Source organism: Dyadobacter sp. CY351 (assembly GCF_021502625.1).
GTDB lineage: Bacteria > Bacteroidota > Bacteroidia > Cytophagales > Spirosomataceae > Dyadobacter > Dyadobacter chenhuakuii.
In genome coordinates this window covers 57,672-173,014 of record NZ_JAKFFU010000001.1, presented here as the reverse complement: position 1 = coordinate 173,014, position 115,343 = coordinate 57,672, and the positions used below count along the sequence as shown (strand labels likewise).

Below are 115,343 nucleotides of genomic sequence, written 5' to 3'. Positions count from 1 at the left end.
GAAAAGCACGATGCAACTGAACCAGGTTTCGAAAGATAAATCAGAGAAAAAAGTGCCCGCAACGCCGGTTGCCAAGCCGGATTCGGTTGGAAAAGGCAAAGGAACGCCGGTGACGATCAACCTGAAAGTGATTGAGCATGAAATGAAATTTGATAAAAAGACATTTACCGTAAAACCCGGCCAAAAAGTCTCGATACGCTTCACTAATCCTGATTTTATGCAGCATAACCTGCTTATCGCTGCTCCGGGAAGTCTGGAAAAAGTGGGTGCGGCTGCGGATTTGCTGGCGCGTGAGAGCAATGCCATTGAATTGAATTACATTCCAAAAATGCCCGAAGTCCTTCATTCCACTGAATTGATCAGTCCGGAAGGTAGCACCACGCTTGTTTTCATAGCTCCCGAAAAACCCGGCGATTATCCTTTCCTGTGCACCGTCCCGGGCCATTGGCGGATTATGAATGGAATTATGAAAGTTCAGTAACCCAGCTAACTAAAATTTTACCACCATCTAACTTTTGACACATGAATAAACAATTATCCAGACTTATTCAGGAAGTGGCCTGTTACCTGCTTTGCAGCGTAGCGATGCTGCTCGTCCTGCCGGCCCATGCACAGGCAGCCGATCGCCAGATTACCGGAAAAGTGGTTTCAGCGGAAGACAAAAATCCGCTCCCGGGTGTGACCATTATTGTAAAAGGAAATAACACGATAGGAACTGCAACGGATGCCGAAGGAAAATTCAAAATGACCGTTCCTGAGGATGCAACGCTGATTTTGAGCTACATTGGTTACACGAGCCAGGAAGTTGTTGTGGGCACCCAAAACGATTTCAACATTGAAATGGCTTCTGACCAAAAGCAGCTTACGGAAGTGGTCGTGATCGGTTACGGAACCCAGAAAAAGGGCGACATTACGAGTTCAGTTGCGAGCATTAAGCGTGAAGATTTTATCAAAGGAACCGTTCGCGATGCTGCACAGTTGATCCAGGGAAAAGTGGCCGGCTTACGCATTACAACGCCCAGCGGCTCACCAACTTCCAACACCCAGATTAACCTTCGCGGGATCAACTCCATCAACGGAACGTCAAACCCGTTGATTTTAATCGACGGAATTCCCGGCGGCCTGAACACGGTTGCGCCCGAAGACATTGAATCTGTGGATGTTTTGAAAGATGGTTCTGCGGCTGCGATTTACGGAACACGCGCAACCGGCGGTGTAATCCTGATCACAACCCGCAAAAACCGCGGCAACAACACGCGCTCAACAGTGGAATATTCCAATTACGTGAACATTCAGACCATTGCACGCAGGCCGAAACTGCTTACCGGCGATGATTACCGTCAGAAAATCAGCGAAGGCATTGACTACACAGATTACGGCGGCAACACCGACTGGCTCGACGAGATCATGCAAAATCCCCTCAGCCACAACCATAACCTGACATTCTTTGGCGGAAACAGCACGACAAACTTCACGGGTTCTGTGAATTACAGGAACTGGGAAGGGATCTTTTTGAGATCGGGTCAAAACCGTTTTACAGGCCGCGCCGACCTTAATCATGCTATGTTTGATAATAAATTGAAAACAAACATTCAGATCATTAACCGTATAACTTCCTCTAACGGAGCGGTTTCGCCGAATAATAATGATGCACTTTATGGCTATGCCTATCGCCAGGCCATGATCCGCAACCCGACGGACCGTGTGCGCACGGAAACGGGCGCATGGCAGGAAAGGGATGGTTATTTTTATGAAAACCCGGTTTCCCTTTTGAACGAATCGAACTACGAAGCGAAGTTCAAAGAAATGCGGATGAGCGGAAGCCTGGACTATGCGCCGATCGCCGATTTGAATTTCAAATTATTGGTTTCCAATGTTCAAAACAGCAACCTTGAAGGCGGTTCCACAACATTTAACCACACCGCAACGCGGCTGAGTAACCAGAATGCAACGGCATTCAGAGGCACGCAGGCCAACAACGAAAACCTGCTTGAACTTACCGGAAATTATGCCAAATCATTTGGTAAGCATCGCTTTACATTGTTGGGCGGATACAGCTGGCAGGATGCAACTTATGAGGCATTTGATGCAAGCAACTGGGATTTTCCGACAGATGCTTACGATTGGAACAACCTTGGCGCAGGCGGCGCTTTGCAAAAAGGACAAGCCGGCATGTCGAGTACGAAGAACAAATGGCAGCTAGCCGGGTTCTTTGGCCGTTTGACTTACAGCATGGATGAGAAATATCTTTTCATGGCCAGCGTGCGTCGCGAAGGTTCTTCCAGATTTGGGATTAACAACCAATGGGGAACATTTCCTGCCGCTTCGGTGGGTTGGAGAATCAGCAAGGAGCGCTTTATGGAAGGACTTCCGGGCGTTTCTGAGATTAAGGTTAGAGCCGGGATTGGTGTGACGGGAACCATTGCGAGTGACCCTTATTTGTCACAGATCAGCTATAATTTCAGTCGTGAAGATGGGGCCTTTATTGGTGGGAAATGGGTTCCAGGATTTATTCCGGCGCGTAACTTCAACCCGGATCTGCGTTGGGAGAAAAAGGAAGAGGTGAATGCGGGCGTTGACTTTGGTTTTCTCAAAAACAGGATCAATGGTTCGATTGATTTTTACAGCCGCAAGGTGAAAGATCTGCTTTATGATTTCCCTGTTCCCGTGCCTCCTTATTTGATCGGTTCCATGCTGATCAATGCAGGAACCATGAAAAATGAGGGAATGGAAGTACTTTTGAACATTGTGCCTGTTCAAACGGCTAACTTCCAATGGAACACAGGCTTCACTTATTCTACCAACCGGAACAAACTGGTAAGTCTTTCAAATGACCAATTCCAAGCTGCTAACGACTTTTTTGATGACGGTTACACAGGAGAGCCAATCCAGGTTTCGACGCACCGCGTGAAAGTGGGCGAGCCGATCGGACGGTTTTTTGTTTGGAAAAGTGTAGGCATTGATGAAAAAGGCGCCTGGCTGGTTGAAAACAAGGATGGCGAGGTGATTCCTATTGCTAATGCGACACCGGAAGACCGCCAGTATTATGGAAATGGAATTCCAAAGCACAATGTAGGCTGGAACAACTCGGTTCGTTACAAAAACTTTGACCTGGCTGTTAACATGCGCGGCGCATTCGGATTCGACATTCTGAATTTCCAGAGCATGTTTTATAACAACACAAGAAACAAGGCTTATAATATGCTGAAAACGGCGTACGATCCGATCGACGGCAAAGTGCTTAATAATGAGCTTGTTTATGTTTCCAATTACATTGAAAAAGGCGATTACTGGAAAATCGACAACGTCACATTTGGCTACACCCTGCCTACTTTGAAAGGCTTGAAAAACGCCCGCATCTTCGTTTCGGGCCTTAACCTGGCGACCATCACCGGCTACACCGGCGTTGACCCGGAAGGCGTAGACATGACGGGTTTTGCCCCGGGAAGTGACCAGCGCGACAAATATCCGACAACCCGGACATTCACAGCAGGCCTAAGTGTAACATTCTGATCCACAGCAAACTTTTTGAAAAAATGATTAATAAAAGTAAAATATACATCGTCCTCGCATCCATGATGGGTGCGGCCACGCTCTACTCCTGCAACGACCTCGAAGAACAGGTTTATTCAGAAGTGTTATCGAGCACTTACCAGCCAACCGAAAAAGACCTTCCAGCGATTGTAGCGCCTGTTTATTCGTCCCTTCGCGGGTTAATGTTAGGCTGGCAGGGTTATTTTGACTTGCAGGAAGAAGCAGCCGACGCCATCGTAACGCCCGTTCGCCCGAATGGCTGGGATGATGGCGGAACCTATCGCCGGATGCACCAGCACACCTGGACTTCGCTGCAATGGCAGCCGGAAAACGCATGGCAAAGCTCATTCCGCAGCATTACCACGGCAAACAGGGTTTTATCTCAAATTGCAGAGGGCGAAATTCCTTTGACCGCAGGCAAAGTAGAAGTGGAAGCTGAGTTGAGAGCTGTCCGCGCATTGGCTTACTATCTTTTGCTGGACAACCACGGGAATGTGCCGATTGTGACTGATTTCAAGGACATTAATTTACCAAAACAAAACACGCGCAAGGAAGTGTATGATTTTGTGGTAAAAGAATTGCTTGAAGTGATGCCTAACCTGAGCGAAAATGCGTCGACGACTTACGGTCAGCTGAACCGTTGGGGTGCGAAAGCACTTTTGGCAAAAATATATTTGAATGCGCAAGTTTACACCGGCACGCCGGAATGGGAAAAGGCCATTGCGCAAGCTGACGATGTGATCAAAAGCGGCAAATATGTGCTGGACGCTAATTATTCGGATGTTTTCACCTGGACCAATTTCAATTCCAAAGAGATCATTTTCGCGATTCCTTACGATGAAATTTACGGAACCGGCAACCAGATCCACATGAAAACGCTCGATCCATTGAGCCGCACCGTGTATCCGATGAATGCAGGTCCGTGGGGTGGAAACTGCGCCGTGCCACAATTTATCGACACCTACGACGCCGAAGACAGCCGCCTCGCCGACACCTGGGTGATGGGTCCGCAAAAGAACGCAACAACCGGAGCAGTCGTCATCACTTATTCCAAAACAGTCCCCAGCATTGAAAAAACGGCTTCGAACGACGGTTACCGCATTGGAAAATACAAAATCAAGCCTAATGCAACCGGCAGTCTGGACAACGATTTCCCATTGCTTCGCTATGCAGATGTGATGATGATCAAAGCCGAAGCACTTTTGCGCACCGGCAAGGCCGCCGAAGCAGCGACCATCGTAACCGAAGTCCGCAAACGCGCATTCAAAGCCAACCCTGCAAAAGCAACCGTAACCGCGGCAGATCTGGCAAAAGGCAGTCGCTATAATTACGGTTATCAGGCCACGGACGGCACCATTACCGAGCGCCAGGGCGGAGACGATGTGAAATTCGGACGGTTTTTGGATGAGCTCGGCTGGGAATTCGCAGCAGAAGCGCACCGCCGCCAGGATTTGATACGGTTTGGTATATACGAAACCAAAAAATGGTTCAATCACCGCCCTAACGCCCAGCAACGCGCCCTGTTCCCGATCCCGCAAACAGAGCTGGACAAAAACACAAACCTGAAACAAAACCCAGGCTATTAACAAAAACTTTAAACAAGGTTAGGTAATAAGCTCCTGCTCCCGACTCTGTTGGTGAGCAGGATTTTTTTGTATTCTATGATTATATTTCCATCTTTGTATCAGCCTGTTATGCATGAAGGTCGGCTCCACGCCGTTGAAGGGTATCCTTCTTAGTGCACTTACGGGCTTTTTTATGGGATAAAATTCAGTTTTGTAAGCTTATTTTTCCGACCATAGTAATTTCCTGACTTGCCGTCTTCAAGCCGGTACTTTTCAAAATCATACAAGTCTATTACTAAGCCAATTTGGTCGCTAATGTAATCGTAATAGCGTGTCTCGCCTTTTTCGAAAACACGCTGAACAGCCCAGCAGAAGTAATCAGCAATGTTGAGTAGCGGTTCCGTTGTAGGATGCTGCACATTGAAAACAACTCGGCAATCACTTGATTTGTCAGGAGATTTTGTTTTTGATCGTTCAATTGATTTATCTAGTCCTTTCTGCAAATTGACATGCGTGGTGCATTGTGATCGGTGTGCAATGTTAAGGACAAGATTTTCATACTTGTTCAGTTTGTTTTTAAGTAAATGAGACAATAAGTCGGCATAGAATTCTGCTTCCCTACCATTGTGTTTGTTTTGATAAACACTATATATTTTCCTGGCTACAATTGCTTCAAAACTACAATCGACACTTTTAATAAAATCAAATACTATTTTTCTAACCTCTGGAATGTCATCTTTTGCATGTAAATAAAAGCCGATCTTATCCTTCCTTTTCTGAATGCTGGGGATGCAATCAAAATAAGTATCATCTGCAATCTGGATTTGCAGATCAATGACTTTCTGCCTTATAGCATTAAGTGGCTCGTTTATTTTTAACATTCCAAGGATAAAGCATTTTGAAACGCCATCATTCCCGACAATTGGCGTGTTACCTTTGCCATAGAAAGTAGTATCGCCTGCTTCGTCCAGAAAACGATGATATTGAAAAAGAGGTGAATTCTCGTGTCCCATTAAAATTATAGTGCGTGATAAAAAACACCTCAATTAAGTAAATTATTTCTCATCTTTCAAATCTGAAATAAAAGCAGAGAAAGCCGAATACCAACCGCTGACTGCCGATAGCCACAACATTTATGTTCTCAAAAGAAACCTACATACAACGCCGCCAGACTTTGAAAAAGAAAGTGGGGAGCGGCCTTATTCTTCTGCTCGGCAATGATGAGTCGGGGATGAATTACAAGGATAATGTTTATCCATTTCGCCAGGATAGCACATTTCTGTATTATTTCGGGCTGGATACGGCTTCGATTCATGCGGTTATTGACATTGATAATGATCAGGAAATAATATTTGGCGATGAACTGACGATTGATGACATTGTCTGGACCGGTTACCAGGAACCGCTTGTTGAAAAGGCTGCCAAGATTGGCGTTACGCAAGTGAAACCGCTTTCGGCGCTTTCGGGCTATTTGCGTGATGTTCAGAACCGGAAACAGGAAGTGCATTTTCTGCCTCCTTACCGCGGCGAGCATACATTGCAGTTGCAGGAATGGTTGCAAATTGCCCCTGCCGAAGCAACGCAACGCGCTTCCGTCAAGCTGATCAAAGCCATTGTTTCGATGCGTTCGTACAAATCGGCTGAGGAAATTGCCGAGATCGAAAAAGCCGTCAACACGTCCATTGACATGCACCTGGAATTCATCCGCACCACGCGCCCGGGCATGACGGAAAAAGCCATTGCTGGAAGATTACAAAGCATCGCCATCGCCCAAGGCGGCGACATCTCCTACCCGATCATCCTGACAGTGAACGGAGAAACATTGCACACACACGCCCGCGACCGCATCATCCACGACGGCCAGATGGCATTATGCGACGCCGGAGCCGAAACCGCCATGCATTACTGCGGCGACCTCACGCGCACCATTCCGGCAGGCAAGCAGTTCAGCAGCATTCAAAAAGAAATGTACGAAATCATGCTCCATGCACAGGTTTCAGCGATTGAAGCCTGCAAACCAGGCGTTTTGTTCAAAGACGTCCACGCATTAGCATCCACGAAATTACTGGAAGGCCTCAAATCCGTAGGCATCATCAAAGGCGACCCACAAGAAGCGCTCGCAAACGACGTACACACGCTCTTTTTCCAATGCGGCCTCGGCCACATGATGGGTCTCGACGTCCACGACATGGAAAACCTCGGCGAACAATACGTAGGCTACACCGACGACCTCATCAAAGGCACCACCTTCGGCTGGAAATCCCTCCGCTTGGGCCGCGCCCTCGAACCCGGCTTTGTAATTACTGTGGAGCCAGGGCTTTATTTTATTCCTACATTGATTGATCGCTGGAAGGCTGAGAATAAGCTTTCTCAGTTTATTGACTATGGGAAATTGGATCAATTCAGGGATTTTACCGGGATTAGGGTGGAGGATAATTTGGTGATTACGGAAGGTGGAAATCGGGTGTTGGGGAAGGAATTGGTGAAGGATGTTGGGGGGATTGAGGCGTTGCGGGGGTGATTGTGTTTTGGCATACAAATCAATTTGCCGATCAAGTTGGAGACCAATTTCATTCTGGCAAAAATTTATTAAATTTGATTTATGCAAGTACAAGTTGATATATCATTTGACCAGCTCTTGAGAGCAGTTAAGACATTGCCTGCCGGGCAGTTAAAGCAGCTCAAAGCTGAAATTGAGAAAGAAGGAAGAGAAAAGTCACAAAATAACTTGGAATCTTTGCTTTTGAATGGTCCTACTGCAACCGAAGATGAACTCCAAACGATTGAAAATAACAGAAAAGCAATCAACCAATGGCGGAAAAAACTGTAATGGTTGATACTTCTATTTATCAAAAGCCGCCGCCAGACACAAACTGACGACGGCTTTTTACTTCAACTCCTCTTCCCATAATCCCCAATCTCCTTCAATAACCGCGTAAGCACCTCACTCGTATCTAGCGCAAGCAGCGCATACTTACGACTGAGGTTCCATTCATCTGTTGGACGGAGATAATGTCGGAGCATTTCATTGTGCATCCGTTCGATTTCGATCAGGTCAACATCTTGGTTTAGATAGTTGCTTAGGAGCTCCTCTGCTGCGCTTTGGCGGGATTCTTGGATTTTTGATGTGTGCATCTTACTCTTTATTGGACGTTTTGTGTTGCAAAAAACGGTGCCGCACTTGCCGTTGTCCAACCCGAGTAAGGCAATGGTGTTCAAACCATTACGGTAGTTACGACACCGTTCATTGGTGTACGCAGCATTATAAGTGCCGACGAAAAATGACGACGCATTAACAGCTTACTCGGATAATTGGACGCTGTAAACTTACAGGGTTTGGCGGAAAAACCAAAAGTGAATACAACTTCGAGGAATATTCATGGTAATTCTTAGCTTTGCAAAAATTCAAGAACACACTATAAAATGAATCATAACAAATACATTAGTCGCGCAAACGACTCATTTTTACTCTATCATTTTACTAGTAAAGGCCCAAAAGGCTCAATTCAAAAAAGCGTCATTTATTCTAAAACCGCTGTCGAGAATATCTTCAACCTTGCTTTCGGTGATTATAATCCGATCTCCGATGAGATAAATGATCTTTCAATCAGCAACAATGGAGATAGCGTTAAGGTCTTAGCTACCGTCGCAGCAACACTGTATACATTCACAGAAAAATATCCGGAAGCCTGGATCACTGCTACCGGAAGTACAAAGGCACGAACTCGCTTATACAGAATGGGCATTGCCAATAACTTAGCTGAAATTATTGAGGAATTTGCTATATTTGGTTACAACTGTAAAGGGCATTGGGAACAATTTGTAGTTGGTGAAGATTACGAAGTATTTTTATTAACAAGAAAAGAAACATACACATCATGGAAAGAAGCAAACTGAAAAATTCAAAAGGACTAGTTGTTGTAGTTGATAAAAGCTTAAACAAGCTAGTGGGAAAGGAATACTTCCCAGAAAAGTTAAAAAAGGTCAACGAGATTTTAGCTAAATCGGGGCTTCCCAAATTAGATAAGTGAACTTTTCGGCATGTTCAAATTAATCAAAAAGAATCAAGACACTAAAAAATCCCGATTCCAAAAATCGTTTGGCGCGTTTGTGTCACAGCAATCAGCTGATCAGATAATTACGGAAATCCGTAGCAGCCGACTGTCAACTCGGAAGATAGAGCCATTGGACTAATCTGTTACGATTTGCCGAATTATCATTAACAATGCCCACCCAAACCCACCGCTACTCCGGCCCGCCTACGCGCCTATACTCCTACATGACCCACTTCTCAGTGGAATGTCCTAAGTGCGGCAAAGAAGCAATGGTGATTAATCAAGACAATGAAGCAGGAAAGATCAGAAAATTAGTTTGCAGCAATTGCAGCCTTACGGAGCAGGAAGTTTCTGGGAAAACTTATCAGAATGCTTCCGTTGGTGATCCTATTTTCAACCTTCCCTTATGGCTGCAAGATGAGTTTAAGGGAGATGTGCTTTGGGCTTGTAATCGGGAACATCTTGGGGAGATACGGAATTATGTTGCTTCGAAATTGAGGGAACGGCAGACTCTGACGCATACGACGATGGTTGAGAAGCTGCCGCAATTTATTAAAGCTGCTAAGAACCGGGAGGGAATTTTAAAGCTGATTGATAAATTGTTAAGGAAGTAAACTCTCCGATTTGCCTGCCCTACTCCATCCTTCAAATACTTTTTTCTGCAATTTGGTAGGGTTCTCCATCAGTGTCATGATGAATGTCTTCTCCGTTTTATCACTTCCAGCAACTTGCTTAGGCGCAGTGTCAATGTTCAGTCCAGCATAGCTAAAATATTTCTTGTAATCCGGTTCGGCTGTTGTGTAGATGTAGGTAAAAAGCTCGTCCAGCGGTTTGCCGGCTACTTTTGTAATGGTTTCGCGGAGTTCGTTTTCGGTGAAGCCTCGTTTTTTAGATTTGTAAAAATCTTTGTAAAGTTTGCGCATGACGTCGTCGAGGGACTTTTTGTTTTGGGTTTCGTGGCGAATGGCGAAGTCGAAAAGGAGGCCGACGATGGGGCCTTTGCGGTAAACGGAAATGGTTTGATTGGCTCCTTCTCCGGTTCGGCCGAATGGGCCGTCGGACCAGGTTTGGGCGCTGGCCTGGGCGAGGGATTGGTGCAGGCGGCCGGGTTTGTTTTCTACTTCGGCAATGTGGCTTCTGTATAATTCCAGCATTTTTTCGGTGGTAATGAGACCGGCTTCCTTCATGATAATAGGCTCGTAATAAACCGTTAAGCCTTCCGAAACCCAGAGCATATTAGTGCGGCTTCCATTTTCGTAATCGAATGGCCCGAGTTCTATCGGACGGATCCTTTTCACATTATAATGATGGAAATACTCATGTGTTATGAAACCTAACATGCCGTCCCAGCCACGCGAATTCAATTGATCTCCGCTGAAACTGATCGTGGTGGAATTCAAATGTTCGATGCCGCCCTGCCCCGGGCCGATGGCGATGAATGTGTAATGTTTGTAAGGAATGTCGCCGATCAATGCGGAGGCTTTTTCGACGATCTTCTTGATATCCGCCATGAATTTGATTTTATCAAAATCACCTAATTTGTAGCCAATAAACCTGTGCGGAATGCCTTTCACTTTGAATGAAGGCAGTTCTTCCAGGTTTCCGATCAGGAACGGACTGTCGTACAAAATGTCGAAATCTGGTGCGGAATAGGTGAATTGCTTTTTGGGAAGTGAATCAAGGCCGGTGGCTACGTTTTTCCAATCTTTATAGGGAAAGATCGCGACTTCTGCAGGTGTTTTGATTTTCTGATCTAAATACAAAAACATGCTTGCAGGCGTAATGTATGCGTGTGTGCTGTCGAGAAAGCTGGTGGCGACGAATTTTCGGGTGGCTTTTACGTCGTAATCAATCGTTACGTTGCTCGCATTCTTGTTATAAATGACCCAGCCCGTTTTGCCTGAACGCTTCCATTCAATCGCGTTGCCGTTTGAATCTTTGGCTTTGAACTCGCTTACATTGGCTGCGTAATCCATTAACTGATAGTAGCCGGGCGTCCAATCGGGCATTTTCAGCAGCAGGCTGTCGGACTTTTCGGGCTTATAGTTGAGCGAAACGTGGAATGTTTGGCTGGATGGATTTTCCATAGAAACCACGTATTTCATGGGTTCCTGGGCAAAAACAAGGCTGCTTACTATTGAGAAATAGCAAATTAGAAATTTCATCGGTACATTCTGAGGGTTATCTGCCTACTCCTGAGGCTGTTTTTGCTTTTGGCAATTCTTTTCTTGGAATTTTTTGATCCAGTTGCGCAGTGTTGTAAACGAAACTGGCCACGACCACAGCCATTTGTTTTAAGTCATCCATGACCAGGCGTTCATATGTGTCCACATTGGTATGATGCGTCCGTGAACCGTATTCAATTCCGTCCTGGATAAACTGAAAACCGGGCAATCCTAGTGCGTCGAAGCTTTGATGATCAGTGCCTCCGGTGTTTCTGGATGTAATGGTGGGGCGGTCAATGATGTCGGAGAACGGTGCTAGCCATTTTCCAAAAATTGCGCGCGGGCCTTCACTACCTTGCAGGTAATTCCGCGGATGCGGCCTGTTCCGTTATCAATGTTATAGTAAGCGGAAAGTTTTTCGTGTGCTGGCAAAAGTTTCATTGTTTGGGGATCGCCAAATGTGTTTTTCACATAATTCCGCGAGCCATGCAGCCCCTGCTCCTCGCCAGACCAAAGCGCGATGCAAATGGTTCTTCTCGGCTTCAAACCCGAGGCTTGCAAAATTCTTACGGCTTCCAACATGACCGTGCAACCGGCTGCATTGTCCGTCGCGCCCGTGGCGCTGTGCCACGAATCGAGGTGCCCGCCCAGCATGACTATTTCGTCTTTCAGCTTGGGATCGGTGCCGGGAATTTCGGCGATTACATTGCCCGTGGTAAGTTTTTTGTCAAAAAATGATGTTTGTGATTCGGCCTCTAATGTTACGGGAATGCCGCTTTCGATCAATCGGGCAACCAGTCCGGCGTGCTCGGGGGACATTTCAAATGCCGGGCCGGCTAAGGGTGCGTCGCCTTTGTAAGATGCGCCGTTGCTGGTGAAGAATGTGCCGTGCTTGCCTGCTCTGTGTGCGAGTTCCAGACTGATTTTCTGCGCTTTCATGGTGCTATCGACGCGGCTGCGGAAACTGCGCATGGTGCGCATGCGTTCGGCTTGTTCGGGGGTGAAGTTGCTTTGACCGAATGGCTGCGAATTCGTCATTTTGTCCAAATCCTCCGTCGTGTAACGCACGGCGTCGGGCTTGAATGTCGGGTCGGTGTCGGCGGGGCCTTTTACCAACACAATTTTGCCGGTTAGCTTTCCGTCTGCGTATTTTTTGAGATCTTCTTCATTTTGAATGTTGACGACCACAACCTCACCTGTTATTGGCCCTTTTGTGCCGGAAGTCCAGGCTTTTGGAATGGCTATAAATGGCATATAATAAGGCTTGGTCATGGCCAGATAGCTTTTTTCAACCTGCCAGCCTTTTCCAAATTCACCCCAATCTTCAATGCGTGAATTTTGCAAACCCCACTTTTTCAGCTCGCTTACCGACCATTCAGCCGCTCTTTGAAAACCGGGAGAATTAGTAAGCCGAGGACCAGAAACGTCCGTAAGTTGATGGGCGATTTCTTTCACCTTGGAATTTTCCATCCCTTCCTTCCGGATTTTGGCAAGAGCAGTTTGGTCAATTTCCTGAGCCAGCAACAGCCCTGGACAGAACAGCAGTGAATAAAGTGCAATCTTCATCAGTGTCAAGAATAAGAGTGAATGGGCAACTATGCTTTGATTTCTTTTTTTGCAATAATATAATAAACAGGAATGCCCAGCAGCACAATGATCAATCCTGGCCAGGTGTATTCTGGTTTATAAATGATAAGCAGAATGCAGAATGCGAGGCCCATTATAATGTAAATGATTGGCAGAAATGGATAGCCAAATGCTTTGTAAGGTCTGTCGGCATCGGGTCTCTTTTTTCTTAGAATGAAAATCCCAACGATGGTTAGCATGTAAAATACAACCACCACAAACGAAATCATATCCAGCAGGTTACCATATTTGCCACTCAATGCCCAAAGCGATGCAATAACACATTGAATCCAAAGTCCAAATTCAGGAACCGAGTTCTTGTTCAGCTGCCCAACTTTGCTGAAAAACAGACCATCTTTGGCCATTGAATAGTAAACCCGCGCGCCTGACATGATCAGACCGTTATTACAGCCGAATGTCGAAATCATAATCATTACCGCAATAATGATCGTTCCCGAAGTGCCGAAAATGACATGGGAAGCGGTTACGGCCACGCGATCTTTGTCCGAAGCTGCGATTTCCTGCAAAGACAAAACGCCGGTGTACATGACATTGGTTAGCAAATAAATCACCGTTACAATGATAGTCCCCAATGCAAGGCTTAGGCCAATGTTACGCTGCGGATTCTTGATTTCCCCTGCTATAAAAGTTACATTATTCCACGAATCGCTGCTGAAAATTGAGCCAACCATGGAGGCGGCAATGGCTCCGAAAGCTGCGATCGTGGTGTAGGATGCAATGCTTCCGTCCACATTCAGTTTATGCATATCCCACATGGTCGCCGAGTCCCAGTTGGCTGCCCAGATCTCCGGTTTCATGAACAGAAGGCCGAAAACGATCAAACCCAATAGACTTAAAAGCTTTGTTAATGTGAATGTGGTCTGGATAATTTTGCCGCTGTTGACGCCGCGTGTATTGATGAACGTTAACAGCACAATGACGACAATGGACAGTAACTGGGCGGGCGTTATTTGTAAAAATCCGAGATCGACGGCCACAATGTCCTCGCTGAATTGAGGTAACAAATAAGCTGTAAATTTGGCAAAAGCCACGGCTACGGCGGCAATGGTGGCGGTTTGGATTACGGTGAAAAAACTCCAACCATACAGGAAGCTGATCAGCGGATTATAGGCTTCTTTGAGATAAATATACTGGCCGCCTGCTTTTGGAAACATGGCGCTTAACTCGCCGTAACTCAATGCAGCCGTCAGCGTCATAAAACCGGTGATCAGCCACACAAACATGAGCCAGCCGACGCTCCCGGTGTTGCGCGTGATGTCCGCGCTTACAATGAAAATCCCCGATCCGATCATACTGCCGGCAACGAGCATAGTTGCATCTACGAGACCTAATGAGGGTTTAAATGCGGTTTTTTCCGGGACGGATTCTACTGACATAAAAGATTTTTGGGTTAGAAAAGGCAGGTTTCAAGTCTTAAAGTACGCTTTTATTTGAAACTATAAAATTTCCACCTTGTTTTGAAGTCGCGCGTTACGGGCTGGTTGATCAATGTGGCCCTTACCATCTCAATGGGCATATTATTTTCCTTCATAATGGCGTCGTGGAAATCTTTGTATGTCATTTTTCCGGTGTCGACGAGTTCGTTTTTCAGGCTCAGGATCTGCAAGCCGCCGATGAGATAAGCGACCTGGTAAAGCGGACTGTAACTTCCTTCAAATGACCGGCGCACTTCGCCTTCCGCATTGGCACGTTCGTGACCGACTCTATCCACCAGAAAATCAATGCACTGCTGCGGGCCCCATTTGCCCAAATGATAATTGAGCGAGAAAATAATCCGTGCGCAACGGTGCATCCGCCAGAACAACATCCCTATCCGCTCCTCGGGCGTTTTGGCAAAACCCTTGTCATAAAGCAGCAATTCCCAGTAAAGTGACCAGCCTTCCGTCCAGAACGGCGTCCAGAATTCGCTGCGGTAAGCCTTGTAACGGCTGTTCATATAATATTGCAAATGATGCCCCGGCACGAGTTCGTGATGTACAGTGGCTCTTGAAAAATACGGATTGTTGCCGCGCATGCTCATGAGCTTATCTTCGTGCTGCATGGTGTTGGTGGGATAGGAAATGATAATGTCGCGCCCACCCAGGAAAAATGGGTTAATGAGCTGGCGTTCAGGCGTCATCATTTGCATTCCCCAGGTTTCGTCGGCGATTTCGGGATAATCGATCAGGTTGTTGGCGGTGATGAATGTCTTGGCGTCGTTGTAGAGTTTCAGGATCAGTTCGGGCTGGGTTCCGGCGTTTACGTAGCTGTTTTTGACCTTTTCCTGCGCCTTTTTCCAATCGTTTCCGAAACCCATTTCCTGAGATGCTTTCAGCAGTTCTTTGTCACACCAGGCAAATTCTTTGTTGGCCAAATCGATCAATTCATCCGGCGTGTAACTGATCATTTCCGCGTCCAGCTGGCGAATCAGCTCTTCGCGGCCGATGGGAACGCCCTTAATGCCGCTTTTATCATCTTTTTGGGTTGTGGTTAGCTTGCCTTTGCTTTTGATTGTCTTGGCATAAGCGGTTAATGCGCTATCCAATGCTTCGTAAGGCTCTGGAACCCACCATGAAAACATCGGATCATAACCTTTGTAAAAATCATAAGTGCTCTTTAACCTGGATTTCAATCCAGTTACCGCCTCTTCGCCGCGTTCTGCCAGTGGCATATCAATGCTTTCTGTTTTTTTGAATGCGTCGGAGGCTGTTTTTACTTCTTTTAAAATATCATTCAGCTGACCTGCAACTGCTTGTCCGTCAACGGTTGCGCCGCGTCTCCGGCCTTTTTCCAATGCGTAGATTTTATCCGCAAAAGGAAAATAGGTTTTTACCGCATTGTATTCTTTCTCTTCTTTGGATAATGTCAGCAAATCATCCTCAATGCTTCTTTTTAGCAAGATATAATCCACTTTTCCATAAATGCTCATCGCATTGAAATCGAGCTTGGTGAGCTTATCCAGATAACTTTGATCGACTTCGCGAAGGCGCTTCCGTTGTTCGGGTGAATTCAGGACACTGCTTGGCGCGCCGAAACCGCCTCGTCCGCGCTCCATAGGCGAGTAAAAAGAGCGGATCGCGCGGGTGTCCTGGCCGTATTGAATGATAAGTCCGGCTGTTTCGCTCGTTTGTTCGTAGAGGTTAAATTTGCTTTGGGCAAAAGCTTTTGGAATAAAAATCGCTGTGCTTATCAGGAAAATAAGGCACAAGAAAGTTCTTTGGTTGAAAAGTTTCATCCAGGTCTGATTAAGGTTTAGAAAAAGTCTTTTAAACAAAAAACCCGGACAGTTCCGGGTTAGTTATATCGTTCAGGATTGTAAAGTTTGATGTCGGCCGACAATGCAGATTCGTTGGCCAGTTCCGCCACCATTTTGCCTGTTGCCGGTCCGAGACTGATGCCCATCATGCCATGACCACCTGCGACGATGAGGTTTTTCAGTTTTTTGCTGTAACCCAGATAAGGCAGCCCATCCGGCGAACACGGCCGGAAACCATACCAGATCCGTTCCTTGCCCGGAACAGCCACATTCAGCTCGGGATAATATTGCGGAATGGAGTTTACGATCCCTTCCACGCGGTTCATATTAATGTTGTCATTCACCGCCGCAAGCTCCATTGTGCCGCCGAACCGCACTTGGCCGTTCATCGGCGTAACCGCAACGCGGGCTTCAATCAGCAATGCGGGATGTTCAATTCTATGCTCAGCATTTGGCTCCATGAAGGAGTAACCTTTGCCGGGCATCACAGGAATTGACAAGCCTGCCAACTTCGAAAGCTCGGGAAGCCAGGTTCCGCCGGTCATGATCACGAGGTCGCCTTCCACCATTTTGGTTTCGGTTTGTACGGCTTTTATTTCTCCGTTTTTTATATCAAAACCTTTAACCCTCGCATTCAAAATCAACTCCGCGCCTTGTGCTTTGATGTATTTTAAAAGCTGCGAAAACAATGCGGTTGGATATAAATGTGCGTCGCAATGATAATGCACTGCGCCTATCACGTCCAGCTGAATGTTGGGTTCGATCGCCTGAACTTGCTCCTTAGTAAGCATTTCAATGTCCAAACCGAGCTTTTGACCGTCCTTAGCAACGTGGATTTCTTCTTCTCCGGCTTTCTCGGTTTTGTAAAGCATGAGAATGCCTTTTTCTTCCAGGCCAAAATCAAAACCTTCCTCTTTGGCTAGATCTTCATAAAGCTGCTTGCTCAGCAAATGATAGTCGCGCAAATAAGGCGCGGCGCGTTCCACGTTGGCAGGCGTGGCGCTTTTCATGAATTTCAAACCCCATGAAACCAGCGACCAGTCGAGCGAAGGTTTTACGTAAAACGGACTGCGGCTGTCGAACATCCATTTGATGCCTTTGGAGATCATGCCAGGAGCAGCCAGCGGAATAAAATGACTTGGAACGATCATTCCAGCATTGCCTTGCGAGCAATTATCCGCCAGATCGCCCTTATCGATCAACGTCACTTTCCAGCCACTTTTTAACAAATAGTAAGCCGAAGTCAATCCCATAATCCCGCCGCCGATTATCGTGGCTTTTCCCTTGTTCGTCACATCCATATTGATAAAACTGCCCTAAATAACCTGAAATCCAAATGCGTATGGATCTTCCTCGTCGTCGATGATGATTGTATTGTAACCCGTCACAACTGCCCAGCCTTCAATGCCGGGGATGATCGCGGGCTTGTCTCCTATGGTCACTTCGTCTTCAACGGTTCCGGTGAATTTGGAGCCAATGATGCTTTCGTGAATGAATTTGTCGCCTTTTTTGAGTTTTCCTTTGGCATGCCATTGTGCCATCCGCGCCGAAGTTCCGGTTCCGCAGGGAGATCTGTCAATAGCTTTATCGCCATAGAACACGGCATTGCGGGCAGTGGAAGTTTCGTCCAAAACGGCCCCTGCCCAAAGGAAATGGCTTAATCCGTTGATATGGTCGTTTTCGGGATGGACGAATTTATATTTTTCATTCATCCGCTTGCGGCAAACGCGGCTCCAACTAATCAGCTGATCGGCCGTGTAATGTTCGATTCCTTTGAAGTTTTCCTGCGGATCCACGATGGCGTAAAAGTTGCCGCCGTAAGACACATCCACTTTTAATGTCCCCAGTTCAGGACATTCAACTTCGAGGTTTTCGGCTGCCAAAAATGATTTTATATTGATCAATTTAACAGATTTTACCCTTTTGCCTTCCTGCACATATTCTACCAAAACCAAACCGGCAGGTGTTTCCAGGCGCAACTTACCGGGCACTTTTGGGATTACTAACCCTTCCTGAATGGCAATCGTGACGGTTCCAATGGTCCCGTGGCCGCACATCGGGAGGCAGCCGCTGGTTTCAATGTAAAGCACACCAATGTCATTTTCGGGATCTACGGGCGGATAAAGAATGCTTCCGCTCATCATGTCGTGGCCGCGTGGCTCGAACATTAATCCTTTTCTGATCCAGTCAAATTCTTTCAAAAAGTGAAGCCTGCGCTCCATCATGCTATTGCCCTGCAAAAGCGGGCCGCCACCGGCCACCACCCGAACGGGATTCCCGCAAGTGTGCGCGTCGATGCAGAAAAACGTTTTTCTCATTACAAAGCCTCCTTCGTTAGCTCATTATTAACCGTCCGCCAGATTCCTAACGGGTTGGCATTTTTTAATTCTTCGGGTAAAAATTCATCCGGCCAGTTCTGGAAACTCATCGGCCGCACAAATCGCTTGATCGCGTCCGAGCCAACTGATGTAAACTGACTGTTGCTTGATGACGGAAATGGTCCGCCGTGGTGCATGGATTTGCAAACTTCAACGCCTGTTGGGAAGTTGTTGAACAATATCCGGCCGCATTTGTCGGTTACCAATCCGATCAGTTCTTCATTTTCTGCCAGATCTTCGTTGGTTGCCAGCAATGTGGCTGTTAACTGTCCGTGCAGTTTTCCACCGACAGAGATTACTTCATCAATGTTCTCACATTTGATAATCAATGCGAACGGCCCGAAAACTTCTTCCTGCAATGCATCATTGTTCAGGAATGTTTGCGCGCTTACCGTGGCAACCGTCGCGCCGCCCTGTCCTTCCAAAACTTCCGTTTCGGTTACAGCAAGGATCTCAACGCCGGGTTGCGTGGTTAGTTTTTTGCATCCTTTTTCATAGCTTTCTGCAATGCCTGCGTGCAGCATATGGGAAGGGGCAATTTTTATAATTTCTTCTTCCAATGCATTTTCAAATGTTTCCAATGCAGGACTTTCAATGGCTATCACGATGCCCGGATTGGTGCAAAACTGTCCTACGCCCAATGTTAATGAACCCGCATATTGTTTTGCCAATTCAGCCGCGGAAGCTTCCAATTTATTTGGCAATAAAAACACAGGGTTAACACTGCCCATTTCCGCAAAAACCGGAATTGGATCAGGCCTTTTTGCAGAAATCTCAGCCAATGCAGTCCCGGCGCGGTAAGAACCTGTAAATCCAACGGCCTTAATGATCGGATGGCTTACCAGAAACTGCGATTCTTCGTTCGTTTCGAAATATACATGGGAAAAAGTGCCTTCCGGGAAACCGCTTTTCTTAACGCCTCTCGCGATGGCCTCGGCCATGATCCACGAAGTTTCAGGATGGCCGGGATGGGCTTTCACCACAACCGGACAACCGGCCGCAATGGCGCTGGCCGTGTCACCGCCGGCAGTTGAGAACGCAAATGGGAAATTGCTCGCACCAAAAACAGCAACGGGTCCTAATGCAATGCTCGTTTTACGAATATCAGGCTTAGGAGGCGTTCTTTCAGCGTTCGCTGTGTCAATGCTCGCATCGAGCGGAGCGCCTTTTTCCAATGCATCGGCATAGCTTCTCCATTGAAAAATCGTGCGTGCTTTTTCTCCTGTTAAGCGTGCTTCGGGCAGGTTGGATTCTGCTTTTGCGGTTGCAATGAGTTCCGGACCAATGGCTTCGATCTCGTCTGCAATCGTCCGCATTAATGCCACGCGCTGCTGGATCGAATGTTTTTTTATGATCACAAAAGCCTCAAGAGACTTTTGCAAAATGGCTTCCAGTTGTTCTTTTGAAGTTGTCATGGGCTGGTTAGGATAATTTCTGTTTGTAAAAGTCGCAAAATGAATGCGAATCCAGCTTTAAAGTAAAGCCGGATTGCGCAATGCGACAATGTTATGCAACAGAAACTTCCGAAGACAAATTCAAATAATCAGGCAATGCAGGCTGAGTTGCAATAGCTTGGTCAATGATAGCAAGCACTTTTTCGCGCTCTGCACCTTCCAGAACCAATCTTGGTGCGCGAACGAATTCTGAGCCTATGCCTGCTTTTGTAGCGGCAAGCTTGATGTTTTGAACCAGTTTTGGATGAATGTCCAGTTCAAGCAAAGGAAGATACCAACGGTAAACGGCCAATGCTTCTTTGTATAATCCGGCTTTCACCAAGTTGAAAATCGCAACGGTTTCTTTTGGGAATGCATCCACCAAACCACCTACAACGCCGTCGCAGCCTAGCATTACTTCTTCCATGATCAATGTATCCACACCGCAGAAAACCTTAAAACGGTCGCCGAAACGGTTATAAAGGCGGGTAACATTGCTTACGTCGCGCGTTGATTCTTTGATGGCATGCACATTAGGAACCTTTGCAAGCTCTTCAAACATTGCCAGCGTGACTTCAATTTTGTAATCCACCGGATTGTTGTAGATCATCAATGGCAATGCAGTGCTTTGTGCGATGGTTTTGAAATAAACAACCGTTTCATGGTCGTCTGCTTTGTAACGCATCGGAGGCAACACCATCAGACCGTCTGCACCAGCAGCTTCGGCTTCTTTGGCAAGGCTTACGGCTTCCGCAGTCGATTGCTCGGCAATACACACAACGATCGGGAAATCCTGGGCAACAATGCTTTTTGCATATTTTACCAATTCCACTTTTTCCGCTTTGGTCAATGTGCTTGCTTCGCCCAATGATCCTGAAACGATAGCGCCAGTGACGCCAGCTTCAATCTGCACTTCCAGATTTTTACGGAAAAGATCAAAATCAATGCTGTCGTCTGATTTGAAAGGCGTTAGCAACGCCGGAAATACACCCTGCCAGGATTCCTTGTTCATATATTGATTGTGTTAACTATGAAAGATCTGATTTTTTGTCAAAGTTAATTGTTGGTTACCCGCCAAACATTTCAGGTATTAATCAATAATATACGAATTTTAACATAAAACCGAATCCGGCTTCAAGGTTTGTTTTCTACAAATACGACTTGCGCACGATCGGCTTTTCTCATCTTTTTCAGGAAGTCGATCCAGGCTGGAAAATCCTTGGCATTGTAGCGTCCGCCGTTCATAACGACCTTCCGGGAGCACAGGAGCTTGCTGTTTTCCAAAACCGTTTTGGATTCATAAGTCCCAAAAACCGAATTAATCTGAAAAGAAGGCAATGTGGTTTCCAGTTTGTAATTCGCCGGAATGACGTAAGACACCGTGTCAGAATCGGTAAAGTCGTAGACAGAGCCGGGCAGATAAAAGTCCGTAGTCCGCTCCGAAATTGCGGGCAATTCAAACCCGCGGCTTAGTAAAGTGGGTTTGATAAAAAGTCTTGATCCTGTTTTGGTGGCGCAGTTGCGCACATTCAGTGATAATTTCTCGGTAATGGTCGGTTCTGTTTCCCGGCCTTCGAGAAGCTCGAAACGCTGCAAATCCAGACTTGGTAAATTGATCTGGTTCATTAACCATTTCTTCTGCTCTTCTTTACTGCCATTGTGAAAAACACTGTTGCGTGATTCCTGCTGCAAGCCTGCATATAATGTATGCACTTCCACTTGTCCGTTCCCGCCTTCGTCCAGGTTCACATTCGCGCGACTTTTCCGTGTGTTTTGGTGTGATTTATAAACAGGCGTTTGCACCAGTTTTCCGCCTTCGGGCGTGACGAGCAATGCATAGCGGCTGCCTGTGAATGTGCCCATGAAGTTGGGCGTCGTGGTCTGGCTGGTGCATTCGAGCCACATCGTGTCTTTTGCGACTATGGCGCAGGCGATGACGTGGTTGAACTGGCTGCTTGGGAAGTCAGGTTTCATCATGGCTTCACTGCCTGCTTTGATTAAGGCAACATAAGCAGGAATTCCCGCCTGGCGCAATGCAGCGACGGTAAAATTGCTCAGCGCTTTGCAATCGCCATAACCTTTGTTGGCAACAGTCATGGCATCAATGGTTTGCCAGCCGCCGATTCCCAGCTGAATGCTGACATAACGCGAGCGGGTTTGCATCCATTTGTATAGTTTTTCAACTTTTTCGCGATCTGTTTTTGCATCCTTAATGACAGATTTTATTTCAGTAATCGTCGCAGGCGGAAGCACGTCACGGCCCGCATTCAATGTGTGATAAAATTTACCAAAATCTGCCCAGGTGTTGAAATTTCCCTGATAATCCTGCACTTCAAAATCGGAAGGGGCGGCCAGCACGAGCGGCATATGGTCGATCATGGGAAGCGGGTAGAAATCGGTTGTTTTGGAAACGGGTTGGTTTCTGACAACCCAGGTGTAAATGTCCGATCCGCCTTCCTCTTTGGTTTTCATCACCGGATTTACACCATTATATTCTTTGTAACGAAACTTAAAATCGGCTGGCGTTTTGATGGTGAACTGCGCGCGCTCAACGGCTGTCTTTTCATCAGAAAGAGGCATCCAGCGCGGATAGAACATCATATTTTTCTCCTTAGTCTCGTAATTGAATTCAATCGTGTACGGATAAGCATAGCTCTTTTTACCAAAATCGGCCAGCTTGACCCTTGCGTCGGTGATATTGTCTCCACCGCCGCCATAACCATAGTCCGTAATGTCTGCGTTTTTGAGCTTTTTCTGGACTTTCCCGCCTGCATCGTAAAGGATGCCGCTGATATCGGTGATCTTGGTAAATTTATCATAACCCACAAGAAGCTGGCCATACTCATTTTCGCCCTTTTCATTCAGAATCGTAACAACTGTGCGCTTCTTGTGCCGCGCTTCGGCTTTTGAAATAATCTCAAAAAAATCTTCATCCAACCGCACAACCGCATTGGCACCGGCATTGAGTTCCGCACTTATTTTCGTGACGTCGAATTCATCTTGCGCCCGAACCTGACATAGCATTGTGCAAGCTAAAAATAGAATAGAGAATAAAAATCGCATCTTGGAGGGTTAGTTAGCCTTTTTCTTGATTACCAAAGGTTGCGCATGTTTTTGGACCACGCGCTCGAAGAACTCTTTCACGTCGTGGTATTCTTCGGCATGAAAATTCGTTTTGGAAAGTACAATGACGCTGCTCACCTGGATCATATCACCTGACTGCCGAACCTGGTAAACAAATTTTCCCGCTTTTTCGGGAAGGCTTACGATTTCTGCCTTTGGCATTTCTTCCAGCACATAACCTGCCGGAAGCTTATAATTACCAATGAACGATTCCGACATTCCGCTGGTAAAATCGAGCGGATAGATCCGTTCTTTCGATTTCAACGGATTGCTTTCCCAGCGACCGGCCAGAATTGGATTGAAGTAAAACAAGTCAGGTGAAGCATTCTCGTCTTCCAGTTCAAAATCGCAGGCGACATTGACTGCTGCTTTCAAATCTTCGTTTTTATTCTTCACAGCAATGTTGCTGATCTTCCACTCCGGCGACCGCTTTTTGAGCACTTCGTGATAAATGTCGTCAGCTTCTTTTACATATTTGTCACGCCAGCGCAATGCTTCATAACCTGCATAGGAAATGCTGTAATTGCCCTTAATGCTGCCATCTTCAGGTAAAATGTTTGCATTTACCATTTCCAGTTTGGTCTGTGAGTCCAGCGGTTTTATATCCAGGAACCGCCCCGGTCCTTTTTTCGGAATAAGCCTGCCATAACCGTTCAATGTGTGCTCAGGCAAGAGGCCGAGTTTGGCATAAGGCTGTGTGGCGTCCAAAAAGTATTCTTTCCCGGCAACCTCAACGTGGCTGATCACATAATTGCAGCTTTCCAGAAGCGGAATTTCTTTCAAAAAGCGGCCATTGGAACGTGTGCTGAGAATGACCGGATCTGCATTAAGATCCAGCTCGCGAAGGAGTGAGGTCAGAATCAGATTCACCTCAGTTGCATTGCCGGCTTTGTTTTCATATGCTTTCCTGACGCCATCTCTTGAACCCAGAAAGGACGAACCGTCCCATTTCATGTGGCTTTGCAGATGCCGGTAAGCCAGCTCCATTTTTTCCTCCGGCGTCTTGGCGGTTTGCATAATTTCGTCACGCTTTGCTTTCAAGAATGACGATTTGCGCAACTCTACACCAAACCAGCTTGCTTCGTTCAATGTCTTTTCAACATCGTCCCAGGTATTTGAAAAATGCTTCGACATTTCACCGGGGACCTGAATGACGGAAAGCTCGAAATTCACCTTTGACAGATAATCGCTTTCGGTCGTTATAAAAGGTTCGTTGACAAATGCAGGTGCATCTTTCACGACAAAACGATAGGCAACGCCGCGCCCGTTAAGCCTGGACGAGCCTACATGCACATCCGTAGGCTCCTGTTCGCTGATATACAGGGGCAGGTAACCGCTCATGGTTGTTTTATATTCCAGAAAGAACGGGATCGTAATGCGGAACTCACTCCACTTGCTCGGCACAGATGCCTGAAAAGACCAGGGACTGGGCTTATCGCGGACGGTCAATGGCGTTGTGCGCCTGTAAGAATATTCAATCACGGAACCCTTCCGTGCATTGGCGAGATTAAATTTGTAAGTATAATATTTGCCCGTGGCCTTTTCCCGCTTGATCGACTTCCGGTCCATGGCCGTTCGTACAAGCTGTCCGTTCTCCATATTATAAGTGAAGCCCTGAATGTCGTCCATCAATTCCTGATTTTCGGGCCCGCTGCCCTCGTAAGTAGTGATCGCAACGGAAGCTCTGTCAAGGGCTGACTCTTTGAGGATTTTGATCCTTATCCAGGATTCCATCACCATCACCAGTCCGCGGATGTCGTCGTAGCGATAGGTAACTTCACCAAAATCATAGAGGTAAACCGCAGTAGCAGAGCTATCACCAGGAAATGCCGCCATTTCCACATCAGCACGATCCACAACCCCAAACTTCGGTTTGAAATCATCCTGGGCAGCAACATTAAAAGATAGGAAAGTGAGCATGGATAGGACGCAAACCTTCCACAAGACAACGCAGGACAGTCTGCACTGAAGTAAAAAATGAGTCATGCAACGAATAGAGAAAGAGGTAGAATTAATATGCATAATTGCAGCATTAATTTGATTTTAGCAAAAAATTTGTAACTGTTCGTAGATTTTTTTTCACTCAAATCGGCCCAAATGCGAAAACAGATTTTAATGCCTATTTTTGCACCAAAATGAAGCTTTGCTTTGTTCAATAATTACCTATTCCTGCTAACCCGGAACATTAACATTTAACATTATTATGTCATCTTTCGAAAATGGAAGTCCACTTCGCGTACTCGTAGTCGGTTGTGGCAATATGGGCGCTTCCCATGCATTTGCGTATCATTCGCTGGACGGTTTTGAAATCTGCGGAATCGTTTCAACCGGCAAAAGCAAAGAGGTTTTGAATGAAAAACTCGGCGGCGGTTATGCCCTTTTCAGCGATTATGAAACGGCATTGAAGGAAACCAAACCAGATGCGGTCTGCATTTCGACTTACCCGGATACGCATGAGGATTTTGCTGTAAAAGCATTGGAGCACGGCGCGCATGTTTTCATTGAAAAACCACTTGCTGACACCGTTGCTGGTGCTAAGCGCGTGGTAGAAGCTGCGAAAACGGCTGGCAAAAAAGTGGTTGTAGGCTACATTCTCCGCGTGCATCCTTCCTGGGAGCGGTTTGTTGCCGAAGCGCAAAACCTGGGCAAGCCGCTCGTAATGCGTATGAACCTGAATCAGCAAAGCCACGGTTACATGTGGGGCGTTCACCGGAATTTGATGAAAAGCCTGAGCCCGATCGTGGATTGCGGCGTACATTATATAGATGTAATGTGCCAGATGACACGTTCGAAACCTTTGCGTGTGAATGCGATCGGTGCGCGGTTAACAGAAGATATTCCTGCTGGAAACTATAATTATGGTCAGCTTCAAATTTGGTTTGAGGACGGTTCTGTGGGCTGGTATGAAGCTGGCTGGGGACCGATGATCAGTGAAACTGCATTCTTCGTGAAAGACGTAATCGGACCGAAAGGCAGTGTTTCTATCGTTGCAAAAGATGCGGGCGGCACTGGAAAATCTTCTTCCGTGGAAGCACATACGAAGACGGAGTCCATTCGCGTACACCATGCGGATTTGAATGATAAAGATGAATTTACAAGAGAAGATTCCTGGATCAACCTCGAAGACGAGCCGGATCACCAGGAGCTTTGCAACCGCGAGCAGCGTTATTTCCTGAATGCGATCAAAGACGATTTCGACCTGACTGATCACCTACAAGACGCAGTAACGAGCTTGCAAATCGCCTTCGCTTGTGACGAGTCTGTGAAGACCGGCCGCACGGTAGACCTGGTTTAAAACACATTATCTTAAATATAGCCCTGTTGGTTTTCGGTGACTTATCCGAAAATTAACAGGGCTATATTTTTAGTAAACATGCGGTTAACTAATTGATTCCGAGCAAAAATTGATCAAATATGAGTGAATTTATGCAAACGTTTGCACAGATAATTTAATTTTTTCTCTGCTGGTCATTCGAAATTTATTGTTATTTATTATAATATTGCAACGTCTTTTTAAGACTTTTAAAAATCTCAACCGACCCTTGATAATCGTATTGCATCTTTTTTCACTTTGAAGATCACGCAAATTCCTGGCATAACTTACTTGTCTGGCACCTCTCACAAATAAATTTTCGTTGCACCCATTAATGGCAACCAGAAATTTCTGAACAGTAAACACCCAAAAAACCGAACATAGACAGGAGCCAAAAGTTTGCGCTTTTAAAAATTGAACGAATTAAATAAATACCATAACTTTTAAAACATAACACAAATAATTTTCCTCACCTTAAATAACTTATTAATGACGCAGAAAACATCCGATTGCCAGAATTCACTATGAAACAGTTAATTACCATTTGCCAACATTGCATGAAAAACGTTTAACCAATACTAACCTACATGAAAAATACCGATACCTATCAATGGTTGTTCCGAATGCGGAATATCCGGAATGCATTATTTCTAATACCCGCTCTTTCAGGTCCCTTCGTGGCATCAGCCAACATGAACATCGCTTCGGGAACTGCTGCTCACGCTAAGATTGATAAAACATTAAAAGGAAAAGTTACCGATAAGGAAAACGGGGAAGGCTTACCTGGCGTGAACGTTGTTATAAAAGGTTCCAGCACAGGTACAACCACCGACGGAAGCGGTAATTACACATTGCAAGTGCCAGAAACCGGTGCAACGCTTGTGTTCAGCTTTGTAGGTTATACAGGCCAGGAAGTGGAAGTGGGAAACCGCACTACGCTTGACCTTGCTTTGGAGTCAGATTCAAAAGCACTTAGTGAAGTAGTCGTTATCGGTTACGGTACCGCTAAAAAATCAGATTTAACCGGTTCGGTAGGTTCGGTTAAGGAAGATCAATTGAAAGAGCGTCCTGCTCCATCTTTGAACCAGGCTCTTCAGGGTAAGGTTTCGGGTGTACAGGTGAACGTGAACTCAGGACGCCCGGGTGGTCGTGCTAACGTGCGTATCCGTGGATTTAGCTCCATCAACTCTTCAAACAACCCATTATATGTGGTGGATGGTGTAATGCTTCCGCAAGGAAACCAAAACCAGCAAAGCCAGGCCATCGACTTCATCAACCCTAACGACATCGTGTCTGTTGAGGTTTTGAAGGATGCATCTTCAACAGCCATTTATGGTGCAAGAGGTGCGAATGGTGTTATTTTGGTTACGACTAAAAAAGGAAAATCAGGTGAAGGTGTGATTACTTACAACCTGGACCTGAGCGTTCCGACAGCGGGACCAAAAAGAGCAAAAGTTTTGAACGCGAAGGAATATCTTGCGGTTGAAGACCTTGCTTACGCAAACATTGCGAAATATGACCCTGCGGGATGGGCTGCCGGAAAATATGCTCCGCAAAACCCGAAAGTGCGTCGTGCTGAATTGAATGCTAAACATCCTGATATCTTCACAGTGGATGGCAGCGGTAATTTCATACCAAACTATGATACCGACTGGTTCAAAGAAGCTACGCAACACAAGGTTTCTCAAAACCACCAATTGGGTTTCAGCGGCGGTAACAACAAAACAACTTACTCTTTGTCACTAAACTATCGTGATGATCAGGGTTTGATCAAAACATCTTACCTGAAACGTTATTCAACTCGTTTCAGCATTGATGACCAGGTTAAAAAATGGTTGAGAATCGGTGCTACATTGAGCTACAACAACCAGGCTGAAAACCTTGTCGATATCAATGATGCTGTTCCACGTCAGATGGTGGAGGATTTTCCTTTCCTTCCTGTTAAATACCCAGACGGAACTTATGCAAACAACCGTGATTATCCACAGGCAGAAGGTGCATTCAGCTCGGTACACCGTCTGATGGGCCGTAAATACAACCAGAACACACAAACTACATTGGGTAGCTTGTACTCGAACATTACCCTGGCTCCTGGCCTGGAAATGCGTTCTGTACTGGGTGTGAACATCCTGACTCAGGAATTCAACGAATCACAAACACGTACACTGGCAATCGGTGAATCTGGTACAGCTGGTAAAGCAAGCAGAAAAGAGACGTTCTGGTCATTTGAAAATTATTTGACCTACAACAAAACTTTCAATGGTATCCACGCAATCAATGCACTTTTGGGTATCTCGTGGCAGGAAACGAACCTGACTTCAACAGGAGCAAGCGTTCGTAACTTCTCAACGGATTACTTCGGTTTCAACAACCTTGGAGCAGGTGCTACATTGCCGGGTGTTGGTTCGGGTGCTGCACGTTTTGCGTTCAACTCTTACTTTGGACGTGTGAACTATACATTGAAAGAGAAATATCTGTTGACGGTAACAGGTCGTATCGATGGGTCATCTAAATTCGGTGATAACCACAAATACGCTGTGTTCCCATCTGCTGCTTTGGCATGGAAAGTGTCTGACGAAGAGTTCCTGAAAGGAAATACATTGATTTCCAACCTGAAAATCAGAACAAGCTACGGTTTGACTGGTAACTCCGAAATTCCTTCTTATTCTTCATTGTCATTGCTTAGCTCAAACTATGCAACCATCTACAACGATGCAAGATTTAACGGAACGGGTATCAACAGACTTGCTAACCCTGATTTGAAATGGGAGAAAACAGCACAAACGGATGCGGGTCTTGAAATTAGCTTCCTGAAAGGCAGAATCTCTGTTGAAGCGGATTACTATTACAGAAAAACCACTGACATGCTTTTGGATGCTCCGGTTCCACGCACCAGCGGATACGCAGTTATCAGAAAGAACATTGGTTCAATGGAAAACAAAGGAGTTGAACTTGCTTTGAATACGACTAACATCGAAAGAGCAAACTTCTCATGGAACACGAACTTCAATATCTCATTCAACAGAAGCAAAGTATTGTCACTGGCAACACCTTCTGACATCTTCGGAGTGGGTGGTCCTGGTATTACAAACCAAACGAGCATTATCCGTATCGGAGAGCCTGTTGGTGCATTCTGGGGACTTACACGTCTGGGCGTTTGGAGCGAGGCTGAAAGAGACGAGGCTGCTAAATTTACCAGCTATCGTAACAACCTTAAAATGTTGCCTGGTGACATCAAATACAAAGATTTCAACGGTGATGGCGCTATCACAGATGCGGACCGCAGAATCATTGGAAATGGTAGCCCAAAAGGCTGGGGAACTTTGGCGAACTCAGTTCGTTACGGAAACTTTGACCTGACATTTGACATGCAGTTCTCTTACGGAAATGACCTGATGGACATGAACCTGCACGCTAGCGAAGACCGCGTTTCTATCGCAAACAGCTACGCTACTGTATTGGGTGCATGGACTCCTCAAAACCAAAATTCACAAATCGCCGAGATTCGTGAAACACGTGCGGGTTACGTAACAAACGTAGATACACGCTGGATCTTTGACGGTTCATTCCTTCGTGGCAGAAACTTGCTTTTGGGTTACAGCTTCCCATCGGATATGGTCAGCAAAATCAAATTGAGCAAACTGAGAATTTACGTTTCAGCTCAAAACTTCTTCTTGCTTACTAAATACCCACATGGTGACCCTGAGCAAACGCCAATCCGTGGTGGAGATGCTGACAACGTATTTTCACAAGGTATGATCTGGCATAGCTATCCAAAACCAACCACTTACATGGCTGGTCTGCAGATCGCATTTTAATGAACAGGTTAAGTTATTTTAAAAACAGATATTCATTATGAAGTTATATAATTTGAAAAACCTAGGGACAGCACTTCTTTTCGGCGCTATTTTGCTGGGACCGACGAGCTGTTCAGACTTCCTTGACGAACAGGATCCGTCCAACCTAACACCGGAAAGTTTTTACACAATCCCTGATCACGCGGAAGCTGCCGTTGCAGCAACCTATGCTGGTCTTAGATTTTATGGAGACGGAGCTGGTATTTTCTCTGCAAACTGGCAATTGCTGGAAGCAGTAACAGGAACTGCAACCACTGAAACGGGACAAAATTCCGATTTGAACAACCTGTACTCGTTGACTTACGATGGTAACACAGCGCATATCAACAACTGGTGGAACGGATTATACCGCCTTATTGCTAATGCAAACCTTGCTATCGAGAAAATCCCGACCATTCCTTTTTTAGCTCCTGCGACACCTGCACAGCAAACAAAACTGCTTGGTGAAGCACGTTTTCTTAGAGCATGGGCTTACTTCAATGCAGTTCGTCTTTGGGGAGATGTTCCTTTGGTGACAAAACCACAAACGGCAACATCAGAAGATTTCTTTGCGAAGAGAGCTCCGCAGGAAGAAGTTTATAAACTGATCGTAGAAGACCTGATTGCAGCAGAATCTGCCGGACTTCCTGTTTTCGAAACAAGCGGCCGTGCTACACAAATGTCGGTGAAAGCATTGCTTTCAAAGGTTTATCTGACAATGGCTGGTTTCCCGTTGGGCAAAGGTGCTTCGCACTACAAACTTGCGGCTGACAAAGCTTTTGAAGTAATTACTTATTCAAAAGCAAACCCAAATGTTGTAAACCTGTTTCCTACTTACAAGGAAATTCATACCGAATCGCAGAAAAACAGATTGGAGCATTTGTTCCAGATCCAGTATAATGCATTGGTTGCATCATTCCCATTGAATGACTATCTGCCTAACTTCAAGGCTGTAACTTTTGCAGGTCCTGGTGGAACAGGAAGCACTATTCCAACGCTTTCATTCTATAACTCATACGAAAAAGGCGACTTGCGTACAGTTGATCAGGAAGGCTGGTTCTATACAACGTATTATACCAATGGCGACGGAGCGAAATTTGATCTTGGTGCACCTTATGTATTCAAGCATTTCAATCAAACTGCGCTTGGTGCTCCTGGTGTTACTGCCACCAAGAACAACAACCTGAATGTGAACCTGATCCGCTACGCAGAAGTGTTGCTGATTTATGCAGAAGCACAAAATGAAGTAGGCGGTCCAACTGCCGAAGCTTATGCGGCTTACAAAAGAATCCGTGACCGTGCTAAGTTGACAACCCCTGCAATCGGAACATTCACACAGGCCACCTTCCGCGAAGCGGTTTGGAGAGAGCGCTGGTATGAATTCGCTTACGAAGGCATTACCTGGTTTGACATGGTTCGTCTGCGCAAAGTGTTTAACGAGAAAACAAAAGGATTTGACAATTTCGTTGGTCACCTTAACCTGAATGTTGGAGCTGGTGTTGCTTTACAGGAAAAACACCTGCTGTTCCCATTGGGAATCCAGGAAATGAAAAACAACCCTGGCCTGACACCTCAAAACCCAGGTTACGGTCAATAGTTAGCGTAATGTTTGAAGAGCCGGTCCGGATTTGGACCGGCTCTTTTTTTATGCCAAAACCATAAGTGCCTCAACGTAATTTAAGCTAAATTGAAGCCGAAACAGATGTGAAAAGCAGGCTAATGATGAGAACGATACGAACATACTGTGCACCTTTCTGCAAAAGATATACAGCGGTGTTGTTTTTTCAGTGCATTGGATTCTTCCTGATGCTTTCCATATCTGCCAACGGACAGATCATCTTAACAGCTCCTGCCAATAACCAGATCGTCCAGCGCAACCTTTCGGGTTTTGCCTCGATAGCGATTACGGCGTATGCTTACCGGCCTTATACAAGCATTGAAGGTCGTTTGGTCCCGATCAAAGGAAATGTACATCGGGAGAAAGTCTGGGATTTTGATGAAGAGCAAGTTCGGCAGGGATTTCTGACGGCTTCGGTTCAGGCTGAAACGGGCTGGTATCAGCTGAAAATTTCGGCTGTGACCGAAAATGGGGATATTGATTCTATTTCCGTAGATCGTGTTGGTGTAGGTGAGGTTTTCCTTGTGGCAGGAAATTCCAATGCAATGGGTTTACCCGGACTTGGTGCTAAAAGTGCTTCCGACCAGGTTGTTTCCTTCAATGCAGTCAATAAGCAGTTGAATGCAGAAAACATCACCGTTGCGCCAAACGAGCCTATGCGAAAGCCGACTTTTGAGATTTTAAAAAAAGACAATTTCATTTTCCCTTCCGGAGAAACGGCCTGGTACTGGGGAGAATTGGGTGATTCTATTTCAAAAAGATTCAAAACACCGGTGCTCTTTTTGAATGCTGCATGGGCCGCGGCAAATTCCGACAGTTACCGTGATGCGGCAACCGGGAAAGATGCGTTTAATCCTTATGTTGGAAAAAACTGGCCAAACAGACAGCCTTACTCGAACATTGTCAACACCATCCGCCATCTGAACTCATGGCTCGGAATGCGTGCAGTGCTTTGGTCACACGGAGAGAATGATGCGCAACTGAAATTCACCGAACAGAATTACTTTAACAACATCCAGACGTTAATTACAAATGCCCGCGCCGATGCGGGTTACAATGTGCCCTGGGTTATTGCCAGAAATTCGGCGAGCAACATTATTAAGGATCCGTATTTACCCGTTATCAATGCACAGAAAAGACTTTCCACGCTAAAAAACTTCAACACATTTCCTGGCCCAAACCTCGACACCATTCAAATTCCCAGGCCCGTTTCCGAGCATTTCGAGAATGTGCCGGGCGGCATTCAGGGCCTGACATTAGCAGCATCTGCCTGGAACAGGGCATTAACCGATTCGCTGTTCAAAAAGATCGTCCCTATACAACCTACAAATTCCATTCATACGGGCGTTGTGCCTTCTACGGCGTTACCGGGTGCGTCTTTTTATTTGGGCTATAACATTCATGGGGATCATACAAGCCCACTTTCCTTACGCGCAGAATTGTTTGATGAAGGTGGGAAATTTGTAGATACAGTTGGCATAGGGAGCGTAAATCCAATGCTGGTTAAGCTTCCCGCCAATCTGGCTAATGGAAATTACAGCATCCGCCTGGCAGGAACCACGCCGAATCTCGCTGGCAGCACTTCAACATTATTCTATGTAAACAATGCTTACAGGTACGTACAGGTCGTCAACACGATCAGTGCTGTAAAAATGAATCAGGTCATCAACCTCAAATGGTTAGTGGCCGCAAATCCTGGTATGCAAAGGATGGTTCTGGAAAAAACAACGAACGGCGACATCTACACCGATTTACAGCAATACAATGTGCCTGACAATGGAACAGGATCGGGTGTATACGCTTTTACCGACACCAACACGGATTCAAAGATCATTTTTTACAGGGTAAGAATGGAATATACGGATGGCAGAACCTCCTATTCGCCCGTCGTGACCATTCTGGAACCCGGCGCATTGCCACGACTTGTTGCATTTCCGAATCCGGTTACCAGGCAGGCATTTTACCTGGAAACAGACGACATTGACCCCATCCCGCAACTTTCGCTGTATGATGTTGGCGGACGCGCGCATCCTTTGTTTGTCTCGGATCGGGAGATTATTGGTTTGCTCGCCGTTCGCACACTATATCCATTGCCCGCGGGCATTTACATATTGCACATTAAAAGCGGGACAGGAACCCACGTTCAGAGAATGGTTTTTGTTGATTAAGAGAATGAATATCAGTAGCTTCCAACGGTTCTTATAGCAATGGTGTCAATCAGTCATAACCTAACTCCGAGCATTATGAAAAACGCTGTACTGATCTTTGCTATCCTTTTGCTTTTCGGCTCCTGCAAAAACGATTCATCGGAAGTGATTCCCGAAGGCCGGGTGCTTTCAGATATTACATTAAAAGACTATTTCATCACCAGCATTGCTTTTGACAAAAAAGGCAACGCATGGCTTGGAACGCTCAGTCAGGGCTTGATCAAGTTTGATGGCAAAGCAGCCAAAGTCTTTGACTCTTCCAATTCTGCGATGAGTAATGCGGCCATAATGGACATTGAAGTAGATAAAGCCGGTCACATCTGGATTGGCAGCAATGACTTGATGGAATACGACGGAGCAAAATTTATCAGATATGAATCGAAGCAGTTTGGCCTTCCTGCTAATCACGTCCGGTCTGTTGCTATTGATGCGAATGACAACATCTGGTTTTCTTGCAGCAGTTTTCAGTCAGGGGGATTGGTTAAATACGACGGATCTACATTTATAACCTTCACTCCGGCTAATTCCAAATTGCCAGGAAATTTGATACAAGGCATCACTATTGACCAGTCGAACCAGGTCTGGGTAGCGTTTAATGATGGCTTCGACGAAGGTTCGCTCGCCAAAATAGGCCTGGATGATATCATTTCTGTTGTCGGATCAAAGGAGTTAGGATTCAAACCCTATAATTTCGGAAACATTGTGATCAACAAAAACAATGAATTGGTCGCGTCCATTGATTATGGTTTGTCAAGTTTAATGGTCACCGGCAGGCCGCAGATCTTCAAGTTCAATGGCAGCAAGTCTCAAATTGTAAGCTTGCCTGATGAACAATCGGTAATCTACAATACCCAATCCATTTACTCGGATAAAAACGGAAACCTTTGGGCATCCTTTTCCAACGCGGACAAGGAATATGGCATTTTCAATGGTAAGGAATGGATGTTTAAAAAGTTAGGTTCCAGCGGCATTTTCACATTTGCTGAAAGTCCTGCCGGAGAAATGTGGCTGGGAACGGGCGACGGTCTTTATATTTTGAAATAAAGGATATTAAGGAGAACACCGAGCAACAAAAAAAGCAAGCACTTTCGTACTTGCCTTTGATATCAATATCAGAAAGATTAATCTTCAAACAATCGCCCTAACCCACCAATCACCGACCCGCTTTCCTTATTAGCATTTGGGCCGCCAACGGACAAGCGCTGGATCAGTTTAGAAATAGGCATCGACTGGATCCAGCAACGGCCCGTGCCCCGTAATGTGGCCAGGAACATACCTTCGCCACCGAAAACCATGGACTTCAAGCCGCCGGAACGTTGAATATCGAAGCTTAGTGATTGCTCGAATGCGACCACGCAGCCTGTATCTACGCGCAAAGTTTCGTTATTTAAATTCCGCTCTATCACCACGCCGCCTGCGTGCACGAACGCCATTCCGTCTCCTTTGATTTTTTGTAAAATAAACCCTTCACCACCAAATAAGCCTGAGCCGAAACGCTGGTTAAAATGGATTTTCATGCTTGTGCCCATGGCAGCGCACAGGAAACCGTCTTTCTGAACGATGAGCTCGTTGCCGTAGATTTTGGAAAGATCAATGGGCATCACGGTCCCCGGGTAAGGGGCTGCAAATGCTACTTTTTTCTTGCCATATCCCCGGTTTGTAAAGTGCGTCATGAAAAGCGATTCGCCCGTGATCAGGCGCGTTCCGGCCTGGAAGATCTTGCCCATAATGCTCTGGTTCGCTTCCGATCCATCGCCCATTTTGGTCTGGAATTCAATGCCATCTTCCATGAAAAGCATGGCACCGGCTTCCGCGATCACGGTTTCGTTAGGGTCCAGCTCAATTTCTACGACCTGGATATCGTCGCCAATAATTTTGTAATCGATTTCGTGAGAGATCATTTGTGCGTAAAAGGTTTAATTTGATAGTAAGCTGAACTGCAATGACCACTTGCTACTCTTCTTCTTCCTCCTCTTCCTCGCTTGTTTTCTTCTTTTTGCGGGTTTTCCGGCCGGGAATATCTTCCCGGTCGCGGAGCTTTTTGTCGTCCACATTTTTATTCAAAAATTCGTTGATACGGTCCATATCGAAGCTGGTCGTAATCTCGCCAAATGAATTGATCTGAATGTCGAATCCGTCCAGGTCCTTATGTACACGGGGTTTTTCGGCAGCTGGTTTGGTCGTATCGGTTGGTTTTTTCTTAGCCATGTGTCTGAAAATTCGCCGCAAAGCGGTCATTTCGAATGATTACTAAATTAAGGAGCCCTTTTACGGAACCCAAGTCAATTTGATCCAACGGTCATATCACAATTATGCCAGGCGAATTTGGGCTGGTAAGCGGGTTAAGGCATTATCCAGACGTTTTACGACTTCGTCTTTTCCCAAAATTTCCATGGTCACCATCAGGTCAGGTCCGTGGCCTTCACCCGTGAGCGCCAGGCGGAGCGCCTGCATAATTTTACCCATTTTTATACCAAGGGATTCCATCGTTGCCGACAGGCTTTCTTTAATGTTATGCGCCGTAAATTCACCGTCAAAAGCGATCAGAGCATCTTTAAATCCTGAAATTGCATTCACTGCCTGCTCATCCCATTTTTTCAAAACCAATTCCTGATCGTAAGTTTCAGGCGTATGGAATAAAAAGCTGGATTCGCTCACAATCTCCTTCACGAAATGCACGCGGTCTTTCAGCAAGAAGACGATTTGCGCAATTTGATGATCGTCAACATGGATCTGCTGAGCAGCAAAAAGCGGTTTTGCCTGCTCGATAAGCGTTGCATCATCCAGGTTTTTAAGATATTGCTGGTTGAACCAGTTTGCTTTTTGAATGTCAAATCTTGCCCCGGCCTTATGCACGCGCTCAAAACTGAATGCGGCAATTAGCTCCTCCATGTTGAAAAGCTCCTGCTCGGTTCCTGCATTCCAGCCTAGTAAGGCAAGGAAATTGGCCGTTGCGTCAGCGAAGTAACCTTCTTCACGGAAACCTTTGGCCTTGTCACCTGTGTTCGGATCGGTCCATTCGAGGGGGAAGATCGGGAAACCGCCCAGATCCGCATCACGCTTGGATAACTTGCCATTTCCGTCTGGTTTCAGCAAAAGCGGAAGGTGCGCAAACTGCGGCATGGTGCTTTCCCAACCTAAATATCTGTAAAGCAAAACGTGCAACGGCGCCGATGGGAGCCATTCTTCACCGCGGATCACGTGCGTAATGCCCATCAAATGGTCGTCCACAATGTTGGCCAAATGATAGGTCGGCATACCGTCGGATTTCAAAAGCACTTTATCGTCGATCTGTGACGAATGCACCACGACCCATCCGCGGATCAGGTCATTGAAACGAATATCTTCCTTCGGGCTGATCTTCATCCGGATCACATACGCTTCACCGTTTTCCAGTCTGGATTTCGTTTCTTCCGCCGATAATGTCAGCGAATTGGTCATTTCCATCCTCGTGATCGCATTGTATTGTGCCGCGGCAACTTTGGCAACTTCGAGGCGTTTGCGCATCGCGTCCAGTTCGTCGGCTGTGTCAAAAGCATAGTAAGCCTTTCCCTCAGCAACAAGCCTTTCGGCATATTCGCGATACATTTCTTTTCTTTCCGACTGGCGGTAAGGCGCGTGCGGACCGCCTTGCTGCGGGCCTTCGTCGATGGTGACGCCTAGCCATTCCAATGCTTCCAAAATATATTCTTCCGCGCCGGGAACGTAGCGGTTCTGGTCTGTATCTTCAATGCGAAGCAACATTTGGCCACCCTGCTGGCGTGCAAACAGATAGTTGTACAAGGCAGTGCGGACGCCGCCTGCGTGCAGCGGGCCGGTCGGGCTGGGGGCAAATCTTACCCGGACAGGTTTATTATTCATTATCTTAATCTAAAATTTACTGGATGATTCTGCCTCCTATTCGACGGCAATAACGGATATTTCAACATTCACGTCTTTTGGCAGACGCGCAACCTGCACGGTTTCACGGGCAGGCGGTTCTTTGGTAAAAAAGCTGCCATAAACCTCATTTACGGCCGCAAAGTCGTTCATATCTTTCAGGAAAATAGTTGATTTCACCACATTCTGGAAACCTAACTTGGCTGCGCCGAGAATGTGGCCAATGTTCTGCATCACGATTCCTGCCTCGGCCTTAATATCACCCGACTGGGCAAGCTCGGCGGCAATTTGTCCTGAGACGTAAAGGGTTCCGTTTATTTTGACGGCCTGGCTGTAAGGTCCGATCGGAGCAGGCGCTTTCTCTGAAAATATGATCTCTTTTGGCATAAGTTGAATGGATTTATGCCGTAAAAATACCAAAAATATGGGAGTAAGCCCGACTTATGTTACCTGAAAAAGCGCTTTCAATTCGGTGGCATCCGCAGGATTCATGCGACCGGCCAGGACGAGGCGCAACTGGCGTCGGCGAAGTGCGCTCAAATACAAATCATGTTCTTCGGGCGTTTCAGGTTCGAGCGGCGGCACTTCGATAGGGCGGCCGTTTTGGTCCACAGCAACGAATGTGTAAAAAGCGCGGTTTGTGCTCACACGGTGCCCGGCAGGAATATCCTCGGCCCAAACTTCCAGAAAAACTTCCATAGAAGAGTTAAATGCGCGGGTTACTTTGGCCTGCATGGTCACAATGTTACCCAGCTTAATCGGCTCAGTAAAAGACACATTATCCACCGAAGCGGTTACTACAATGCGGTTGGAATGCTTCTGCGCGGCAATGGCGGCGCAAATGTCCATCCAATGCAAAAGCCGGCCTCCCATCAGATTATTCAATGTATTCGTATCATTGGGAAGCACCATTTCGGTCATGGTAACCTCCGACTGATGAGGGTGTTTAGGCTTTAACATATGTAACAATGGATGATTTATTAAAATTTGGGACAACGGGTTTTCCTGCGCTCCTTGGCCTGCATTCTGTTGCCAATGGAATAAGTGCCGCGCACCTGTAAGAATAAATAACTGTCTTTGTTTTTGGCACTTCCGCGGTTCCAGCCCGGTTGACGCGGATCTAGGCCGATTTCCGGCGAGCGGTCGGATAATCTTCTGGCTAAGTCGCTGGGTAACTGATCGGGATTGGGATAAACTGTGCTGACGTCGTCGAGATAATCGGAATTAACGAAGTTGTTGCAAAGCTCCAAGCCGAGGCTCAACCGCTCCGTCGTTTTGATAGAAACACCGATTCCGGCTGTGAAAACCAATGGTAAGCGCTTGTATTTTACGCCCTCGGTAGTGAGCGGCGCGAGATTCACCCACTCGCCGTCAATTTTGGCTTTTGGATTTAGTAATGTAAAACCTAAGCCGCCGAAAAGATAAGGATTAACCCGCGGCTGGCTGTTAAAGGAGAACAGCTCCGCCTGTATGCCCAGGTTAATGTCTGGGTTGAATGTCTTGAACGATAAATTATTCTGAGCGTTTTTGGAATATTTCTGATCGGCTGAAACCTTATAAAACCTCAGTTCTCCGCGCGCGCTGACGTGCTCGGTCAGCCTGTAAAGCCCTCCAACTGAAATGGACGGCCCCAATCCCAAATGCTTCATGTTTACACCGTCCGACAAATCTCCCATGTAATATGCAACGCCTGCACCCGCCGTTACGCTCATAACACCAAATGGATTGATGTATTTGCCGGAGCGGTTCTGCGCGGCGGCTTCCTGTGCGGTCAGGAATGAAAAGACCAGGATTAACGCATTTAAAACAGCATATTTCAGGTAAAGCTCACTTCTCATTTTACTCAGGTAAAAGTTTTTGATCGTTGATTGCAGAGAAGGTAAAGTCCGTAAATATATTACTCTTAACCAAATTTGTTGCTTTTTTCACTGATCTTGCAAAAACAAAAGGCCGGACAAAGCCGGTCTTTTGTTCAAATGATATCGAAGTATTTATACTAATCTCTTTTTACCGAACTCGCGCCGGAAGAGCTGGAATGAATGTCTTTCGCCGATCCGGAATAACGGATGCTGCTCGCGCCACTCGCATCTGCATGCACCGCGTTGCTGGCCATAACGGCCGCGCTACTGGCTCCGGATGCATCAATATTCACCGTTCTGGCAGCAAAATCACGGCCTTTGAACGACGAAGCGCCCGAAACTTCTCCGCTTAAAACATCACCTTTTCCAACCAGGACAAGGGAAGAAGCACCGGATAAATCGAACGTTAACTTCGGCGCCGACATCTCCATATTGACTTGTGACGCACCGGAAACCTCTACATCCATATTTCCTACACCCGTAAAAGGAGCCACATGAGCCTTACAAGCACCTGAAAAATCGACCGCTTCCAAAGCAGGCATTGTAATGCTTACATTGACCGTTTTCCTGTTTTTATTCCAATTATTGCCTTTGTAACCCAAATGAAGCACATCCCCTTTCACCGTTGCTTCCAGATCTTGCAGATCCTCGGAGCGGCCAGTGGTGGAAATACTGTATTTGCTTCCTTGTTTTAGCTCAATCCGGAATGCACTGCCCATAGAAACCTTATCAAAACCGGATAAGTTGAAATTTCGTGTTTCCTGTGCGCTGGCGGTCACTGTTAAAAAGAGCATAAATAATGCTGCAACTGAAAATAAAGGGATCTTTTTCATGGTATAAACTAATTAGATGACTTTTCGAAAAGATGTGCAGTCAAGATCAAAAGTTGCATCGGGTCAACTATTCCTGAACATTAATCTTGCTGGCGCCACTCGTGTGACGTCTGATACTTGGGATTCTTCCCAACTCCACTTTGGAAGCGCCGGAAGCGTCCACATCGGCAGTCTGAATGTTCAGTCCCACGGCATCCAGCTTGCAGGCGCCGGATGCATCCAGATTTACCGTCCGCGCAGATCCTTTTAATGTTGCTTTGGAAGCGCCTGAAATACTCACTTCCAATTGATCCGCCTCAACATTAATTTCCGATTTCGAAGCGCCGGATATGTCCACTGCCAATTTGCCCAGACCTGTAAAGCCGCTTACCAAAGTTTTGTTAGCGCCTGAAAGAGACAGATTTTCGATCTTCGGCATCGTGATCACCAGGCCGATCCTTTTCCATTTATCAGAATCAAAAAGACTGAATTCCTTGTTTCTGGTGACACGTAATGTGCCGTTTTCCACATACACTTTAAGGTCATCCACGTCTGCCGGTTCTTCGCTGTCTGCTGTCACATTGTACTCATTTCCCTGACGGATAATGATCGAATAAGCGCCGCCTATGTCTATTTTATTAAAATCCCCTACTGGAAACTGCTTGCTGTAATTGCCACGCTCGCCGAGTTCAAGATCGCTGTTGTCCTCATAATCAAATGAGTAGCCGGCATTCTCATTATTCTCTTCCGTATCGCTTTTCAGGAACTTAGCAGGCAAATTCACACAAATTAAACCTGAATCCTGACGCATTTCCCATTTCAATGTGTTGAAATCAACTTCATCGTTATCAAGGTCATAGCGGTCTGTCGTTTTCTGATCCCAGCGATTCATGGTAAAGTAGAAATCGCGCTGCATTACAAATGGTTTGTTAAATGGAATATGCAGCGCAAGATCGATCCGCTGATCCCGAAACGGGCCATGTCCTGCCAATATGGGGCCTTCTTTAAAAATAAACACAGAATCCTTCACATCTATATCATACGCCAACTCGCTTGCATTCTTCTCCGCGTCCTGGCGGCTGCGCCCCCTTGCATATAATGTTTTATCCAACCTGATACTGTCCGAAGTTGCCGTGTATCCAACCAGACGGATACCAACATCCACATTTTCCTCATCATTAATATAGTTGTAATCAAGTGTGAGCGTTCCGGAGGGTGCTGGATAAGATACGGATTGAACCACTTCACCTCTTTTTGCAAAATTTCTTTGGTAAGAAATTCCACCAATCGTGGCCCCGATAATTCCAACAATCCAAAGGCCGAGCAATGTCAGCCAAACTGAGCCTCCGACAATTCTTTTGTTAGAAATAAGCGTCAGACCTAGTAAAAGGAACGTAACCAATGGAATGGCTGACACAAGAAATCCCGACAGAATCAGAACGCTTGGTAATTCTTGAAAAATCAGGAAGGGAAGCGGCAAATTGTCAAATGCTGCGGAACTTGTCACGCCCAAAGCTACACCGCCAGCAATGATTAGCCCTAATAGCCCCATCACGGCCGTTGCCACCAGGAATGCACCGATCAGAATCCGGATAATTGGCCCCAATCCTTTCAACATCCTTCCCAATGCACCGATTACCAATGCGATTGCACGAAAGGGAAAAAGGAAAATCTTTGTTACGATATGTTCCTCACCTGTTTTTTCGTCGAGGTTTAAGCCATGTTTAATGTTGGATTCAATGTTGGACAAAGTGATAGGCTCGCCCTGCATTTCCATTTTCTCGGTTAGTGTATTCGCAACCGGGGCAATGACCCAAAGAATGATATAAACCAGCACACCAGTTCCGAAAAGCAGGATCGACAATACCCAAAGAAACCGCACAACGCCCAGATCCACACCAAAATAAGATGCTACACCCGCTGCAACACCACCCACCACTTTGCGGTCCGGATCGCGGTAGAACTTTTTGATTTTTGTATCTTCTTCCAATGTTGTAGAACCTGGAAAAGCAACCCACATCGCAATGTAAACCAGCACCATAAAGCCAGAAAACGGCCCGAATTCATCTTCCATATTCAGATTCATCATTCCCGAACCTGCCGGTAAGCCAATGACAAAAAACAAAAATGCAAGCCTTACCCAAAGCGGATCAATCGTAAAGTAATGTGCAAGTCCGGCCGCAACACCGCCCAAAAGCTTACGTTTCAAATCGCGGTAAAGTTTTTTCGGGGCAGCGAATGGCGCTGGTTCTGTTTTAGGGGCGCTATATGACGATGATGAGGAAGATGAAGCGGATGAATACGTTTCTTCCCTTGGTGCATAACCTTTTGAAGCGGCAGATTCCAATGGATCGGCAAGGATGTCTTCCGCTTGTTCGATGGCTTCGAAATCAGCAACCGTTCCCATGGCAGCGATCAGCTCGTCTACGTCGGAAAGGGAGATAACCTGCTTAGCTTCTGCTTTTTGTTTGTTCAAAAACCGCTCTGCGATCCTTCCTTCAATGTCAGATAAAATCTCTTTGCTGTCTGCAAAAGACGAGAAGTATTTCTGGATGGAAGAAAGGTAGCCTTTCAGTTTTTCATACCCATCTTCCTCGATATGGAAGATGATGCCGCCTATATTTATGCTGATTGTCTTTTTCATGATTGTAATAATCGAATGTCTCTAAATGATCAGTTAGGTTCGGGAAGATTGGAAGAGGCCGTTTTGCTCAATTCCTCTGTGCGGTGAATAACAGTTTGCACAGACTCCGCCAGTTCAAACCAGGTGGCTTGCATTGCATCCAGGAATATTTTCCCCTCATCAGTCAAAACATAATATTTTCTTGGCGGGCCCGAAGAGGACTCCACCCATTTATAATCCAGCCAGCCAGAATTTTTTAACCTGGTAAGAAGCGGATAAAGCGTGCCTTCCACAACCATAATGCGTGCGGAAGTCAGCTCATCCAACATATCCGAAGCGTATACTTCGCCCCGGGATATGATGTGCAGGATGCAGAATTCCAAAATTCCCTTCCGCATCTGCACTTGGGCATTTTCAATATTCATGTGGTTTCATGTGTTAATTATATGTAACAGTTCATGGCTAACAGATAGGATTGGCCTTCTGATTTAACAAAGGTATACACAGGTACTTTGTGATGCAAGGTACCATGTTAAAAAGATTTAGCTGATGGGATGAATGGTCATTTTGAATGCTGACCGGCGCAAAATATATTTAATATTTCTGGCCTTATTATTCTAGAATATATTTTATAAATAATTGAATTCAAATCTAACTGCATTGGCAACACAAACTCAGCTTTATATCATCGCCGCCATGAGCGAAAACCGGGTCATCGGAAAGAACAACAGCTTACCCTGGCACCTGCCGGATGAGTGGAAACATTTTCGGAAAGTGACGGATGGGAAAGCTTTTATAACGGGCCGTAAAAGTTTTGAAGCCCCTGATGCACTGCATTCGACTTATAAAAACGTGATCCTGTCTTCCAGCCAGCCAGATACAAGTACGCCTGATAAGGTGTATGCAAAAGATATTTCTTCTGCACTGGCGTTACTTTCTGGCGAAGACGCCGTATTTGTATTGGGCGGGGCTTCGGTTTTTTTGGAAATGCTGCCGCTCGCGCAAAAACTATATCTAACCATTGTACACGCACAGGTTGAGGGCGACGCATTTTTTCCGGTTGTGAACCAAGATGATTGGGATCTGATCAGTTCTGAATTTCATGAAAAAGACGAGCAGCATGCTTATTCCTTTTCGATGAATATTTACGAAAGAAAAAACACCGGTTAAGGACGTACGCAGCCTGTTCATCTGTTTTCAGTATGAACAAATTTTTCGAACACACGATATTTCTTTTGTTCTGGATAGTGCAGCCGGCATCACTATTAGCTCAAAAACCGTTCGGCAACGAATGGATCGTTGCTTCTCAGACTTATCTGCGCATTCCGGTTGTCGAAAACGGTTTTTACAAAATTATCAGTGCAGAGCTTTTGCAAGCCGGCTTTCCTCTGGATAGCAGCCAGTCCGCCTCATTTCAAATGTTCCGGCGCGGAAAAGAAGTTCCTATTCAAATAAGCACCGACGAGCAGAATAATATTGAGATCATTTTTCGAGGACAAAGGAACGATGGCGCATTGGATAGTGCGCTTTACATTAAACCCAATTCTATTCCCCATCCACACTACAGCCTCTATTCCGACACCAGCGCATTTTTCTTAACACATAATGCTGTCGGCATTCCGGGTAAGCGAGTGAATTTTAATGTTCCAACGCAGGATTCGGTTGATTATCGCCTTGCAGAAGTGGAGAAACTCTTCGTATCCCATTATGCGCCCGGAAAGTTTTATCCGCCGGAAAGCGGTTTTAATGATGGCTCAGCGCTTTCTGGCTATGACTTGGGTGAAGGCTGGACAGGCCCTGAGATCAAAAACGATGTTGCCTATTCCTTTTCATTCAATATTAACAATGCCTGTCTGGACAAATTCTCAAAAGCTGAAATCGAGCTGGTTCTGGTTGGAAGATCGGCTGGCAACCATGCTTGTGCACTTTGGTCGTCTGATCAGTCAGGTTTGAAGAGAAAAATCAGCACATTCAATTTTACAGATTTTGAATCGATAACATGTAAAGCATTTCTGGATTCAGCGGACGTTACGAGTAAAAGTGAATTTATGCTCACGTTGGTCCCAGCCGAAAATGAGGGCTCTTTTTCTTTGTCTTATGCTAAGCTGCACTATCCGCAAAGGATCTTAAATGAGGATTTCGCACCAATCAAACCAACGAACATTCTCAAACCGCGGCTGGTCAAATTTACAGACATTGACCCACAAAGATTTAACTATTTAATCATTACACATCCGGCGGTTCGGATCTCCGCTGCCCATGCTGATCCTGTTGAGGCTTACGCTGCTTATCGCGCTTCTAAGCAGGGCGGCGGTTTCAAACCGCTGATTTTGCATAGCGAGGACATTTATGATCAGTTTAATTACGGTGAGCCAGGGCCGGCGGGGATCAGGAATTTGATTTCCTGGATCGCAGAAGCCGGAAATTTGAAATTCGTGTTCTTAATCGGCCGATCTGTTGACCCGCAAACCGTGAGAAAATCCATTGATGCGCGGACATTGGACATGGTTCCTAATGCTGGCTGGCCGGGATCGGACATTGCGCTGGTGATGGGAACGGACTCTGCATCCGGCTTGAACCCGATTGTGCCTATTGGACGGCTGAATGCATTGAACTCACAACATGTCTATGATTATTTGCTGAAAGTTAAGGCCGTAGAATCGGAACCGCCAACCGCAAAGTGGCGAAAAAATATTCTTCATCTGAGCGGAGGACGAACCACTGGTGAGATCGCCGTTTTCTTGAATTATGTAAAATCTTTTGAGCGAAAGTTAGCACATTCAACATTAGCAGCCCATTTTGAAACAGTATCAAAGCAGACCACCGATCCGGTTGAAAAGATTCCGGCGCACATTCCCGTTAACAAGGGTGTCGGACTGATTACATTGTTCGGGCATTCGAGCCTGGACGTGACCGACATTGATATCGGGTTAGCCAGTGATTCCGAAGCCAACATTGACAATCATCCACGTTATCCGGCGATCATTGTCAATGGCTGTGCGGCGGGAAGCATTTTCTACTCTACCAAAACGCTGAGCAGCGACTGGATCCTTACGCCGAACAAAGGCGCTGTGCTGTTTTTGGCACACACATTCAATGGCTTATCAACTGATTTAAAACAATATACAGATAGCTTTTACGAAGTTCTGGGCGATTCTAATTTTACTCATCAGGCATTTGGTATCATACAAAATGAAGCCATCCGCAGGAATTTAATTAAACAAAAAAACATAACGGCCCTCATCACTGCCCAGCAAATGGTTCTTCACGGCGATCCTGCGATCCGTATTTTTCCAAAAGATTCAACATTAGTTACTGACACAACAACAGCTACCTTACCGGACTTTACAGCCATACATGTTTCACCAAACCCTTCCTATGAATGGTTCAGGTTTTCTGTCGAATTCGGACCACTGCCATCTCCCGAAAAAGTGAGTTTGCTCGTTTATGATTTGTGGGGAAGAAAAGTGGACGAAATGTTGTTTTCAGCACATTATGGAGAAAACGAATGGTTTTGGCATCCCAAAAACCTGCCGTCCGGCGTTTATATATACAAACTGAAATTGGATCTTGGAAACAGAACAATTTCACCGGCAGCCCAAAACGCCCTGCAAGGAAAATTGATTTGGCTCCATTAACCGCAGTCATCCTTTTCTTTCCGTAAAAACTTCTTATTTTTGTTGATTATAAAAATGACTTATCCACTTGAAAGAATACGGTAGTAACGTACAAAAACTTGCTGATCACATCGTTAAGATGGAAGATCGGACAAAACGCAACCTTTATGCGCACATTCTGGTTGAGCTCATGCGTCAGATCCATCCGAACATGAGGGATAACCAGGATTACACCAATAAACTGTGGGATGACCTGTACATTATTTCCGGATTTGAATTGGACGTTGACAGTCCATTTCCCCCGCCTTCACCCGAAGCATTAGGTAAAAAACCTTTGACAGTTGGCTATAACCAGCAAAATCTGATGTATCGCCATTACGGCCGAAACATTGACCTGCTGCTTGAAAAAGCCATAAATACGGAGAGTAAAGAAGATAAACTGGCTTTTGTCTCGTATATTTTCCGCCTCATGCGCTCCTTTTTCAACACCTGGAATAAGGACAATCCGGAAGATCACGTTTTATTGGGCCAGCTGGAACAACTTAGCAAAGGCCAGCTAAAAGAAGAAATCGACTATATCCGTGCTAACGGGCCTATTGAGGCAGCACCGAAAGATCGCAATAATAGCAGCCAGGAGCGCAACCGCGGAAACAGCCATCAAGGCCAGGGCAACGGCGCCGGAGGCTTCAAAGCCCAGTCGGGCCACAATGCGGAACGGCAGGGAGGGAACAACAACCAGGGCAACTCCAACCGAAACAGGCCCAATAACAAGTTCTCGGGCCGGAACAACAGCGGTAACAACAACAATAATAACAACCGGAATAACCGTAAAAAACCTGGAATCTAACATCCAGGTTTCATTTTATCCAGTCAATTGCCCCACATTCAAATATGGCTTCATTTAAAATAACCGGAGATAGACGGCTTAAAGGATCTATTGTTCCCCAAGGCGCAAAAAACGAGGCATTGCAGATTATTTGCGCAGTGCTTTTGACCAAAGAACCGGTAACAATTCATAACATTCCTAACATTCGGGATGTAAATCAGCTTATCAATCTCCTTGCAGACCTGGGTGTCCGTCAAACAAGACTGAGTGAGTCGTCGATTCGCTTTGAAGCAGCTGATATCAATCTAGATCACCTGGAATCGGAATCTTATAAGCAAAAAGCAGCCGCCTTACGCGGATCGGTTATGTTGCTTGGCCCTATGCTGGCACGTTTCCGCAAAGGCAGAATTCCGCGCCCGGGCGGCGATAAAATAGGCCGTCGCAGGTTAGATACGCACTTTTTAGGTTTTGAAAAATTAGGTGCGCAGTTCAGTTACGACGAAGAAGATGGTGGTTTTTATAAAGTTGATGCTACTAACCTGAAAGGCGCTTACATGCTGCTGGACGAAGCGTCTGTTACCGGAACAGCCAATGTTCTGATGGCAGCCGTGATGGCCGAAGGCACGACTACAATTTATAATGCAGCCTGCGAGCCTTATTTACAGCAATTATGTAAAATGCTGAACAGAATGGGCGCCAAAATTTCAGGAATTGCTTCCAATCTGCTTGTTGTAGAAGGCGTTAGCCAGCTCAGCGGAACAGAACATACAATGCTTCCTGATATGATTGAAATTGGCAGCTTTATTGGGTTAGCTGCTATGACACAATCTGAAATAACGATCAAAGATTGCCAGATCGCGCAATTGGGCATCATTCCCGATGTTTTTCAAAGACTCGGGATCAAAATGGAATTCCAGGGAGACGATATTTTCATTCCCGCACAGGAACATTACCGCATTGAAAACTTTCTGGATGGCTCAACCATGTCCGTTGCCGATGCACCATGGCCAGGTTTTACACCGGATTTGCTGAGCATTATCCTGGTAACAGCCACACAGGCACAAGGAACCGTGCTCATCCATCAGAAGATGTTTGAAAGCCGTCTGTTTTTCGTAGATAAATTAATTGAAATGGGCGCGCAAATCATCCTCTGCGACCCGCACCGTGCAACAGTAATCGGACACAACCGCGAAACACAACTCCGCGGCATCCGCATGACCTCGCCCGACATCCGCGCCGGAGTAGCGCTGCTCATCGCAGCACTATCCGCAAAAGGCATCAGCATTATCGATAACATCGAGCAAATCGACCGTGGTTATCAGAATATTGATGGTAGGTTGAATGCTATTGGCGCTGAGATCATTAGGTTGTAAGGCTCTTGTCCTGTCAGCCTGAGCGGAGACGAAGGCGCGCTACTCCTTGGTAACGCGCCTTCGACTCCGCTCAGGCTGACAGAGCTATTAACGGCTCAGGCTGAAAGGCTCCTTTGCCAGGCGGCCGACCGCTGGGCCCTGCTACAACACCCTACTTCTTCCCGTAACTACACTTACTATTATCTGCCTTCACATAGTAAGACTTATAATTAACCGCCTTTGGGTCCATACAGCCTTTCAAATCCAGGATTTCAACCTTCCGGAATTCCACAGGATGACTTTCGCTTTGTAGTGAGATGGAACCGTGATCCAGTAATTTTCCGGCAATCATCAGCGACGGATCATGGCCGCTTACATTGCCTCCGCCAATCTGCGGTTTGTTGTATTCCAAAACCATTTCTCCATTCGCAAAATGCTGGATCAGCGAATCGCCCAGTACGAGCACTTCTGCTTTTACCCATTGATCGCCATTGTAGGTTTGTGATTTGGAATTCACGCAATGTTGTGTAATTAGTTTTCCATTCATAACTACATTGGTTCCTGGCGTGCAAAGGTTGCAGGTTGTGCGGGTTTTGTCATTTCCACCCAACAGCTGCACTTCAATGGAGGCCGGGAAATCCTGGTCTTTTCCCATCGTTGCAGCCGGCTGGCCGTGCACCATGATTCCACTGTTGCGCCATGCCCAGCCTTCGCCTTTGGGCGCCTGCTCGCCTACGAAGCGATATTCCACGGAAATACGATAGTATGAAAAGTCTCCTTTATAGAAAATGTGACCATATTTTTGCTTGAAGTCATCATACTTGTCATAACGCACAACCATTTTGCCATCTTCCACCCGGAATGTGTTCAGGTAGTTGTCGTTCAGTTCATATCCACGTATTTTAATGTCCCAGCCGTCGAGGTTCTTGCCGTTGAAAAGCTGCTTCCACTCCTGTTTATCGGCATTTTTCTGACCGAAAACGATGAAGCTTATCATGCTGAAAAGTAATGTAAGTTGTAATTTCATGGATCAAGGATTAATGAGACCACAAAGTAAACAGACGATTGTTACAAATCCGGGGCATCCAAAAAATTCTTTCCTCCGTATTTATAATAAGCCTTTACCCGTTTGGCATACTATTCTTGCAATTGTAAATCATGAGCTTAAAAACAAAAGAAAAGATCACAATATTTTGGTTTCGCCGGGATTTAAGGCTGCATGATAATGCAGGTTTATACTATGCATTGCGTGGAGAATATCCTGTAGTCCCCTTATTTATATTTGACAAAACAATCCTGGATGATCTTGAAAATAAGCAAGATAAGCGCCTAATGTTCATTCATCAGACGGTTCTAGAATTGCAAAAACAATTGCGTGATCTTGGCTCTGACATTCTGGTATTTTATGGTCATCCAACCGATGTCTGGAAAGAACTAAGTGAAAAATATGACATTGCTGAGGCCGTTACCAACACAGATTATGAGCCTTACGCCACCGAGCGAGACACAGCAGTCAACAAAATTCTTCAAGCAAAAAATGCGCAGCTGAAAGCGTACAAGGATCAGGTTATTTTTGAAAAAAAAGAGATCCTAACCGGCCAAAACACGCCATACACCGTTTTCACGCCTTATAGCCGCATGTGGAGGCAGAAATGCAATGACTTTTATTTGTCTTCTTACCCTAACAAAAAGTATTTCAAAAATTTTTTACAATGGAAAGGCCACGCAATTCCAAAGCTGGAAGAAATGGGCTTTCAGCCCACGGACACAGATTTCCCATCTAGCCAAATCCCAGCCGAATTGCTCGAAAACTATGAAAAAGGAAGGGATTTCCCTGCCATGGAGGCCACAAGCCGAATCGGCATACATTTAAGATTTGGGACAGTGAGCATTCGCCAGCTGGCGCGATTTGCCAAAGACCATAGTAGCCTTTATCTCAACGAACTGATCTGGCGGGAATTCTATCAGCAAATTCTCTATAATTTCCCGCACGTAGGAAAAGGCAAAGCGTTCCGGGCTGCATATGATGACATTAACTGGGGTTACGATAAAGAGGCTTTCCAGAAATGGTGTGATGGTAAGACGGGTTATCCTCTGGTGGATGCGGGTATGCGGCAGATGAATGCCATTGGCTTCATGCATAACCGCGTCAGAATGGTTACAGCAAGCTTTCTTGCCAAACATTTACTGTTGAACTGGCGCTTGGGGGAAGCTTATTTCGCAGAAAAACTGCTGGATTACGATCTGGCAGCAAACAATGGCGGATGGCAATGGGCGGTTGGCTCAGGCACAGATGCGGCCCCTTACTTCCGGATTTTCAACCCGGAAGCACAGGCAAAAAAGTTTGATCCGGATGGAGAATATATTAAAAAATGGGTCCCGGAATTCGGCACTGATGCATATCCGGAACCCATGGTAGACCACAAAATGGCGCGGGAAAGATGTCTCAAGGCCTATAAAAAGGCATTGGACAAGTCTTAATCACCTTCCGCCGGCAATTACAGTAAGCATATCCTCAGGTTTCAGATACTGCGTTGCCATAGCAAGCACATCTTCGCTTGTGGTTGCGTGGATCTGGTCAATGTAATGTTTGAAAAAATCAGTTGGCAATCCGTCGAGAAGCAGGATTTTTTGACGGTCAGCTACTTCAAACGCGGTGTTCAAAGATCCGGCGAATTCTCCTGCCATAAAATTCTTTACAGTTTGCAACTCCTCCTCGCCTACCGGCTCGGTTTGCAGTTTATATATCTCTTTCTTGATTTCGTCAATGGTTTGTTGGGTAAATTCCTTTTTCACATCCGTCCCGATCATATAGTAACCTTCTTTGCGCAATGTTACCAGATGCGAAGAAATGCCGTACGTCAAACCTTTTTCTTCCCTTATGTTTTTCATTAACCTGGACCCGAAATAACCACCTAGTATTTCATTGGCTACCAGCATTTTAAAATAATCAGCATGATGACGGTTGAACAGCTTCCTTCCCATCCGGATGGATGACTGCACGCTCTCAGGCTTCTCTACAAGCACTTCTGTATCGATATAATGAGATTGTAAAAAAAAATTTAATGGCGCAACCGATGCCTCAGTCTGGCTTTTCCCGAGCTGCTCGTTGACCACTTTTATATCCTCCTCGCCAACCTGACCAGCTAGAACGACCGTAAATTTTCCGTTTTTGATGAAGTGATGATAATGCTCTTTGACCGTTTCGATTGAAAGTGCAGAAATCGTTTCTTCTTCCTGGCTCTGGCCATAAGGATGATTGCTGCCAAACAGCTTTGCACGGAATGCAGTCGTTGCCAGGTAAGCATTTTTTTCCTTATTAACCCGCAGATTTTGAATATTGATATTTCGAAGGTCTTCAAACTCTTTTTCTGGGAAAACGGCTTCATGGATCAGCTCGCTTACCAGGGGCAAAACCTCCGGTAAAAACCGCGAAAGTGCATAAACGACGATTCCTATACGGTCGGCAGTATGCGTCATTTCCGTAAATGCGCCGATCCGGTCAAAAGCCTCGCTGATTTCAGCAGATGCTTTCGAACGCGTTCCCTCCGAAAGCATTTTGATCGCAAAGAATGATGCACCGATTTCACTTTCATACCAATTCCCCGCTTCAAAAATCACTTCAAGCCTGATCACCGGCTGATCTCCGATATTGATTACATGCAGAGAAGTCCCGTTATCAAGTGTATAAGTTTGCGGATCTGGTAGGTTTACAGCATTTATAACTCTGAATTCGGGGGCGATAGTACGGTCAATGGTCATGTGAAATGGTTGAGTAATAAAAAACGAATGACGTTACAATTACGCCATTCGTTCTGAAAAAACTAAATTCTGAATTCTGTTAGTTCTCTGTATCGCTTACGTCCAGTTTCTCCGACTTGTTAAGGCCAAGTGAAAGTGTGATTCTAAGTGTCTGAGCCAACGGGCTTCCTTGTGTAACTGGGAAAAGATAAGCAAAATCAACTGAATATCTGTCCATAAAATGAGCTCCTGCGCCTGCTGTGAAATATTTCAGGTCGCCTTTGTTCTTATGTTCTGAGTTATAACCGGCGCGAAGTGCGAAGATGTTATTATACCAATATTCAGCACCAACTGCCAATCCGATCTCCTGCAATTCTTCTTTAAACCCATCAGGAGCATCCGAGAATGATCCGAACACGCCATTAAGCAGCGGACGGGAATTGATGTTGGTTCCGTCCGGAGTTGGCACCATTAGTTTTCTTGCGTCAGCAACGAAATTAAAACGGTTGCGTCCGTCTGCTGAGAAAGAAATTCCACCACCCAGTTTAAGATTAGTAGGGATAAAGTTCTCTGTATCAGTCCCTGCACCATAATTCACTTTACCACCCAGGTTGGAAAGCACCGCCCCAAGCGACCATGTGAAGTCACCGCCTGTATCTTCGTTTCTCATTTGCTTGCGGTAATACGCGCTGATATCACCCGCTGCTACACGAGCAGGATTCAGTGAAATTTGGTCAATAACCGCTTTTCCTGCAAGGTTTGAAGAAATGTATTTCAGTGTTAAGCCCAGCGAGAAATTTTTACCTAGCTGGCGTGCGTAAGTTCCGCTGATTGCAAGTTCTCTCGAAGTAAAATATCCGTTTTGAGCACCAGTAGAAGTTCTCAAATCCAGCTCGCCATTGTTGAAATAGTTAACCGAAAGTGCAACAGCCTGCTTGTCACCCAATTTCTTATATCCTGTGAGGTAACCCAGCCACATATCGTCTACAAGGTTCCTGAGCCAAGGTGTATATGATGCAGAAACACCTATGTCTTTCGTATTGTAAGGAAGCTTGGCGGCATTCCAGTAAGTAGCATTGGCATCGGGACTAAGTGCGACCCCGGCTTCCCCCATCGCAGCGCTTCTCGCGTCCGGGGCAAATGTTAAGAATGAAAGCGGGGAATGAGGAATCCTTTGTGTGCTTGATGGTGTGGTTTGGGCCAAAATTGCACCCGTTGATAGAATAAATAGAGAAGATAAACTAACAAAAAATAGTCTCATAGAAATTGGATTTGCGATAGGAAGTGCTTTGAATCGGCTTCTTTAAAGGGTCAAAAATACAATGAAAGATAGTTATTACTAAAAAAATGATAAGTTTTATTAAACTAAGGAGAACGCACCAACTTACCGGACCGCTGGTCGCTGGAATTATCTTTTAAGGACCTGATGCTTAACTGGTAAATAAGAGAAGTAAGCTTCGGTATCCAATATCCTGATTGAGCAGCGTCAAATGTTTCTTTAACGGTTGACTCAATGTTGAAATATTGTCTGCGGAAATGTCCCAGAGACTGCCCATTGTTTGATAATATATTAAAAACTATTTCGACATCATCATTTTCCCTGTTATGTGTCAGCTCAAATGACAAATCTTTTTCAAATGGGTTTGGATATACTTTCAGCGTGTTGAGTTTGATGCCCTTGAATGCACCTATCTGAAAACCGAACGCAATTTCAGAGAAGTTAGTATAAGTATCCCAGACTTTTACTCTAATTACATATTTACCGGTTGGTAAGTTTTCAAACGGATAATTGATGACGCCCTTGCGGTAATCACCCGTATCTGCTGTGTAGTATTCGTTCAGGTTAACCGACATCGTGTCATTGACAACCATCGTGATATCATGCCCGATCCCCGCATTGGAAATACTGATCCCATTTTCGTCGCTGGCAGAAATGTATAAGTTGCCCGACGGCTCAATAACGTCGCCATCCCTGAACGACGGATCGTTCACATAGGCCGTAAGTTGCGGCGTTGTGTTGTCGATTTCGGGGATAGCGCTGCCGCCAATGGTAACACTCAGCTGTGCACTGGCGTCACCAAGACTGGCTGACTGAACAGCATAGACGTTGACCCTGCCTATTCCCGTACGGTAATCGATATCCTTTGGCATGACAAACTCACAAATAAATTCCCCTCCTATCACCTTTACACTGCCATCGAACAATTTGCTGCGAAACTCTGAATAAGTTTCCGGCTTGCCTTCATTACCCAGCGTTTTGAATGTGGTTTGCTTATCATATATTACAATGCGTGCAATGCCTTCGAACTTGCTGTCCTTTAATGTTGTAACTGCGTCAAATACCTGCCCTTTCAGCTTCACTTTTTGCAATGCGCGCAATGTATCCGGCTTTTCTGCCCATCGGATTGCTTTCTGAGCCCGGGCGAGCTTCATCGACGGATCCGCAAGCAACGTAAAATTCCGGTTCAGACTTCCTACCAGCGCTTTGTTTTTGGTTTCTTTGAAAAGATCGCCTAACCTCCGGCTCGGATCTTTGTTAACCAAAGCTTCATAAAATGCTTTGCTAAGCGTGAAATTGGTGCTGGAATAAACTGGCCGCGTCGTGCTGATGGCACCAATGGCTGCGCCTCTCGGACTTAAAACCATCAATTCTGCGCCCGAAACCAGCCCGGGATCATCGTAACGACCAAAATCGCAAGTCGCTGTAAAAAGCAGTGGCAAATTATCTATCCCGCGCGCCGATTGCATATCTGCCAGCGTCAAGACCTGTTCCTCCGCCCAGCCGCTCACGCCCCCGTGACCCGTGTAGTTCAGGATTAATGTGCCCTCGTTGATCTTTTTGTTGATCACCTGATTTACCGCTGGCGCCTTTTGTCCTTCTGCACCTGTATTTTGTGGAAATGCATCAATGAACACCCGTGAAGGCATAAAATCGTTTTGAAGCAATGTCGCCAGCTCGTCCGCGTGACGCTGGTGAATGTTACCATCGCCATCGTCTGCAACAAACTGTATGGTGTTCCGCCAACTCCCAAAACCACGGCCGGACGAACCATAGCGGATCAATTTGTCCACACTGAGCTCCGCCTCAGCCAATGTTTTGACCGGAAGTCTTCCTACCCCGATGTCAATCGTATGATCACCAGAAGCTGATTCCAGCCATGCGCCCTCGCCATCCTTCATGAAACCAAAATAGTCATCGGAAGAATACGTGTAAACCGGATTTAAAGACTCTCTGCTTTCGTAAACCGGCACCCAAAGCCGCTGCTGTGACTCCGATTGATTTTGTAAAAGATTTTTGTAATCAAATGTTGCATCACCGAACAACAGCAGATATTTCAGCTTCTCAGGCTTCTTATCATAAAGGTGTTTTACAAAGTCCCTTATCGCGGTCAAATCGGGCTTTCCTCCTCCAAATTCATTGTAAATCTCGTCCGTAGTCACAACCAGTGTTTCCAGCTCATCATTACTTTCGCGGAATGCGGCCAGCCTTTCAGCAGCTTGCCTGAATGCCGGGGGTGTAACAATCAGGAAGTCTGGCGTAGCATTGGTGATAATGTTCTGCGGATCAATTTTTTGCAAAAAGACCGGCTCAATCGCCTGGCTTGCAAGAAAGCCTATATATTGTCTGCTACGCTTCCCGCCTCTTGTTGTAAATGAATATGTGCTGTTCTGGATATTTTGGTTCACGACCGATGGAACCTGCGGATTGGTCACATCCCAGAGCTGCCATTCTGGAATTGCATTTGCGAATTCATAGGTAACCGTGTCAGCAATTTCCGGTAAAAATCTGTAAACCTGCTGATTATCGTAGCGGCGCAATTGTCGTTTCACATGCAACGCCATGTAATTTAAATATCCTTGTGCGGAATTCTGCCCGTTTCGCTCGTAGGTTACAGCGATGTTGAACGCCTCAGTTGGCGCATTATCCGCATTTACTGTAAATGTTGCATCGGACCGTAGTGCTTTGATGTCATAAGTACCGGCGCTGACGGTTCCAATGGCAGACTCTCCTACTTGCTTGCCATTCAGCTGCCAGAGAAATTTGGTGGCGATCTGTGCTGCACCAATCGCAGAAGTACGCAGCTGTATTTTCGACGCCGGAACAATGCCGGGAATGTTCGCAGGGAAGGCAAGCGGCGTATTATTCAAATATTCGCCCCACCATTCCCTGCCTGATTTAAGCAAGTTGTATTTTTCAGTTTCATGAAACCAATAGTCATCAAACTGATTAATCACTTTGCCATTCAAAGAAGCAAGTGCCGCCAAAGGCTTCACCCTGAGGCCATTTTGCTGTCCATAGGTCAGGAAATAATAGTTGGAATCGGTGTATGTGTTAATCTGATGCTTCAACTCTGCCTTTGCAGAATCGTATAAGATTTCGTGCGGGCTTTCGACAAAGAAATATACGGCGTCGTTGCCATCAAACTTGCCATCGGCCTCCCCTGCAACCCAAACCGCACTTTCCAGTAATGCGTTGGATTTTAATGCATCATTAGCCTGCGGCAGCATTCCTGCTTGCTGGCTGTAAATCTGGATTTGTCTGGGATCAATTTCTGATGCATTAATGCCAAGCTTTTTGAAAAAAGCTGCGTCCAGACGGTGAATGCCCGTTTCTGTAACTGCCAACTTGAACCAGTTACCGCTTGAAAGTATAGATTTTTCCTGTGCTTTTGAAGAAAAAGAAATGAGTAATCCCAAACAGCAGAGTACTGAATGGATCAGGCGATCACGCACATTAACATGCTTCAACCAATGCATGGGCTGGAATGGTGTAAAGACGCTGGGAAGCTTTGTCCGTGCAAAGCACACGTGTCCTCCTGAGCGATCCACGGACGAATAACCTGTTCTGAAACACGAAATTACTTCCTTCATGAAGCTGAAACAATGCTATCCTTGATGCATTCAGCTCCTGAATGTCGTATTTGCGGATTGCATTATACAGAATCAGGTCACCGCCTGTTGACGCCTTCGGGTTCTTAGCATAACGTATTAATGCATCAAGAATATCTGCCGGAAAATGATTTTCGTTCAGGACAGGCTGCAACAATTTACTAAACTCCTGCTTCCATTCCACTCCATGCGGCGCAACACGCTTTCTCAGCCGTACTTTATAATTCAAATGCACCACGCAATGTGCCACTTCGTGTAGATACGTGATCAGAAAGTTGTAGGGATTGAGATTAACATTAACCGTTATTCTGGGAGTGCAGCGCGGACGAACTGTAAAATCGCCCAATCTGGTGCGGCGGGGCCGGGAGAGAAAGAAATCAAACTTATAAACCTGGTGTAACTCCTCGCAATATGCGATTGCCGCCTGGGGAACATGGAGGCCGAAGGATATGTTTTTCATTCCTTAAATAAAAAAAGAAAAGCGCTATTTTCATAGCGCTTTTCACGAATTTCGACTTGTACGTCTAATTACTTAACTGAATCAGCAGCAACTGAATCTGTTGCCATTGTATCAACCATTGCAGTATCAACAGCAGGAGTTTCAACAGTTACAGCAGTAGTATCAGCAGATTCGTCAGCTGGTTTGCTAGTACAAGCAGCGAAAGTTACCATCCCGGCAACGAACGCAAGTGCAAATATTTTTTTCATTTCTTGGGTGTAATTAAGGTTCGATACAAATGTAGCAGGATTAAATCGAATGTTCCTAACGTTTGCTATTGTATTTTTCCAAGAACTTAAAATTTCCTTAGAAAACACCCAAATCCCTTTATTTTGTACAATAAAATCTCCTATTGTTTCCTTAAACGCTTTCTGTTTTCCTATTGAAAGCCTTTACGCAGGCTGCAACTTCGGGAAGCAGGTCCGGGTTTTGTTCTATTCCGTTACCGACTACAATTACGTCGGCTCCCGCGCCCAGTGCGGCATCCGCTTTTTCATACGAATCGATGCCGCCGCCTACGATGATGGGTGTGTCCACGGTTTCACGGACAGCTCTGATGGTTTCGGATGTAACCGGGAATTGTGCGCCGCTGCCGGCGTCCAGGAACATGAGTTTGAGGCCCAAAAATTCCCCCGCTAATGCTGTACAAGCTACAATGCCAGGCTTGTCCCTTGGTAAAGGTGTCGTATTACTGATATATGAAACGGTTGTGAGCTTTCCGCTTTCGATTAATAGATAACCAGTAGGCAAAACTTCAATTCCGCTTCTCTTCAACAACGGCGCCGCTATAACATGCTGACCAATAAGAAGTTCCGGGTTACGGCCTGAAATCAGGGAAAGGAATAGGACCGCGTCGGCGGAAGGATCAATGTGAAGGCTGCTTCCGGGGAAAAGGATAGCAGGAATGTTCGTGTGCTGGTGTATAGCGGCAATAAGCTGGTCAATCGCGTAATTGGTAATGAGGCTGCCTCCTACGAAAAAAAAGTCAACGCCATGCTCAACCGCGAATTCCAGGAATTTCGGAAATGTTGAAAAATTAATTTTGTCAGGATCCAAGAGAACAGCAAACGATTTCCTTTTCTCTATTTTTCTTGCTGAAAGGAGGTCTGCGATTTTATGATTCGCTGTTTTCATTCGATTTTTCTATCATCTGCAATTAAATGTTTAAGCTTCTGGCGCGCCCACCCTACTGCCAACGTCCAGGCTAAACTTTGAACGGCTGCTCCAACCGCAAATTTGCTTTTCTGTTTAGCCTCTCCTGCCTTGAATGCCTGAGCTCGCTCATATGCCTCAGCCTCTTCCTCTGCCGCCCTTTCGTCTTTCTTATTTTTTGGTAAAATTGCATTCATTACAACATATGTGGTTGCCACCACACCGCCGATGATCAATGCTTTCTTTCCATATTCAGTAGCGTTCGTTTTCAAACCGCTCCACTGTAATTCAAGCTTGTCCTTATATAAATCCGCATCGAGCAGTAGGTCTTGCTTATCCTTATCCGTATCAGATGAGAATGGTTTGGTGATCTTTACGGAAGAATCTATTGAAGCACTCATTTCATTTTTAGTTTAATGATGAACCTGAGAAATTTTCAAAAGGAACCCAAAAATAGCAATTTGAGTGAATTTTTCCCCAAAATACTATTTCAAAAGTGTTAATCCTCTTTTATTTTGACAAAACGAACGATAGTTCCACGGATAAACTGAATCAGCTTTTCTTTGAAGACAATCCAGATTACCAGTTTTAAAATGAACACGCCCAACAGAATCAGATAGCCTAGGTAATCGCTGTCGAGCCATTTGTTCAGGAACGTCCCAAGTAGAATTACCATCAATATAAGCACTGTAAGCGCGATACAAAGCAGAATGGCGCCATAAAGCCCCATTACAACCGCACGTTCGATCTTGTCCCTTGTTTCGATTTTAAAAAGATCGATACGGGTCTCGAAGTACTTAAAAAGCGTGTCCTTAATTTCCTCTAGTTGACTAAGCATAAGCAGTAGTTTTCAATCATGTGTATCAATTTAAGGCTCTTACGGAGCTGGACTTGACACTAATCCAAAAACATACCAAGAATACCTGAAATGATAGAAACGACGAAACCGAAAAGCAGTGCGGGAATGAACCCGTCTATAGAAAACCCGGAAACAAGATAGGTGGCAAGGTAAATGATGAAAACGTTCACAACAAAATAGAATAGTCCCAATGTCATGATCGTGATCGGCAGTGCGAGAATCTGCAATACGGGTTTCAAAAATGTGTTTAAAATCCCCAGCACAATAGCCACAATAATGGCGGTGGTTGTGCTCGCTACAACAACTCCCGGAATTAACTTGGCAGCAAGTAAAATTGCTAATGTACTGATTAACAGACGTATTATTAATTTCATAAGCAGGTTATTTTTATTGATGACGGCTACGAAGTACGCTAATTACCTCATCTAAGTCAATGTTTTTCTGCTCCAAAAGGACGAGCAGGTGAAAAAGCAAATCGGATACTTCATTTTTGAAAAGATCCGCATCGTCGTCCTTGGATTCAATCACAACTTCCACGGCCTCTTCTCCCACCTTCTGCGCTATTTTATTGATCCCCTTACGAAACAGGCTGCTGGTGTAGGACTCGTCAAGGGGGTTTAATTTTCTTTCCCGGATCACTTCCTTTTGCAGGTAATTGAGAAAAGATGCTTCCCCGATTCGGGTATCCTGACTATTTTTTTCCCCAAAGCATGTATCTGCTCCGGTGTGGCAGGTTGGGCCAGCGGGAGTCGCCTTGATAAGAATGGTATCCCCATCGCAATCAGCGGCTATCTCGTTCACAAAAAGGAAGTTGCCGGAAGTTTCACCCTTCGTCCAGAGCCTCTGCTTGCTGCGGCTGAAAAACGTCACGGTCCCCAGTTCCTTCGTTCTTTCAAGTGCTTCCTGGCTCATGTAACCGAGCATCAGCACTTTGTTGGTGTTGATATCCTGAATAATAGCCGGTATAAGCCCGTCCGGGGATTTATTAAAGTCAATAGTTGAAAAAGTCTCGCTCATTGTAGTTTAGTCATTTGGACAAAGTTGCATTCTTTCCGGCTATTTTAAAGAATGTTGCCGGTAATAGTTGACAAACCTCCCGCCTCAGCGCGTCATACGCATAGGCAGGTTTTTATCATGGAGGTATTTTTTCAGATCCGGAATATCAATCTCCCGAAAGTGGAAAATGCTTGCCGCCAGGCCCGCATCGGCTTTTCCGGCAGTAAAAACATCGTAAAAGTGCTCCATATTTCCCGCCCCACCGGAAGCGATCACCGGAATGTTCGCATTTCCGCTGATGGTTGCCGTAAGCTCCAAAGCGAAACCAGCCTTGGTTCCGTCGGTGTCCATCGAAGTCAGTAAAATTTCGCCGGCACCACGGTCTTCCACTTCTTTTGCCCAGGGAATGGTCCGGAGTTCGGTTGGCTTGCGCCCGCCATGCGTGTGGACAATGTGCTCCTGCCCGTTTTCCGTTTCAATGTAACGCGTGTCAATCGCAACCACAATGCACTGGCTTCCAAATTCCAGCGAAAGCTCGTTGATGAGATCCGGATTTTTTACCGCCGCCGAATTGATCGAAACCTTATCCGCACCCGCATGCAGCAATGCAGAAACGTCCGCAATAGAGGAAATCCCTCCGCCTACCGTAAATGGAATGTTAATGGTGTGCGCCACTTTCCGCACAAGATCAATGAATGTGGAACGGCCGTCAACCGTGGCCGTAATGTCCAGGTAAACCAGCTCGTCCGCGCCGTGGGCCGCGTATAATGCTCCTAATTCCACCGCGTCGCCCGCGTCGCGAAGATTGACGAAATTAACGCCCTTCACTGTTCGCCCGTCCTTTACATCCAGACAGGGAATGATTCGTTTTGTTAGCATATTTTTAATTCAAAAAACGCTGTAACTCGCTCAGCTTGATCCGGTTTTCGTAAATCGCTTTCCCGATGATCACACCGTAAATGTTCATTTCTGCCAGCTTTTCCACATCTGCCAACCCACTTATTCCGCCGCTAGCGATGATTTTCAGGTCGGGACATTTGTCCTGCAAATTTTTATATAGGTCAAACGACGGTCCTTGCAGCAAACCATCCTTCGCTACATCCGTGCTGATCGTGTATTTAACACCTTTATCAACATAATTCTCCACAAAATCGTAAACCCAGATCTCCGTCCCCTCTTCCCAGCCGCTTACTGCCACTTTCTCTTTCTTCGCATCGGCTCCGAGAATGATCTTTTCGCCCCCGTAAACAGAAAGCCAGTTCAAAAAAAGCTCAGGATTCTTAACTGCAATGCTACCGCCGGTAGCTTGTTTTGCGCCACTTTCGAACACTGCTTTCAAATCCTCGTCCGACTGAACGCCTCCGCCAAAATCAACGTGCAACGAAGTTTTTGAAGCAATTTTTTCCAAAACTTTCCAGTTCACAACTTTTTTCGCTTTCGCTCCGTCCAGATCCACCAGGTGTAAACGTTTCAGTCCGGCATCCTGAAATTGCATCGCTACTTCGAGCGGGTTTTCATTGTAAATGGTTTTTTGTCCGTAGTCGCCCTGGGTAAGGCGCACGCATTTTCCTTCGATCAGGTCAATGGCTGGTATTATTTCAATCATTTCAAAGGGTTTAAACAATGTCTAAAAAGTTTTTCAGGATCTGCTGCCCCGCGTCGCCGCTGATTTCGCAGTGAAATTGCGCTGCATAAAAGTTGTCCCTATGCAGCATAGCACTGAACGGAAGCACATATTCGCAGCTGGCAACTGTGTACTCGCAAACCGGCGCGGCATAACTATGCACGAAGTAAACATAAGCATTGTCGGGCAAACCCGTGGTAAGCGGAGTTTTATAACCCGTAATGTTGTTCCAGCCCATATGCGGCACCTTTAAGTCCGGTGTTGCAGGGAACCGTTTTACGTCCACATCGAAGATCCCCATGCATTCCGTGTTATTTTCCTCCGAAAACCGGCACATCAGCTGCATGCCGATACAAGTTCCGAAAAAAGGCTGCTTCAATGTCGGGATGACTTTATCCAAGCCCACTTTGCGCAAGTAGTTCATCGTTGTGCTGGCCTCGCCCACACCTGGGAAAATGACCTTATCCGCCGACCGGATTTCTTCAACATCGTCGGTGTACAGGTAACTTGCGCCAATGCGGTCGAGGGCGTACATGACCGACTGCACATTGCCTGCATTGTATTTAATAATGACTGTTTTCATCCAATGTGATTTGAGGCAAAACAAAAAAAGCCCGATTTTGAAAATCGGGCTTCTGGGATACTATGTATTCAACCTTATTACAACACTACTTGCAAAAACACATCACCCAAGACGTCCGAAAGCCAGATGGCCTTGATGAAAATGATGATTTGTTTCAGCTTTAAACATGCACAAATGTAAGTAATATTTGCTAAAAGCAGAAAGCATACGAACAAATATTACATTAAAATTTGCTTAGAAAATTCTTGTACATTGCGATTACAAAACGGCTTTGTACGATCATGCGCATTATCATTTCACAACTATTTTTCTTTCTAATTACCTTGACCACCGTTACATCCCAGGCACAGTCTGACGAGCTGCCGAACCGGCTTTTTAAAGTGCACGACACTTACCGCGAGACCACATTAACACAGCGCCGATTTAAACAAAAAGACATTCTTCCGCTCATCGCCAAGCGCCAGGGTAACCCACTCTATAAGATCGAAACTGTCGGCCAGTCGTTTGAAGGCAGGACGTTACAAATGATCAAAGTCGGCACGGGCAAGAAAAAAGTGCTCCTATGGACTCAAATGCATGGCGATGAGCCTACTGCAACAATGGCGAGCTTTGACATATTTAATTTTTTGGAAGGCAAAAACGATGGTTTCGACGATTTCCGGAAAGAGTTGCTCGAAAAAACAACATTGTATTTTGTCCCCATGCTCAACCCCGACGGCGCCGAACGTTACCAGCGCCGCACCATGCAGGGCATCGACATGAACCGGGATGCCGCTTCCCGGCAAACGCCCGAAGCAGTGGTGCTGAAAGGTTTGGTGGATCAACTGAAACCCGATTACGGCTTCAACCTCCACGATCAGAGCCCACGCTATTCGGCTGGCAGAAGCGCCAAGGTTGCGACCATTTCTTTCCTGGCGACTTCCTATGATTACGAGCTGAATATCAACCCCGTCCGCGAGCGTTCCATGCAGCTGATCGTGGGCATGAATAAGGTTTTGCAAAAATACATTCCGGGTCAGGTTGCACGGTATTCCGACGATCATGAACCTCGTGGCTTTGGTGATAATGTTCAGAAATGGGGAACCACATTGGTCCTGATCGAATCCGGTGGTTATGTGGGCGATCCAGAAAAACAATATATAAGGAAGCTCAATTTCATGGCGATCCTTTCGGCATTGGACAAAATCGCTGACAATTCCCTTACCAAAGAAAAACGCGACGATTATTACAAAATCCCTGAAAACGGAAGATGGGTTTATGATCTCGTGGTGCGCAATGCAACAGTTAAGCAATCCGGGAAGTCGTTTCTGGCGGATCTGGGCATTAACAGGAATGAAGTAAGCTATTCCAATGCAACCAAATTCTTTTATTACAGCAAAATCGAGGACTTCGGCGACCTGCATCCGCAATTCGGCAGTGAAGAAATTGATGCAAAAGGATTAACCATTGAAAAAGGCAAGGTATATCCCACGACATATAAGAATGTAAGCGAGGTCAGTAAACTCAATGCATTAAGTCTGCTCAAACAAGGTTACACCTACGTCCGTCTTGCATCCGACAGCAACACCCGCGCCCTCGGTCTTTACTTTACAACAACGCCATTGCATGTCCTCAGAAGCGGGCAAGCTGCTCCTTCCGGAACGCCTGGATTAGGCAATACAGCAACATTTATCCTCAAAAAAGGCGCCGTAGTGAAGTATGCGGTCATCAATGGCTTCGTTTACGACCTGGAAGACTTTGAAGCCGGAAAAGGAAACGGGATTATTGAGTAAGTGCTTGATTTTAAACGAAAAACCACATTCCGAAATAACTGAGCCATAACATGGGGGTAACATTGAGGTAATATTGGCAGTCTACTTTTGTATCAGAAAATAATTCTGACACAAGACATGAACTTAAAAATTACCTCTCTCTTATTTTTCCTCTTCACTACCACGTTGGTATACGCTCAAACGGGTTCGATTAAGGGGAACATTGTTGATTACAAGACCAAAGAAGCTGTCATCGGAGCCAGCGTTGTTTTAAAAGGTTCCACTCCACCCATCGGAACAGCAACAGATGTTGAAGGAAATTTCGACATTCAGAATATCCCCACAGGAAAGCAAACGGTTATCGTAAGCTACGTTTCTTACAAGCCGAAAGAAATTGCAATTGAAGTTTATCCAAATCAGGCGGTCCTCATCAACACAACCATTGAGGAAGATGTGGCGAACCTGGAAGAGGTTAAGATCGTAGGACAACGTCAATCCTTCACCGACGTTTCCGTTATCACCGAAATCAAGCAGGCCGAGCAAATCGCCGTTGGTATTTCTGCCCAGCAGATCCAGAAATCCCAGGATCGTGACGCTTCACAAGTGGTTCGCCGCGTGCCGGGTGTTTCTATTCAGGACGACCGCTTCGTAATTATCCGCGGTTTGAACGAGCGTTACAACACCGTAATGTTGAATGATGCGATCACGCCTTCAACCGAGGTTGACGTTAAATCTTTCTCATTTGACCTGATTCCAAGCACAGCCATTGACCGGATGATGATCTACAAATCCGGTGCACCTGAATTGCCAGGTGAATTTGCAGGTGGAATTATCAAAATTTATACAAAAACAATCCCCGACGACAACGGATTTACATTCAGCTTAACGGGCGGTTACCGCGGAAACACAACATTCCAAAATGTGCTTGATTACAAAGGCTCATCATTGGACTGGACTGGTTTCGGTGCACCGGACAGAGCACTTCCAAACGGTTTCCCTTCGACAAAAAGATTGCAAAACGAAAACGGGCCTTCGGACGCAACATTGAACGCATTCCGCAACCTGCCGGAGTTTTATGATCTGAAATCAAAATCAGTAACGCCTGACCTTCGCGCTTCACTGGGTTACAACCACAAGTTCGAGCTTGGGAACATGAAGTTGACCACATTCAATAATGTCAACTATTCATCTACACACCAGTTTTTACCAACAACACAATTCCGTTATCTGAGCTTTAATACTGAAAAACAGAAATCAGACATTCAAAGCTCGTATCAGGATGAATTGTATCAAAACAATGTCCGCCTGGGCGTGATGTCTAACTGGGCATTGATCATTAATCCGAATCACAAGATCGAATTCAGAAACCTGTTCAACCAGCTTTCTAATAAAGAGACCAACTTCCGTCAGGGTTACAATACAGACAATGATGTTGAAGTGCAGAACTACGCATTCCGTTACGAGTCCAAAAGCATTTACTCTGGCCAGTTAGGCGGAACGCACGAGCTGGGCGCACATACAACATTGAAATGGCTGGGCGCATTGGGAACGACCATCCGCAGCGAACCGGATTATCGCCGCTTTATTTCAACCCGTCCGATAGGTTCAACCGGCCCTTTCCAGGTGGAACTTGTTCCGGGAAGCAACGCCAGCTTAACAAGAGGAGCGAGATTTTATTCTGAACTAACCGAATACACGAGCTCTTTCCGCGCCGATCTTGAACACCGTTTCGAACGCAGCGCTTACGAAGATGACGAAAGTATGCAGATCAAACTTCGTGCAGGTGCTTACGGTGAAATGAAGGACAGAGCATTCAAAGCAAGATGGTTCAATTTGACCAACTCAGGCAATGCTTCACAAGAATTGCTAAGCCAGGCACCAGCTCAGCTTTTTGATTCACAAAACATTGGAAGAGATCAGCTTTACTACGCAGAAAGAACCAACACAGATGATAAGTATACCGCCCAAAACACATTAATGGCAGGTTATGTGGGTTCTTACATTCCTTTTACTAAAAAATTCAATGTGTCTGTTGGTCTGCGTATCGAGAACAACATTCAGAAACTGCAAAGCAGACAGCGTGGTAGCGGCGAACGTATCCGCGTGAACAACCCGATTTTCCGCTTCCTGCCTTCGGCTAACCTGGCTTACAACTTCACTGAAAAATCGCTGGTAAGATTGGCTTACTCGGTTTCTGTAAATCGCCCTGAGTTCCGCGAACTGGCGCCATTTACTTACTATGACTTTAACTTCGATGTGTCCCGCGTTGGTAACCCGAATTTGAAAACGCCTTCGATCCAGAACGTCGACCTGCGTTACGAGTTCTATCCAAAAGAAGGCGAAATGATTTCGGTTGCGGCATTCTACAAGCACTTTGTTAACCCGATCGAAACACGTATCCGCTACGCAGGTTCAGGCGTCTCATTCTATGTGGATAATGCAAAATCGGCTTACACTTATGGTGCTGAAATTGAGCTGCGCAAATCCCTTAAAAACCTGACTGTTTCTCCATTCGTAGACAACCTGAGCGTTTTGCTAAATGCATCTGTGATCAATAGCAATGTGTTAACAGGCTTCGCAGGACAAGAAAATGACCGCCAGCTTCAAGGACAATCGCCTTACCTGATCAATGCAGGAGTTTATTACAACGATGTGAACCGCGGCTGGCAGGTGAATGCACTTTACAATGTCGTAGGACGCCGGATCTTCCTTGTGGGTGACCGCGATTTACAGCCAACCGTTTATGAAATGGCAAGAAACGTGATCGATTTAAACATTGTGAAGGCTTTGGGAGAACATCTTGAAATCAAATTGGGAATCCAGGATCTGCTTAACCAGCGCTTCCGCCTGATCCAGGATAGCAACCAGGATCAAAAAATCACCAGCGTGGATGAGTCGTACCAGAGTTACCGCAGAGGCAGCTACTCAACCATCGGAATCAATTACAAATTTTAATAACCACAAGTCGTAAACCGGCTCTTTTTATCACCAGAGTACTTTAAAACAGAAAAACAAACAATTGAATTTATGAAAAACACAGGTAAACTTTTGAGCTTGCTGATGTTAGGGCTTACAATGTTCGGGTCTTTCTCTTGCACGAACGATGACGAAGAAGATGACGATGATATCATTGTAACGCCGGTAGGAGAAATGAAAACCATCTCAGGCAGAATTACCGCCAACACCACGTGGTCTGCTTCCAACCAATATCTGCTTTCAGGATTTGTTTATGTTGAATCCGGCGTAACATTGAATATCGAGCCAGGAACCATTATCAAAGGGGACGGAGTTCAAAAAGGCTCTCTGATCGTTTTGCCAGGCGCGAAAATCGTAGCAGTAGGAACACCTGACAAGCCTATCATCTTTACTTCAAACAAACCAGCCGGACAGCGTAAAGCAGGTGACTGGGGTGGATTGATCATCCTTGGAAAAGCGCCGGTTAACAAGCCAGACGCGGTAATTGAAGGAGAAAACCAGTCTAAATTTGGCGGAACAGACGCAGCTGACAATTCAGGACAGCTTAAATATGTACGTATCGAGTTCGCTGGTATCGCTTACGAAACAGATAAAGAGATCAATGGTCTTACATTCGGTGGCGTGGGTTCAGGAACAGAGGTTGATTATGTGCAGGTTTCTTACTCAGGCGACGATTCTTACGAATGGTTTGGTGGAGCTGTTAATGCAAAACATTTGATCGCTTACCGCGGTCTGGACGATGATTTCGATACAGACAATGGATTTTCAGGAAACATTCAATACGGTTTTATCCTTCGTGACCCGGCGGTAGCGGATCAGGCTGGTGATTCAAATGGCTTTGAGTCTGACAATGACGCTGCGGGCTCGCCCGCAACGCCTCAGACTTCGGCTAAATTTGCCAATGTTACGATCGCTATGGCAAGCGGAACGCCTAACGCGAAATTTGCTTCTGCTATGCGTATCAGAAGAAACTCTGCGATCTCGGTTTATAACACATTGGTGACTGGTGAATGGCCACGTTCCGCAGTAAGGATTCAGGATGAAACCACAATCGCCAACTTTACAACCGGAAAAATCAAAATGGACGGAAATACAGTGGCTATAACTGGAACTCCGAAAGAAGGTGTGATCGAAGGCACTACATTGGCGCTTTTCGCTCCTGCTGCTAGCAAAAACAAAGTGGCTGCTGTTGCTGATCTTAAACTGTCAACTGGTTACAACTCAATCACTGCTAAGCCAGGTCTTTTGCCAACGACAGGTTCTGCTTTATTGACCGGCGGCGCAACATTGCCAGCAGGATTCGAAGCAAACACAGTCGTTGGTGCATTCGGAACAACCGACTGGACTGACAAATGGGCTAACTGGGATCCACAGAATGCCAACTACGAAATTCAGAAATAATAGTCTTATATAATTGGTGTCAGAATTTCGAAAGGCCGGGGGCAGATGCTTCCGGTCTTTTTTTTGTGCCCGATGTTTTGGTAAAGGTCGCTAAGGCACTCGTAATTAGCTTTCATCTTGTAATAATGAGACGAATAGAATATATTCGAATTCGCTTTTTTGTCTTGACAAGTATTTTTTCAAATACGAATACATTTTAATACGATTTAATGTCCGAATTCCAGGCTTACCTACAACTAGGTTTCACCCACATTACCGATTCCCTTGGCTACGACCATATCCTTTTCATTATGGCGCTTTGTACAGTATACACGCTCATCGACTGGAAAAAAGTGATCGTTTTGGTTACTGCTTTTACTATCGGCCATTCCATTACGCTCGCGCTTTCCACATTGGGTTTTGTGAATGTGAACCCGGACTGGATTGAGCTGCTCATTCCGGTTACCATTGTTATTACGGCCGTCCTTAATTTCTTTTATGTTGTTCCAAAAGCGTCTTTCAGCCAGCATGAGAAAGCTTCAAAGGTTCGTTATCCGCTCGCATTGTTTTTTGGATTGATCCACGGATTGGGCTTTTCCAATTATCTGAGGTCATTACTAGGAAAAGAAGCAGACATTGTGAGTCCGTTGCTGGGCTTTAATGTTGGACTGGAACTGGGTCAACTGATCATCGTTTTTGTCATTTTGTCCATTGCATTTTTCATGATCGAGATCCTTCGTGTCCAGCGCCTGAGCTGGATCCATATTTTATCCGGCATTATCGTCGGCATGTCGCTTTCACTGATCATTAATAACGAATTCCTGCACAGCCTTTTAGCCTAAATAACCTGCATTATTCTCAATAACCAACTAATATGAAAAGAGCACTTCTCCCGTTACTGATTTTGCTTATTACGGTTTCTGCCATGGCGCAGCAACTTCCTCCAAATCCCAATTACAAAGCGAACGATCGTTTTGAACAATTGGGCACAATGCTTCCAACACCGAATTCAACCCGGGCAGCATCTGGTGCGCCGGGACGTGAATACTGGCAGAACCGCGCTGATTATGACATTAAAGTGGAACTGGATGATGATAAAAGAAAAATCATCGGCTCTGAAACCATTACATTCTTCAACAACTCCCCGGACGACCTGAAATACATCTGGCTGCAACTTGACCAAAATCTTTTCAAAAAAGACGGAATCGGTGCCACTTCCAGAACAGGCTCGGTAAGTGAAAAAGGAATGTCAACAGCGCAGCTGGCAGCATTAAACAACGGCCGCGGCTCATCCCTTGACCCGAATGTTGAATATGGTTATAAAATAGGTTCAGTAAAGGACAAAGCGGGAAAAGTATTGCCTTACACGATCAACGGAACCATGATGCGCATTGATTTGCCGATGACATTGAAGTCCGGCACAAGCTATGTTTTTGGTGTGGACTGGACTTATAATGTTACCGAATATTACGGACGCAGCGGTTACGAGTTTTTCCCGAAAGACGGCAATGCTAACTATTTCATCGCCCACTGGTTCCCACGCCTGGCGCCTTACGACGACATTAATGGCTGGAACCACAAGCAATTTTTAGGACAAGGTGAGTTTGCATTGATCTTTGGAAATTATAAAGTGGCCATCACCGCTCCCGCCGATCACGTGGTGGCAGCCAGCGGCGAATGCCAAAATTATGCACAAGTGCTTACGGCAACCCAAAAGCAACGTTTGAAACAAGCTGAAACTTCCAAAACGCCCGTTTTGATCGTTACCCAAGCCGAAGCAGAAAAAGCAGAAAAACGCGAAAATAAGAATCCAGGCAAGAAAACGTGGATTTACAAAGCAGATAATGTACGTGATTTTGCATTTGCCAGCAGCCGCAAATTCATCTGGGATGCCATGCAAACCGATGTTTACAAAAGCGGCCGCAAGATCTGGTGCATGTCTATTTATCCAAAAGAAGGGAATCCGCTTTGGGAGCAATATTCGACCCGTGCCGTTGCGCACACATTGAAATCTTACGGCGCGCGCACATTTGAATATCCTTACCCAGTTGCAATCTCATGCCATGGCGTTGCAGGAGGCGGGATGGAATATCCGATGATCAGCTTCAACGGCGGCCGTCCTGAGGAAGATGGGACTTACAGCGAGGCTGTAAAATATGGCATGATCGGGGTGATTATCCATGAAGTAGGGCACAACTTCTTTCCTATGATCGTGAATTCCGATGAACGTCAATGGGCTTGGATGGACGAAGGCTTGAATACATTCTGCCAATATCTGGCTGAGAAAGAGTGGGATTACAACTTCCCTACCCGCCGCGGTGAGCCTAACCAGATCACAGATTATATGTCGTCTGACAAGTCTGTGCTGACGCCTATTATGGCCTCCGCAGAAAACGTAATAGGCTTGGGACCAAATGCTTACGCGAAACCAGCAACTGCGCTGAACATTCTCCGCGAAACCGTTATGGGCCGTGAATTGTTCGACCATGCATTCAAAGAATATGCAACAAGATGGAGATTTAAAAGTCCATCCCCAGCCGACTTTTTCCGCACCATGGAAGATGCCTCAGGCGTGGATCTGGACTGGTTCTGGAAAGGCTGGTTTTATGGAACCGAAGCTGTGGATCAGGACCTTGTAAGCGTGGATTGGTTTAGCATTGATACCCAGAATCCGGAAATTGAAAAGGAAATCGCGCGTAAAGAAGCCGCGCGTAAGCAGCAGACAATGAGTAAAATGCAGGATGCCAAAACCAAAGGCGAAACCGTTGTTGCACAGGATTCCACCATGGCCGACTTCTACAACCGCTATGATCCATTCAAGGTTACGGAAGCGGACAAACAGAAATACAACCAATATCTGGCGACACTTTCGGACAATGAAAAGGCGCTGATCCAGGAAAACAGCAATTTTTACACCCTTTCTATCAAAAACAAAGGCGGATTGCCCATGCCGGTGATCGTGAAAATGGGTTTTGAGGACGGCACTGATTCTGTGGCCGTATTCCCCGCAGAAATCTGGCGCTTCAACGACGCAAAGATTAATAAGGTGATTTCCACCAAAAAGAAAGTCGTGCAATGGACATTGGACCCATACCAGCAAATCGCAGATATTGATACAGAAAACAACGCCTTCCCGCGCGTAGCTGCGCCCACAAGGTTCCAGATCTTCAAGCAGCAGCAACTCAAAAAGACGCCTAACCCCATGCAAATGCAAGGAACTGGCGCCGGAAAAGTCACCACCGATCCGAAGAATTAAAGCTTTTTTAATAAAAAAACGAAACCTCCCCGAGCCTTGTTTCGGGGAGGTTTTTTTATGTTATTTCAAAATGGATTCTATGTAATTTCAAAATAGAAGTTATGTAATTTCAAAATTCAATTCATAAACGTTTATAATTCAATAGATTAGCATGAACATCGTAATTCTTGACGGCTATACCCTTAATCCTGGTGACCTGGACTGGGCACCGATCCATAAGCTGGGGCATGTCGATATTTATGACCGCTCTGGTGAAGAGGAAATTATCGGACGGGCGAAGGAAGCGGAGGCGCTTTTGGTAAATAAAGTCGTGCTGACAGAAGCGATCCTGGATCAACTGCCGAAATTGAAATACATTGGTGTAATGGCGACGGGGTATAATAATATCGATATCAATGCGGCCAGAAAACACAACATTACAGTTACCAATGTGAAGGCATATGGCCCTGCTTCCGTGGCGCAGCAGACATTTGCATTGCTCCTGGCGGTTGTGAACCATGCCGAGCTGCATAGTCAGAGTGTGTTTGCAGGTGATTGGGTGGCCTCACCGGATTTTTGTTATTGGAAAACACCGTTAACCGAACTGGCAGGAAAAACAATGGGATTGATCGGCTTGGGAGACATTGGATCACAGGTTGCGAAAATTGCGCTGGCATTCGGGATGAATGTGATTGCATATAGGAAGCATCCCACGCCAACGGAAGGAGTTGAAATGGTTTCGCTGGAAGAAGTTTTTAAAAAAAGTGATGTAGTAAGCCTGCATTGCCCTTTAACCGACGAAACCAAAGAGATCGTCAACAGAGAGCGGCTCGCCCGCATGAAGCGTAATGCTATCATTCTCAACACCGGGCGCGGCCCGCTTATCCAGGAGCATGACCTTGCAGAAGCACTAAAAAACGGCATCATTGCCGGAGCCGGACTCGACGTATTGTCAACAGAACCACCAAAAGCCGACAATCCCCTCCTATCCGCCCCCAACTGCATCATCACCCCTCACGTTGCCTGGGCCACATTCGAAGCCAGAAAGCGACTCCTCCAAATGGTCGCCAACAACCTCGAAAGCTACATGCACGAAGAACCGGAGAATGTGGTTTCGTAAAACCATTTAGAGGAACATTTGTTACCCGAAATGTTTATATTTGATTATAAAACTAAAAGATTATGCTTACCGCAGTTGAAGGGATTTATGAAAACGGACAGATCATCCTGAAAGAGAAACCGGCCGTTAAACAGCGTGTCAAAGTTTTTGTAACTTTTACAGATGAGGTCGCGGAAGAAGAAAAAAAATCAATGGCGCGCCCTTCTACGCAATTGAGAGGTGCCTGGAAAGATGCCGACAAAAGAGAAATCCAAAGCTACTTCGACAATATCAGGAATGAATGGGAAAGAGATATCTGATTGACACGAATGTTGTTACAAAATATTTAACCGAAGAACTTTCCGAGAATGGTCTTGATCTGATCGATTCGATAATAGATGCAGGCGACGCCCAAATCTCCGTTATATCCCGGATTGAATTATTAGGCTTTGCCCCAAAAAGCGATCATCTCGCCCAGTTTATAAAGCAGTTCCTACAAATTTCCAATGAATTTGGCATTGCCGAGGATATCGTGCAAAAGACGATTGAAATACGAAAAGCTTATAGGATCAAAATTCCCGATGCAATCATTGCTGCGACCGCATTAACAAGCGACCTGATCCTGCTTTCGGATAATGATTCGGATTTCGGAAAAGTGTCTGGGTTAAAATACATTAACCCAAGAAAATACACTTAGTAACCCTACTTCCGAGTCTTCTTTCCCTTACCCCAGTTCTTTTTCATCTTGGTATAGGACTTCTTGCTGACTGTTTTTTTGCTTTTGGGGCGGGAGGTTCCTTTTTTCTTTCGGGCGTTGATGTTGTTGACAAGGGAGTTTTTAACGCCTAGTTTGTTCTTTTTCTTGCCGCTGGTCTTCGCTTTTGTGCCGCCTTTTTTCTTTGCTTTCTTAGCCATAATCGATGCCGTGTTAAGTGTTTCGGCAAGACGTTAAATATCCGTGCCCGCTCGACGGGAAACAAAAAAGCCCCGGATCTTTGCAGATCCGGGGCTTCCTTCTATATAATCCTTACGCTGCCAGGGATTCACCCGCAAGCATTTCATGGATTTCACGCATTCTTCTTCTTGCAATGGGCACCTTCCGTCCGCAGCTTAGCAACAGCGTGTCAGGTTCGATTTGTGCCGTAATGTACATTGGATTAACAATGTATGATTTGTGGATCCGGATAAAATCGACATTCAAAATCTCCACCACTACTTTCAGCGTTTTGGACACCAGGTATTTCTTGCCCTGACGCGTATGAATGTAAGTGTAGTTCCCTTCCCCTTCCAGAAACGTGATCTCTTGTGCAGAAACCCACAAGATCTTGCCGTGCATGTGCACTGCAATGAGGTGAGCATTGTCAACGTCGGCGGGTTCGGCTGTCCAGGAGAATGGATTCATTAAAGTTGTTTTCATGGCTTAATAGATAAAAGTTAAATTGATTTTAGGGTAATGCCCTGGCTATTAGAATGACACAAAATTCGCTCGCAATTGTTGCGGTGGGAAACAGATATTATCCGTACTGTAAGATTTGGTATCTGTATTACACTTTTTGATGGATGATCTGTATGTATCGCCATTTTCACCAATAGTTTACCTGAATGTCGCATGTAAGCAGTTTGGAAGGAGATTAGTGACATTTCAGCACTTTTTTTATACAATTGACAGCCGTTCCGTTTCTGCCGGATTCCCCGCGTTCCTATTTTTGCTGTTCTTGTTTTTACTATGATGCGAATCCGGTTCAGGTATTTCGATAAGTATTTTGATACGCTTCGAAAAAACCGTCTAAACTTCTTCATTCTTGTATTGGTGATCCCCTGGCTGGTTCCGGTGGTAGGTTACCTGATGTGGGGAAGCATTTACTTTTCGGACCTGCGGGTTTTCCTTGGCGGGAGCTTTATTAACCTTATACTCTGCCTGATAGCCAATCACATCAATCAGATCATCGCTATTATCATTGCCAAAATATATCCCGACACACACCAGTCCGTTTTCCGCGTGGTGTTCTGGTTTGTGCTTTATTCGATTGTTAATGTTTGTATTCTGATGGCGGTGCTGCTGGCCTATGATCAGATTCATTTATTTGGCTTTTCGATCCAGCGTGAACGGGCCATGTGGTCTGTATTCCTGCTTCTTGCGGCTTCGCTGATCGGTGCAGGGCTTACGGAACTGGCTTATACATTCATGCAGTGGAAAACCAACCAGGACGAATTGCAGCAGATGGAACAGCGGCAATTGCTCTCCGAGCTGGAAGTAGTTAAACAGCAGGTTAACCCGCATTTTTTATTCAATTGCCTTAATTCCCTGTCTGTACTGATCTCAGAATCGCCTGCTACGGCTGAGACATTCGTGGACGAGATGTCCAAAGTTTACCGCTATCTGCTGAGTGTCAACGGCCCCGACCGTGAAACAAGCATGGTTACGCTCGACGCCGAGCTGCGTTACATCCGCTCGTACATTTACTTACTGGAGACGCGTTTTGAAAACGGCATAAGCATTTCCATTCAAGCCGCTGATCTGTATCTGAATGGTCAAATGGCGCCATTAACATTGCAAACATTGATCGATAATGCGATCCGGCACAACATTGTTTCCGCCGACCATCCGCTGCGGATTGCTATCCGGACCACCGCCACCGGCCAGCTGGAAGTGGTCAATAATTTGCAAAAAAGGACCGTGCGCACGCCATTCAGCAATGCCGGTCTGGCCACATTGATATCACGCTATAAAATGCTTTTCAACCAGGCCGGAACCATTCAGATCAAGGAAGAAGGATCAGAATTCACAGTGCTTTTGCCCCTGATCTATACATGATAAAACATTACAGATTTCAGCACATTGGCCAGTTGATATGGCTGAGCCTCTTTGGCAGGTGGATGTTTGTCCTGCTTGTGCCCTGGTTTGTGCCCACGATCAGTTATTTGCTCATCGGTGATCCTTATTTTGCTAACATTCCGAATTTTATTTTGGGTACATTAATGGTCTTGTCCATGACCATTCTGGCATTTATTCCGCATGATTGGGCGGCGCAATATATTGCTCAGAAATATCCATCCATCCATTCGTCACTGAAAAGAGCAGTATACACCGCGCTCTCATTTTGCGTCCTTACGGGCGTCTATGTGACGGCATATGGCTTATTCATCATTCATTTCCGGCCGTTAAATGCACAATTGGATTTCGGGAAAATGATAAATGTGTATTTGTTTGAAATGCTGGCAATCCTGCTTTTGACCTGTTTGTACGAAGTAAATTATTCGCTGCGGAAATGGAAAGAGATCAAGATCAATAAAGAAGCCATCAAAAAGGCCGGATTACAGGGACAGCTCCAAAGTCTGAAAAGCCAGGTTAACCCGCATTTCTTGTTTAATAGTTTGAATACACTTTCGGCACTCATCCATGACGAGCCTGCCCGGGCCGAGCAGTTTGTGGATGAAATGGCGAAGGTTTACCGTTATCTGCTGCAAACCAACCAGCACGAGCTCACGACGCTGGCCACCGAAATCCGTTTTATCAAATCCTATTATCACCTCCTGCGGACCAGATACGATACGGGCCTGGAACTCGTCATTAATGTGAGTGAAAGCGCTTTAAACAAATACATTCCGCCTTTAACATTGCAATTACTGGTTGAGAATGCCGTAAAGCACAATACGATTCTGGAAAAAAATCCGCTTCTGATAGCCATTACTTCGATCGACAATGACCAGCTGGAAGTGCGTAATAATCTTTTGGAAAAATCAACCCGCGTAAAATCAACCCGGCTGGGGCTTGCCAATATTGAGGCTAAATACAGGCTGCTATCCGACAGGCAGCCCGTGATCGACCTGAGCACCGACCACTTTGTCGTACTGTTGCCCTTGCTTATGCAAAACCCTGATAACCAATGAATATCTTAATTGTTGAAGACGAGAAGCTTGCCGTGCGCAAACTCACAAAACTGCTGGAAGAGACCGCTCCAGAGTTTGTAATCAAAGGCATTACACCCAGCATTGAAGCCACGGTGGAATGGATTTCGGAAAACCGCGAAACCGGCAGCGCCGAGCCAGACATTATTTTTCTGGACATTGAGCTGGCAGATGGGCAAAGCTTTGAGATATTTAACCGCATAGAAATCAGGAGCACCGTGATTTTCACAACGTCCTATGACGAATATGCATTGCAGGCATTCAAGGTCAACAGCATTGATTATCTGCTGAAACCCGTGCAGCAGGAAGATCTGCAACGCAGCATCAGGAAGTTCTACGACCTCACCGGAAACCAGCGGAAACCAGAAATGCCAACATTGCCTGCTAACCTCGAAAACATCCTCAAAAACCTACAATTACAACAGCCAGCCGCGGATTACCGCAAACGTTTTCTGGTGAAGCAGGGTGTAAGGATGATGTCGGTCGAGATTTCGGAAATCGCTTACTTTTATATTGAAGACGGGGTTAGTTTCTTCAAAAACCAGCAGGGCCAGAAGTTCGTCGTGGATTATCGCATGGATGAATTGGAGCTGTTTCTGGATCCCGACCGCTTTTTCCGCATCAACCGCGGCCTCATCGTCACGCACCAATCCGTAACCCAGATCCAGCCCTACTACAACAACCGCCTGGCCCTGACATTAAAACCAACCTTCGAAAAAGAATCCATCGTAAGCCGCGAAAAAACGAACGATTTTAAGAAATGGATGGGGAAGTAAGGTGGTTATCTAAGCTGGATATAATTGTTTTTGAACCGGACCTTAAAATGGAGTTCTGCCTGCAACGCGCGAAAAACCTTTAATATCGTGTCAATGGTCGCACTGTTGCTGCTGCTTTCAATTTTGGATATTTGGGCTTTTTGAACACCAACCAACTTGCCCAATTGTTCCTGGGTCAGGTTTTGTTCCTGACGTGCAGCCTTTATCATTCGTCCTAAAACATCCATACTCAGCTCATACTCATACGCCTCCCGCTCTGCACTGCCGACCTCTCCAACATATTTGTCCTTCATTTCGGCAAGCGTGTAAGACTTTATTGTCGGCTTTTCCATGTTTTTTTAAGATTTTCCCTGAAAATATCTGGCCCTGATTCTTTTAGCTTTATCAATTTCGCTGCCTGAAACTTTGTTTGTTTTTTTGATGAAACCATTAGTTGCGACAACCAAAGTATTTCTACCATCGGTTTTATCCCAAAACGCAAGCAGTCTGACGCACTCACCGCTATAATTCGTCCTGAATTCCCAAATGTCATCCCTTAACTTCTTGAACAGTCTGGGATCATTGGTTTTTTCGGCGAGGTCAACATTATAAATCACCTTCCTGGCCACTTTGGGAGAAAGCGTTGCAAGGAATTTTTCTGCTTCCTCTAAAAATAGTGTGTGAAAATATTGCACTTTAAATGCTTTTCACAAACTTAAACAAAGTTTCTAAATTTAGAAACTTTCAGGAGCTTCTAAATCCGTTCCAGCATCACAAGTAACCTTCCGATGATAAATTTTGATACATTGTTTCTCGTTTTACTGACAATTTCAGAACTTAGTGAGAAAAGTGGCTATGCGATATCGTTTACTTAAGTTTGTTTCTTTTGCCCTGCTGTTCTTTATGGACAGCTGCATTGAGCCGTTCTCTCCGCCTGAGGTCAATTCTGTTGAAAATCATTTGGTTGTGGATGGATTTCTGAATGTAGGGAAAGACACTAGCCGGATAGAACTTAGGAGGACGCAAAATGTAAATCAAACGGCCGGCCCGACGATCGAATCCAATGCAACTGTTTCGGTCGAATCGGAATCGGGAGAAGTGAATGCGTTTACTGAGTCACGTGCGGGCTTGTATGAGCTTCCACCCCGGCCATTTAATACCGCCGACAAATACCGGATCCGGATCAAGACGCAGGATGGAAATGAATATTTATCTGATTACGTGACGGTTAGCGTTACACCTGCCATCGACAGCCTGACAACCAAGTTTGACAGCTTCCAGGATGCAATGATATTTTTTGTAAACGCCCACGATGCGCAGGGAAAGACACAGTTTTACCGCTGGAAATTTGAAGAAACCTGGGAATATCGCGCCGCCTACCAAACGGGCATCGAAGTGATTGACAAGAAATATGTTTCCCGGACCAAAGACATTAATCAATGTTGGGGAAATATGCGCTCCGGAAGCATTCTGCTAGGGACAACGGTGAAACTTTCCAGTGACATTATCAAAGATCTGCCACTTTTCAAAGTCCCTGTTTCGACTAATAAACTTTACATTAAATACAGCGTACTGGTGCGGCAATATGGCCTTTCCAGGCCTGCGTTCGAATACTGGACGGCACTTTCCAAAACCACGCAGGGAACAGGAAATCTTTTTGACCCCCAACCTTCGCAGGTTACCGGCAATATCAAAAACACCAAGGACGGAAAAGAACTCGTGTTTGGCTATTTCAGCGCATCAACCGAAGAAACAAAAAGGCTTACGATCACACCAAAGCTTGGAAGGTTCCCGACCTGCATGATGCCCGATACATTTGACGTAGTATGCAACCCCATGAGCAGCAGGCAATGCGGACTCGAAACCACCTCATTATTAATGTCATACACAGGCCTGAGGGGAGAATTCCTCCTGGGCGCCCCGCCCAGCTGCACCGACTGCCGGGAGCAGGGCGGGACATTGGAAAAACCCAAATTCTGGTAACCGCTGCACTGGAAAGGATAAGGTAAATGAGGAGATAGCATTGACAAAAAAGCCGATCTGCTTTATATTTGCGCTTTCACCACAAACTGATATTCATGTAAAAGCAATTTCTTTCACAAAAAATAACCGGGGCCAATTCAATCGGCTCTTGATTTATTCACTTTTTAAAGAAAGAAATTATGCTTTTTCTCCAAGGTGTCGCGTATGCGCACCCTAACAGGGATTTATTGCTTTCCAATATTAATCTCTCTATCAATGGACACGAAAAAATTGCCCTGATCGGCAATAATGGCTCGGGAAAATCCACGCTGCTGAAAATGCTTGCGGGCCAACTGCTCCCTTCCGAAGGACTTGTCAAAACTGAATCCGAACCCTATTATGTTCCGCAGATCTTCGGTCAGTTCAATGATCATTCCGTTGCGAAAGCGCTGGGTGTTGAGGAAAAAATCAATGCTTTAAGGGCCATTCTGGATGGAAATGTCACCGAAGAAAATCTCGCGTTGCTAAACGATGACTGGGCCATTGAGGAGCGTTGTTGCGAAGCATTTGCACATTGGCAGCTGGGTGCATTGGATCTCATGCAAAAAATGGAAACGCTCAGCGGCGGGCAAAAAACCAAGGTTTTTCTGGCCGGAATCATGGTTAACCAGCCGGAAATAGTGCTTCTGGACGAGCCCAGCAATCATTTGGATGCTGCGGGCAGGGCTATTCTTTCTGATTATATCAAAACAACATCAAACACCCTTGTGGTGGTAAGCCATGACCGCACGCTGCTTAATCTGCTTCAAGCCGTGTACGAATTATCCAAACACGGCCTAACTGTGTATGGCGGCAATTATGATTTTTATGCAGAACAAAAAAGCATTGAAAAAGAAGCATTAAACCATGATTTGAAAAGTAAGGAAAAAGCATTGCGTAAAGCCAGAGAAACCGAAAGGGAATCTCTGGAACGGCAGCAAAAGCTGGATTCGCGGGGCAAAAAATTGCAGGAAAAAGCAGGGCTGCCCAGGATTTCCATGAACACATTGAAGAATAACGCTGAGAAAAGCACTTCGAAAATGAAAGACGTGCATGCAGGAAAAGTGGATGCCATCGCCCAGGAACTGAGCCAGTTGCGTACCGAAGCGGTGGATGTGGATAGAATGAAAATCGGTTTTGATGATTCCAGCCTCCATAAAGGCAAAATACTGGTGTCGGCGGAGCACATTCAGGCCGGATATGACGACAAGTTGCTGTGGAAAGAACCACTCAGCATGCAGATCACCAGCGGCGAACGCATTGCCATCAAAGGCCATAACGGGTCAGGCAAGACAACATTGATCAACCTCATGCTGGGAAATCTGGAACCACGCTCCGGGAACATCTACCGTGCTGTTGATCAGTGTATTTACATTGATCAGGACTATTCTTTAATTCATAATCATCTAAGCATTTATGAACAGGCGCAGCGCTACAATTCCGGGCATTTGCAGGAACATGAGGTAAAAATTCGGCTTAACCGGTTTTTATTCACGAAAAATGAATGGGAAAAGCGATGCGAAAACCTTAGCGGAGGAGAAAAAATGCGCCTCATTCTCTGCTGCCTGACGATCAGCAACCAATCGCCGGACATGATTATTCTTGACGAGCCAACAAATAATCTGGACATAAAGAACATTGAAATCCTGACCACAGCAGTGAATGAGTATCGCGGCACATTGCTCGTCATCTCGCACGACGCTTATTTTCTATCCCAAATCAACATTGAAAGGACAATTGAGCTGACATGAAAACCTCGCGCAACGGCCGTGATCAGGCCGTTGCGTTTTTCAGATATAAGCTGGTAATGGATCCTTCTGCACTCAATAAATCGACAGGCGTGCCTTCGAAAACGACTTTTCCGCCTTTTGTGCCACCATCCGGGCCCATATCAATGATCCAGTCCGCATTCTTGATCACATCCAGATTATGCTCGATGACGATCATGGTGTTTCCGGCGTCTACAAGGCGGTTCATGATGGAAAGCAAATGCGTTATATCCGACATATGCAGCCCCGTCGTAGGCTCGTCAAGGACGTAAATACTGCCTTTTTTATGCAATTCACTCGCCAGCTTGATACGCTGACATTCCCCGCCGGACAATGTGCTGAGCGGCTGGCCGAGCGTGAGATAATCAAGCCCTACATCGCTCATGGCCTGTAACTTATGCAAAATGTCTTTTTGTGTAAAATAATCCAATGCTTGTAAAACGGTCATTTCCAGGATATCGGAAATGGACTTTCCATCGAGCTTATAAGCCAGGACTTCCTCCTTGAAACGCTTCCCTTCGCAAATTTCGCAAGGTGTTTTGATCCCGTCCATGAAGGCCAGATCGGTGTAAATCACGCCCAGCCCCTGGCAATTGGGGCAAGCGCCCTGCGAATTGAAGCTGAACAGCGACGCGCTTACGCCATTTTCCTTTGCAAACGCCTTGCGCACATCGTCCATGACGCCCGTATATGTGGCAGGGTTCGAGCGCGTGGATGTCCCCACGGCCGACTGGTCAATGACGATCGCCTTCGGATGTTGTTTTAAAAACACATGATTAATGAGTGAGCTTTTGCCCGAACCAGCCACGCCCGTAACCACTGTCAGCACGCCGCCTGGAATGTCCACACTTACATTATGCAGGTTATTAACCTTTGCATTTTTCACAGAAAGCTTACCCGAAGCTTTGCGGGATTTTTCTTTGAGCGGCAACGATTGCTTGATATGGCGACCAGTAAGCGTATCCGCCTTGACAAGCTCAGCATAGGTTCCCTCAAAAACAATGTTTCCGCCCTTGCTTCCCGCGTGCGGGCCTACATCTACGATATGATCAGCCACTTTAATCACATCCGGATCATGCTCAACCACAATCACCGTATTTCCTTTGTCGCGCAACTTTCCGAGCAGTTCGTTCAACCTATGAACATCGCGCGGATGCAAACCCACACTCGGCTCATCGAAAATATACATCACATCGATTAAGCTGCTGCTCAGATGCTTAACCATCTTCACCCGTTGCGATTCTCCTCCCGACAATGTGGTCGTTTCCCGGTCCAGGCTCAGATATTCCAGGCCAATGTCCACCAAATGCTGCAACCTTTCGGATAATGTAGCCACCATCGATGCGGCCAGCGGATCTTTGACTTTACTGATCAATGACACCAGTTCCGACACTTCCATCGCCGACATTTCGGCTATATTCCTGCCATCAATTTTACAGTTCAATGCAGCCTGGCTCAGCCGCGCGCCGTGGCAGGATGGACAGGGTTTGAGGGCAATGTAAGGCGCAACACTCTTTTGCGTCCGCTCCGATAATGTCTTAATGTCTCTTTTGATATATGACTTTTCAAATTTCTCGATCACACCCAAGTAAGTCGCATTCATCGTTCCGCCTCCGACCTGCAACTTGTATTTCAGGTCCTTACCATAGAGCAGCAGCTTCATTTCCTCATCCGTGAAATCTGAAAGCTTTTTATCATTGTCAAAAAACCCCGAACTCGCGTAACTGCTTTTTTCCCAGGTCGCAAACACCGGAACCTGCACGGCGCCTTCGTTCAGGGACTTGGACATGTCCAGAAACGAGTCTGCCACAACGCCCATTTTTTTTCCTATCCCATTACATTCCGGGCACATTCCCTGCGGATCGTTGAACGAAAACGCATTGGAATTCCCGATATGCGGCTTCCCGATCCTAGAAAACAGCAATCGTAACACCGGAAAAATGTCCGTAATCGTGCCCAATGTTGAATGAGAATTCCCACCTAACCTCCTCTGGTCGACCACAATGGCCATGCTGAGATTTTCAATCGCATCGGCGTGTGGCTGGGCGTATTTGGGAAGAAAATTCCGGATAAACATGCTGAAATTCTCATTCAGCTGGCGTTGCGCCTCCGTGGCGATCGTATCAAACACGATGGACGACTTTCCCGATCCCGACACGCCTGTGAAGATGGTGATCTTGCGTTTTGGAATGCGCAGTGAAACGTTTTTCAGATTGTTTTCACGCGCACCCCGGATTTCAATAAATTCCTGATACATGGCTTTTTGTTTATGATTCATGGCTTGCCACAGAACAAGGTAATTCTGTGCTATTCTTCCGCTCAAATGAGCTATTTATCCGCCGGCATGTACGCCAACTTTGTGTCATCAAAATAAACATTAAAAACACAAAAAAATAAGATCATGTCAAAAACCATTTTTATTACCGGTGCATCCAGAGGATTTGGAAAATTATGGGCAGAAGCACTCCTGAAACGTGGAGATAAAGTTGCCGCCAGCGCTCGCAACATTGCGGCCCTGGACGATTTGGTTGCCACTTACGGCGACAACATTCTGCCCGTTCAGCTCGATGTCAACGACAGAAATGCAGTAAACAAAGCCGTAGTACAGGTTAAAGAGCATTTCGGAAGCATTGATATCCTGATCAATAATGCGGGATATGGGGTGTTTGGGACAGTGGAAGAAACCACGGAAGAGCAGGCACGGGCGCAAATGGAAACCAACTTCTTTGGTTTGCTGTGGGTTACACAAGCCGTGCTTCCGGTTATGAGAGCGCAAAAATCAGGTCATATTATCCAGGTTTCAAGCTTTTTGGGACTAACAACATTGCCTATGCTGGGCTTGTATAATGCATCCAAATTCGCAGTGGAAGGCCTAAGCGAAACCATTGCCAGCGAAGTGGCCCATCTCGGAATTAAATTCACACTCATTGAACCCAACGGATATGCAACAGAATGGGCTGGAAATTCCGCAGTTCAGACCACATCGGACATTGCGGATTATGCGCCCGTACGCGCTGCATTTGCCGAATCAGGCGAGAATCCCGATGGCTGGGGAAAGCCAGAAGCGACCGTGGATGCTATTCTGAAAGTGATAGACAGTGAAAACCCTCCGCTGAGATTATTGTTGGGAAAAGTGGCCTATCATGGTATGAACCAGGTGTATACAGAACGCCTAAAAGACATTCAGGCCTGGAAGGACGTCAGCATTGCGGCGCACGGACATTGAGTAAGCCGAATTATAAAAACAGCTAAATTGTTAACTCTGAACAATTCGTTTTTAGCAATACAAATGAAACATTATAAAACGATAAGCGAGATCCATAAGGGCAATGGCTGGGCGCCACCGGAAAATCCGCTGTTCAGCATCAATGCTTGTAACAATGCCTGCACGCTCGGCAACCGCGAGTTCACCAGCGATGCTTACATGATCGGTTTCAAGAAGTTAAAGTCCGGCATAATTCGCTATGGCAGAACAGAATACGACCACAGCGAAGGCTCGATGATGTTTGTTAAACCCCGGCAGATCATTGAAATAAAGGACATTGAATTTGAAGAAAAGGGATTTATGATCCTCATTCACGAAGATTTCCTGGCCGGCCACGAACTCCACCACGCCATTCAGAAATACGGTTATTTTGACTACGAAGTCAATGAAGCACTGCACCTTTCCCCAAAAGAAGAAACGGTGATCTGGGAACTTCACGACAAAGTAAAAGCCGAATATCAAAATAACCCCGATGAATACAGCCGGGAGATCATCCTGAGCCACATTGCCTCGATTTTGATGTATGCGCAGCGGTTTTATAAAAGGCAGTTCCTTAACCGAACCGACATGTCAGGCAAAACCGTCACCAGGTTCAACGATGCGCTGGGGGCTTATTATGGCCAGGGATATTTGCAAACAAAGGGGTTACCCAGTGTAAATTCAATCGCGGAGCAGCTCAATGTTTCCTCGCGTTACCTCAGTGACCTGCTCCGTCAGGAAACAGGCAAAACCGCCATGGACCTCATTCATATATCATTGATTTCGGAAGCAAAAAACATGTTAAGAGAAGGCAGTCAGGGCGTTGCAGAAATTGCGTACGGACTCGGGTTTGAAAACAGCTCCTACTTCACGCGGTTATTCAAAAAGCAAACCGGCATGAAACCGCTGGAATTCAAGAAGATGAGTTTGAATTAGATAATTAAGCATAAATAAAAAGAAAAGGCCTGGAAGTTGATATATGTCTCAACTTCCAGGCCTTAGTTATATCGGATAGTGTGTCTAATGCTGCATTCCGCCTTATGAAAGGCGAACCGAATAAAGCGGCTTCATAATCCTTGGTCGCTTCCCCGACTTCTGCATGGCAGCCGAGCCGCTTTCACGCTGAAAAGGATTAGTGTTTTCAAATATGTTTTGATCTTCAAATAGTTCCTGATTTTTTGCTGATGATTTCATGTTTTTAAGCTTGTTGATGAATGTATTAAGAGTAAATAAAAATCTGTGCCAGAAGTTTAAATGTAAAAAGCCAGGTACCCGTGATGAGGTTAGCCTGACTTAGTTTGTCTTTGCGTACACCAATTCATATTAGATAGATAGTGTGATTCTAGGCTGGTATTTTGATAAAATCAAGCCGCTCACAATGTAAAGGGGTGCATTTCCTACCCCTTCGCAAACCGCTCCAACGCCTCAGGAACATTACTCAAAAAATTAACCCTTCCACCGCGGTTACTTTCCCTAATAAAATCCTGAATGCTCTTTCCGGAATATTTGTCAAAGTCGCCGATGATAGCCAGGCGCATTCGGTAGTTGGAGAATTTTTGAAGGATTTCTCCGGCGATGCCGGTTTTTAGGTCGAAGAAGGAGGATGTGATGTTTGCTTCGTGAAGGATAATGCTGTCAAAGCCTTGGTAATAAAGGTTTCCAAGCAAGTCCAGCCCATCTTCGGCTGTTTCGATAATCAGCTTGTCAGAAGTGACTTCTGCGATCTGGACTTCGCCCGCAGTATGGGATATAATGTTCATTGTAATGTAAGATGAAGTAATTGGGTCAAGCAAATTTTCTTCTTTTTGACCCAATTAACAAAACGTTTACACATTCACCCGAGCCTGTTTGTAAGGGCAACGTCCTAAAACACCACCTTCACCTGCGCTGCGTTGTACGCAGCGAAACATCCCAACCCGCCATTAACATTAGAATATAGCGGTGCGGGTTCGGCGAAGGGGGTGTCGGAGTTGCTTTTGACTTCTAGTGAGCGTTGGTATTTGTGATAGTTTGTGTCCAGGTTGAGGACTTCAATGATAATTTCGGGAATTTTGATTTTGGGATAAACTGTTACCTTTTTGCCATTCGCCAGAATGTTCTCGCTTGGACGTGGAAGTGTAATTTTAGCCAAAGGCGAATTCATTATCGCTCCATCCAGATTATGGTCAATGAAATATTCATTCTTGCCCTTTTGCCAGTCCCAGTGGAAATAAAAATGATTCGAGATCCGGGATTCTTTTACTTGCTGATCCTTGACAAATCCTATTGAATATTCGATATCAAATCCGGCGCTCAGTTTATAATAATTGGTGTCGGAAGGAATGTCCTGCCAGTTCATCTGCAATGTCAGGATGGTGTCCTTCGTGGTGATGTCGTCAACCACTACTGTATCCAATTTATACGATTTGATCACCGGCGTCTTGCCCGGGACTGAACATTGTGCAGTAACATTCCGGCTTTTGTCTGAGACGGTTAAATAATAGGTTTTTGAACCGCTGATGGGAAATTTTGACTGCGGAATACTGTAAAGCTTCTTCTCAGCATTAAACGGAATCAAAATCTCATTCACACCATCCGACAGCCGGACGGTGGCGTTTTCCACGCGGCTGCCAGTCGATTCGGTGTCTGTAAATAAAGGGATCGACTCTGTTACGACCACATTGATAAAAGGCAATTGCGGTGAAATGATGGAGCTAACGACCAGTTTGGATTCTGCCTGCGGTAACTCGGAGCGCGGAATGTCGGTCATCGGTGTTTCGCAAGCGCCGCATATGATGGATAACAGCGCAATGCTGCATATGAATTTCAATGTCTTCATGGCTCAAAATTTAAAGTTGTAACTGAATGAGGGCACCACGGGGAACAGAGAGTATTTTTTCAAAACCGTTTTCCATTCGCCGTCACTCATTTTTTCCTCAGAACGATCATAGAAAAATGGATTTTTGCGGTTGTAGGCGTTGTAAACGCTGAACTCCCATGTCCGTTCGTGGCGTTTCTTTTTCTTATGAAATTGAATGGCAAGGTCCAAACGGTGAAATGCCTCTGCGCGGAAACTGTTTTTAGCAGGAAACTCTGATGCCGCATATCGTCTGTCGTTGCTGTTTTGATTCAGATATAGGTCATTCAAAGCCTTGTCCGATGGATCATATCGTGTGAAGAAATTATCACTCATTGGATAGTAGATCGCAGACGGAACGGTGAGCGCATTTCCGGTTCCGTAAACCCAGCTTGCAGACATGGTAATGCGCTTATTCAGCTCATAAATCCCGACCACAGAAACGTCATGCCTTCGATCGTAACGTGGATGGAATGTCTGGCCGTTGTTCAATTCGGGGAATTTCCAGTAAATCCAGGACAATGTATAACCTATCCAGCCGGAGAACTTTCCGCTTTTTTTCTGGATCAAAAACTCAGAGCCATACGACCAGCCTTTCCCGGACGTGACATTGTCCTGCCAGCTTACATCATTGGCATTTTCTCCGTTAACACCCAGGAAGCTGGCCCCTTCCTGGTAACTCAGGATCCGTTTCATATCCTTATAAAAACCTTCCAATGTAATGGTTAAGCCTTTATTTTGAAGATCCTTTGCCACTCCGAACGCCACCTGGCTCGATTGCTGCGGAGCAATGCGGTCTGTGCTGGTCACCCATAAGTCGGTGGGCAAACCTAAGCCTGTGTTGGAAAGCAAATGCACATACTGGTTCATGCGCGCATAGGAGGCTTTGGCAGAAAAGTCAGGGGCAAGCTTTAATGCTGCCGAAAAGCGGGGCTCAGGGTTCAGATATGTTTTTTTATCCGCCTTAAAATAGCTCATGCGAAAGCCCAGGTTCATTTTTAAAGCATCGAACGGTTGCCAGGTGTCTTCAACATAAGCTCCGCCTTCCAGGGAATACATTGGCTTTTCTAGCGGGTCAATTGTCCCCTCGGCATCCGTGCCCGACATAGCCAATGCCGACGGCGTGGATTTATGGCGTGTGGCCTGAACGCCAAATTTGATCGCGTGCGATGCATTGGGATAAAAATCAAAATCGCTTTTGAAACTCAGATCCTGGATCCGGGAATCATACCGCAATCTCGACTCTGTCGTAGCATTGCTTTCATCGACAATGGGTTCTCGGATATAGCTTGTCGTGGTGAAGTTGAAATTGGTAAAAACCAATGCAGTATTTGCAAAAAGTTTTCGGTTAAATACGTGGTTCCAACGCATGGTAGCTGTTGTATTGCCCCAATTCAACCCCGCTTTCATCTTGAACGATCCACTCTCTTCCTTGACGTAGAATTTGTCCTGCCCCAGATAACCACTCACATAAAGCTTGTCTTTGGCTCCGAGGTCGTAATTGATTTTCGCATTGAGGTCATAGAAATAGTAGCCTGGGCGAAACCCTTTCTGTTCTTTTTTCTTTTGCATAACATTCAGTACAGGCGCAGCCAGAACATCAATGTAAGTCCTTCTTCCGGAAACCAGGAACGAGGATTTGCCTTTCTTTATAGGCCCTTCCAATGTCAATCTGGATGAAATTAACCCGATCCCGCCTTCTCCGTGCAGCTTTTCCTTATTCCCTTCCTTCATATCCATTTCCACCACCGAGGACAGTCGCCCGCCATAGCGAGCGGGGAATCCGCCTTTTGTCAACTCTACACGCTTGATGGCATCGCTGTTGAACACCGAAAAGAAGCCGAACAAGTGGCTTGCATTGTAAACCACGGCATCATCCAGGATGATCAGATTTTGATCCGGGCCGCCACCGCGCACATACAATCCGGTCTGGCCTTCGGTGCCTTTCTGAACGCCGGGCATAAGTTGCAAACCCTTTAAAACGTCCTTTTCTCCAAGTAATGAGGGTATTTTCTTAATCTGGTCGATTGGAATTTCGACCACACTCATCTGAGCCGAACCGCTGACATTGTCGTCCTGCTTACGTGCCGAAATAGTGACTTCATCCAGTTGACGGATCGAAGACAACGCCAGACTTAACTCAACATCTGTTCGTGCTGAAATAGTCTTGGTTATTGTCTCATAACCTACCAGAGAACAAGTAATTGTAACCGAATCCGACGCAGGGATTGTAAGTGAATAGAACCCATAATTATTGGTTGCAGCTCCGGTGGCTGAGCGGGTAATGTACACATTAGCACCCGTCAGTAATTCCTGGCTTCCCTTCTCTTTTACAAAACCGCTTATGGTTATACGTTTCTGCCCGAATACATGCATGGATGCAAGGCATAGGGCGATTATGATGTTTATTTTCATAAAAATTTAAGCTTTTTGCATTCAGGGACACAGCACTTTTCAAGTCCGGGCAATCCGGATCCGTTGCTCCGGATTGCCCGAACATGACATTATTGGCCCGCTTGAATGCGTGGTGAAAAAATGACGATTAACTGGTTCGCGTTGTTTGCAATGCGTTAATCAGGAAAATCAGACTCTGGAAGTTTAAATATGCGTGTCAATCATTTTGAAAGGAACTTCTTCCTCAGTGCTGGTGCCGTCTTCAAAGAATACCAATATCCGCAACAATACATCCGTTGATTGATTTGCATCATATTCAATAGATTCTTTAATATTGATTCGCTTTTCACCTTTGCAATCGCACTTGATCTCTTTGTTGAAAATCTTACGTCTTTCAGAGTCCAGCAGCATTACATAATAACTCATTACCGACTTATCTTTCGGTTCAATGATCGCCTCGACATCGAAAGCGGTAATGTCCTTGACATCCTCATCGCGCGTCGGAGAGACCACAGTAATCAAAGGTGAGTTTGCCGTAATGTCCTTCTGCTTACAAGCGCCCAGCATAGTTGTCAAGGCTGCTATGACGAAAATCATTCTGTTCGTTTTCATGTCTTTTCAAGTTTTGTGAAAGGATAAATGAATTTGGCTTAGTTCTGGTGAAGTGCTTTTTCACCTTCTATTTTTTTACATCCACCAGTTTGAATGGGATCTCTTCCCGGATGTTGCTGCCATCACTAAGTACGGCATCTACATGGAGGAGCAGTTCAGACGTTTTCTTAATGTCGTATTTGAACGACGCTTCAACCTGGACTTCGTCTTTGTCCTTACAATCACATTCTGTCTTTTTGTTATATATCTCTTTTTTCTCATTATCGATAAGATAGATATAGTAACTAACGACGGACTTTTCCTGAGGCTTGATTACTGCCTTGACGACGATCTCCTCGGTGTCATTAATCTCCTGCTTCCAGCTCGGAGAGGTCACCGTGATATATGAAGAATCGGCTCTCGGAACTTCCTTTTCCTTACATGCTGATAGTGCAGCCAAAGCAGATAAAACTATCATTGATCTGTTCGTCTTCATGTTTGATTTTAATTTAAGTGAAAAAATGATAATTAAACTTTCAAACCCACCATCGAAACCCATGCCCTGAGCCGCGATTTACGCAATAGGGTTTCCTTCCGGCAGGGATGAATGATTGAACGGTAAAGTGTTTGTGTAAACCTTGGTTTGAAAATGTTCCAAGGCTGGGAACTGGGGATATTGTTCGCAAATCAGCTTTTAAAAGGAGGCTATTCTCCTTTGGAAAGGTTGTGAGCCCCTCCCCCCTGGCGTGATAATTTACACACTCCTTTCTCACACTCACAAAATAACAAATGCCCAGAAAGAACCCTGAACATGCGCGGATTGAGGATTATGGATTGATTGGAAACTTGAAAACTGTTGCCCTTGTATCCGTGGAAGGCTCTATCGATTTCATGTGTTACCCCGCCTTCGATTCCCCAACTGTTTTTGCCAAATTACTGGATAATAAAAGTGGCGGCAGCTTTGGTATTTATCCGCAAATGGATGGTTACAACACCAAGCAGCTCTACCTCCCTGCAACGGCAGTGCTGCTTACCCGCTTTTTCTCGGAATACGGGATCGCGGAAGTGACTGATTATATGCCGGTTAACGACCAGATGGACAAGTCAAATGCAATCGTTCGGCAGGTGAAAACAGTTCGTGGCAACATTACTTTTCAGGCGAAATGTGAGCCTGCTTTTGATTACGCAGGCGCTTCGCATACTTGCGAAATGCATGATGAAGGTGTTTATTTCAAAGCAAATGATAAAGACGGGACGATCATGCGCCTGATAGCGGACGTTCCGTTACAGATCAGGAAAAATGCAGGTTACGCGGAATTTACGCTTGAACAGGGAAACACGGCTTATCTGGTGCTGGAATGTGGCAAAACGCAGGTGGAGGATGAAAATCCAATTGATGTTTATAAAAAAGATACTTACCAGGATACGGTTGATTTCTGGCGGAACTGGTCCAAAAAATCTACTTATAAAGGTCGCTGGACGGGTGCTGTGAACCGTTCGGCTATTACGCTCAAACTGCTCACTTCCCGCGAGCAGGGTTCCATGGTGGCTGCCCCGACGTTCAGCTTGCCGGAAGTGATCGGCGGCGGGCGAAATTGGGATTACCGCTTTATGTGGATCAGGGACGCGGCATTTACAATGTACGCATTCCTCCGGCTGGGTTATACCGATGAGGCCACGGCTTTTCTGGAATGGATTCACGACCGTGCCCAGGAAGACAAGCTTTATCTCATGTATACGATCGATGGCGGCCATGATATGGAAGAAAAGGAGCTGGAACACCTGAGCGGCTATCAAAACTCAAAACCCGTAAGAATCGGCAACGGGGCGCAGGACCAGTATCAGCTGGATATTTACGGCGAACTGATCGACACCATCTACATTTATAACAAACAGCATACTGCGATCACATTTGAATTTTGGGAAACTATTGTGAAGCAGGTTAATGTGGTTACCAAGCAGTGGAAAACGGCCGATCACGGAATCTGGGAGATCAGGAACACCGAAAAACATTTCCTGCACAGCAGGCTTATGTGCTGGGTAGCGATGGACCGCGCAATAAAGATCGGCCAGCACCGCTCATTCCCTTTCCCGGAACAGGAGTGGAAAAAAGTGCGTGACGACATTTATACAGACATTTATGAAAATTTCTGGAATGATGAAATCGGTGCCTGGGTGCAGCATAAGGGCGCAAAAACAGTGGACGCCAGCGTGTTACTCATGTCGCTGATGCATTTTATCTCACCATACGAGCCGCGCTGGCTGTCTACATTAAAGGTCGTGGAAGAACAGCTGGGTGTTGACGTACTTCTATATCGATACAAAAACGGCGAAACATCATTCGACGGCCTTGAAGGTGAAGAAGGCACATTCAATATGTGCTCCTTCTGGTATATTGAATCCCTGGCCAAAAGCGGGGAAGTCGCAAAAGCGCTTGATAGTTTTGAAAAAATGATAGGTTATGCCAATCACCTGGGACTGTTTAGCGAACAAATCGGCCACAAGGCGGAGCACCTGGGCAACTTCCCACAAGCATTCACGCACCTGGCCTTAATCAGTGCGGCATTGGAGATTGATAAGAAGTTGGATAGGTGAGTCAGCGTTTGTGCATTGCGAATAAATTATCATCATTAGAACAAAAACTTGTATTTCAGTAAGAAATATCTTTACTTCATGCCGTATGTCACCGTTTGCCTATTCCTCTATCTTTTATGAAAAAGTTGCTTTACGTGTTCGTCATGTCGGTTTGCCTGCTTATAGGCTGTAAGAAGGATTCCCGGGTTTTGGAAATTGCACCACAACCTGGTCCGACTGCCGAAGGAAAAATGATAGCAGCGACTGAGCTGTTGAAGGGGCTCAGGGTTAAAGGGTCCGAAAAAATCACTTTTGATTCACTGCATAATGCTTACCTGGTAAGTTTTCCGCAGACATATAATGCTTCACAGGCTGAGGTTACGTTTTCTATGAAACCAGGGGTTCAGTTGAAGTATGAGACGAACGACCTGACAACGGACAGCGTTATCAACTATAATTTTCAACGTACGTCCCCGCTGTATTTAACTTTGCAGGATCTGGCGGACAACGATTTCTCTTATCCGTATATTTATTTTAATTTTTCCGGAACCCCTGATATTGAGTTACTTCAAAAAGAAATTGCCGTTAATGCGGATGCGATCAAGCTGCCTTTTAAATTCAATGTTAAGGAAGGAAGTTCGCCTGCTGCGCCCGATTTCAATGGCCCCTTTGTTAAAGTTACTGATAAAAAAACCGGCCTTTCGGAGGAAGCAACCTTTTATGTGGAAGACCCGAGCATTTATCTGGCAAATACACTGGAACTAACGACCAACGCCCCGCTGACTTTTGAAATCAAATTCTTCAATCAAAACCCTGTTGTTTTCGAGGGGATCCGATTTAAACGCGCCTTGCCAACCGTCCGTGCTTTTACTTATTTTCCATTCCAATACACACGCCAGGATACCATTAAGGCAATGGGCGGTTTCTTTTTACCGACTGAAAAATACACGATGACCATCTCCGGCGTTTCCCTGCCAGCCCCGGTTACGCTGCCTGTCCGTATGCATGACGTACACACATTAATGCGCGACAAAATCCCCGCTAATTTGCCGGATGGCTCTTACCTGCTCTCTTTCTATGAGAAAGACCAATTGCTGGGAAAGGGGGCCGTTCATCTGGGCAAGGCGGATGAAAAATCTCTCGAATCCATTTGGAAAGGCGATCTGAATCAAAGTCTTGACAGGAATGTGGAGCAGCTTTCTTTTAGCAAGGGCGACGTTTTCTACGCCAAGCCTTCACCGTTGATGTTCACATATCCCCGGGTTAATTTTGATGTAAACCACCTTCCGCGTCTTCGCCTCAAATCTTCCGAAAAGACAATCGACCTCGTTCCCGAACTGGCGGTATACAACTGGGGGGCTGCCGGTGTCAATTTTGCGGTTGGGAAATACACGATCCCTGCAAATCTGCCCTCCGGCACATATACTGTAACTGGCATTTATCCGGACAAAACAGTTTCAAAACCCTATTGGTCCAGTATTAAAGTCAAATGACGCAGAGGGCAGACTCAAATCAGCTTGTCCGGCGTGATAGGCAGCTCCCGGATTCGTTTTCCGGTTGCATTGAAGACTGCATTCGCAATTGCGGGCGCTACGCCTATGATTGCAATCTCGCCTAGTCCTTTACTCCCCACGGGATCAGCCAGTAAGTCGGGTTTGTTTACAAAATACACATCAATGTCAGGCACATCGGCATGAACCGGCATGTGGTAATCCGCCAGGTCTTTGGTGACGTATCGTCCATAACGGTGGTCCATTACCGCATCTTCTGTCAATGCCATTCCAATGCCACCCGTAGCGCCGCCGATCATCTGGCTTGCCGCGGTTTTGGGGCTTACGATGGTGCCCGCATCTGCGCAGCAAACGATTTTTTTCACGCGCACCTGGCCTGTGAACGGATGCACGTGGACTTTGGCAAAGTGCATGGAAAATGCATACATTGAATATTTAGTGCGGTTTTCGTCGGGTTTGGACTCGTTGGTGGTTTCTATTTTTTCAATGTTATTTTGTTTAAATAAATCGGCGAGCGTCGTTTTTGCAGACTTGCCACCGAGCTGCAATTCATTTTTATCAAACATCAGATCATCAGCCTTTGCAGAAGTGAATGCTGCATTTCCCTTGGCCGCTGCCATGGTTATGAGCTGTTCTTTTAGTGCATTACAGGCAGCAAGCACTGCCGGCCCCACGCTATTCACAGTCGAAGAACCTCCCTGCAATCCTGCATTCGGAAATTCGGAACTTCCGAGGTGAAATGTTATTTTTTCGGTTGGAATGCCCGTAGCATTTGATGCGATCTGCACCATTGCCGTTCCGGTACCCGGGCCGATATCGGTAATTGCGCAGTGCATAATGAGGTTGCCTTCCTTGTTCAGCTCTGCATGTACGGTGGCCGGACTGCGGTTTGCGCCAAATGTGCCCGTGCCCATTCCATAGCCTACAAGCCATTCTCCCTCACGCACTTCGCCTGGTTTCAGTTTCCGCTTTTCCCACCCAATGCGCTTTTTACCTTCTTCATAACATTCCCGCATATATTTGGTAGACCACGGCATTTTCTTGTCCGGATCGGACTCCGTATAGTTCGCAAGCCTAAAATCGATCGGGTCCATTCCGATGGAGTGCGCCATTTCGTCCATGGCAGATTCCAACCCAAAAGCACCCGTCGCTTCACCCGGCCCACGCATCCAGATGGGTGTAGCAAGGTTGAGTGGTAAGATCCGGTAGCGCGTGCTTATGCTGGGCGAAGCATACATCATTCGCGTTTGCTGCAAGGTGGATTCTGTGAATTCTTCGTAGCTCGACGTCTGCCCGATGGATTCGTGGTTGATAGCAACCAGTTTCCCTTCTTTGGTCGCGCCCATTTGTATTTTCTGCCAGGTGCGCGGGCGGTAACCCACCATCGTGAACATTTGCTCACGTGTCAAAACCAGCTTTACAGGCCTCTTCACCTGTTTGGCTGCAATAATAGCAGCCGTTTCGTGCGGCCAGTTATGCAATCCATTCCCGAATGCGCCGCCTACGAATGTGGTAATGCATTTCACATTTTCTTCGGGCAAATCCCACTCTTTGGCAAAATTTTTCTGCGTCATTTTTGTGCCCTGCACTTTGTCGTAAACCGTCAGCTTATTGTCGGCTTCCCAATGTGCAATGATCGCCTGCAACTCCATCGGATTATGCATTTCCGTAGGCAACACATATTCCGCCTCTATTTTTACAGCGGCATTTTGGAATGCGTCTTTCTGTCCCCGGTCGTAATCCGCAGTCGGTGATTTTGGGTTTTTCTTGGCAGATTCAGGCAGCTTTGCATTTTTGGCGTTTGCTTCCAGGTCGGTCTGGTGTTGCTCCTTATTGTACTGGACCTTAACCAGCGACGCGGCATGCTGCGCCTTTTCCAGGCTCACTGCAACCACCGCTACAATGGGCTGATCATTGGAATAAATCTTATTGTCAAAAAACACGCGCAGTGGCTGGCCATTGGTCGACGGCTCCGAGGGATGCTCGCCTTTGGGCTGGTAACCCGGCACTTTGATCGCATTCAAATGCGAAATCACCGCCAGCACACCCGGGGCGCGCTCGGCGGCTTTTGAATCAATGCTTTTAATGGTGCCTTTGGCGATCCGGCTTCCAACCAGCACGGCGTACGCCATATCAGGCAATGGATATTCGGCTGAGTATTTGGCTCCGCCGGTCACTTTCAGGCGCCCGTCCACCCGGTCGAGTGGCTTATATTCTTTTTTATCGAAAAATGCTTCGTTCATGATCTTGGAATTCAGGGTTAGGATTACACCAGGTTAGCAGCATTTTTCAATGCTTCTACAATCACATTCGGGCCGAGTTTCAGCTTGAATGCATTGTATTTAAAAGCCTTCGCACCTTGCATGGCGATTTCGGCAGCCTGCCTGAAAGTCTCTTCAGTGGCTGGTTTGCCGAGCAACGCTTTTTCTGCCTCTTTCAAACGCCACGGCTTATGCGCCACACCGCCCATTGCGAGCCTTGCTTCCTTAATCACCTTTCCATCCAAATTCAAAGCCGCCGCAACCGACACCAATGCAAAAGCATAAGAAGCACGGTCGCGGACCTTCATATAATGGCTGTTTTTACCAAATGCATTATCCGGAATTTCAACTGAAACGATCATTTCGTTGTTCTGAAGTGTGTTATCTTTTTCGGGCTGGTTGCCTGGAAGCCGGTGGAATTCTTCAAACGGGATCCGTCTTTCTCCTTTCGGGCCTGCTACCAGCACGGTCGCATCCAATGCTACCAGCGCTACGCACATGTCGCTCGGATGCACGGCAATGCATTGTTCACTCGTCCCGAAAACGGCGTGCATACGGTTCAATCCTTCTAATGCGCCGCAGCCTGAACCGGGCTCGCGTTTATTGCAGGGCAGTGCTGTGTCATAAAAATAGTGGCAGCGCGTTCGCTGCATCATATTTCCGCCAACAGTGGCCATATTCCTGATCTGCGGCGATGCGCCAGCATTTAGTGCTTGTGATAGCAGGGGATGTTTTTCAATGATCAGTTTGTGTTCAGCCACGCGGCTGTTTAGTGCCAGGGCGCCGATGCTGATCTTGCCATTCTGCTGTTGTATATCTTTGAGGGGAATCTGGTTAATGTCCACCAGCTTGGTTGGTGCGGTAATGTTCCGCTTCATCAGATCCACCAGGTTCGTACCTCCCGCGATGAACTTCGCATTGCTGCTGTTGGCCAACGCATTCACAGCTGCTTTCGTGGTTGCCGCGCGTTCGTATTGAAATTGTATCATGATTTCTGCCCCCCGTTTTTAACTTCCTGAATCGCCTTCACAATGTTGGGATAAGCTCCGCAACGGCAGATATTCCCGCTCATGAATTCCCTGATGTCTTCTTCGTTATTCGCGTGCCCTTCGTTAATACAGGCCACTGCCGACATGATCTGTCCCGGCGTGCAGTAACCGCATTGGAAACCGTCGTGCTTGATAAAAGCTTGCTGCATCGGGTGCAGCTGTTCGCCCTTTGCCAATCCTTCAATGGTTGTAACTTCCTGGCCTTCATGCATAATGGCCAGGCTCAGACACGATAGCACGCGCTCCCCGTTCACATGGACCGTACAAGCGCCACATTGGCCATAGTCACAACCTTTTTTGGTTCCGGTCAAATTCAGCTGTTCACGGAGCACGTCCAGCAGTGTGGAGCGTGGTTCCAGGTTAAGCTGTTGTTTTACACCATTCACCTTGAAACTCACAGGCGTAGTTTCCAACGCCAGGCTGATCTTTTCTCCTAAATCATGCTTTGCTGCTTTCGCAACTGTTGCGGGTGCAACAGCAATGGCGGTGAGGATGGAAGTTGTTTTAAGAAAGTCGCGCCGGGAATCGCTGCTATGCAGCTTTTCCGGCTTTTCTGATGCGTTGTCTTGGTTCATGGTGAATGTTGATTGGTGCAATACTTACTTCTTGATGGAAGCCAGGTCAATAACGAAACGATATTTCACGTCGCCTTTGATCATGCGTTCATAAGCTTCATTAATTTCCTGAATGTCGATCATTTCAATGTCTGCGACAATGTTATGCTCGCCGCAGAAATCCAGCATTTCCTGTGTTTCTGCAATACCACCGATCATGGATCCGGCAAAGCTTTTACGTCCCTGGATCAGGCTGAAAGCTGCAACCGGCAGCGGATTTTCAGGCGCTCCTACCAATGCAAGCGAACCATCCACGCGAAGCAAACTAATGAATGCGTTAATATCGTGCTCCGCCGAAACAGCGTCGAGAATGAAGTTCAGCTTGCCTGTGTAAGCAGCCATTTGATCTTTGTCCTTTGATAAAACAACTTCATCGGCTCCCAGTCGTTTCGCCTCCGCAAATTTTGATTCGGAAGTCGTGAATGCAACCACATGCGCGCCCATTGCTTTGGCAATCTTGATCCCCATATGGCCTAAACCGCCGATCCCTACGATCCCAACCTTCTGACCAGGCCCCACATTCCAATGTCTTAATGGAGAATATGTTGTAATCCCGGCACATAATAATGGCGCTGTTGCCGCCAGATCAAGGTTTTCGGGAATGCGTAAAACGTAATTTTCATCCACCACAACACTTTCAGAATAGCCGCCAAAGGTGGGTGTGTCCAGATATTTATCCGGCGAATTGTAAGTGCCCGTCATGCCTGGTTCGCAATATTGTTCCAGACCTTCCTGACAATACTGGCACTCGCGACAAGAATCTACAATGCAGCCTACACCCACCGTATCGCCTACTTTGAATTTGCTCACATGATCACCTACACTAATGATTTTACCAACAATCTCATGGCCCGGAACGCAAGGATAAATTGTGCCGCGCCATTCGTTTCTGGCCGTATGAATGTCGGAATGGCAAACTCCGCAATATTGAATTTCGATCTGAACGTCGTGCGGCGTAGGAACTCTGCGGCTGATGTCCATTGCATTTAAAGGTGCCTGTGCTGCTGTGGTGCCGTATGCTTTGATATTTGTTGTGTCTGTCATGATATTTGATACTTGTAGTTAAATCTGTTTTACAACTTTTGCAGGAATGCCTGCGACAACCGTGTTCGCAGGAACATCGCGGCTTACCACCGCGCCTGCTGCCACTACTGCATTTTCCCCTATCGTTACACCGGGCAGAATCGTTGCTCCTGCCCCGATCCAAGCATTTCGTTTGATAATGACTGGTTTGGGGATCAATGTCGTGCGGTCATCGGGATCAAGCGGATGATTTTCGGAAGTAAGGTTAACCCGCGGGCCGATCTGCACATTATCTTCAATGGTTATCCCACCAATGTCCAGGAACGAGCAGGCGTGATTGATAAAAACGTTTTTACCCAGCTTAACAGACTTTCCGAAATTGGTGTAGAAAGGAGGAAAAATCGTCGTTGATGCGTCGATTTCCGTGCCTATTATTTCACTCAATTGCGTTCGGACCTGATCCAATTCTGTTGCGGTCGCATTCATTTGCACACATAACCGGATTGTCCGGGCAACTACTTCCGCGAATTTCCCATATTCAGGATCATCTTTCCGAAGCAGTTCACCGGCCTGTAACCGCGTGAAAATGTCTTTTTCTGTACTCATTGACTGTTATTTCAATTTTTTAAAGATTTCCGGCATCGTCTGCGAATCGATTGCATTCATATCTATCAATTTCAATGCCTTCACCATTTTCAATGTTGTTGTTTTGTAATGCTGGAAATGTGGGGTTTTCAAATGCGATTGGTACGCTGCGCTGTCGGCATAGATCTCCACGATCCGGATCTGGTTGGGCTGCTCTTTGATATACATTGGAAAAATAGCCACCACACCCGGCTCCTTTTTGACAGACGCTGCGGCTTCTTCCTTCAAAATCGCATTATACTCCGCCAGAAATTCCGGCACGATCTCGATTTCAGAAATTCGCACCATCGGCTGGTTTTGAGCAACCTGTGCACTTACTACGGTTGCGCTCAGCATGAGAACGAGAAGCGGGATAAATTTATAAAGGCCCATGATAATGATTTTGGTGTTTGAAGTTGTTATTACAAAGCTCGCGAATACTGCCTGCGCTATTTTATACAGGTTACTGGAATATTTACCACTTTTACTGATTACGTCTGTAAGATAGAATCGGTTTTGCGGCAGGTGTTATATTTGATCTGGAAAATTCTCAGATTATGGAGCAGGTAGAAAGAATAGATACGGTAAAGCAATATAACAACTGGATCGGTGTGGAGACGCTGCATCCGCTGGTGAGTGTGATCAATTTCAGTGAGATACCGACCGTGCAGCACTTCCGGCGCTATATGGGCATTTACGCCGTGTTTTTCAAGAATATCAAATGTGGCGACATGATCTATGGTTGCCAGCCTTATGATTATGAGGACGGAACGTTGGTTTTCATATCGCCCGGACAAGTTTACGGGATCGATAGCAAAGGAGTTGCAACCAAACCGTCCGGTTATGCACTGGTTTTCCACCCCGACCTTATCGCCGGAACGCATTTGGGAAGGGTTATTAAGGATTATTCCTTCTTTTCCTATGAGGTGAATGAAGCATTGCATTTATCAAAAAAAGAGAAGGAAACGATTGTGGATTGTTTGGAAAAGATCAATGTTGAAATAGACCAGAATATTGACAAGCATAGCAAAACCCTCATTGTTTCTAACATTGAGCTGTTCCTCAATTACTGCATGCGCTTTTATGATCGTCAGTTTATCACAAGAAGCAATGTTAATAAGGATATCCTGGTGCGGTTTGAGCAATTATTGAATGATTATTTCAAATCAGGAAAATCGCAGACGTCCGGCTTGCCAAGCGTGGCTTACTGCGCCGAGGAGCTGAATTTGTCTCCTAACTATTTTGGTGATTTAATTAAAAAAGAGACCGGCCATACTGCGTTGGAATTTATTCAGTCCAGGTTAATTGATGAGGCCAAAGTTAAGATGTTTGAAGGCAGTCAATCACTGAGTGAAATTGCTTACCAGCTCGGGTTTAAATATCAGCAGCATTTTACAAGGCTTTTCAAGCAAAAGACCGGTGTTACGCCAAATGAATACCGGAATCTGAACTAAAATTATCGCCATTCACTCGGCCATTCTTCTGGCTGGCCCGCAGCACTGCGGAAACCTACATTGAATATATTCAGAGTGTTGTATTGAAATGATACTTCGTTTTGAGCTTTATGTACAACCTTCGAAAATCTGGGATTTGATAGGACAAATCACCATCCCATCACGAATTGATGATACGGCTAAAATTTGCACCTTTCTGGCTGTTATGTCCGAATAAGGTCAAAATATAGTCAGTAGTCGTCAAAAACCGTATTTTGTTTAGCATTATTTAAGCTTAAAATTGTATTGTAATTTGATGCACTGCATAATGCGGCGCATGTCTTTACGTATATTACGTATCGTTAGAACGCCAGAAAGAAAACCTTCATTGGTTTGGGCTATGCTATGTCCATTACGGTCATTAAAACAGAGAAAGGATTGGTGCGCCTCGAAAAAAATAGGATTTAAATTATTTAAAATATCATAAAACAACAACAAATACATCTATATCAGTAACAATTAACTAAACCGGTAACATTATGATTACAAATAGACTTACTCCTCTCGCGGGGTTTGGCAGACCGCTTTGTGCCATGCTGATCGCGGGATCCATCTTTACCGGCCAGGTGAGGGCGGCTATACACCCGCCAACCACGGCTGGTATGGAGCTTCCGGTAAAGGCAGAAAAAGTACTGAAGGGAAAAGTGCTGGACAACAACAATGCAGCATTGCCCGGCGTAAGTGTCGTGGTTAAAGGAACTTCTACCGGAACCATTACGGATCCCGACGGAAATTTTGAATTGAGAGCAGAAGATCAGGCTGCCACGCTTGTCTTTTCGTTTATTGGTTATGTTACCCAGGAAGTCGCCATTGGCAGTCGGTCGAATTTCGATGTTGTGCTGGCTGTTGACAGCAAGGAACTTACGGAAGTGGTTGTGGTTGGATACGGAAGTCAGCGTAAAGCAGACATTACCAGCTCAGTAGTGCGTGTTACGCAAGAGAATTTTGTAAAAACCCCTGCCGTGGATGCGGGACAGCTTTTGCAGGGAAAAGTAGCCGGTCTTACCATTTCAGCCCCAAGCGGTGACCCCACCCAGGGCTCTCAGATCCTGCTTCGGGGAAATACAACATTGCTGGGTGCTAACTCAAATCCCCTTGTGCTTATTGATGGTGTTCCCGGCGACCTTAAAACCGTAGCGCCTGAGGATATTGAGTCAATAGACGTTCTTAAGGACGGTTCTGCGGCTGCGATCTATGGAACGCGGGGCACCAATGGCGTAATCATTGTCACTACAAAAAGAGCCAGCGGCAATTATAACAGCACGGTTGAGTACAACACCTCTTTCAGCACACAAACAGTTGCCCGGAAGCTTGACCTCCTCACAGCAGCGGATTACCGTGCGCACATTGAGCAGGGCATCCGCGAGCCGTCGTGGGACCTGGGTGCGGATACAGATTGGATGAAAGAAATTTCTAAAAAAGCATTGAGCCAGGTCCATAATCTTACGTTCAGAGGCGGAAGCCACCGTACCAACTATCTTGTGAACCTTAACTACCGATATCTGGACGGTATTTTTATAAAATCTGAAAACAAAACCTTTAATGGACGCGCCGATGTAAACCATACCATGTTGAATGATAAACTCAACATTAATCTCGGTTTCATCAACTCATACAACAGCTATCCGACCACCGGCGATGGGGTAAGTTTCAACGGATATACCTATCGCCAGGCAATTATCCAGAATCCTACTGCACCATTGCGGAACCCGGACGGAACCTGGTTTCAGCAAACGGGGATCTTTAATTATGATAACCCTGTGGCACGGTTGCAGGAAAGTGATGGGAAAAACAACTCCCAGAATACCAGGATAACATCCAATATCAGCTACAGTCCCATTGAAGACCTTAAACTGTCGGCCCTGTTTTCCTACAATCAATACAATCAGAACCGTGGGTATTCAGAAACGAAGAGCCATGTATCTGCACTGCGGGACGGGCGTAATGGTTACGCCTCGATTGGTTCGGTGCGGTCGGTGGATAAGCTTATGGAGCTTACCGCACAATATTCCAAAAGCCTGAACCGTCACAAGTTCTCCCTGCTGGGCGGTTACAGCTATCAGGACAACTCGTTCTCGGATTCTTTCATGCAGAACTGGGATTTCCCGACTGATAAGTTTTCCTATAATAATATCGGCATCGGAGACGCATTGAAAACCGGACTTGCGCCGATTGGCAGCTCCAAAAGGGAAACCAACCTGATCGGCTTTTTTGCAAGGGCCACTTACAACTTCGACGACCGTTACCTGTTGCTGGCAAGTATCAGACACGAAGGTGCGAGCCAGCTATATGGCGCGAAAAACCCTTGGGGAACATTCCCGGCCGTTTCGCTGGGATGGCGTATCAGCAACGAAGCATTCATGAAAGGCCAGACGATCTTCGACGACCTGAAACTCAGGGCCGGCTATGGTGTTACGGGAACGCAGCCTAATAACCTGTTCCTCGGCGTGGCGATCCTGAATTATCAGAAGTTCTTTTACAGCAATGGCAAGTGGGTGCAGACATTGGTTCCTGCCCAAAACCCGAATCCCGACCTGAGATGGGAGGAAAAGCATGAATCGAATATAGGTCTTGACTTTGCCATCCTCAAAAACAGGATCAATGGTAGCATTGATTTTTATAACAGGAAGATCAAAGGGCTTTTGTATGATTTCCAGGTGCCCAGCCCGCCCAACTTGTACACATCTACCCGCGCTAATGTGGGCGTGATGGAAAACCGGGGACTGGAACTGCTGGTGAACTTCGTGCCGGTGCAAACCAACAATTTTACCTGGAATTCAAGTGTAAACTATTCGACCAATACCAACAAGCTGGTGAGTCTTTCAAACGACATTTATAAGACGACCAACGACTTTTTTACCACGGGTGCAACCGGCGACCCGGTTCAGACTTTTACGCACATTGTGCGGATTGGCGACCAGGTGGGGGATTTTTATGGCTTCAAGGTGGTGGACATATCCGAAGACGGTAAGTGGATTTACGAAGGCCGCGACGGTCAGCCGCAAAATTACGATGAGTTCCAGCATGCATTTGAGGACAAACGCGTGCTTGGAAACGGTTTGCCTAAGTTCTATCTCAACTTCAACAATAACCTGCGTTACAAAAATCTGGACCTGGGCGTAACCATGCGTGGAGCATTCAAATACCAGATCCTGAATTACCAGCGGATGTTCTTTGAAAGCACTGGCCTTCAACAGTATAACAACCTGAAATCGTCCTATGACAAGGTTTTTGACAAAGCTGTACTCAGCCCAACCATGCCACAGGAATTCAACAGTTACTACATTGAAGACGGGGATTTCTGGAAAATCGACAACATCACGATTGGTTACAACATCCCGAAGCTGAAAACAAAACACATTAAGGCCATCCGGGTTTACGGCTCTACGCTTAACACATTCACCTTTACCAAATACAAAGGCGTAGACCCCGAGGTGGACAGGCTGGGACTATCTCCTGGAAATGACAGCCGCGATAAATATCCAATGACCAGGACATTCACACTGGGGCTAAACTTGTCATTGTAAAAACTCTAAACTTGATTATGAAAAATATACACTTTGGTTTAAAAAGTAAAATTGCTGTTGTAGCGCTGTTGCTGGGCAGCTCGTGTACTGATCTGAAAGACGAAAGCTTCGACCGTATTATAGCCAACCAGTTCACACCAGCTTCCGGTGACGTGGCCTCGCTGGTGGGCGCTGCCTATACCAATTGGCGCGATGTGATGCAGCAATGGAATGGGCTTTTCCGCACCCAGGAGATATCGGGGGATCAGCTTGTTATCCCTTCCCGCCCGAATGGCTGGGTGGATGGCGGCGTTTACCGCAGGATCCACGATCACAAATGGACCGCCGACGACGAGATTGCGATCAATAACTGGAACAGGTCTTATGCTGGGATTGCCAATTGTAACCGGCTTATTTTCCAGATCGAATCGGGAAGTATTCCGTTTACAGAAGGGAAAGAGGCGGTAATTGCCGAGCTGAAAGTCCTTCGTGCATCCTATTACTATGTGCTTTGCGACCTGTTCGGAAATGTGCCGATTATCACGCAATTTGATGTGCCCGCTGGTTTTATTCCAAAGCAAAGCACACGGAAAGAGGTTTTCGATTTTATTGTCAAAGATATTCAGGATAATCTGCCGCTGCTATCAGAAAAGAACGATCCGACAACCTACGGACGTTTTAATAAATGGGGCGCACATACGCTTCTTGCCAAAATGTATCTCAATGCCGAAGTTTACACAGGCGCACCTGCCTGGGAAAAGTGTATCGAGCAATGCAACCTGGTGATCAACTCCAAGGCCGGATATGCATTGGAAGCGACCCAGAAAGAGGTGTTTAAAACAAATAATGAATCTTCTAAGGAGATCATTTTTGCTATACCTTTTGATATAAAATACGTAACCGACTGGAACGGATTTTCTATTCACATGGAAACATTGCAGCCAGCCAATCAGGCCACTTACAACCTGCTGAACACGCCCTGGGGTGGAATTTGCGCCATTCCGCAGTTTATTGATTCGTTCGACAAGGACGACGAGCGCCTGGTAAGCAACTGGATACAAGGTCCGCAGTATTCGGCAGGCGGAACACCGCTAACGAGTACGCTGGGGGCATACGCGGGCAAACCGTTGAGCTACATTAATCAGCTGCCCGGCGTAGATCAGTCGGAAGAGGTCCATGGTTTCAGGCTTGGGAAATTTGAAATTGAAAAAGGAACCACGGTAAACCTGAGCAACGACTGGCCCTTGCTGCGCTATGCAGATGTATTACTGATGAAAGCAGAATCGTTGCTGAGAAGCGGAAAAGCCGCAGAAGCAGCAACCATAGTGACGACTGTAAGAGCACGTAATTTTAAAGCAAATCCTGCGAAGGCCGTTGTTACTGCTGCGGATCTTCAAAAAGGAAGCACTTATGCTTACGGGTTGAAAAACCACAATACAACTACGAACGAGGGTGGAGCGGATATCAAATTTGGCCGTTTCCTCGATGAATTGGGATGGGAATTTGCACAGGAAGGGCGACGTCGGCAAGATCTGATCCGTTTTGGTGTGTTTACAACCAAATCCTGGTTATCCCACGTGCCCAACGGCGCCTACCGAACGCTGCTTCCAATCCCGAGGCCGGAGCTTAACAAAAATGCAAACTTGAAGCAGAACAACGGATACTGATCCTATCTGCTCATTGTCAGCACATGACCGACCGGTCGCCTTTTCTGGCGACCGGTCGTTTGCTTTAGCAAAGCGCCTTTGCAAGGAAAATCACAGCAAAAAATGTTTCAATCTTCTTTATATGTAACCTTTATTTAATTATATTAAGGATCAAATCATATCATTGTAACAATGGGCACGCTGCTGGTATTTCTGATCGTCTTTATTCCGATGGGTTGGGTATTCTGGCGACTGCTGCGATTCACGCGCAATACAATCGGCACGAACTCTCCGCTCAAAGTGCAACGGATTTACCAGACTACATTCCGCTCGTTCTTTGTCAGATTGGAATCCGTGTTTGTATTGATTTGCCTTTTTATGGGCTTCGTAATTCTAAAAGCTTCGCTCTTCGCAACCTTTTCAGGGCCGGACCCCATGATTGGACGGACGATTCTCATCATCTCTGGCTTTGCCCTTCTTTGTATGGGGATGTTCACTTTAGTGATTGACTTAAATCACTGGCCTTATGCCCGCGGCGTCGTGATTACGACATTACCGGATGAACATGAACTTGATATACAACTCCCCGACACAACCTTACGCATCAAAGAAGGCGACATTCGCAAAATCACGATGTATCATAACGAAGGCAAATTGCAACACGGATTTGCACAATTCCAGCTTACCAACGGCAACAGCTTTCTGCTCCCCTTTAAAACAGAAGGCATATGGGTCATCAATGAATATTTCAAAGGCATACCAATGGAATACCACATACAGCATGTCCCGCTGATCCGCACAACTTTCAAAAGCGAGGCAACCTATGAATGAGGTTCTGATCGTTGAAAACCGGCGATACGGATGGATAGTCCCTTTCGTCACGTTTCTTCTGGGCATTTGCCTCCTCGTGATAACCTACATGATGTACACCAGTGCAAAATGGGAAGATGAAATGTCGGCCCATTTACCAGTTGTCTGCATGAAAATCACTTACGGCTCAAAGGGCTTAGGAACCGTTAAATATCCCGATCGCATTTACGCAGAATATCTGGGCAAAACCTACAATTTCTCGATGGGAAGAAAGTACTACCGAAGCCTATCAGGCGTAGATACCATCGCAGTCCACTTCGACCCGGCAAGCGGCAAAGCATTCCTGCCAACAACATCCGCACGAGTCAAACATTACACCGGCCTCTACATCCTGTTCGCGGCTGGCGGTTTGTTGCTGATAGGTGGAGGCGTGTCGGAGTTTGTTAAGATTTTCAAGAAGCGGGTTTGAGGGGGGGGGGTTGAGAAAGATGTTCCGGTACTTGAAACGGCAGAGAATATCAGTTTAGAAATTCTTTCGGGACAGGATTTCTCTTCAGAAATGCCTTCATTTCCTCCGCTTTACGATCGAAAGTTGACTTTTCAGAATTGTTAAAATCGTCATAATGGGATGGCGAGGTAGGTTGCACAGATGGTATAGCCGAAGAATTTTTCATAAGAAGTAACCTAGTGGACGTATTGGGATATACTGAGCCTTTTGTACCAGTTATTGCCAAATGCCTCAAACCTTTCAGGCTCTTCTCTTTGGCTGTCTTTGAATGTTGGTTAGCCATATTTTGTTTTTTTATATTCGACTAGTGTTCGGACCTTTTCAAATTTAACAAAAAAGCATCGTAGTTGGTGCCTAGCTCAAAAGGAACCCACGATCCGTCCCAATCTGGCCAACTACCCATTATTTTTCCATCCACTTTATCCGCTTTAAACCCATAGATATTACAATACGCGATTAACTCATGATAATATGCATTGATACCCATCTGATATTTGCGGGTCCTCAACGCCAACTCTCCGGGCAAAACCGATCCTGTAGCTGCAATATTAGCGCGCGGATTGCTCCTCAAAAATTCCAGGGCCTTTTGCCCAACCGTTGCCAGTATACGATCTGTGTCACCATTTCTGATTGTAACTTTATCATCAATGTCACCTTTCAGGGTGTTCCAAACTCCAAAACCGACATTATAGAATCTTGTTTCAGCATCCATCAGTGTAATCCGAATCCGCAATTCAACTGCGCCTAACTCTCCAACACTAAAAAAGCAAAACTCCTGACCTCCAATTTGATGTGTTGGATATGGGATAATGTCCATATAAATGTGTGTTACCAATAAGGCACAAATCTATGTAAAAATCTGTGCAGTTGGCTTTCGCTTGCTTGGGTCAGCGTGTCTATAATTTTATCGGACGTAGGATTTGGCGATACTTGATTTTTCTATACATAGGAACGCTTCACAAGTTATTTCTGTATGCGTTTCGGCTCGAAGATGATCCGGGCCATAAAGCTCATGCCGTCGTTCCGGAAGTTGGTGGGAATGCCCGTTACGAGTCCTAATGCCAGATTCGATGCCAGAACCAATTTCATCTGTGGCCGAATTACTGTGTGGCGGCTCGTGGCCGAAGACTCGTCATTTATCTCAAGCCCAACAAAGTTTCCGCTCGGAAGCACGTAATGCATACTGGCATTTACCTGATAAAACAGCTCGCTTTTTGCCTCCTCCGGCGTAAATTCCCATTCGGGACCTGTATAAATCATGGTGTTGATCCGGCTTCCCCACTTTTTGGCAACAATAAGAAACGGGCTGACGGAATTACCTTTCAGCATGCCCCGGCCATGATTCATGGAATAAAAAGAATGGGTGCGAAATTCATGCATATAACCCGCAGCCATTGACATCTGCTGCTTTTCGGAAACCAGGAAAGTATATTGAGCGGCCAGTTTCAACCCTTCAACGCGGTTTCGAGGAAGCGCCGCCCCTTCCTGTGCCTGGGCCGACCTGTAAAACGAAAACGGCAGCTCTACTTCCAGACCAAGCCTGTTCACGGGTGAAAATTCGTATTCAACAAAAGAATGGTTGACCGTATAATCCTTGTGTCCTTCAACGCCATATCCGACGTTCCATTCTTTCTCTCCTTTTCTGGCGCCCAGATCACGGATAAGATCCATGTAAAGCGGCTCGGCGTGGCGGATTTTTAACGGTTTTGGTTTTTGAACTGTATCAACCTGCGCCGTGGCAGACAGCATTGTAACAGCAAACAGGATCGTTGTGATGATGAAGTTTTTCATGTTTTCATTGTTTTTGATACAATGATACGGGCCAATGTTGGAGGAAATTGGGAATCAGGAGGTTTTTGCTATATCCGTAAAAAAGCCAGGCAATCCTTTGCAGATTGCCTGGCTTTTCGTTTCGAGAACAGCGAATCAGATTCTACTTTTTCAATTCCCCGATCCGCTGGAAAAAGAACATTAGTTCTTTAAATGAAGTAAAAACGTCCGTCGCGCGAAGGCTGTGCCCAAGCTCCGGCTGCGCATGCATGTAGCCTGAATAAATGTCCCAAAGATCATTCATCCAGCTGGCAGCGCTGCTCTGACTGAGCAACTCCGCAACTTCCCGGCCGTACGCCAGGTGCATCGAATCCAGGGATTCGTTGGGGTTTTGTTGTGTTTGCATTTTGGTAATATTTTAGGATTTAAAAAAAGTGGTGCCCTGCATTAGGTGTCCTAAAGCCATTACCGGCTTTCGGGGGACTTTCGCCGCACCCACACCATCGCAGGGCATTTCTTGCAAATTTCTTCATAATCGGTAATTGTTTATAGGAGGTCGAAGGTTCGAAAGAAATTTGGAGAAATGCAAGAACCCATCCAATTACATATGGAAGTCGCACCTAACGAGCCTTAAAATTTACCGATTGATAAATGATAGCTAAAAACATTGCCGAAGAATAAATAGATATGGTTTTTTAACCAAAAGATGAAACTTAGGGCCTCGAAGAATTTCGCATTAATTATTAAGCATTAATACTTTTATCGCCCTCCCTTATGCACAAAAAAGACATAAAACTTAATCTACTGAGCCATTCCGAAGCGAAGGTTCGATTACTCAGTGAATACTTAAAGCGTTACATTAACATTATTAGTAATGATGGGTTTACTGAAAAAATCAACATATATGATCTATTCTGCGGACAAGGCCTTTATGAAGATAACAAAGAAGGGAGTCCGATTGTAATACTTCGCCAAGTTCAAGATACTTACAAGTTACTCGTTGAACGTAAAACGGATAAAATCCCAAGTATAGATTGCCAGTTTAACGACAAAGACAAGGACAAGATTGATATCCTAAGAAATGCCATAATCGCACTATCACTGCATAATCCAAGCTCTGGAAATCTTATTTTAACATCACAAGATTATAAAGAGGAAGTTACAAGACTTGCTAGAACATTTAAAAGGACCCGAAATGAAAAGCACTTTGTTTTTATTGATCCTTATGGATACAAGGATATAAGATCAGAACATTTGAAATCTTTAATGGACTGTGGCAAGAAATGCGAGATTCTTTTATGGCTCCCAGTTCAACACATGTACAGATTTTCAGAAAATGGAACTCCCGAAGCACTCTTGGATTTCATTGAAGAGCTTACGCAATACAAGGAATGGGTGCCGAACGACAATGTATGGAAGTTTGTCAATCAGCTAAGGGAAGGATTTCAAAAATCCCTGGGCGAAAAGTATTTCGTTGATCATTTTTCAATCAAAAAGGATGAGAAGACCGTTTTCTGCCTTTATTTTTTTACAAGCCATATCAGAGGATTTGAAGAAATGCTGGAAGCAAAGTGGGAGATTGATACTGAGAATGGACGAGGCTGGGAATTTTCAGGAAACGTTCCATCCTTGTTTTATGAGTATAGAACGAACGCATTAGAGCAAAAATTAAAGGCTTATCTTGCAACAAAGAGGTGCTTTAATAATGATATCTATGAATTCACTTTAAGGCAGGGATATCTACCAAAGCATACAAACGAAATTTTCGAAAGCTGGCAGACGAATGGTCTACTTGACGTTTATTTATCTGAGGGAGTGAAGGCAAGGAAGGGAGCTTTTTATGTCAAGTACTATAAGGCTGGTGACGCTAACAACAATAAAGTATACTTCAAACTGAAATAAGATGGCGCAATCAAGCATTGAGTGGACGGAGATGACCTGGAATCCTACAACTGGGTGCACGAAGATCTCTACTGGTTGTAAATTTTGCTATGCAGAAATCATGTCCAAGAGATTGCAGGCAATGGGGATTGAAAAGTATAAGGATAATTTTGAAGTCCGAACACATCAAGATTCTTTGTTGATTCCATACACCTGGAAACATTCGAAAGTTGTATTTGTAAATTCAATGAGTGACCTCTTTCACAAAGACATTCCATTTGACTTCATCAAGAAAGTATTTGAAGTAATGAATGATAATCCGCAGCACGTTTTCCAGGTTTTGACCAAAAGAGCCGAGCGATTATTTGAAGTTCATAAGGAGCTTAGATGGAGTCACAACATTTGGATGGGCGTCTCTGTTGAAAATGAAAGTGTTATGAGTAGAATTGATTTCTTGCGTGAGACAAAAGCAAAAGTTAAATTTCTCTCCTGTGAACCGTTGTTAGGTTCACTACCCAATTTAAATCTTGCCGGAATTGACTGGGTTATTGTGGGGGGCGAAAGTGGGCATAGGCCCAGGCCCATGAATACAGACTGGGTTTTGGAAATTCAAGAACTGTGCAAGGATAGTGAAGTTGCATTTTTCTTCAAGCAGTGGGGCGGCAAAAACAAAAAGGAAAATGGAAGGCTTTTAAACGGCAAAACGTACGATGAAATGCCCGAAGTATTGCTGCAAGAAAGCGCTTAAAGAATACCCCGGATGGTGATAGAAAGATTTCCAAAAAATTGACCCGCCAGTATGCATTCACAAAAAAATCATTTCTTCATAGCCAGGCTTTTCTTAATCCTGCTCAGCGTTTCCGGGGCGATGCCCAGGTAGGAGGCGATCAGGTTTTGGGGGACGCGTTCGATCATTTTGGGGTTTGATTCTGCCAGTTTTACGTATTTTTCTTCGGCCGAATGCGTGATGGAGCTCATTAACCGCCGCTCCTTGGTGACGATGCTGTTTTGGTATAGGATGCGGAAATAGCGGTCCATGACCGGGACGGTTAGCGTTAACGCTTCATAATTTTCCCGGGAGATCAGCAGCAATTCCGAATCTTCAATGGCATCAATGTTGAATACGGCCTGCTCGCCCGACAAAAAGCTGTTGAAATCGGATAACCACCACCCTTCCCAGCCAAAAACGCTCATGTGTTCGTCGCCCTTGTCATCCACATTGTAAGTTCTTAGCAGTCCTTTTGCTATAAAAGTCAAATGCTTGCAAACATCGCCTTCCTGCAATAAATACTGGCGTTTTCTCAGTTTTTTGGGAATGAAAAAGGTCTTGATGGCCTCCTTATCAAGGTCCGAAAGCGAAACCTTTTCCTGAATGTGCTGAAAAAGTACTTCAATCATAGCTAATCACATTTACACCGGCAAAGATAGGAATGCTTGATTTAGATCAACTGCATTACTTGACGCAGGTCAATGTGCATCGCCTTGGCATGCGGTAATTTTGTAACATTAAATCAAGTGTTGAAAATCCCAAGCAAATGACAAATATTGCACTAGTAGTAGGCGCAACCGGCATCACCGGAAGCAACCTCGCAGAAAAACTGATTGAAAAAGGCTGGATCACTTATGGCCTTTCCCGTCATCCGAACACAGAAATCTCCGGCTTAAAACCTATCGCCGCTGACTTGCTCAATCCGACTGATCTGACAGCAAAACTGGCGGATGTGGCGCCTACCCACGTTTTCTTTACAAGCTGGATGCGCAATGATACGGAAGCTGAAAATATCCGCGTCAACAGCGCGATGGTCCGGAATTTACTAGACAGCCTTTCTGCACGAAAGTCGGTCCGGCATGTTGCGCTGGTTACTGGGCTTAAACATTATCTGGGGCCGTTTGAGGCTTATGCAAAAGCTGGCACATTGCCCGAAACGCCCGTCCGGGAAGAACACCCCAGGCTGAATCTGGAAAACTTTTACTATGCCCAGGAAGACGAAGTTTATGCTGGCGCTGAGCGTGATGGTTTTACCTGGAGCATTCACAGACCGCATTCTGTGGTGGGCAAAGCAGTTGGTAATCTCATGAATATGGGCACCACGCTGGCCATTTACGCAAGCATTTGTAAAGAGACCGGCAGGCCATTTCAATTTCCCGGCTCAGCCGAGCAATGGAACGGGTTATCCGATGTCACAGATGCAAAACTGCTGGCTGAACACATGATCTGGGCCGCCACCACCGAAGCGGCTCACAATGAAGCATTTAATGTTGCGAATGGCGACCTCTTCCGCTGGAAATGGCTTTGGAAACAAATAGCAGACTGGTTTGCCATTGAGTCAGCCGGATTTGGCGGGCAAATTCGCCCTTTGGAGCAAGAAATGGCAAACGACGCCCCGGCCTGGCAGCAGATTGCTTCCAAATACAATTTGAAAGAACCCGATATTAATCGTCTGGCCTCCGCCTGGCATACGGATCTCGATTTGGGCCGCCCTTTGGAGGTTATGACGGACATGTCCAAAAGCCGAAAACTGGGCTTTACGGGCTATCAGGATACGCGTGACTCGTTTTTTGATTTGTTCAAAAGGCTGAGAGCGGAGAACTTGATTCCTTGATAGCTGGAACTAACATTAGTATTGCAAAATGGCCGGACGGAAAAATTCCCACCCGGCCATTCTAATGCTCCTGACAACAATCAAGCGCCAGTTAATATTATCCCTGAAT

At 45.8% G+C, this 115,343-nt stretch carries 100 protein-coding genes (2 of these 100 cut by a window edge); 43 read left to right on the top strand and 57 right to left on the bottom strand.

Annotated elements, in window-relative coordinates; all coding sequences use genetic code 11:
* The 3 genes in view from L0660_RS00695 to L0660_RS00685 are tightly spaced (at most 41 nt apart) and all read left to right on the top strand, a layout consistent with a single transcriptional unit that may run on beyond the window.
* Positions 1-481, top strand: the 3' end of a protein-coding gene (locus L0660_RS00695) for a PVC-type heme-binding CxxCH protein (protein WP_235156836.1). The gene continues 3,020 nt to the left of window position 1, outside the view; only the last 481 of its 3,501 coding nucleotides appear in the window; the start codon falls outside the window, past its left edge; its stop codon occupies positions 479-481.
* Positions 482-522: 41 nt separating this feature from the next.
* Positions 523-3,513, top strand: a complete 2,991-nt coding sequence (locus L0660_RS00690) for a SusC/RagA family TonB-linked outer membrane protein (RefSeq protein WP_235156835.1) — start codon at positions 523-525, stop codon at positions 3,511-3,513.
* A 23-nt stretch (positions 3,514-3,536) separates the two neighbouring features.
* Positions 3,537-5,120, top strand: coding sequence for a RagB/SusD family nutrient uptake outer membrane protein (locus tag L0660_RS00685; RefSeq protein WP_235156834.1), 1,584 nt, complete (start codon positions 3,537-3,539; stop codon positions 5,118-5,120).
* A gap of 170 nt (positions 5,121-5,290) precedes the next feature.
* Here L0660_RS00685 and L0660_RS00680 read toward each other — a convergent pair whose 3' ends face one another.
* Positions 5,291-6,112: a DUF3800 domain-containing protein gene (locus L0660_RS00680; RefSeq protein ID WP_235156833.1), complete on the bottom strand. Its 822-nt coding sequence runs from the start codon at positions 6,110-6,112 to the stop codon at positions 5,291-5,293.
* A gap of 122 nt (positions 6,113-6,234) precedes the next feature.
* Between L0660_RS00680 and L0660_RS00675 the strand changes: the two genes are divergently transcribed.
* The 5 genes from L0660_RS00675 (at position 6,235) to L0660_RS00655 (ending at position 9,768) form a co-directional block, all read left to right on the top strand.
* Positions 6,235-7,620, top strand: coding sequence for an aminopeptidase P family protein (locus L0660_RS00675; protein WP_235156832.1), 1,386 nt, complete (start codon positions 6,235-6,237; stop codon positions 7,618-7,620).
* A gap of 81 nt (positions 7,621-7,701) precedes the next feature.
* Positions 7,702-7,929 (top strand): hypothetical protein, encoded by a 228-nt coding sequence (locus L0660_RS00670; protein ID WP_235156831.1) that lies wholly within the window; start codon positions 7,702-7,704, stop codon positions 7,927-7,929.
* A 593-nt stretch (positions 7,930-8,522) separates the two neighbouring features.
* Entirely contained in the window at positions 8,523-8,996 is a 474-nt protein-coding gene (locus L0660_RS00665; RefSeq protein WP_235156830.1) for a DUF6934 family protein, read from the top strand.
* Positions 8,978-9,130, top strand: coding sequence for a hypothetical protein (locus tag L0660_RS00660; RefSeq protein WP_235156829.1), 153 nt, complete (start codon positions 8,978-8,980; stop codon positions 9,128-9,130). Before L0660_RS00665 ends, L0660_RS00660 begins: the two co-directional genes overlap by 19 nt.
* 194 nt (positions 9,131-9,324) lie before the next feature.
* Positions 9,325-9,768: a hypothetical protein gene (locus L0660_RS00655; protein WP_235156828.1), complete on the top strand. Its 444-nt coding sequence runs from the start codon at positions 9,325-9,327 to the stop codon at positions 9,766-9,768.
* Here the strand turns inward: L0660_RS00655 and L0660_RS00650 are convergent.
* The 11 genes from L0660_RS00650 to L0660_RS00605 form a co-directional block, all read right to left on the bottom strand.
* Positions 9,757-11,319 (bottom strand): M61 family metallopeptidase, encoded by a 1,563-nt coding sequence (locus tag L0660_RS00650; protein WP_235156827.1) that lies wholly within the window; start codon positions 11,317-11,319, stop codon positions 9,757-9,759. The two genes, L0660_RS00655 and L0660_RS00650, sit on opposite strands and share 12 nt — an antisense overlap.
* A gap of 16 nt (positions 11,320-11,335) precedes the next feature.
* Positions 11,336-11,602 (bottom strand): M28 family peptidase, encoded by a 267-nt coding sequence (locus L0660_RS26055; RefSeq protein ID WP_409013376.1) that lies wholly within the window; start codon positions 11,600-11,602, stop codon positions 11,336-11,338.
* Between the two features lie 32 nt (positions 11,603-11,634).
* Complete coding sequence (locus L0660_RS26050) at positions 11,635-12,885, bottom strand: M20/M25/M40 family metallo-hydrolase (RefSeq protein ID WP_255712083.1); 1,251 nt, start codon at positions 12,883-12,885, stop codon at positions 11,635-11,637.
* Positions 12,886-12,914: 29 nt separating this feature from the next.
* Positions 12,915-14,342: an APC family permease gene (locus L0660_RS00640; protein ID WP_235156826.1), complete on the bottom strand. Its 1,428-nt coding sequence runs from the start codon at positions 14,340-14,342 to the stop codon at positions 12,915-12,917.
* Between the two features lie 50 nt (positions 14,343-14,392).
* Positions 14,393-16,180 carry a DUF885 family protein gene (locus L0660_RS00635; protein ID WP_235156825.1) on the bottom strand — a complete coding sequence of 596 codons (1,788 nt, stop codon included), beginning with the start codon at positions 16,178-16,180 and terminating at the stop codon, positions 14,393-14,395.
* A 59-nt stretch (positions 16,181-16,239) separates the two neighbouring features.
* The gene (locus L0660_RS00630; RefSeq protein ID WP_235156824.1) at positions 16,240-17,502 is read right to left on the bottom strand and encodes an FAD-binding oxidoreductase; all 1,263 of its coding nucleotides are present in this window, start codon (positions 17,500-17,502) and stop codon (positions 16,240-16,242) included.
* Positions 17,503-17,517: 15 nt separating this feature from the next.
* Complete coding sequence (locus L0660_RS00625) at positions 17,518-18,519, bottom strand: 4-hydroxyproline epimerase (RefSeq protein WP_235156823.1); 1,002 nt, start codon at positions 18,517-18,519, stop codon at positions 17,518-17,520.
* The gene (locus L0660_RS00620) at positions 18,519-19,994 is read right to left on the bottom strand and encodes an aldehyde dehydrogenase (NADP(+)) (protein ID WP_235156822.1); all 1,476 of its coding nucleotides are present in this window, start codon (positions 19,992-19,994) and stop codon (positions 18,519-18,521) included. Before L0660_RS00620 ends, L0660_RS00625 begins: the two co-directional genes overlap by 1 nt.
* 91 nt (positions 19,995-20,085) lie before the next feature.
* Positions 20,086-21,024: a dihydrodipicolinate synthase family protein gene (locus tag L0660_RS00615; protein WP_235156821.1), complete on the bottom strand. Its 939-nt coding sequence runs from the start codon at positions 21,022-21,024 to the stop codon at positions 20,086-20,088.
* A gap of 122 nt (positions 21,025-21,146) precedes the next feature.
* Positions 21,147-23,036: a DUF3857 and transglutaminase domain-containing protein gene (locus L0660_RS00610; protein ID WP_235156820.1), complete on the bottom strand. Its 1,890-nt coding sequence runs from the start codon at positions 23,034-23,036 to the stop codon at positions 21,147-21,149.
* A gap of 48 nt (positions 23,037-23,084) precedes the next feature.
* Positions 23,085-25,055 (bottom strand): DUF3857 domain-containing protein, encoded by a 1,971-nt coding sequence (locus L0660_RS00605; RefSeq protein WP_235156819.1) that lies wholly within the window; start codon positions 25,053-25,055, stop codon positions 23,085-23,087.
* A 283-nt stretch (positions 25,056-25,338) separates the two neighbouring features.
* Here L0660_RS00605 and L0660_RS00600 point away from each other — a divergent pair, with 283 nt between their 5' ends.
* The 5 genes from L0660_RS00600 (at position 25,339) to L0660_RS00580 (ending at position 35,153) form a co-directional block, all read left to right on the top strand.
* Positions 25,339-26,430, top strand: coding sequence for a Gfo/Idh/MocA family protein (locus L0660_RS00600; RefSeq protein WP_235156818.1), 1,092 nt, complete (start codon positions 25,339-25,341; stop codon positions 26,428-26,430).
* Positions 26,431-27,035: 605 nt separating this feature from the next.
* Positions 27,036-30,266 (top strand): TonB-dependent receptor, encoded by a 3,231-nt coding sequence (locus L0660_RS00595; RefSeq protein ID WP_235156817.1) that lies wholly within the window; start codon positions 27,036-27,038, stop codon positions 30,264-30,266.
* A gap of 37 nt (positions 30,267-30,303) precedes the next feature.
* Positions 30,304-31,881 (top strand): RagB/SusD family nutrient uptake outer membrane protein, encoded by a 1,578-nt coding sequence (locus tag L0660_RS00590; RefSeq protein ID WP_235156816.1) that lies wholly within the window; start codon positions 30,304-30,306, stop codon positions 31,879-31,881.
* Between the two features lie 209 nt (positions 31,882-32,090).
* Positions 32,091-34,070 carry a sialate O-acetylesterase gene (locus tag L0660_RS00585; RefSeq protein WP_235156815.1) on the top strand — a complete coding sequence of 660 codons (1,980 nt, stop codon included), beginning with the start codon at positions 32,091-32,093 and terminating at the stop codon, positions 34,068-34,070.
* 75 nt (positions 34,071-34,145) lie between these two features.
* The gene (locus L0660_RS00580) at positions 34,146-35,153 is read left to right on the top strand and encodes a two-component regulator propeller domain-containing protein (protein ID WP_235156814.1); all 1,008 of its coding nucleotides are present in this window, start codon (positions 34,146-34,148) and stop codon (positions 35,151-35,153) included.
* Between the two features lie 77 nt (positions 35,154-35,230).
* Here the strand turns inward: L0660_RS00580 and L0660_RS00575 are convergent, their stop codons facing one another.
* The 9 genes from L0660_RS00575 to L0660_RS00535 all read right to left on the bottom strand — a co-directional run bounded on the left by L0660_RS00575 (position 35,231) and on the right by L0660_RS00535 (position 43,707).
* Positions 35,231-36,010: a TIGR00266 family protein gene (locus L0660_RS00575; protein WP_233795085.1), complete on the bottom strand. Its 780-nt coding sequence runs from the start codon at positions 36,008-36,010 to the stop codon at positions 35,231-35,233.
* 52 nt (positions 36,011-36,062) lie between these two features.
* Entirely contained in the window at positions 36,063-36,317 is a 255-nt protein-coding gene (locus tag L0660_RS00570; RefSeq protein ID WP_026631166.1) for a hypothetical protein, read from the bottom strand.
* Between the two features lie 102 nt (positions 36,318-36,419).
* Entirely contained in the window at positions 36,420-37,970 is a 1,551-nt protein-coding gene (gltX, locus tag L0660_RS00565) for a glutamate--tRNA ligase (RefSeq protein WP_235156813.1), read from the bottom strand.
* Positions 37,971-38,006: 36 nt separating this feature from the next.
* Complete coding sequence (locus tag L0660_RS00560) at positions 38,007-38,375, bottom strand: Rid family detoxifying hydrolase (protein WP_235156812.1); 369 nt, start codon at positions 38,373-38,375, stop codon at positions 38,007-38,009.
* A 54-nt stretch (positions 38,376-38,429) separates the two neighbouring features.
* Positions 38,430-38,948, bottom strand: coding sequence for an acyl-CoA thioesterase (locus L0660_RS00555; protein ID WP_026631163.1), 519 nt, complete (start codon positions 38,946-38,948; stop codon positions 38,430-38,432).
* A 20-nt stretch (positions 38,949-38,968) separates the two neighbouring features.
* Complete coding sequence (locus L0660_RS00550; RefSeq protein WP_235156811.1) at positions 38,969-39,826, bottom strand: outer membrane beta-barrel protein; 858 nt, start codon at positions 39,824-39,826, stop codon at positions 38,969-38,971.
* Positions 39,827-39,984: 158 nt separating this feature from the next.
* Complete coding sequence (locus tag L0660_RS00545; RefSeq protein ID WP_235156810.1) at positions 39,985-40,680, bottom strand: head GIN domain-containing protein; 696 nt, start codon at positions 40,678-40,680, stop codon at positions 39,985-39,987.
* 67 nt (positions 40,681-40,747) lie between these two features.
* The gene (locus L0660_RS00540) at positions 40,748-43,303 is read right to left on the bottom strand and encodes a PspC domain-containing protein (RefSeq protein WP_235156809.1); all 2,556 of its coding nucleotides are present in this window, start codon (positions 43,301-43,303) and stop codon (positions 40,748-40,750) included.
* 29 nt (positions 43,304-43,332) lie between these two features.
* Positions 43,333-43,707 carry a PadR family transcriptional regulator gene (locus L0660_RS00535; protein ID WP_026631159.1) on the bottom strand — a complete coding sequence of 125 codons (375 nt, stop codon included), beginning with the start codon at positions 43,705-43,707 and terminating at the stop codon, positions 43,333-43,335.
* A 235-nt stretch (positions 43,708-43,942) separates the two neighbouring features.
* On the opposite strand from L0660_RS00535, the gene L0660_RS00530 reads away from it, so the two are divergent.
* From L0660_RS00530 to murA, 4 genes are all read left to right on the top strand, one after another.
* The gene (locus L0660_RS00530) at positions 43,943-44,452 is read left to right on the top strand and encodes a dihydrofolate reductase (RefSeq protein ID WP_235156808.1); all 510 of its coding nucleotides are present in this window, start codon (positions 43,943-43,945) and stop codon (positions 44,450-44,452) included.
* 32 nt (positions 44,453-44,484) lie between these two features.
* Positions 44,485-46,920 carry a C25 family cysteine peptidase gene (locus L0660_RS00525; protein WP_235156807.1) on the top strand — a complete coding sequence of 812 codons (2,436 nt, stop codon included), beginning with the start codon at positions 44,485-44,487 and terminating at the stop codon, positions 46,918-46,920.
* Between the two features lie 118 nt (positions 46,921-47,038).
* Positions 47,039-47,746 carry a DUF4290 domain-containing protein gene (locus tag L0660_RS00520; RefSeq protein ID WP_233795077.1) on the top strand — a complete coding sequence of 236 codons (708 nt, stop codon included), beginning with the start codon at positions 47,039-47,041 and terminating at the stop codon, positions 47,744-47,746.
* Between the two features lie 44 nt (positions 47,747-47,790).
* A complete protein-coding gene (gene murA / locus L0660_RS00515; RefSeq protein WP_235156806.1) occupies positions 47,791-49,098 on the top strand; it encodes a UDP-N-acetylglucosamine 1-carboxyvinyltransferase in 1,308 nt (435 codons plus the stop codon).
* A 151-nt stretch (positions 49,099-49,249) separates the two neighbouring features.
* Here murA and L0660_RS00510 read toward each other — a convergent pair whose 3' ends face one another.
* Positions 49,250-50,104 (bottom strand): DUF1080 domain-containing protein, encoded by an 855-nt coding sequence (locus L0660_RS00510; protein WP_235156805.1) that lies wholly within the window; start codon positions 50,102-50,104, stop codon positions 49,250-49,252.
* A gap of 131 nt (positions 50,105-50,235) precedes the next feature.
* Between L0660_RS00510 and L0660_RS00505 the strand changes: the two genes are divergently transcribed.
* The gene (locus L0660_RS00505) at positions 50,236-51,558 is read left to right on the top strand and encodes a deoxyribodipyrimidine photo-lyase (RefSeq protein WP_235156804.1); all 1,323 of its coding nucleotides are present in this window, start codon (positions 50,236-50,238) and stop codon (positions 51,556-51,558) included.
* Here L0660_RS00505 and L0660_RS00500 read toward each other — a convergent pair whose 3' ends face one another.
* The 13 genes from L0660_RS00500 to hisH all read right to left on the bottom strand — a co-directional run bounded on the left by L0660_RS00500 (position 51,559) and on the right by hisH (position 63,421).
* Positions 51,559-52,839: a pitrilysin family protein gene (locus tag L0660_RS00500; protein WP_235156803.1), complete on the bottom strand. Its 1,281-nt coding sequence runs from the start codon at positions 52,837-52,839 to the stop codon at positions 51,559-51,561.
* Between the two features lie 79 nt (positions 52,840-52,918).
* Entirely contained in the window at positions 52,919-54,079 is a 1,161-nt protein-coding gene (gene porV, locus L0660_RS00495; protein ID WP_235156802.1) for a type IX secretion system outer membrane channel protein PorV, read from the bottom strand.
* Between the two features lie 104 nt (positions 54,080-54,183).
* Positions 54,184-57,576, bottom strand: coding sequence for a type IX secretion system sortase PorU (porU, locus tag L0660_RS00490; protein ID WP_235156801.1), 3,393 nt, complete (start codon positions 57,574-57,576; stop codon positions 54,184-54,186).
* The gene (locus L0660_RS00485; RefSeq protein WP_235156800.1) at positions 57,554-58,168 is read right to left on the bottom strand and encodes a hypothetical protein; all 615 of its coding nucleotides are present in this window, start codon (positions 58,166-58,168) and stop codon (positions 57,554-57,556) included. Before L0660_RS00485 ends, porU begins: the two co-directional genes overlap by 23 nt.
* Positions 58,169-58,236: 68 nt before the next feature.
* Positions 58,237-58,416, bottom strand: coding sequence for a hypothetical protein (locus L0660_RS00480; RefSeq protein ID WP_233795069.1), 180 nt, complete (start codon positions 58,414-58,416; stop codon positions 58,237-58,239).
* 151 nt (positions 58,417-58,567) lie between these two features.
* Positions 58,568-59,341 carry a geranylgeranylglyceryl/heptaprenylglyceryl phosphate synthase gene (locus L0660_RS00475; RefSeq protein ID WP_235156799.1) on the bottom strand — a complete coding sequence of 258 codons (774 nt, stop codon included), beginning with the start codon at positions 59,339-59,341 and terminating at the stop codon, positions 58,568-58,570.
* Positions 59,338-59,760 (bottom strand): hypothetical protein, encoded by a 423-nt coding sequence (locus L0660_RS00470; protein WP_233795067.1) that lies wholly within the window; start codon positions 59,758-59,760, stop codon positions 59,338-59,340. The genes L0660_RS00475 and L0660_RS00470 overlap by 4 nt, the downstream gene beginning before the upstream one ends.
* 98 nt (positions 59,761-59,858) lie before the next feature.
* Positions 59,859-60,197 carry a phage holin family protein gene (locus L0660_RS00465; RefSeq protein ID WP_235156798.1) on the bottom strand — a complete coding sequence of 113 codons (339 nt, stop codon included), beginning with the start codon at positions 60,195-60,197 and terminating at the stop codon, positions 59,859-59,861.
* A gap of 59 nt (positions 60,198-60,256) precedes the next feature.
* Entirely contained in the window at positions 60,257-60,592 is a 336-nt protein-coding gene (locus L0660_RS00460) for a phage holin family protein (protein ID WP_026631145.1), read from the bottom strand.
* 13 nt (positions 60,593-60,605) lie between these two features.
* Positions 60,606-61,235, bottom strand: coding sequence for a bifunctional phosphoribosyl-AMP cyclohydrolase/phosphoribosyl-ATP diphosphatase HisIE (gene hisIE, locus L0660_RS00455; RefSeq protein ID WP_235156797.1), 630 nt, complete (start codon positions 61,233-61,235; stop codon positions 60,606-60,608).
* Positions 61,236-61,319: 84 nt separating this feature from the next.
* The gene (gene hisF, locus L0660_RS00450) at positions 61,320-62,093 is read right to left on the bottom strand and encodes an imidazole glycerol phosphate synthase subunit HisF (RefSeq protein WP_233795064.1); all 774 of its coding nucleotides are present in this window, start codon (positions 62,091-62,093) and stop codon (positions 61,320-61,322) included.
* Between the two features lie 4 nt (positions 62,094-62,097).
* Entirely contained in the window at positions 62,098-62,820 is a 723-nt protein-coding gene (gene hisA, locus L0660_RS00445) for a 1-(5-phosphoribosyl)-5-[(5-phosphoribosylamino)methylideneamino]imidazole-4-carboxamide isomerase (RefSeq protein WP_235156796.1), read from the bottom strand.
* Between the two features lie 10 nt (positions 62,821-62,830).
* Complete coding sequence (hisH, locus tag L0660_RS00440) at positions 62,831-63,421, bottom strand: imidazole glycerol phosphate synthase subunit HisH (RefSeq protein ID WP_235156795.1); 591 nt, start codon at positions 63,419-63,421, stop codon at positions 62,831-62,833.
* Positions 63,422-63,702: 281 nt separating this feature from the next.
* On the opposite strand from hisH, the gene L0660_RS00435 reads away from it, so the two are divergent.
* The 8 genes from L0660_RS00435 (at position 63,703) to L0660_RS00400 (ending at position 74,559) form a co-directional block, all read left to right on the top strand.
* On the top strand, positions 63,703-65,193 hold the full coding sequence (locus L0660_RS00435) for a M14 family zinc carboxypeptidase (RefSeq protein WP_235156794.1): 1,491 nt from the start codon (positions 63,703-63,705) through the stop codon (positions 65,191-65,193).
* Between the two features lie 117 nt (positions 65,194-65,310).
* A complete protein-coding gene (locus L0660_RS00430; protein ID WP_235156793.1) occupies positions 65,311-68,127 on the top strand; it encodes a TonB-dependent receptor in 2,817 nt (938 codons plus the stop codon).
* Between the two features lie 72 nt (positions 68,128-68,199).
* Positions 68,200-69,549 (top strand): T9SS C-terminal target domain-containing protein, encoded by a 1,350-nt coding sequence (locus L0660_RS00425; protein ID WP_235156792.1) that lies wholly within the window; start codon positions 68,200-68,202, stop codon positions 69,547-69,549.
* A gap of 209 nt (positions 69,550-69,758) precedes the next feature.
* Positions 69,759-70,370 (top strand): HupE/UreJ family protein, encoded by a 612-nt coding sequence (locus L0660_RS00420; RefSeq protein WP_235156791.1) that lies wholly within the window; start codon positions 69,759-69,761, stop codon positions 70,368-70,370.
* 32 nt (positions 70,371-70,402) lie between these two features.
* Entirely contained in the window at positions 70,403-72,784 is a 2,382-nt protein-coding gene (locus L0660_RS00415; protein ID WP_235156790.1) for a M1 family metallopeptidase, read from the top strand.
* A 151-nt stretch (positions 72,785-72,935) separates the two neighbouring features.
* On the top strand, positions 72,936-73,883 hold the full coding sequence (locus L0660_RS00410) for a D-2-hydroxyacid dehydrogenase (RefSeq protein ID WP_235156789.1): 948 nt from the start codon (positions 72,936-72,938) through the stop codon (positions 73,881-73,883).
* 62 nt (positions 73,884-73,945) lie between these two features.
* Positions 73,946-74,182 carry a hypothetical protein gene (locus L0660_RS00405; RefSeq protein ID WP_235156788.1) on the top strand — a complete coding sequence of 79 codons (237 nt, stop codon included), beginning with the start codon at positions 73,946-73,948 and terminating at the stop codon, positions 74,180-74,182.
* Positions 74,164-74,559 (top strand): type II toxin-antitoxin system VapC family toxin, encoded by a 396-nt coding sequence (locus L0660_RS00400; RefSeq protein ID WP_235156787.1) that lies wholly within the window; start codon positions 74,164-74,166, stop codon positions 74,557-74,559. Before L0660_RS00405 ends, L0660_RS00400 begins: the two co-directional genes overlap by 19 nt.
* 5 nt (positions 74,560-74,564) lie before the next feature.
* On the opposite strand, the gene L0660_RS00395 is transcribed toward L0660_RS00400, so the two are convergent.
* Entirely contained in the window at positions 74,565-74,777 is a 213-nt protein-coding gene (locus L0660_RS00395; protein ID WP_026631134.1) for a hypothetical protein, read from the bottom strand.
* A 112-nt stretch (positions 74,778-74,889) separates the two neighbouring features.
* A complete protein-coding gene (locus L0660_RS00390) occupies positions 74,890-75,279 on the bottom strand; it encodes a LytTR family DNA-binding domain-containing protein (RefSeq protein WP_235156786.1) in 390 nt (129 codons plus the stop codon).
* A 309-nt stretch (positions 75,280-75,588) separates the two neighbouring features.
* Between L0660_RS00390 and L0660_RS00385 the strand changes: the two genes are divergently transcribed.
* The 3 genes from L0660_RS00385 to L0660_RS00375 are packed head-to-tail and all read left to right on the top strand — an operon-like array spanning position 75,589 to position 78,547.
* Positions 75,589-76,677, top strand: coding sequence for a sensor histidine kinase (locus L0660_RS00385; protein WP_235156785.1), 1,089 nt, complete (start codon positions 75,589-75,591; stop codon positions 76,675-76,677).
* A complete protein-coding gene (locus tag L0660_RS00380; RefSeq protein ID WP_235156784.1) occupies positions 76,674-77,753 on the top strand; it encodes a sensor histidine kinase in 1,080 nt (359 codons plus the stop codon). The genes L0660_RS00385 and L0660_RS00380 overlap by 4 nt, the downstream gene beginning before the upstream one ends.
* Positions 77,750-78,547 carry a LytTR family DNA-binding domain-containing protein gene (locus L0660_RS00375; protein WP_235156783.1) on the top strand — a complete coding sequence of 266 codons (798 nt, stop codon included), beginning with the start codon at positions 77,750-77,752 and terminating at the stop codon, positions 78,545-78,547. Before L0660_RS00380 ends, L0660_RS00375 begins: the two co-directional genes overlap by 4 nt.
* Before the next feature lie 5 nt (positions 78,548-78,552).
* On the opposite strand, the gene L0660_RS00370 is transcribed toward L0660_RS00375, so the two are convergent.
* Complete coding sequence (locus L0660_RS00370) at positions 78,553-78,879, bottom strand: helix-turn-helix domain-containing protein (protein ID WP_233795049.1); 327 nt, start codon at positions 78,877-78,879, stop codon at positions 78,553-78,555.
* Between the two features lie 6 nt (positions 78,880-78,885).
* The gene (locus L0660_RS00365) at positions 78,886-79,221 is read right to left on the bottom strand and encodes a type II toxin-antitoxin system RelE/ParE family toxin (protein ID WP_233795048.1); all 336 of its coding nucleotides are present in this window, start codon (positions 79,219-79,221) and stop codon (positions 78,886-78,888) included.
* A gap of 208 nt (positions 79,222-79,429) precedes the next feature.
* On the opposite strand from L0660_RS00365, the gene L0660_RS00360 reads away from it, so the two are divergent.
* Both L0660_RS00360 and abc-f read left to right on the top strand, forming a co-directional pair.
* Complete coding sequence (locus tag L0660_RS00360) at positions 79,430-80,509, top strand: DUF4249 domain-containing protein (RefSeq protein WP_235156782.1); 1,080 nt, start codon at positions 79,430-79,432, stop codon at positions 80,507-80,509.
* Positions 80,510-80,688: 179 nt separating this feature from the next.
* Positions 80,689-82,278 carry a ribosomal protection-like ABC-F family protein gene (abc-f, locus tag L0660_RS00355; RefSeq protein WP_235156781.1) on the top strand — a complete coding sequence of 530 codons (1,590 nt, stop codon included), beginning with the start codon at positions 80,689-80,691 and terminating at the stop codon, positions 82,276-82,278.
* Positions 82,279-82,300: 22 nt separating this feature from the next.
* On the opposite strand, the gene L0660_RS00350 is transcribed toward abc-f, so the two are convergent.
* On the bottom strand, positions 82,301-84,574 hold the full coding sequence (locus tag L0660_RS00350; protein WP_235156780.1) for an excinuclease ABC subunit UvrA: 2,274 nt from the start codon (positions 84,572-84,574) through the stop codon (positions 82,301-82,303).
* Positions 84,575-84,697: 123 nt separating this feature from the next.
* On the opposite strand from L0660_RS00350, the gene L0660_RS00345 reads away from it, so the two are divergent.
* Together L0660_RS00345 and L0660_RS00340 are read left to right on the top strand one after the other, a co-directional pair.
* Positions 84,698-85,522: an oxidoreductase gene (locus L0660_RS00345; RefSeq protein WP_235156779.1), complete on the top strand. Its 825-nt coding sequence runs from the start codon at positions 84,698-84,700 to the stop codon at positions 85,520-85,522.
* 63 nt (positions 85,523-85,585) lie between these two features.
* Positions 85,586-86,476 carry an AraC family transcriptional regulator gene (locus L0660_RS00340; RefSeq protein WP_235156778.1) on the top strand — a complete coding sequence of 297 codons (891 nt, stop codon included), beginning with the start codon at positions 85,586-85,588 and terminating at the stop codon, positions 86,474-86,476.
* 102 nt (positions 86,477-86,578) lie between these two features.
* Here L0660_RS00340 and L0660_RS00335 read toward each other — a convergent pair whose 3' ends face one another.
* The 6 genes from L0660_RS00335 to L0660_RS00310 form a co-directional block, all read right to left on the bottom strand.
* Positions 86,579-86,734, bottom strand: coding sequence for a hypothetical protein (locus tag L0660_RS00335; protein ID WP_235156777.1), 156 nt, complete (start codon positions 86,732-86,734; stop codon positions 86,579-86,581).
* A 203-nt stretch (positions 86,735-86,937) separates the two neighbouring features.
* Positions 86,938-87,300 carry a DUF4180 domain-containing protein gene (locus tag L0660_RS00330; RefSeq protein ID WP_235156776.1) on the bottom strand — a complete coding sequence of 121 codons (363 nt, stop codon included), beginning with the start codon at positions 87,298-87,300 and terminating at the stop codon, positions 86,938-86,940.
* 104 nt (positions 87,301-87,404) lie between these two features.
* Positions 87,405-88,358 carry a DUF4249 domain-containing protein gene (locus L0660_RS00325; protein WP_235156775.1) on the bottom strand — a complete coding sequence of 318 codons (954 nt, stop codon included), beginning with the start codon at positions 88,356-88,358 and terminating at the stop codon, positions 87,405-87,407.
* A gap of 3 nt (positions 88,359-88,361) precedes the next feature.
* Positions 88,362-90,791 (bottom strand): TonB-dependent receptor, encoded by a 2,430-nt coding sequence (locus L0660_RS00320; RefSeq protein WP_235156774.1) that lies wholly within the window; start codon positions 90,789-90,791, stop codon positions 88,362-88,364.
* A gap of 183 nt (positions 90,792-90,974) precedes the next feature.
* Positions 90,975-91,382, bottom strand: coding sequence for a hypothetical protein (locus L0660_RS00315; RefSeq protein ID WP_235156773.1), 408 nt, complete (start codon positions 91,380-91,382; stop codon positions 90,975-90,977).
* A 67-nt stretch (positions 91,383-91,449) separates the two neighbouring features.
* On the bottom strand, positions 91,450-91,857 hold the full coding sequence (locus L0660_RS00310) for a hypothetical protein (protein ID WP_233795038.1): 408 nt from the start codon (positions 91,855-91,857) through the stop codon (positions 91,450-91,452).
* 293 nt (positions 91,858-92,150) lie between these two features.
* Here L0660_RS00310 and L0660_RS00305 point away from each other — a divergent pair, with 293 nt between their 5' ends.
* Both L0660_RS00305 and L0660_RS00300 read left to right on the top strand, forming a co-directional pair.
* On the top strand, positions 92,151-93,956 hold the full coding sequence (locus L0660_RS00305; RefSeq protein WP_235156772.1) for a glycoside hydrolase family 15 protein: 1,806 nt from the start codon (positions 92,151-92,153) through the stop codon (positions 93,954-93,956).
* A gap of 116 nt (positions 93,957-94,072) precedes the next feature.
* Positions 94,073-95,428 (top strand): hypothetical protein, encoded by a 1,356-nt coding sequence (locus tag L0660_RS00300; protein WP_235156771.1) that lies wholly within the window; start codon positions 94,073-94,075, stop codon positions 95,426-95,428.
* Positions 95,429-95,442: 14 nt separating this feature from the next.
* On the opposite strand, the gene L0660_RS00295 is transcribed toward L0660_RS00300, so the two are convergent.
* Genes L0660_RS00295 through L0660_RS00270 form a run of 6 tightly spaced genes read right to left on the bottom strand, consistent with a single transcriptional unit; the run spans position 95,443 to position 101,410 of the window.
* On the bottom strand, positions 95,443-97,689 hold the full coding sequence (locus tag L0660_RS00295; RefSeq protein ID WP_235156770.1) for a xanthine dehydrogenase family protein molybdopterin-binding subunit: 2,247 nt from the start codon (positions 97,687-97,689) through the stop codon (positions 95,443-95,445).
* Positions 97,690-97,712: 23 nt separating this feature from the next.
* Positions 97,713-98,696 (bottom strand): xanthine dehydrogenase family protein subunit M, encoded by a 984-nt coding sequence (locus L0660_RS00290; protein WP_235156769.1) that lies wholly within the window; start codon positions 98,694-98,696, stop codon positions 97,713-97,715.
* Positions 98,693-99,331 carry a (2Fe-2S)-binding protein gene (locus L0660_RS00285; RefSeq protein ID WP_233795033.1) on the bottom strand — a complete coding sequence of 213 codons (639 nt, stop codon included), beginning with the start codon at positions 99,329-99,331 and terminating at the stop codon, positions 98,693-98,695. Before L0660_RS00285 ends, L0660_RS00290 begins: the two co-directional genes overlap by 4 nt.
* Positions 99,332-99,355: 24 nt before the next feature.
* Complete coding sequence (locus tag L0660_RS00280; RefSeq protein WP_235156768.1) at positions 99,356-100,414, bottom strand: NAD(P)-dependent alcohol dehydrogenase; 1,059 nt, start codon at positions 100,412-100,414, stop codon at positions 99,356-99,358.
* Between the two features lie 18 nt (positions 100,415-100,432).
* A complete protein-coding gene (locus L0660_RS00275) occupies positions 100,433-100,999 on the bottom strand; it encodes a DapH/DapD/GlmU-related protein (protein ID WP_235156767.1) in 567 nt (188 codons plus the stop codon).
* Positions 101,000-101,005: 6 nt separating this feature from the next.
* Entirely contained in the window at positions 101,006-101,410 is a 405-nt protein-coding gene (locus L0660_RS00270; RefSeq protein WP_233795030.1) for a putative quinol monooxygenase, read from the bottom strand.
* Positions 101,411-101,574: 164 nt separating this feature from the next.
* Between L0660_RS00270 and L0660_RS00265 the strand changes: the two genes are divergently transcribed.
* From L0660_RS00265 to L0660_RS00245, 5 genes are all read left to right on the top strand, one after another.
* Positions 101,575-102,471, top strand: coding sequence for an AraC family transcriptional regulator (locus tag L0660_RS00265; RefSeq protein WP_235156766.1), 897 nt, complete (start codon positions 101,575-101,577; stop codon positions 102,469-102,471).
* 518 nt (positions 102,472-102,989) lie between these two features.
* Complete coding sequence (locus L0660_RS00260; protein WP_235156765.1) at positions 102,990-106,037, top strand: TonB-dependent receptor; 3,048 nt, start codon at positions 102,990-102,992, stop codon at positions 106,035-106,037.
* Positions 106,038-106,054: 17 nt separating this feature from the next.
* Positions 106,055-107,683, top strand: coding sequence for a RagB/SusD family nutrient uptake outer membrane protein (locus L0660_RS00255; protein WP_235156764.1), 1,629 nt, complete (start codon positions 106,055-106,057; stop codon positions 107,681-107,683).
* Positions 107,684-107,854: 171 nt separating this feature from the next.
* The gene (locus tag L0660_RS00250) at positions 107,855-108,493 is read left to right on the top strand and encodes a hypothetical protein (protein WP_235156763.1); all 639 of its coding nucleotides are present in this window, start codon (positions 107,855-107,857) and stop codon (positions 108,491-108,493) included.
* Positions 108,486-108,941 carry a hypothetical protein gene (locus L0660_RS00245; RefSeq protein ID WP_235156762.1) on the top strand — a complete coding sequence of 152 codons (456 nt, stop codon included), beginning with the start codon at positions 108,486-108,488 and terminating at the stop codon, positions 108,939-108,941. Before L0660_RS00250 ends, L0660_RS00245 begins: the two co-directional genes overlap by 8 nt.
* Before the next feature lie 343 nt (positions 108,942-109,284).
* Here L0660_RS00245 and L0660_RS00240 read toward each other — a convergent pair whose 3' ends face one another.
* From L0660_RS00240 to L0660_RS00230, 3 genes are all read right to left on the bottom strand, one after another.
* Entirely contained in the window at positions 109,285-109,797 is a 513-nt protein-coding gene (locus L0660_RS00240; RefSeq protein ID WP_235156761.1) for a DUF6934 family protein, read from the bottom strand.
* Between the two features lie 146 nt (positions 109,798-109,943).
* Entirely contained in the window at positions 109,944-110,771 is an 828-nt protein-coding gene (locus L0660_RS00235; protein WP_235156760.1) for an HAEPLYID family protein, read from the bottom strand.
* 142 nt (positions 110,772-110,913) lie between these two features.
* A complete protein-coding gene (locus L0660_RS00230; protein WP_235156759.1) occupies positions 110,914-111,156 on the bottom strand; it encodes a hypothetical protein in 243 nt (80 codons plus the stop codon).
* A gap of 368 nt (positions 111,157-111,524) precedes the next feature.
* Here L0660_RS00230 and tcmP point away from each other — a divergent pair, with 368 nt between their 5' ends.
* Both tcmP and L0660_RS00220 read left to right on the top strand, forming a co-directional pair.
* On the top strand, positions 111,525-112,652 hold the full coding sequence (gene tcmP, locus L0660_RS00225; protein WP_235156758.1) for a three-Cys-motif partner protein TcmP: 1,128 nt from the start codon (positions 111,525-111,527) through the stop codon (positions 112,650-112,652).
* A gap of 1 nt (position 112,653) precedes the next feature.
* Positions 112,654-113,379: a DUF5131 family protein gene (locus L0660_RS00220; RefSeq protein ID WP_235156757.1), complete on the top strand. Its 726-nt coding sequence runs from the start codon at positions 112,654-112,656 to the stop codon at positions 113,377-113,379.
* A gap of 68 nt (positions 113,380-113,447) precedes the next feature.
* Here the strand turns inward: L0660_RS00220 and L0660_RS00215 are convergent, their stop codons facing one another.
* The gene (locus tag L0660_RS00215; protein ID WP_235156756.1) at positions 113,448-114,029 is read right to left on the bottom strand and encodes a Crp/Fnr family transcriptional regulator; all 582 of its coding nucleotides are present in this window, start codon (positions 114,027-114,029) and stop codon (positions 113,448-113,450) included.
* Positions 114,030-114,166: 137 nt separating this feature from the next.
* On the opposite strand from L0660_RS00215, the gene L0660_RS00210 reads away from it, so the two are divergent.
* The gene (locus tag L0660_RS00210) at positions 114,167-115,234 is read left to right on the top strand and encodes an SDR family oxidoreductase (protein ID WP_235156755.1); all 1,068 of its coding nucleotides are present in this window, start codon (positions 114,167-114,169) and stop codon (positions 115,232-115,234) included.
* A gap of 97 nt (positions 115,235-115,331) precedes the next feature.
* Here the strand turns inward: L0660_RS00210 and L0660_RS00205 are convergent, their stop codons facing one another.
* A protein-coding gene (locus tag L0660_RS00205; RefSeq protein WP_235156754.1) for an alpha/beta fold hydrolase crosses the window boundary here: on the bottom strand, positions 115,332-115,343 show its 3' end. It continues 810 nt past the right edge of the window; 12 of the gene's 822 nt are visible here — the last part of the coding sequence; its start codon lies beyond the right edge, outside the window; its stop codon occupies positions 115,332-115,334.

What these genes read in the sequence shown, in the direction of transcription:
- L0660_RS00315 (WP_235156773.1), bottom strand. Translation starts at nt 91,382, where the DNA reads ATGAAAACGAACAGAATGATTTTCGTCATAGCAGCCTTGACAACTATG.
- L0660_RS00485 (WP_235156800.1), bottom strand. Translation starts at nt 58,168, where the DNA reads ATGAAAAACATATCCTTCGGCCTCCATGTTCCCCAGGCGGCAATCGCA.
- L0660_RS00575 (WP_233795085.1), bottom strand. Translation starts at nt 36,010, where the DNA reads ATGATCTCTCACGAAATCGATTACAAAATTATTGGCGACGATATCCAG.
- L0660_RS00510 (WP_235156805.1), bottom strand. Translation starts at nt 50,104, where the DNA reads ATGAAATTACAACTTACATTACTTTTCAGCATGATAAGCTTCATCGTT.
- L0660_RS00595 (WP_235156817.1), top strand. Translation starts at nt 27,036, where the DNA reads ATGAAAAATACCGATACCTATCAATGGTTGTTCCGAATGCGGAATATC.
- L0660_RS00580 (WP_235156814.1), top strand. Translation starts at nt 34,146, where the DNA reads ATGAAAAACGCTGTACTGATCTTTGCTATCCTTTTGCTTTTCGGCTCC.
- L0660_RS00375 (WP_235156783.1), top strand. Translation starts at nt 77,750, where the DNA reads ATGAATATCTTAATTGTTGAAGACGAGAAGCTTGCCGTGCGCAAACTC.
- L0660_RS00525 (WP_235156807.1), top strand. Translation starts at nt 44,485, where the DNA reads ATGAACAAATTTTTCGAACACACGATATTTCTTTTGTTCTGGATAGTG.
- L0660_RS00415 (WP_235156790.1), top strand. Translation starts at nt 70,403, where the DNA reads ATGAAAAGAGCACTTCTCCCGTTACTGATTTTGCTTATTACGGTTTCT.
- L0660_RS00610 (WP_235156820.1), bottom strand. Translation starts at nt 23,036, where the DNA reads ATGCTATGTCAGGTTCGGGCGCAAGATGAATTCGACGTCACGAAAATA.
- L0660_RS00285 (WP_233795033.1), bottom strand. Translation starts at nt 99,331, where the DNA reads ATGAACCAAGACAACGCATCAGAAAAGCCGGAAAAGCTGCATAGCAGC.
- L0660_RS00250 (WP_235156763.1), top strand. Translation starts at nt 107,855, where the DNA reads ATGGGCACGCTGCTGGTATTTCTGATCGTCTTTATTCCGATGGGTTGG.
- L0660_RS00280 (WP_235156768.1), bottom strand. Translation starts at nt 100,414, where the DNA reads ATGACAGACACAACAAATATCAAAGCATACGGCACCACAGCAGCACAG.
- L0660_RS26050 (WP_255712083.1), bottom strand. Translation starts at nt 12,885, where the DNA reads ATGAAGATTGCACTTTATTCACTGCTGTTCTGTCCAGGGCTGTTGCTG.
- L0660_RS00690 (WP_235156835.1), top strand. Translation starts at nt 523, where the DNA reads ATGAATAAACAATTATCCAGACTTATTCAGGAAGTGGCCTGTTACCTG.
- L0660_RS00590 (WP_235156816.1), top strand. Translation starts at nt 30,304, where the DNA reads ATGAAGTTATATAATTTGAAAAACCTAGGGACAGCACTTCTTTTCGGC.
- L0660_RS00380 (WP_235156784.1), top strand. Translation starts at nt 76,674, where the DNA reads ATGATAAAACATTACAGATTTCAGCACATTGGCCAGTTGATATGGCTG.
- abc-f (WP_235156781.1), top strand. Translation starts at nt 80,689, where the DNA reads ATGCTTTTTCTCCAAGGTGTCGCGTATGCGCACCCTAACAGGGATTTA.
- L0660_RS00630 (WP_235156824.1), bottom strand. Translation starts at nt 17,502, where the DNA reads ATGGATGTGACGAACAAGGGAAAAGCCACGATAATCGGCGGCGGGATT.
- tcmP (WP_235156758.1), top strand. Translation starts at nt 111,525, where the DNA reads ATGCACAAAAAAGACATAAAACTTAATCTACTGAGCCATTCCGAAGCG.
- L0660_RS00265 (WP_235156766.1), top strand. Translation starts at nt 101,575, where the DNA reads ATGGAGCAGGTAGAAAGAATAGATACGGTAAAGCAATATAACAACTGG.
- L0660_RS00235 (WP_235156760.1), bottom strand. Translation starts at nt 110,771, where the DNA reads ATGAAAAACTTCATCATCACAACGATCCTGTTTGCTGTTACAATGCTG.
- L0660_RS00395 (WP_026631134.1), bottom strand. Translation starts at nt 74,777, where the DNA reads ATGGCTAAGAAAGCAAAGAAAAAAGGCGGCACAAAAGCGAAGACCAGC.
- L0660_RS00305 (WP_235156772.1), top strand. Translation starts at nt 92,151, where the DNA reads ATGCCCAGAAAGAACCCTGAACATGCGCGGATTGAGGATTATGGATTG.
- L0660_RS00370 (WP_233795049.1), bottom strand. Translation starts at nt 78,879, where the DNA reads ATGGAAAAGCCGACAATAAAGTCTTACACGCTTGCCGAAATGAAGGAC.
- L0660_RS00425 (WP_235156792.1), top strand. Translation starts at nt 68,200, where the DNA reads ATGAAAAACACAGGTAAACTTTTGAGCTTGCTGATGTTAGGGCTTACA.
- L0660_RS00620 (WP_235156822.1), bottom strand. Translation starts at nt 19,994, where the DNA reads ATGACAACTTCAAAAGAACAACTGGAAGCCATTTTGCAAAAGTCTCTT.
- L0660_RS00655 (WP_235156828.1), top strand. Translation starts at nt 9,325, where the DNA reads ATGCCCACCCAAACCCACCGCTACTCCGGCCCGCCTACGCGCCTATAC.
- L0660_RS00650 (WP_235156827.1), bottom strand. Translation starts at nt 11,319, where the DNA reads ATGAAATTTCTAATTTGCTATTTCTCAATAGTAAGCAGCCTTGTTTTT.
- L0660_RS00635 (WP_235156825.1), bottom strand. Translation starts at nt 16,180, where the DNA reads ATGAAACTTTTCAACCAAAGAACTTTCTTGTGCCTTATTTTCCTGATA.
- L0660_RS00660 (WP_235156829.1), top strand. Translation starts at nt 8,978, where the DNA reads ATGGAAAGAAGCAAACTGAAAAATTCAAAAGGACTAGTTGTTGTAGTT.
- L0660_RS00320 (WP_235156774.1), bottom strand. Translation starts at nt 90,791, where the DNA reads ATGAAAATAAACATCATAATCGCCCTATGCCTTGCATCCATGCATGTA.
- L0660_RS00390 (WP_235156786.1), bottom strand. Translation starts at nt 75,279, where the DNA reads ATGAAAACAACTTTAATGAATCCATTCTCCTGGACAGCCGAACCCGCC.
- L0660_RS00480 (WP_233795069.1), bottom strand. Translation starts at nt 58,416, where the DNA reads ATGAAAAAAATATTTGCACTTGCGTTCGTTGCCGGGATGGTAACTTTC.
- L0660_RS00220 (WP_235156757.1), top strand. Translation starts at nt 112,654, where the DNA reads ATGGCGCAATCAAGCATTGAGTGGACGGAGATGACCTGGAATCCTACA.
- hisA (WP_235156796.1), bottom strand. Translation starts at nt 62,820, where the DNA reads ATGATTGAAATAATACCAGCCATTGACCTGATCGAAGGAAAATGCGTG.
- L0660_RS00670 (WP_235156831.1), top strand. Translation starts at nt 7,702, where the DNA reads ATGCAAGTACAAGTTGATATATCATTTGACCAGCTCTTGAGAGCAGTT.
- L0660_RS00550 (WP_235156811.1), bottom strand. Translation starts at nt 39,826, where the DNA reads ATGAGAAGTGAGCTTTACCTGAAATATGCTGTTTTAAATGCGTTAATC.
- L0660_RS00560 (WP_235156812.1), bottom strand. Translation starts at nt 38,375, where the DNA reads ATGCCAAAAGAGATCATATTTTCAGAGAAAGCGCCTGCTCCGATCGGA.
- L0660_RS00460 (WP_026631145.1), bottom strand. Translation starts at nt 60,592, where the DNA reads ATGAAATTAATAATACGTCTGTTAATCAGTACATTAGCAATTTTACTT.
- L0660_RS00230 (WP_235156759.1), bottom strand. Translation starts at nt 111,156, where the DNA reads ATGCAAACACAACAAAACCCCAACGAATCCCTGGATTCGATGCACCTG.
- L0660_RS00435 (WP_235156794.1), top strand. Translation starts at nt 63,703, where the DNA reads ATGCGCATTATCATTTCACAACTATTTTTCTTTCTAATTACCTTGACC.
- L0660_RS00325 (WP_235156775.1), bottom strand. Translation starts at nt 88,358, where the DNA reads ATGAAGACATTGAAATTCATATGCAGCATTGCGCTGTTATCCATCATA.
- L0660_RS00260 (WP_235156765.1), top strand. Translation starts at nt 102,990, where the DNA reads ATGATTACAAATAGACTTACTCCTCTCGCGGGGTTTGGCAGACCGCTT.
- L0660_RS00585 (WP_235156815.1), top strand. Translation starts at nt 32,091, where the DNA reads ATGCTTTCCATATCTGCCAACGGACAGATCATCTTAACAGCTCCTGCC.
- porU (WP_235156801.1), bottom strand. Translation starts at nt 57,576, where the DNA reads ATGCATTGGTTGAAGCATGTTAATGTGCGTGATCGCCTGATCCATTCA.
- L0660_RS00300 (WP_235156771.1), top strand. Translation starts at nt 94,073, where the DNA reads ATGAAAAAGTTGCTTTACGTGTTCGTCATGTCGGTTTGCCTGCTTATA.
- porV (WP_235156802.1), bottom strand. Translation starts at nt 54,079, where the DNA reads ATGAGACTATTTTTTGTTAGTTTATCTTCTCTATTTATTCTATCAACG.
- L0660_RS00475 (WP_235156799.1), bottom strand. Translation starts at nt 59,341, where the DNA reads ATGAAAACAGCGAATCATAAAATCGCAGACCTCCTTTCAGCAAGAAAA.
- hisIE (WP_235156797.1), bottom strand. Translation starts at nt 61,235, where the DNA reads ATGAGCGAGACTTTTTCAACTATTGACTTTAATAAATCCCCGGACGGG.
- L0660_RS00685 (WP_235156834.1), top strand. Translation starts at nt 3,537, where the DNA reads ATGATTAATAAAAGTAAAATATACATCGTCCTCGCATCCATGATGGGT.
- L0660_RS00400 (WP_235156787.1), top strand. Translation starts at nt 74,164, where the DNA reads ATGGGAAAGAGATATCTGATTGACACGAATGTTGTTACAAAATATTTA.
- L0660_RS00640 (WP_235156826.1), bottom strand. Translation starts at nt 14,342, where the DNA reads ATGTCAGTAGAATCCGTCCCGGAAAAAACCGCATTTAAACCCTCATTA.
- L0660_RS00330 (WP_235156776.1), bottom strand. Translation starts at nt 87,300, where the DNA reads ATGAACATTATATCCCATACTGCGGGCGAAGTCCAGATCGCAGAAGTC.
- hisH (WP_235156795.1), bottom strand. Translation starts at nt 63,421, where the DNA reads ATGAAAACAGTCATTATTAAATACAATGCAGGCAATGTGCAGTCGGTC.
- L0660_RS00665 (WP_235156830.1), top strand. Translation starts at nt 8,523, where the DNA reads ATGAATCATAACAAATACATTAGTCGCGCAAACGACTCATTTTTACTC.
- L0660_RS00625 (WP_235156823.1), bottom strand. Translation starts at nt 18,519, where the DNA reads ATGAGAAAAACGTTTTTCTGCATCGACGCGCACACTTGCGGGAATCCC.
- L0660_RS00290 (WP_235156769.1), bottom strand. Translation starts at nt 98,696, where the DNA reads ATGATACAATTTCAATACGAACGCGCGGCAACCACGAAAGCAGCTGTG.
- L0660_RS00600 (WP_235156818.1), top strand. Translation starts at nt 25,339, where the DNA reads ATGTCATCTTTCGAAAATGGAAGTCCACTTCGCGTACTCGTAGTCGGT.
- L0660_RS00405 (WP_235156788.1), top strand. Translation starts at nt 73,946, where the DNA reads ATGCTTACCGCAGTTGAAGGGATTTATGAAAACGGACAGATCATCCTG.
- L0660_RS00555 (WP_026631163.1), bottom strand. Translation starts at nt 38,948, where the DNA reads ATGTTAAAGCCTAAACACCCTCATCAGTCGGAGGTTACCATGACCGAA.
- L0660_RS00615 (WP_235156821.1), bottom strand. Translation starts at nt 21,024, where the DNA reads ATGAACAAGGAATCCTGGCAGGGTGTATTTCCGGCGTTGCTAACGCCT.
- L0660_RS00275 (WP_235156767.1), bottom strand. Translation starts at nt 100,999, where the DNA reads ATGAGTACAGAAAAAGACATTTTCACGCGGTTACAGGCCGGTGAACTG.
- L0660_RS00295 (WP_235156770.1), bottom strand. Translation starts at nt 97,689, where the DNA reads ATGAACGAAGCATTTTTCGATAAAAAAGAATATAAGCCACTCGACCGG.
- L0660_RS00240 (WP_235156761.1), bottom strand. Translation starts at nt 109,797, where the DNA reads ATGGACATTATCCCATATCCAACACATCAAATTGGAGGTCAGGAGTTT.
- L0660_RS00465 (WP_235156798.1), bottom strand. Translation starts at nt 60,197, where the DNA reads ATGCTTAGTCAACTAGAGGAAATTAAGGACACGCTTTTTAAGTACTTC.
- L0660_RS00345 (WP_235156779.1), top strand. Translation starts at nt 84,698, where the DNA reads ATGTCAAAAACCATTTTTATTACCGGTGCATCCAGAGGATTTGGAAAA.
- L0660_RS00545 (WP_235156810.1), bottom strand. Translation starts at nt 40,680, where the DNA reads ATGAAAAAGATCCCTTTATTTTCAGTTGCAGCATTATTTATGCTCTTT.
- L0660_RS00245 (WP_235156762.1), top strand. Translation starts at nt 108,486, where the DNA reads ATGAATGAGGTTCTGATCGTTGAAAACCGGCGATACGGATGGATAGTC.
- L0660_RS00335 (WP_235156777.1), bottom strand. Translation starts at nt 86,734, where the DNA reads ATGAAATCATCAGCAAAAAATCAGGAACTATTTGAAGATCAAAACATA.
- murA (WP_235156806.1), top strand. Translation starts at nt 47,791, where the DNA reads ATGGCTTCATTTAAAATAACCGGAGATAGACGGCTTAAAGGATCTATT.
- L0660_RS00535 (WP_026631159.1), bottom strand. Translation starts at nt 43,707, where the DNA reads ATGAATATTGAAAATGCCCAAGTGCAGATGCGGAAGGGAATTTTGGAA.
- L0660_RS00675 (WP_235156832.1), top strand. Translation starts at nt 6,235, where the DNA reads ATGTTCTCAAAAGAAACCTACATACAACGCCGCCAGACTTTGAAAAAG.
- L0660_RS00500 (WP_235156803.1), bottom strand. Translation starts at nt 52,839, where the DNA reads ATGACCATTGACCGTACTATCGCCCCCGAATTCAGAGTTATAAATGCT.
- hisF (WP_233795064.1), bottom strand. Translation starts at nt 62,093, where the DNA reads ATGCTAACAAAACGAATCATTCCCTGTCTGGATGTAAAGGACGGGCGA.
- gltX (WP_235156813.1), bottom strand. Translation starts at nt 37,970, where the DNA reads ATGAATAATAAACCTGTCCGGGTAAGATTTGCCCCCAGCCCGACCGGC.
- L0660_RS00540 (WP_235156809.1), bottom strand. Translation starts at nt 43,303, where the DNA reads ATGAAAAAGACAATCAGCATAAATATAGGCGGCATCATCTTCCATATC.
- L0660_RS00420 (WP_235156791.1), top strand. Translation starts at nt 69,759, where the DNA reads ATGTCCGAATTCCAGGCTTACCTACAACTAGGTTTCACCCACATTACC.
- L0660_RS00215 (WP_235156756.1), bottom strand. Translation starts at nt 114,029, where the DNA reads ATGATTGAAGTACTTTTTCAGCACATTCAGGAAAAGGTTTCGCTTTCG.
- L0660_RS00340 (WP_235156778.1), top strand. Translation starts at nt 85,586, where the DNA reads ATGAAACATTATAAAACGATAAGCGAGATCCATAAGGGCAATGGCTGG.
- L0660_RS00255 (WP_235156764.1), top strand. Translation starts at nt 106,055, where the DNA reads ATGAAAAATATACACTTTGGTTTAAAAAGTAAAATTGCTGTTGTAGCG.
- L0660_RS00605 (WP_235156819.1), bottom strand. Translation starts at nt 25,055, where the DNA reads ATGCTCACTTTCCTATCTTTTAATGTTGCTGCCCAGGATGATTTCAAA.
- L0660_RS00570 (WP_026631166.1), bottom strand. Translation starts at nt 36,317, where the DNA reads ATGGCTAAGAAAAAACCAACCGATACGACCAAACCAGCTGCCGAAAAA.
- L0660_RS00430 (WP_235156793.1), top strand. Translation starts at nt 65,311, where the DNA reads ATGAACTTAAAAATTACCTCTCTCTTATTTTTCCTCTTCACTACCACG.
- L0660_RS00520 (WP_233795077.1), top strand. Translation starts at nt 47,039, where the DNA reads ATGGAAGATCGGACAAAACGCAACCTTTATGCGCACATTCTGGTTGAG.
- L0660_RS00385 (WP_235156785.1), top strand. Translation starts at nt 75,589, where the DNA reads ATGATGCGAATCCGGTTCAGGTATTTCGATAAGTATTTTGATACGCTT.
- L0660_RS00210 (WP_235156755.1), top strand. Translation starts at nt 114,167, where the DNA reads ATGACAAATATTGCACTAGTAGTAGGCGCAACCGGCATCACCGGAAGC.
- L0660_RS00270 (WP_233795030.1), bottom strand. Translation starts at nt 101,410, where the DNA reads ATGGGCCTTTATAAATTTATCCCGCTTCTCGTTCTCATGCTGAGCGCA.
- L0660_RS00360 (WP_235156782.1), top strand. Translation starts at nt 79,430, where the DNA reads ATGGACAGCTGCATTGAGCCGTTCTCTCCGCCTGAGGTCAATTCTGTT.
- L0660_RS00350 (WP_235156780.1), bottom strand. Translation starts at nt 84,574, where the DNA reads ATGAATCATAAACAAAAAGCCATGTATCAGGAATTTATTGAAATCCGG.
- L0660_RS00505 (WP_235156804.1), top strand. Translation starts at nt 50,236, where the DNA reads ATGAGCTTAAAAACAAAAGAAAAGATCACAATATTTTGGTTTCGCCGG.
- L0660_RS00470 (WP_233795067.1), bottom strand. Translation starts at nt 59,760, where the DNA reads ATGAGTGCTTCAATAGATTCTTCCGTAAAGATCACCAAACCATTCTCA.
- L0660_RS00680 (WP_235156833.1), bottom strand. Translation starts at nt 6,112, where the DNA reads ATGGGACACGAGAATTCACCTCTTTTTCAATATCATCGTTTTCTGGAC.
- L0660_RS00310 (WP_233795038.1), bottom strand. Translation starts at nt 91,857, where the DNA reads ATGAAGACGAACAGATCAATGATAGTTTTATCTGCTTTGGCTGCACTA.
- L0660_RS00410 (WP_235156789.1), top strand. Translation starts at nt 72,936, where the DNA reads ATGAACATCGTAATTCTTGACGGCTATACCCTTAATCCTGGTGACCTG.